At 69.2% G+C, this 87525-nt stretch carries 89 protein-coding genes, 2 tRNA genes, 1 other RNA gene and 1 pseudogene (1 of these 93 only partly in view); 50 read left to right on the top strand and 43 right to left on the bottom strand.

Annotated features, from left to right (window positions below; all coding sequences use genetic code 11):
- The 3 genes from ACZ6YV_RS01600 to ACZ6YV_RS01610 all read left to right on the top strand — a co-directional run.
- A protein-coding gene (locus ACZ6YV_RS01600) for an alkaline shock response membrane anchor protein AmaP (RefSeq protein WP_465507821.1) crosses the window boundary here: on the top strand, positions 1–232 show its end. It extends 335 nt beyond the left edge of the window; 232 of the gene's 567 nt are visible here — the last part of the coding sequence; the start codon falls outside the window, past its left edge; the stop codon is at positions 230–232.
- A 71-nt stretch (positions 233–303) separates the two neighbouring features.
- Positions 304–747 (top strand): ATP-binding protein, encoded by a 444-nt coding sequence (locus ACZ6YV_RS01605; RefSeq protein ID WP_465507822.1) that lies wholly within the window; start codon positions 304–306, stop codon positions 745–747.
- 26 nt (positions 748–773) lie between these two features.
- On the top strand, positions 774–1709 hold the full coding sequence (locus tag ACZ6YV_RS01610) for an SDR family NAD(P)-dependent oxidoreductase (RefSeq protein ID WP_465507823.1): 936 nt from the start codon (positions 774–776) through the stop codon (positions 1707–1709).
- 18 nt (positions 1710–1727) lie between these two features.
- On the opposite strand, the gene ACZ6YV_RS01615 is transcribed toward ACZ6YV_RS01610, so the two are convergent.
- The 3 genes from ACZ6YV_RS01615 to ACZ6YV_RS01625 form a co-directional block, all read right to left on the bottom strand.
- A complete protein-coding gene (locus ACZ6YV_RS01615; protein ID WP_465507824.1) occupies positions 1728–2450 on the bottom strand; it encodes an anti-sigma factor in 723 nt (240 codons plus the stop codon).
- Complete coding sequence (gene sigK / locus ACZ6YV_RS01620) at positions 2447–3043, bottom strand: ECF RNA polymerase sigma factor SigK (RefSeq protein ID WP_465507825.1); 597 nt, start codon at positions 3041–3043, stop codon at positions 2447–2449. Before sigK ends, ACZ6YV_RS01615 begins: the two co-directional genes overlap by 4 nt.
- Before the next feature lie 124 nt (positions 3044–3167).
- On the bottom strand, positions 3168–3635 hold the full coding sequence (locus ACZ6YV_RS01625) for a MarR family winged helix-turn-helix transcriptional regulator (RefSeq protein WP_465507826.1): 468 nt from the start codon (positions 3633–3635) through the stop codon (positions 3168–3170).
- Between the two features lie 87 nt (positions 3636–3722).
- On the opposite strand from ACZ6YV_RS01625, the gene ACZ6YV_RS01630 reads away from it, so the two are divergent.
- On the top strand, positions 3723–4835 hold the full coding sequence (locus tag ACZ6YV_RS01630; protein ID WP_465508500.1) for a cytochrome P450 family protein: 1113 nt from the start codon (positions 3723–3725) through the stop codon (positions 4833–4835).
- Between the two features lie 48 nt (positions 4836–4883).
- Here the strand turns inward: ACZ6YV_RS01630 and ACZ6YV_RS01635 are convergent, their stop codons facing one another.
- The 3 genes from ACZ6YV_RS01635 to ACZ6YV_RS01645 form a co-directional block, all read right to left on the bottom strand.
- Positions 4884–5090: a CsbD family protein gene (locus tag ACZ6YV_RS01635; protein WP_465507827.1), complete on the bottom strand. Its 207-nt coding sequence runs from the start codon at positions 5088–5090 to the stop codon at positions 4884–4886.
- A 97-nt stretch (positions 5091–5187) separates the two neighbouring features.
- Positions 5188–5604, bottom strand: coding sequence for a VOC family protein (locus ACZ6YV_RS01640; RefSeq protein WP_378242635.1), 417 nt, complete (start codon positions 5602–5604; stop codon positions 5188–5190).
- Between the two features lie 75 nt (positions 5605–5679).
- The gene (locus ACZ6YV_RS01645) at positions 5680–6180 is read right to left on the bottom strand and encodes an ATP-binding protein (protein WP_465507828.1); all 501 of its coding nucleotides are present in this window, start codon (positions 6178–6180) and stop codon (positions 5680–5682) included.
- 160 nt (positions 6181–6340) lie between these two features.
- On the opposite strand from ACZ6YV_RS01645, the gene ACZ6YV_RS01650 reads away from it, so the two are divergent.
- Positions 6341–6952, top strand: coding sequence for a LysE family translocator (locus ACZ6YV_RS01650; protein WP_465507829.1), 612 nt, complete (start codon positions 6341–6343; stop codon positions 6950–6952).
- Positions 6953–6963: 11 nt separating this feature from the next.
- Positions 6964–7593: a B3/B4 domain-containing protein gene (locus tag ACZ6YV_RS01655; protein WP_465507830.1), complete on the top strand. Its 630-nt coding sequence runs from the start codon at positions 6964–6966 to the stop codon at positions 7591–7593.
- Here ACZ6YV_RS01655 and ku read toward each other — a convergent pair.
- A complete protein-coding gene (gene ku, locus ACZ6YV_RS01660; RefSeq protein WP_465507831.1) occupies positions 7580–8521 on the bottom strand; it encodes a non-homologous end joining protein Ku in 942 nt (313 codons plus the stop codon). The genes ACZ6YV_RS01655 and ku overlap by 14 nt on opposite strands.
- 57 nt (positions 8522–8578) lie before the next feature.
- Entirely contained in the window at positions 8579–8857 is a 279-nt protein-coding gene (locus ACZ6YV_RS01665; RefSeq protein ID WP_378242623.1) for a YggT family protein, read from the bottom strand.
- A gap of 430 nt (positions 8858–9287) precedes the next feature.
- Between ACZ6YV_RS01665 and ACZ6YV_RS01670 the strand changes: the two genes are divergently transcribed.
- Together ACZ6YV_RS01670 and ACZ6YV_RS01675 are read left to right on the top strand one after the other, a co-directional pair.
- Positions 9288–12218: an AfsR/SARP family transcriptional regulator gene (locus ACZ6YV_RS01670; protein WP_465507832.1), complete on the top strand. Its 2931-nt coding sequence runs from the start codon at positions 9288–9290 to the stop codon at positions 12216–12218.
- Positions 12219–12685: 467 nt separating this feature from the next.
- On the top strand, positions 12686–13549 hold the full coding sequence (locus ACZ6YV_RS01675) for a SagB/ThcOx family dehydrogenase (protein WP_465507833.1): 864 nt from the start codon (positions 12686–12688) through the stop codon (positions 13547–13549).
- A 34-nt stretch (positions 13550–13583) separates the two neighbouring features.
- Here ACZ6YV_RS01675 and ACZ6YV_RS01680 read toward each other — a convergent pair whose 3' ends face one another.
- On the bottom strand, positions 13584–14288 hold the full coding sequence (locus ACZ6YV_RS01680; protein ID WP_465507834.1) for a methyltransferase domain-containing protein: 705 nt from the start codon (positions 14286–14288) through the stop codon (positions 13584–13586).
- A gap of 28 nt (positions 14289–14316) precedes the next feature.
- Between ACZ6YV_RS01680 and ACZ6YV_RS01685 the strand changes: the two genes are divergently transcribed.
- Positions 14317–14763: a helix-turn-helix domain-containing protein gene (locus tag ACZ6YV_RS01685; protein ID WP_465508501.1), complete on the top strand. Its 447-nt coding sequence runs from the start codon at positions 14317–14319 to the stop codon at positions 14761–14763.
- On the opposite strand, the pseudogene ACZ6YV_RS01690 reads toward ACZ6YV_RS01685, so the two are convergent.
- The 6 genes and pseudogenes from ACZ6YV_RS01690 to ACZ6YV_RS01715 form a co-directional block, all read right to left on the bottom strand.
- Positions 14754–15251: pseudogene (locus ACZ6YV_RS01690) on the bottom strand (uridine kinase family protein); the annotation flags it as partial. The gene ACZ6YV_RS01685 and the pseudogene ACZ6YV_RS01690 sit on opposite strands and share 10 nt — an antisense overlap.
- 29 nt (positions 15252–15280) lie before the next feature.
- Positions 15281–15718: a DUF2304 domain-containing protein gene (locus tag ACZ6YV_RS01695; RefSeq protein ID WP_020632199.1), complete on the bottom strand. Its 438-nt coding sequence runs from the start codon at positions 15716–15718 to the stop codon at positions 15281–15283.
- Between the two features lie 12 nt (positions 15719–15730).
- Complete coding sequence (locus ACZ6YV_RS01700; RefSeq protein ID WP_378244181.1) at positions 15731–16432, bottom strand: glycosyltransferase family 2 protein; 702 nt, start codon at positions 16430–16432, stop codon at positions 15731–15733.
- 59 nt (positions 16433–16491) lie between these two features.
- Complete coding sequence (locus ACZ6YV_RS01705; protein ID WP_465507835.1) at positions 16492–18471, bottom strand: DUF6541 family protein; 1980 nt, start codon at positions 18469–18471, stop codon at positions 16492–16494.
- A gap of 72 nt (positions 18472–18543) precedes the next feature.
- Complete coding sequence (locus ACZ6YV_RS01710; protein ID WP_465507836.1) at positions 18544–19842, bottom strand: polysaccharide biosynthesis protein; 1299 nt, start codon at positions 19840–19842, stop codon at positions 18544–18546.
- The gene (locus ACZ6YV_RS01715) at positions 19839–20870 is read right to left on the bottom strand and encodes a glycosyltransferase family 2 protein (RefSeq protein ID WP_465507837.1); all 1032 of its coding nucleotides are present in this window, start codon (positions 20868–20870) and stop codon (positions 19839–19841) included. The genes ACZ6YV_RS01710 and ACZ6YV_RS01715 overlap by 4 nt, the downstream gene beginning before the upstream one ends.
- Positions 20871–20931: 61 nt before the next feature.
- On the opposite strand from ACZ6YV_RS01715, the gene ACZ6YV_RS01720 reads away from it, so the two are divergent.
- The gene (locus ACZ6YV_RS01720; RefSeq protein ID WP_378244100.1) at positions 20932–22044 is read left to right on the top strand and encodes a UDP-N-acetylglucosamine 2-epimerase; all 1113 of its coding nucleotides are present in this window, start codon (positions 20932–20934) and stop codon (positions 22042–22044) included.
- 71 nt (positions 22045–22115) lie between these two features.
- Here ACZ6YV_RS01720 and recR read toward each other — a convergent pair whose 3' ends face one another.
- Together recR and ACZ6YV_RS01730 are read right to left on the bottom strand one after the other, a co-directional pair.
- Positions 22116–22712: a recombination mediator RecR gene (gene recR, locus ACZ6YV_RS01725; protein WP_465507838.1), complete on the bottom strand. Its 597-nt coding sequence runs from the start codon at positions 22710–22712 to the stop codon at positions 22116–22118.
- Between the two features lies 1 nt (position 22713).
- Positions 22714–23070, bottom strand: a complete 357-nt coding sequence (locus tag ACZ6YV_RS01730; RefSeq protein WP_007035126.1) for a YbaB/EbfC family nucleoid-associated protein — start codon at positions 23068–23070, stop codon at positions 22714–22716.
- Positions 23071–23171: 101 nt separating this feature from the next.
- Between ACZ6YV_RS01730 and ACZ6YV_RS01735 the strand changes: the two genes are divergently transcribed.
- On the top strand, positions 23172–24005 hold the full coding sequence (locus ACZ6YV_RS01735; RefSeq protein WP_465508502.1) for an N-acetylmuramoyl-L-alanine amidase: 834 nt from the start codon (positions 23172–23174) through the stop codon (positions 24003–24005).
- 33 nt (positions 24006–24038) lie between these two features.
- On the opposite strand, the gene ACZ6YV_RS01740 is transcribed toward ACZ6YV_RS01735, so the two are convergent.
- Entirely contained in the window at positions 24039–26123 is a 2085-nt protein-coding gene (locus ACZ6YV_RS01740; protein ID WP_465507839.1) for a DNA polymerase III subunit gamma and tau, read from the bottom strand.
- 29 nt (positions 26124–26152) lie between these two features.
- Between ACZ6YV_RS01740 and ACZ6YV_RS01745 the strand changes: the two genes are divergently transcribed.
- Entirely contained in the window at positions 26153–26986 is an 834-nt protein-coding gene (locus ACZ6YV_RS01745; RefSeq protein ID WP_465507840.1) for a spermidine synthase, read from the top strand.
- 87 nt (positions 26987–27073) lie between these two features.
- Here the strand turns inward: ACZ6YV_RS01745 and ffs are convergent.
- An RNA gene (ffs, locus tag ACZ6YV_RS01750) (signal recognition particle sRNA small type) lies at positions 27074–27170 on the bottom strand.
- 45 nt (positions 27171–27215) lie between these two features.
- Between ffs and ACZ6YV_RS01755 the strand changes: the two genes are divergently transcribed.
- Positions 27216–28106, top strand: a complete 891-nt coding sequence (locus ACZ6YV_RS01755; RefSeq protein WP_465507841.1) for a serine/threonine dehydratase — start codon at positions 27216–27218, stop codon at positions 28104–28106.
- A gap of 1 nt (position 28107) precedes the next feature.
- On the opposite strand, the gene ACZ6YV_RS01760 is transcribed toward ACZ6YV_RS01755, so the two are convergent.
- Complete coding sequence (locus tag ACZ6YV_RS01760) at positions 28108–29580, bottom strand: sensor histidine kinase (protein WP_465507842.1); 1473 nt, start codon at positions 29578–29580, stop codon at positions 28108–28110.
- Entirely contained in the window at positions 29558–30307 is a 750-nt protein-coding gene (locus tag ACZ6YV_RS01765) for a response regulator transcription factor (RefSeq protein WP_465507843.1), read from the bottom strand. The genes ACZ6YV_RS01760 and ACZ6YV_RS01765 overlap by 23 nt, the downstream gene beginning before the upstream one ends.
- A gap of 169 nt (positions 30308–30476) precedes the next feature.
- Between ACZ6YV_RS01765 and ACZ6YV_RS01770 the strand changes: the two genes are divergently transcribed.
- Positions 30477–31142, top strand: coding sequence for a hypothetical protein (locus tag ACZ6YV_RS01770; protein WP_465507844.1), 666 nt, complete (start codon positions 30477–30479; stop codon positions 31140–31142).
- Here the strand turns inward: ACZ6YV_RS01770 and ACZ6YV_RS01775 are convergent.
- Entirely contained in the window at positions 31136–32209 is a 1074-nt protein-coding gene (locus tag ACZ6YV_RS01775) for an AAA family ATPase (RefSeq protein WP_465507845.1), read from the bottom strand. The genes ACZ6YV_RS01770 and ACZ6YV_RS01775 overlap by 7 nt on opposite strands.
- 52 nt (positions 32210–32261) lie before the next feature.
- Here ACZ6YV_RS01775 and ACZ6YV_RS01780 point away from each other — a divergent pair, with 52 nt between their 5' ends.
- From ACZ6YV_RS01780 to ACZ6YV_RS01790, 3 genes are all read left to right on the top strand, one after another.
- Positions 32262–33437, top strand: coding sequence for a sensor histidine kinase (locus ACZ6YV_RS01780; protein ID WP_465507846.1), 1176 nt, complete (start codon positions 32262–32264; stop codon positions 33435–33437).
- Positions 33434–34090, top strand: coding sequence for a response regulator (locus tag ACZ6YV_RS01785; protein WP_465507847.1), 657 nt, complete (start codon positions 33434–33436; stop codon positions 34088–34090). The genes ACZ6YV_RS01780 and ACZ6YV_RS01785 overlap by 4 nt, the downstream gene beginning before the upstream one ends.
- Before the next feature lie 68 nt (positions 34091–34158).
- Positions 34159–34365: a hypothetical protein gene (locus tag ACZ6YV_RS01790; RefSeq protein ID WP_465507848.1), complete on the top strand. Its 207-nt coding sequence runs from the start codon at positions 34159–34161 to the stop codon at positions 34363–34365.
- Between the two features lie 215 nt (positions 34366–34580).
- Here ACZ6YV_RS01790 and ACZ6YV_RS01795 read toward each other — a convergent pair whose 3' ends face one another.
- Entirely contained in the window at positions 34581–35030 is a 450-nt protein-coding gene (locus ACZ6YV_RS01795; RefSeq protein ID WP_465507849.1) for a nitroreductase family deazaflavin-dependent oxidoreductase, read from the bottom strand.
- 117 nt (positions 35031–35147) lie between these two features.
- Here ACZ6YV_RS01795 and ACZ6YV_RS01800 point away from each other — a divergent pair, with 117 nt between their 5' ends.
- Complete coding sequence (locus ACZ6YV_RS01800) at positions 35148–35837, top strand: TetR/AcrR family transcriptional regulator (RefSeq protein WP_465507850.1); 690 nt, start codon at positions 35148–35150, stop codon at positions 35835–35837.
- Here the strand turns inward: ACZ6YV_RS01800 and ACZ6YV_RS01805 are convergent.
- Together ACZ6YV_RS01805 and ACZ6YV_RS01810 are read right to left on the bottom strand one after the other, a co-directional pair.
- The gene (locus tag ACZ6YV_RS01805; protein WP_465507851.1) at positions 35821–36444 is read right to left on the bottom strand and encodes a TetR/AcrR family transcriptional regulator; all 624 of its coding nucleotides are present in this window, start codon (positions 36442–36444) and stop codon (positions 35821–35823) included. The genes ACZ6YV_RS01800 and ACZ6YV_RS01805 overlap by 17 nt on opposite strands.
- 9 nt (positions 36445–36453) lie before the next feature.
- Positions 36454–36648 carry a hypothetical protein gene (locus tag ACZ6YV_RS01810; protein ID WP_465507852.1) on the bottom strand — a complete coding sequence of 65 codons (195 nt, stop codon included), beginning with the start codon at positions 36646–36648 and terminating at the stop codon, positions 36454–36456.
- Between the two features lie 172 nt (positions 36649–36820).
- Between ACZ6YV_RS01810 and ACZ6YV_RS01815 the strand changes: the two genes are divergently transcribed.
- Entirely contained in the window at positions 36821–38344 is a 1524-nt protein-coding gene (locus tag ACZ6YV_RS01815) for a 3-hydroxyacyl-CoA dehydrogenase (RefSeq protein WP_465507853.1), read from the top strand.
- Between the two features lie 97 nt (positions 38345–38441).
- Here the strand turns inward: ACZ6YV_RS01815 and ACZ6YV_RS01820 are convergent, their stop codons facing one another.
- From ACZ6YV_RS01820 to ACZ6YV_RS01840, 5 genes are all read right to left on the bottom strand, one after another.
- Positions 38442–41264, bottom strand: a complete 2823-nt coding sequence (locus ACZ6YV_RS01820) for a PQQ-dependent sugar dehydrogenase (protein WP_465507854.1) — start codon at positions 41262–41264, stop codon at positions 38442–38444.
- A gap of 85 nt (positions 41265–41349) precedes the next feature.
- Positions 41350–44172, bottom strand: coding sequence for a PQQ-dependent sugar dehydrogenase (locus ACZ6YV_RS01825; protein ID WP_465507855.1), 2823 nt, complete (start codon positions 44170–44172; stop codon positions 41350–41352).
- Between the two features lie 139 nt (positions 44173–44311).
- The gene (locus ACZ6YV_RS01830; protein WP_465507856.1) at positions 44312–44983 is read right to left on the bottom strand and encodes a L,D-transpeptidase; all 672 of its coding nucleotides are present in this window, start codon (positions 44981–44983) and stop codon (positions 44312–44314) included.
- A gap of 94 nt (positions 44984–45077) precedes the next feature.
- Entirely contained in the window at positions 45078–45962 is an 885-nt protein-coding gene (locus ACZ6YV_RS01835) for a serine/threonine-protein kinase (protein WP_378244057.1), read from the bottom strand.
- Positions 45962–47620, bottom strand: coding sequence for an N-6 DNA methylase (locus tag ACZ6YV_RS01840; protein WP_465507857.1), 1659 nt, complete (start codon positions 47618–47620; stop codon positions 45962–45964). The genes ACZ6YV_RS01835 and ACZ6YV_RS01840 overlap by 1 nt, the downstream gene beginning before the upstream one ends.
- 77 nt (positions 47621–47697) lie before the next feature.
- Between ACZ6YV_RS01840 and ACZ6YV_RS01845 the strand changes: the two genes are divergently transcribed.
- From ACZ6YV_RS01845 to ACZ6YV_RS01875, 7 genes are all read left to right on the top strand, one after another.
- Complete coding sequence (locus tag ACZ6YV_RS01845) at positions 47698–48444, top strand: PP2C family protein-serine/threonine phosphatase (protein WP_465507858.1); 747 nt, start codon at positions 47698–47700, stop codon at positions 48442–48444.
- Between the two features lie 72 nt (positions 48445–48516).
- A tRNA-Ser gene (locus ACZ6YV_RS01850) sits at positions 48517–48601 on the top strand.
- Between the two features lie 140 nt (positions 48602–48741).
- Positions 48742–49002 (top strand): hypothetical protein, encoded by a 261-nt coding sequence (locus ACZ6YV_RS01855; RefSeq protein WP_465507859.1) that lies wholly within the window; start codon positions 48742–48744, stop codon positions 49000–49002.
- A 2-nt stretch (positions 49003–49004) separates the two neighbouring features.
- Positions 49005–49250: a hypothetical protein gene (locus ACZ6YV_RS01860; protein ID WP_016337967.1), complete on the top strand. Its 246-nt coding sequence runs from the start codon at positions 49005–49007 to the stop codon at positions 49248–49250.
- Between the two features lie 15 nt (positions 49251–49265).
- Positions 49266–52007, top strand: a complete 2742-nt coding sequence (locus ACZ6YV_RS01865; protein WP_465507860.1) for an FtsK/SpoIIIE domain-containing protein — start codon at positions 49266–49268, stop codon at positions 52005–52007.
- Positions 52000–52371: a hypothetical protein gene (locus ACZ6YV_RS01870; protein WP_465507861.1), complete on the top strand. Its 372-nt coding sequence runs from the start codon at positions 52000–52002 to the stop codon at positions 52369–52371. Before ACZ6YV_RS01865 ends, ACZ6YV_RS01870 begins: the two co-directional genes overlap by 8 nt.
- Before the next feature lie 51 nt (positions 52372–52422).
- Complete coding sequence (locus ACZ6YV_RS01875; protein WP_465507862.1) at positions 52423–53241, top strand: LLM class flavin-dependent oxidoreductase; 819 nt, start codon at positions 52423–52425, stop codon at positions 53239–53241.
- Between the two features lie 70 nt (positions 53242–53311).
- On the opposite strand, the gene ACZ6YV_RS01880 is transcribed toward ACZ6YV_RS01875, so the two are convergent.
- Entirely contained in the window at positions 53312–55747 is a 2436-nt protein-coding gene (locus ACZ6YV_RS01880; protein WP_465507863.1) for an endonuclease/exonuclease/phosphatase family protein, read from the bottom strand.
- A gap of 215 nt (positions 55748–55962) precedes the next feature.
- Here ACZ6YV_RS01880 and ACZ6YV_RS01885 point away from each other — a divergent pair, with 215 nt between their 5' ends.
- Positions 55963–57291, top strand: a complete 1329-nt coding sequence (locus tag ACZ6YV_RS01885) for a BNR-4 repeat-containing protein (protein WP_465507864.1) — start codon at positions 55963–55965, stop codon at positions 57289–57291.
- 125 nt (positions 57292–57416) lie between these two features.
- Positions 57417–57587: a hypothetical protein gene (locus ACZ6YV_RS01890; protein ID WP_465507865.1), complete on the top strand. Its 171-nt coding sequence runs from the start codon at positions 57417–57419 to the stop codon at positions 57585–57587.
- Between the two features lie 298 nt (positions 57588–57885).
- Here ACZ6YV_RS01890 and ACZ6YV_RS01895 read toward each other — a convergent pair whose 3' ends face one another.
- Entirely contained in the window at positions 57886–58332 is a 447-nt protein-coding gene (locus ACZ6YV_RS01895; protein WP_465507866.1) for a limonene-1,2-epoxide hydrolase family protein, read from the bottom strand.
- 93 nt (positions 58333–58425) lie between these two features.
- On the opposite strand from ACZ6YV_RS01895, the gene ACZ6YV_RS01900 reads away from it, so the two are divergent.
- Positions 58426–58977, top strand: coding sequence for a DUF305 domain-containing protein (locus ACZ6YV_RS01900; protein ID WP_465507867.1), 552 nt, complete (start codon positions 58426–58428; stop codon positions 58975–58977).
- A gap of 42 nt (positions 58978–59019) precedes the next feature.
- Positions 59020–59107, top strand: a tRNA-Ser gene (locus ACZ6YV_RS01905).
- Between the two features lie 48 nt (positions 59108–59155).
- On the opposite strand, the gene ACZ6YV_RS01910 is transcribed toward ACZ6YV_RS01905, so the two are convergent.
- The 3 genes from ACZ6YV_RS01910 to ACZ6YV_RS01920 form a co-directional block, all read right to left on the bottom strand.
- Positions 59156–59362 carry a CsbD family protein gene (locus ACZ6YV_RS01910; protein WP_465507868.1) on the bottom strand — a complete coding sequence of 69 codons (207 nt, stop codon included), beginning with the start codon at positions 59360–59362 and terminating at the stop codon, positions 59156–59158.
- Between the two features lie 84 nt (positions 59363–59446).
- Positions 59447–59899 carry a nucleoside deaminase gene (locus ACZ6YV_RS01915; protein ID WP_465508503.1) on the bottom strand — a complete coding sequence of 151 codons (453 nt, stop codon included), beginning with the start codon at positions 59897–59899 and terminating at the stop codon, positions 59447–59449.
- Positions 59900–59922: 23 nt separating this feature from the next.
- Positions 59923–60405: a tRNA adenosine deaminase-associated protein gene (locus tag ACZ6YV_RS01920; RefSeq protein WP_465507869.1), complete on the bottom strand. Its 483-nt coding sequence runs from the start codon at positions 60403–60405 to the stop codon at positions 59923–59925.
- A 76-nt stretch (positions 60406–60481) separates the two neighbouring features.
- On the opposite strand from ACZ6YV_RS01920, the gene ACZ6YV_RS01925 reads away from it, so the two are divergent.
- From ACZ6YV_RS01925 to ACZ6YV_RS01965, 9 genes are all read left to right on the top strand, one after another.
- Positions 60482–61711: a M20 metallopeptidase family protein gene (locus ACZ6YV_RS01925; protein WP_465507870.1), complete on the top strand. Its 1230-nt coding sequence runs from the start codon at positions 60482–60484 to the stop codon at positions 61709–61711.
- A 33-nt stretch (positions 61712–61744) separates the two neighbouring features.
- Positions 61745–62215 (top strand): heme-degrading domain-containing protein, encoded by a 471-nt coding sequence (locus ACZ6YV_RS01930; RefSeq protein WP_465507871.1) that lies wholly within the window; start codon positions 61745–61747, stop codon positions 62213–62215.
- A gap of 156 nt (positions 62216–62371) precedes the next feature.
- Positions 62372–63460 (top strand): chitinase, encoded by a 1089-nt coding sequence (locus tag ACZ6YV_RS01935; protein ID WP_465507872.1) that lies wholly within the window; start codon positions 62372–62374, stop codon positions 63458–63460.
- Positions 63461–63668: 208 nt separating this feature from the next.
- Positions 63669–64604 carry a dihydrodipicolinate synthase family protein gene (locus tag ACZ6YV_RS01940; RefSeq protein WP_465507873.1) on the top strand — a complete coding sequence of 312 codons (936 nt, stop codon included), beginning with the start codon at positions 63669–63671 and terminating at the stop codon, positions 64602–64604.
- Positions 64605–65043: 439 nt separating this feature from the next.
- Positions 65044–66069: a fatty acid desaturase family protein gene (locus tag ACZ6YV_RS01945; RefSeq protein WP_465507874.1), complete on the top strand. Its 1026-nt coding sequence runs from the start codon at positions 65044–65046 to the stop codon at positions 66067–66069.
- A complete protein-coding gene (locus ACZ6YV_RS01950) occupies positions 66066–66245 on the top strand; it encodes an RGCVC family protein (protein ID WP_465507875.1) in 180 nt (59 codons plus the stop codon). Before ACZ6YV_RS01945 ends, ACZ6YV_RS01950 begins: the two co-directional genes overlap by 4 nt.
- Before the next feature lie 9 nt (positions 66246–66254).
- Positions 66255–66413, top strand: coding sequence for a DUF6307 family protein (locus ACZ6YV_RS01955; protein WP_465507876.1), 159 nt, complete (start codon positions 66255–66257; stop codon positions 66411–66413).
- A gap of 142 nt (positions 66414–66555) precedes the next feature.
- Positions 66556–67899 carry a diaminopimelate decarboxylase gene (gene lysA, locus ACZ6YV_RS01960; protein WP_465507877.1) on the top strand — a complete coding sequence of 448 codons (1344 nt, stop codon included), beginning with the start codon at positions 66556–66558 and terminating at the stop codon, positions 67897–67899.
- Between the two features lie 168 nt (positions 67900–68067).
- Positions 68068–68562 (top strand): Lrp/AsnC family transcriptional regulator, encoded by a 495-nt coding sequence (locus tag ACZ6YV_RS01965; RefSeq protein ID WP_465507878.1) that lies wholly within the window; start codon positions 68068–68070, stop codon positions 68560–68562.
- Between the two features lie 75 nt (positions 68563–68637).
- On the opposite strand, the gene helR is transcribed toward ACZ6YV_RS01965, so the two are convergent.
- Both helR and ACZ6YV_RS01975 read right to left on the bottom strand, forming a co-directional pair.
- Positions 68638–70842, bottom strand: coding sequence for an RNA polymerase recycling motor ATPase HelR (helR, locus tag ACZ6YV_RS01970; protein ID WP_465507879.1), 2205 nt, complete (start codon positions 70840–70842; stop codon positions 68638–68640).
- 190 nt (positions 70843–71032) lie between these two features.
- Positions 71033–72847 carry a LamG-like jellyroll fold domain-containing protein gene (locus tag ACZ6YV_RS01975; RefSeq protein WP_465507880.1) on the bottom strand — a complete coding sequence of 605 codons (1815 nt, stop codon included), beginning with the start codon at positions 72845–72847 and terminating at the stop codon, positions 71033–71035.
- 78 nt (positions 72848–72925) lie between these two features.
- Here ACZ6YV_RS01975 and ACZ6YV_RS01980 point away from each other — a divergent pair, with 78 nt between their 5' ends.
- Positions 72926–73462, top strand: coding sequence for a hypothetical protein (locus ACZ6YV_RS01980; RefSeq protein WP_465507881.1), 537 nt, complete (start codon positions 72926–72928; stop codon positions 73460–73462).
- Here the strand turns inward: ACZ6YV_RS01980 and ACZ6YV_RS01985 are convergent, their stop codons facing one another.
- Positions 73463–73927 (bottom strand): DUF6328 family protein, encoded by a 465-nt coding sequence (locus ACZ6YV_RS01985; protein ID WP_465507882.1) that lies wholly within the window; start codon positions 73925–73927, stop codon positions 73463–73465.
- A complete protein-coding gene (locus ACZ6YV_RS01990; protein ID WP_465507883.1) occupies positions 73872–74846 on the bottom strand; it encodes a DMT family transporter in 975 nt (324 codons plus the stop codon). The genes ACZ6YV_RS01985 and ACZ6YV_RS01990 overlap by 56 nt, the downstream gene beginning before the upstream one ends.
- Positions 74847–74971: 125 nt before the next feature.
- Between ACZ6YV_RS01990 and ACZ6YV_RS01995 the strand changes: the two genes are divergently transcribed.
- Entirely contained in the window at positions 74972–75523 is a 552-nt protein-coding gene (locus tag ACZ6YV_RS01995) for a superoxide dismutase (RefSeq protein ID WP_378244514.1), read from the top strand.
- Between the two features lie 10 nt (positions 75524–75533).
- Here the strand turns inward: ACZ6YV_RS01995 and ACZ6YV_RS02000 are convergent, their stop codons facing one another.
- The 3 genes from ACZ6YV_RS02000 to uppS all read right to left on the bottom strand — a co-directional run bounded on the left by ACZ6YV_RS02000 (position 75534) and on the right by uppS (position 78810).
- On the bottom strand, positions 75534–75935 hold the full coding sequence (locus ACZ6YV_RS02000) for a TIGR03667 family PPOX class F420-dependent oxidoreductase (protein WP_465507884.1): 402 nt from the start codon (positions 75933–75935) through the stop codon (positions 75534–75536).
- 43 nt (positions 75936–75978) lie between these two features.
- The gene (locus tag ACZ6YV_RS02005; RefSeq protein WP_465508504.1) at positions 75979–77979 is read right to left on the bottom strand and encodes a DUF2339 domain-containing protein; all 2001 of its coding nucleotides are present in this window, start codon (positions 77977–77979) and stop codon (positions 75979–75981) included.
- A 72-nt stretch (positions 77980–78051) separates the two neighbouring features.
- On the bottom strand, positions 78052–78810 hold the full coding sequence (uppS, locus tag ACZ6YV_RS02010) for a polyprenyl diphosphate synthase (protein WP_465507885.1): 759 nt from the start codon (positions 78808–78810) through the stop codon (positions 78052–78054).
- A gap of 122 nt (positions 78811–78932) precedes the next feature.
- Between uppS and ACZ6YV_RS02015 the strand changes: the two genes are divergently transcribed.
- The 4 genes from ACZ6YV_RS02015 to dusB all read left to right on the top strand — a co-directional run bounded on the left by ACZ6YV_RS02015 (position 78933) and on the right by dusB (position 81415).
- Positions 78933–79148: a type II toxin-antitoxin system HicA family toxin gene (locus ACZ6YV_RS02015; protein ID WP_465507886.1), complete on the top strand. Its 216-nt coding sequence runs from the start codon at positions 78933–78935 to the stop codon at positions 79146–79148.
- A complete protein-coding gene (locus tag ACZ6YV_RS02020; RefSeq protein ID WP_465507887.1) occupies positions 79145–79522 on the top strand; it encodes a hypothetical protein in 378 nt (125 codons plus the stop codon). The genes ACZ6YV_RS02015 and ACZ6YV_RS02020 overlap by 4 nt, the downstream gene beginning before the upstream one ends.
- 90 nt (positions 79523–79612) lie before the next feature.
- Positions 79613–80209: a hypothetical protein gene (locus ACZ6YV_RS02025; protein ID WP_465507888.1), complete on the top strand. Its 597-nt coding sequence runs from the start codon at positions 79613–79615 to the stop codon at positions 80207–80209.
- A 60-nt stretch (positions 80210–80269) separates the two neighbouring features.
- On the top strand, positions 80270–81415 hold the full coding sequence (dusB, locus tag ACZ6YV_RS02030; protein WP_465507889.1) for a tRNA dihydrouridine synthase DusB: 1146 nt from the start codon (positions 80270–80272) through the stop codon (positions 81413–81415).
- A 52-nt stretch (positions 81416–81467) separates the two neighbouring features.
- Here dusB and ACZ6YV_RS02035 read toward each other — a convergent pair whose 3' ends face one another.
- Entirely contained in the window at positions 81468–81752 is a 285-nt protein-coding gene (locus ACZ6YV_RS02035; RefSeq protein ID WP_465507890.1) for a hypothetical protein, read from the bottom strand.
- A gap of 123 nt (positions 81753–81875) precedes the next feature.
- Between ACZ6YV_RS02035 and ACZ6YV_RS02040 the strand changes: the two genes are divergently transcribed.
- From ACZ6YV_RS02040 to phoU, 5 genes are all read left to right on the top strand, one after another.
- Entirely contained in the window at positions 81876–82709 is an 834-nt protein-coding gene (locus ACZ6YV_RS02040; RefSeq protein WP_465507891.1) for an alpha/beta fold hydrolase, read from the top strand.
- Positions 82710–82767: 58 nt separating this feature from the next.
- Positions 82768–83379: an isopentenyl-diphosphate Delta-isomerase gene (gene idi / locus ACZ6YV_RS02045; protein WP_465507892.1), complete on the top strand. Its 612-nt coding sequence runs from the start codon at positions 82768–82770 to the stop codon at positions 83377–83379.
- A 65-nt stretch (positions 83380–83444) separates the two neighbouring features.
- Positions 83445–84173 carry a GGDEF domain-containing protein gene (locus tag ACZ6YV_RS02050; protein WP_465507893.1) on the top strand — a complete coding sequence of 243 codons (729 nt, stop codon included), beginning with the start codon at positions 83445–83447 and terminating at the stop codon, positions 84171–84173.
- A gap of 889 nt (positions 84174–85062) precedes the next feature.
- Positions 85063–86475, top strand: a complete 1413-nt coding sequence (locus ACZ6YV_RS02055; RefSeq protein ID WP_465508505.1) for an LCP family protein — start codon at positions 85063–85065, stop codon at positions 86473–86475.
- A gap of 92 nt (positions 86476–86567) precedes the next feature.
- Entirely contained in the window at positions 86568–87230 is a 663-nt protein-coding gene (gene phoU, locus ACZ6YV_RS02060) for a phosphate signaling complex protein PhoU (protein ID WP_465507894.1), read from the top strand.
- Positions 87231–87525: the final 295 nt, after the last annotated feature.

An 87525-nucleotide genomic window follows, 5' to 3' on the forward strand; every position in this document is an offset into this window, starting at 1 on the left:
GGTCGCGGCCTATCCCGGCGTCCACGCCGCGCACGCCACGCTGGGCGGTCCCCAGGACGCGCCGGTACTGGCCGTGGTGCTGAGCGCCGAACAGGACGGCGATCTGGCCGCCATCCGCGAGCGTGTCACCGAGGAGGGCCTGCCGCGGCTGCGCCAGGCGCTGGACCTCGGCGAGCTTCCGATGACCATCGAGTTCCGCTTCTCCACCAAGGCCGGCCCCCGCCTTCATTAGCACCCGTCCGCTCCCCCGCCGGCTCCGAACGCCTCGTGAGAGGTGTGTGTCGGTGAGGGGAGCTGGGTGCGGTGAACGGTGGCCAGGCGGAGCTGGAAGCGGAGCTCGACCGATTCTGCCGCCGGGTCGCCGGCGCCGCGGAAGTCACGCTCGGCCTGCGGAACCTTCCCGAACTGCGCGACATCCGCTCCGTGGTCGCCGACAGCCTCGGCTTCGGCCGCGGCGAGGACGAACCGCTAGGTGCCCTCCTGCTCGTCATCGACGAACTGGTGAGCAACGCGTACCGGCACACGGACGGACCCGGTGAACTGCGCGTCAACCGGCGTGTCCGCAGCTTCATGGTCGAAGTCTCCGACAACGACCCCGACCTGGAAGCCTTGCGTTCCGCAGCCGAAAACAAGCACTACGGACTCCGTCTGATCACCCAGCTTTCCCTCGATTGGGGTTTCCGCGGCGAACAAGCCGGGAAAACGGTGTGGGCGCTGGTTCCCGCGCAGCTGTACTACGAACATTGAAGAGCGGAACCTTGAGGAGCACACGCATGTCCATCGTGACCCGAGCCGCCGACACCGTGCTCGACCGGACCCTGCTCGGTTACAGCAGCGTCGGACACTACCTGCGACGCCGGTGGTGGCCGGCGGACCCCGCGCCGGACACGCTCGCGGGCAAGGTCGCCGTGGTGACCGGCGCGAAGGCGGGCCTGGGCAAGGCGACCGCCATCGGGCTGGCGAAGCTGGGCGCGACTGTCCGGATCGCGGTCCGCGGCGACGGCGACGCCGCCCGCGCCGAGATCGAACGTGCCGTGCCCGGCGCGCGGATCGTCGTCGACCAGTGCGACGTCAGCCTGATCTCGTCCGTACGCGACTACGCGAAAGACCTCGACGGCGAGGTCGACGTGCTCGTGCACAACGCCGGTGTGATGCCCGCCGAGCGCTCGGAAACGGCCGAGGGCAACGAAGTCATGCTGGCCACGCATGTGCTCGGCCCGCATCTCCTCACCGCGTCGCTCCGGCCGAAGTTCGCCGACGGCGCGCGGGTGATCTGGGTCAGTTCCGGCGGGATGTACAGCCAGCCTCTGCGCACCGACGACCTCCAGTACCTCCAGGGCGAGTACAAACCGGCCGCCGGATACGCGCGCACCAAACGCATGCAGGTGGTGCTCGCCGAACTCTGGGCGGACGAACTGGACGGCTCCGGGGTCACCGTGCACAGCGCCCATCCCGGCTGGGCCGACACCCCCGGGGTCGCGACCTCCTTGCCGACGTTCCAGAAGGTGACCCGGCCGATCCTGCGGAACCCCGAGCAGGGCGCCGACACCTTCGTCTGGCTCGCCGCGGCCGAGGAACCGGCCCGGTACAACGGGATGTTCTGGCACGACCGCGTCCAGCGGCCCACGCACTACCTCGGCAAGACCCGGGAAACCGCCGCGCAGCGCCAGGAACTCTGGCAGTCCTGCGGGCGGCTGACCGGTGCTTAGGGGCGTGTTTCACACGCCCTAAGCGAGGTCGACCATGACGACCGCCGGGACAGTGGGGGTCCTCGAACCTCCGGCGGGTTCCACGGTGATGCCGACCCTGTCGATCCCGCCCGGCAGGTCCGCGAGCACCGGTCGAGTCCGATGTGGACCGTCCGAGGCCAGCAGCCCGGCCGAATGCGCACCGCCCGCGCCGATGAGCCAGACCTGATACGCCTTGCCGGGCGCCAACGGCGGGAGAGCACCCGCCAGCACGACGACCTTGCCCTGGCTCCGCGACGTCACGACCGTGGTCGTCCCGCGCTCGACGCCCTTGACCGTCGAGGCGTCGGGCGCGGTGAGCACCGAATTCACCGCCGCGAGCTGCTGCTGCGCGGGGTCGACCCCCTGCTCGGTGTTCGCGGTGACAAGCCCGAACACCAGGGCCCCGACGGCGGCCGCGGCGGCGCCCCACAAGGCCGCCCGTACGGGCGGCTTCTTCACGGGTCGGGCACGCCGGACGGAGGCGACCAGCGGCGGCCACTGGCGGGTCTGGGCGATCTCGGTGAGCGTCGCTTCCCGCAGCCTCGGCGGCGGCACGACGCCACGCGCCGCCCCCAGCCGCGCCGCCGTCTCCCGCAGCTCCCGGACCTCCTGGGCACATGCGGGGCAGCCCCGCAGATGCCGCTTGAACGCCGCGGCCTCCTCCTCCGGGACGGCGTTCACGGCGTAAGCCCCCGTCAGTGTGTGCAGTTCCGCCGTCATTGCCCCACCCCCAAGCAGTCACGCAGCCGGATAAGGCCGTCGCGGATGCGGGTCTTCACCGTGCCGGGCGCGGTCTTGAGCACTTCCGCGACTTCCGGGTAGGTGTATCCGTTGTAATAGGCCAGCACGACCGATTCCCGTTGCAGATCGGTCAGCGCGGACAGGCACTGGCGCACCCGTTGCTGCTCCAGGTTGGTGATCGTCGACTCGGCGACCTCGTCGAACGGGCGGCGGAAGTCGAGCCTGCCCGCGCGGTCGTCCCTGTCGAGCGCGGCCTGATGCGAACGCACCCGGTCCACGGCCCGCCGATGCGCGATGGTGAGCACCCAGGCCAGCGTGCTCCCCTTACCCGGTTTGAACCGCGCGGCCGTCCGCCACACCTCCACGAGCACTTCCTGGGTCACCTCCTCGGCGAACGTGCCGTTGCGGACGACCCTGTTCACCACGCCCCACACCGGCCCCGCCACGACGTCGTAGAGATCGGCGAACGCTTGTTCGTCACCGGCCGCGACCCGCTGCATCAGGCCCGCCTCGGCCTGCGCCGTCCCGGTGCCACCGCTTTCGCGCGGACTCGTCCGCACACCCTCGACCATCAAGCTGCCTCCACCTCACCCGACACCCGGCTACGCGGTTCCGTGGCGTCTGTGAGGGATTCGACGCCGAGGGCGGCGCGGACTGGTCGGGCGGGCGGGAAACACTCGAACGAGGCGGGGCGCCTCACCCCTGTTCGTCGAGCACGGTGTCCATTGTGGACCGAAGATGGCGCAGAAAAGTCTCGAACCGCTCGATCTCCTCCGCCGGGTACTCCGCCACCAGCGCCGTGAGCCCGGCGCTGAACGGGCCGAAGAACTCCCGCGCGGGCCCCTGGATCTCGGGGCCGCTGCGCAGGGTCACCTTCCGCCTGTCGGCGCTCTCCCTGGTCCGCACCACGTGACCGAGGCTCTCCAGCCTGTTCAGCAGGTTCGTGGTCGCGCCCGAGGTCAGCGCGATGCGTTCGCCGAGCCGGGCCGGGGACAGCGGCGAGCCGGTGTCTTCGGCGTAGAGGATCTCCACGAGGGCGGCGGCGTCGGTGGCGTGCAGGCCGAGCCAGTTCGCGAAACGCCGGGTGAACTCGGTGTAGTTCGCCCCGAAGCCGCGGAGGCCGTCCAGCAGCGACGCTGTCCGCGCCGCGACATCGTCCTCCATCACCCCTCCTCGGATCCGTGCTTTGACAACCTACCGGCCGCAAATATACCTTCATAGTGAAGCTACTTTTTCATGAAGGAGTTATTTGTGCTTCCCGACCCGTTCGCCGCGACGACCCGCGGTATCACCGAGCCCGACCTGGTCCGCCCCGCGATGCGGGCCGTCGGCCCCCTCGTCGAAGTGGCCGCCCCGGCGGGCGGAAGCGCGTGGATCGTGACCGAGGAGGAGCTGGCCCGCGAAGTCCTCTCCGACCCGCGCATCGCCAAGGATCCCGCGCTGGCCCCCGAAAAATGGGACCGCGCCGGACTCGAACAGACCGCCGCCGAGCAGCCGTCCTTGACCACGCTGGACGGCCCCGACCACGTACTTCTGAGGCGCGCGCACGCCCCGCTGCTGAGCGCCAAACGGATTCAGGCGCAGTCCGGCCGGATCCACGAGATCGCCCGCGAGCTGCTCTCGGACCTGGGCGAGGAACCCGTCGACCTGATGGACGGGTTCTCCACCCGGTTCCCGCTGACCGTGCTGCTCGACCTGCTCGGCATCCCGCTCGACCTGCTCGACGACGCCGTGGACGCCTGCCGCCGCATGTCCAGCCCGGAGCCGGGCGCGCAGGGCAAGGCCATCGGCGCGATCGCGGGCCTCGCGGCGGCGGGGCTGACACCGGATCGGAGCGGGCTCGCGGCGGAGCTGCGGGACCGTGTCCCGGACGGGACGACCGAGGACGACCTCAGGTATCACCTGTTCTCGCTGATCTTCGCGGGGCAGCTGACCACCGACGCCTCGATCGGCTTCCTGGTCTCGCGGCTTCTCAACGGGGACAAGACTTCCGAGGACACCCTCGTCCGCGAAACCCTGCGAGACCACCCGCCCGCGCCGTTCACGCTCTGGCGGTTCACCACCGTGGAACTCGACCTCGCCGGGACCCGGCTCCCCGCGGGGGCTCCCGTGCTCGTCGACATCCAGGGCATCAACACCGATCCTGGCCGTCGCCCCGGCCCGGATCTGGCCTTCGGCGCGGGCCCGCACTTCTGCGTCGGCGCCCAGCTCGCGCAGCTCGAACTACGGGCGGCGGCGACGGTCCTGCGCACGGACTTCCCCCAAGCCCGGCTCGCCGTGCCCTACGCCGGACTCCGGCAGACGTTCCTCGGCGGTATCCAGGGCACGCGGCTCACCAGCCTGCCCGTACTGCTGCACGGCTGAAGAACGGGCCGGGGCACGGAAATCCGCTGCCCCGGCCCGGAACGACCGCTACTTCTTGAAGGTGTCGCGGAGCTTGTCCGCCGCGTCACCGACGGCGTCCTTCACGTTCTCGACGGCGCCCTTGAGACCGGCCTTCGCCTGGTCCGCCTGGCCTTCCGCGCGCAGTTCCTCGTTGCCGGTGGCGTCGCCGGCGGTCTCCTTGGCCTTACCGCCGAGCTCTTCGGCCTTGTTGCTGATCTTGTCGCCCAACGACATCGGGTCCTCCTCCGTCCGTGGCGCCCGGATCGTGCGCCGTACAGAGGAAGGACAACCAGGGATCCGATTCGTCATGCACACGGACGGGTGATCGCTCTCACCCCATGCGCCAGGGCATGTGCTGAAGCGTCCAGGTGTTGCCGTCCGGGTCGCTGAAGGCCGCGTAGAAGACGCCGCCCATGTCCTCGACCGGCCCGACCTCGGTACCCCTGGCGATGAGCGCGGCGCGGGCTTCCTCGATGTCGGCGACCACCAGATGGAGCCCGCGCAGGGTCCCGACCGGCATGTCGAGCGACGCGATCCCGGTGGCCAAGGTGATCGAGCAGGCCGAACCGGGCGGGGTGAGCTGGACGATCCGGACCCCGTCGGCGGGCCGCACGTCGACGTCGAGCCGGAAACCGAGCCGCTCGGTGTAGAACTCCTTCGCCCGGTCGATGTCGCTGACCGGCACCGGGACGAGTTCGAGCAGGAACGTCCCCGGCGGGACCGGGGGCGCGGGCTGGGGGTCGGTCACGGACGTTCCTTTCGCCGGAGGGCTCTCGCTAAGGCAAGGAAGCTACAGCGGCGGCGAACGCTTCGGGAGCCTCCTTCAGCCGGACCAGCCGCTCAACCGCGTCAAAAGCCGTTCCAGGACTTCGGGATCGGCTCCGACGGGATCACCGGAGACCGGTTCGTCCACCAGGGTCCGGCGGTCGCCCCGCCGCGGCAGCCGTACCTGTCCGGCGGACAGGCCACCGGGCAGTGGCAGCTCGCACCAGGTGGTCACGCCGCCGGTCTCGCGCGGGACCACCCCGGTCCGCTCGCCCGGCGCGGGCGTCGGCGCGGGAAGAGCGTCGAAGTCGTGGTCGACCTCGATGACCAGAACGTCCGATTGCAGCCGCAGTCTCAGCGTCAGGAACGGCGGCTCCTTCGGATCGGCCACGTCGACGAGCGCGCCCACCAGTCTGGCGGCGGCGGTCTTCGCCTGATCGAGCAACGGCCTCAAGGACCAATCCGACAAGATGAGACGGACGAAGAGCTCGGAGCACAACACCGCGTTCGCTTGTGCCACCAGCCGAAGGTCGTCCATCTGGGAAGTGCGCGCGCTCAAACCAAGGCCTTCCTCGTCGACGTGCGAGCGTGCATCATGCCACTCCATCCGGTGACGGGCTCACACCGCCTCGAACAGGCGATCAAAAGACTTTTGGTCCGGTGAAGCAGTGCATCTTTGGTCCTGTTCACGGGGCCATAGGGCGCGCAGAGTGGTCTTCGTGAGTATCGCCTTCCTGATCACCACTCTGATCGTGGTCGCCACGCCCGGCACCGGCGTGGTCTACACCCTTTCCGCCGGGCTGTCCCGAGGGAGGCGCGCGAGCGTCATCGCCGCGACCGCCTGCACCCTCGGGATCGTCCCCCACATGGTCGCCGCGGTCACCGGCCTCGCGGCACTGCTGCACGCGAGCGCGGTGGCGTTCGAAATCCTCAAATACCTCGGCGTGGCCTATCTGCTCTACATGGCGTGGGCGACGCTGAAGGACCGGGAAGCGCTGGTCGTCGAGGGCGACCCCGAACCCACGTCGGCCTTGCGGACCATCACCTCCGGGGTGCTGATCAACGTCCTGAACCCGAAGCTGACGCTGTTCTTCTTCGCGTTCCTGCCCCAGTTCGTCCCGGCGGGCGAGCCCGGTTCCGTCCCTCGGATGCTGCTGCTGAGCGGGGTGTTCATGCTGGCGACGTTCGTGGTGTTCAGCGTGTACGGCATCCTCGCCGCCGGCGTGCGCCACCACGTCCTTTCCCGGCCGCGCGTGCTCGCCTGGGCGCGGCGGGTCTTCGCCGGTTCCTTCGCCGTGCTCGGCGCCAAACTCGCGTTCACCACCCAGTAGACAGGTCTCCCATGCGACTCCAGCACCACCCTGACGTCCGCGCCGAGCACCCCACCCTCGCCGTCGGCACGCTCCAGGCCGGCGATATCACCCCCGAAATGCCTGTCGACCTCGAGAAGTTCGTCGCGCGGGCGACGCGACGGCTCGCCGACGGCCCGGAATCGGAATTCCCCGAGATCCAGGCGTGGCGCCGGGCGTTCGCCAAGATGGGCCTGAAGCCGACGCAGTACCGCTGCGCCTCGGAATCGCTGCTGCGCCGGCTGCGGAAAGAAGGCACGCTCCCCCGGATCCACCCGGTGATCGACCTCTGCAACGCGGTTTCGGTCGCCTACGCCATCCCCGTCGCGGTGCTCGACGTCGCGAAGATCAGCGGCTCGCTCGAAGTCCGCCACGCGCGAGGCGACGAGAAGTACGTGACCTTCGCGGGCACTGTCGAGCATCCGACCCCGGGCGAGGTGATCTTCGCCGACGAAGACGGCCAAGCCCACGCGCGGCGGTGGACGAACCGGCAGAGCGGGCATTCGGCGGTCTCCGCCACGACGTCCGAGGTGCTGATCGTTTCCGAAGGGCTGCACGCGACGGCGGCCGAGGACGTCCGGCTGCTGATCGAGACCATCGCGGACGAACTCAGGAGGCCTTGAGCGCCTTCTCCAGCCCGGCACGCGTCATCTTCGAACGCCCCTTGATGTCCCGCTCCCGCGCGAGCTTCTCCAGATCCGCCTTCGACAACGAGGACAGGTCGTTCTTCTTTGAGGGCTTCTTCTTTGGCGGCTTCTTCGCCCCGGACTTCTTGGCCTTCCCGCTCTCCACGCTCTTCGAGAGCGCCTCGAACAGGTCGACGACCTTCGTCGGCTCACCGGGTTCGGTGGCGGGCGTGATGGTCTCGCCCTTCTTCTTGGCTTTGATCAGTTTCCGGACGCGATCGGTGTAGGTGTCGCGGTACTCCTCGGGCCGCCAGTCGTCGCTCATCGCGTCGATCAGGTCGACGGCCATGTCGAGTTCCTTGCCACGTGCCTTGGCCTTGCCCGGCAGATCCGGCAGCTGCTCGGCGGGATCCCGCAGGTCGGCGGCGAAATGCAGGGTGTTGAGCACCATGACGCCGTCGCCCGCGCGGACCAGCGCCAGGTACTCGCGGCCGCGCATGACGAACTTCGCGATCCCGGCCTTGCCCGACGAACGCATCGCTTCGAGCAGCAGCGCGTACGGACGCTCGAACTCGTCTTTCGCGGGCGCGAGCCAGTACGTCTTGTCGAAGAACATCGGGTCGATGGCGTCCAGCTCGACGAAGCTCTCGATGTCGAGCGACTTCGACCGGCCAGGAGCGATCTCGTCGAGCTCGCCGGGTTCGACGACCACGTACTCGCCGCTGTCGAGCTCGTAACCCTTGACGATGTCGTCGAAGTCGACTTCCTCGCCGGTGCGCTCGTTCACCCGCCGGTACCGGACGCGGTCCTCGGTGCCGCGCTGGAACTGGCGGAAGTGCACCGTGTGGTCCTCGACCGCGCTGTACAACCGGACCGGCACCATCACCAGGCCGAGTGAAAGCGAACCGCTCCAGACCGGGCGCATGGGCGCACTCCTCTCCTCATGCGCCTGATACCCGGAACAGCGGCGGATCACACCTGGTCAGAGGCTGAACGCGAGGGACTGCAGGAGCACGACCGCGAGGAACACGAGGGTGAAGGCGAGATCGAACGCCACCCCACCGGCCCGCACCGGACGGACCACGCGCCGGACCGGCGCCAGCACGGGCTCGGTCAGCCGGTGGGTGATCCCGCGCGCCCGGAACGACCAGGCAGGCAGCCGGGTGGCGAGGTTGACGGCCCAGTCCAGCACCATCCGGACGACGAGCACGATCAGGAACAAGGTGAGCAGGACTCCCACCAGACTGCCAAGAGCACTCATGACGGCACACTCCTCTTTGTTCCAGTGTGCCGTGCGTTGCTGGGAGCAGCCTGTGACGAAAAAGGGGGCTACCAGGGCGGTTGGCCACCCCCAGTTCGAAGGCCAACCGCCGCGGAGCCCCTACACGGTTTCGGCGCGCTGCCCCGTCGCGCCGAGCCCGCCAGCTGATGCTTTCAGCTTTCCAAGGCCCTGCATCGGAATTACATCGGCTCTCCACCGCCTGGTATCCGCGCAGTTCAGGGGCGGCCGGGCGTAGAATCGGACCGGATTTGAGGCAGGCGCGGACAAGCCCGTTAGGCCGAATGCCGCACGGCGGACCCGCGCCGATCTGGCTGGAGACCGAGGCGGTGGGCTAGGGTGCCGGTCAGCCGGCGAACGGACTGGAGGTAGTGCGTGAGCACGCTCACGGTCTCGGACGACATAGTCGCATATGACCGCTGATCGTTTACCCGATTCGGCGGAATCGGCCCGAACCCCCGGCGACCCGATGCACACCGGCCAGCGATCCCAACTCAGGTTCTCCGTCCTCGGTCCACTCGAGGCCGAGGTCGACGGCGTCCCCGTCCGGCTCGGCGGACGCCGTGAACAACGACTCCTCGCGTCCCTGCTGATCAACGCGGGCAGGCTGGTCCCGGTGTCGTACCTGATCGGCACGATGTGGCCGGAAAGTCCGCCGAAGACCGCGGTCCGCCAGGTCAGCAACGCGATCGCGCGGCTGCGGAACGACCTCGGCGTGGCGCGGTCCGCCGTGGTCACCACCGGCTCCGCGTACCGCGTCGTCACCAGCAGCGCCTCTGTCGACTCTGTCCGTTTCGAAGCGGACTACAACCAGGGCGCCGAATTCCTGGCGGCCGGGCTGCTCTCCCAGGCGGCCGTCAAACTCGCGGACGGGCTAGCGCTCTGGCGTGGCCCCGCCTTCGACGGTCTCGAAGGCGACGCCATCGAGCAGACAGCGCGAAGGCTCGACGAAGAACGCATCGCCGCCTCCGAGCTGCTGATCGGCGCCAGGCTCCGGCTCGGCGAGACCGAAGCGGCCGCCCGCGAGGCCTTCGACCTCTCCGCCTGGCATCCCACCCGCGAGACCCTGCAGTGCCTGACCATGCTGGCGCTCTACCGGGCGGGCCGCGGCGCCGACGCGCTCCGGACGTTCGACCGGACCAGGACCGCGCTCGCCGAAGAACTCGGCGTCGACCCGAGTACCGAGCTGAGCGCGCTCCACCAGCAGATCCTGCGCACCGACGCCGAACTGATGGAGGACGGCGCCCTCGTCCGGTACGGCGTCGGCGGGCTCCGGGCCGGGATGGACACCGGCGGCCGACGCGAGGACGCGGACGCGCAGAAGGCGCTCTTCCCCCGCCCCGCGCAGCTTCCCGCGGACCTCCCCGCGTTCGGCGGCCGCGCCGCGGAACTGCGGACCGTGCTCGAAGTCGGCCAGGACGACTCCACGGCGGGGCCGCGGCTGATCGCGATCGACGGCATGCCCGGGGTCGGCAAGACCGCGCTGGCCGTTCACGCCGCGCACCGGCTCGCCCCGCTGTTCCCCGACGGGCAGCTCTTCGTGAACCTCGAAGGGTTCTCACCGGCGGGCGACCCGGTGGACCCGGGGGTCGCGCTCGAGGCGCTGCTGCGGTCGCTCGGCATCCAGGGTTCGGACATCCCCGCCGGGACCGACCAGCGTGCGGCGCTGTTCCGCAGCTGTCTCGCCGGCAAAAGCGTGCTCGTGGTGCTGGACAACGCCATCGGGGCGACGCAGGTGAATCCACTGCTGCCCGGTTCGGCGAGTTGCTGCGTGCTGATCACCAGCCGGACCCGGCTCGTGGACCTCGACGGCGCCGAACTGCTCTCCCTGGAACCGTTCAGCCGGGCGGACGCGGTGGACCTGCTCGGCCGTATCGTCGGGCCCTCCCGGCTGAAGCGGGAATCCCCCGACGCCGCCGACCAGGTCGCGAGCCTGTGCGGCGACCTCCCGCTCGCATTGGCCGTCACGGCGAGCCGGCTGCGGGCGCGGGCGTCCTGGACGCTCGACTTCGTCGCCAGGCAGCTGCGCGACGAACGGAACAAGTTCGGCGAGCTCACCGCGGGGGAACGGGACGTCGCGGGCGCGTTCCGAGTGTCCTATCTGAACTTGACCGAAGCCGAACGGCGGGTGTTCCGCCGGTTGAGCCATCATCCCGGTGCCGCGTTCGATCTCCCCTCGACGGCGGCCTTGGCGGAAGTGGACCTCGGCGAGGCCCGCCGCCTCGCCGAACGCCTCGTCGACGTGAACCTCCTGCGGCAGCCGTCGATGGACCGCTACGAGATGCACGACCTCCTCCGCAGCTACGGCCGTGAGCTCCTGCTCGCCGAGGAGCCCGAACACCAGCGCGAAGCGATGATGCGACGGCTGTTCGACTACTACCGCAGCACCGTCGCGGCCGCGATGGACTTCATCGACCCGGACTCAGAGGAGGAGCCGGGCGGCCTCGAGGTCCCGAAGAGCGAGTACGGGCAGTCCTTCGCCGGTTACGACCAGGCCGCGCACTGGATGGACACCCAGTGGCAGAACGTCCTGCCGGTGGCCGTCGCGATGAACAACCACCAGCGCTATTCGGATCTCGTGCTCTTCTGCTCGGCGGTCTGGCGCTACTTCGACAACCGCGGCTACTACCGCCAGGCCAGGGAGCTGGAGACCCTCGCCCTGTCCGCCGCGCGGGTGACGGGGAACGTGGTCCTCGAGTACCAGGCCCTGCACATGTACGCGCTGACCTTGTGGCGGCTCAACGAGTTCACCGAGGCGAACCGGCTGTTCAACGAGGTGTTCGAACTGGCCTCGACCACCGGTGACGTGCGGATGCAGTGCCGGGCCAGGGGTAATTCGGGCGTCACCCACTGGCTCAAGGGCGAGTCGGACGAGGCGATCGAGCATCTCGGCTGGGTCCGCGAGACCGCCCACGCCCACGGCAGCGTGCTCATCGAGGCCCGCGCCAGGCACCGGATCGGGCTGATCCTCGCCGAGAACAGTCGCTATGCGGAAGCCGCCGAGGAACTCGACCAAGCGCTGAGACTGGCCCACGAGAACGAATCACCCGATCTCGAGGCGGAATGCCTTCTCGCTCTCGGTATCAATTCGCGTGCACTCGGCGATGGCGCACTCGCGGTCACCCAGTTCAGGACCGCGATGGAAGTGCTCGAATCGACCGGTAATCGCAGCATGCTGCCCATCGCCCACAAGGAGTTGGCGGGCGCTTTCGACATTCTCGGTGAGCACCTGAATGCGGAACGTCATCGCCGGTTCGCTTTGCGCTTATACACCGATCTCGGTATCTCGGAGTCGCCTGACGTTCGCGAACTCAAGCAGCACTTGAACGATTACTCGGCGTAATTCTCCGTTTTGCTCCGGTACTCTGATGGCGTAGGTATATTCGCTTGACCGGAGTAACCGCTCACGGAGAGGATCGGCGACATGCACGATGATGAGGACGATGAGTTCTTGTACGAGCTCGAAGCGGAGTACAAGGCACAGAGCACTTGGGGCGGCTTCGAGCCGCCGCCGAACGGTGGGCCTCCTTTCCGTTCGTGACACTGAATGACCTGAAGTATTCGGAAAGTATTACTGGGGACTGGGGCGCAAGACTTCCGATGCTGGTAAGGGTTTCCTCTTGTGGAACGCTCTATTGGTCCGATGGTGACGTCGTCTGGGACGACCACCTCGGACATCGCCAGCTCAAACTGGCCGAAGGAACCGAACGCGTCCTGCGTTGGTTCAGTTCTTGGCGAGAGCCGGAATCGGTTCGTGAAGCGGATGACAATCCCGAGACAGGGGAAAAACTCGTCCGTATCGCGCGAGCGATGATCCGGTACGACGTGCTGGTGGTCAAAGGTTCTTCCCGGCAACAGCGGGAAGAAGAGATCCTCCGGGATTGGGGTCCTTGGGGAACGTCCGCGCGGGCGTTTCACTTCGGTACCCGATCCTTGCGTGAGACCGAGTTCACCACCAGCGAAACAACGGCGAAAACCCTGCTGGAGAAGGCGAAGGCCAGCCCTCCGCCTTCTCCGGTCAGGCCTTCGGGCGAATATCACTCGATAGCGCTGCCCGAACCGTCGCCGGAGCCGCTGAACGCCATCGGGCTCGGCGACGCGCTGAACAAGCGCAGAAGCACCCGCGAGTTCGGCGAAGAACCCTTGCCGCTGCGCGATTTGAGCGCACTCCTGACGGCAGCCCGGCCGACGAGGCCGGAAACCCATTCCGACATCCCCGCCACCGGGAACGTCTTCAAGACGAGCCCGTCGGGCGGGGCGAGGCATCCGACAGAGGTGTACGTCTACGCGAGGAACGTCGAGGGCCTGGATCGAGGGGTCTACCGCTACGACGGCTTCCGGCACGGGCTCACGCCGCTGGACGGCAAGATCGACGACGACGAACTGGTCACGCTCGCCGGCGATCAGGACTGGACCGGGAACGCCGGCGCGCTGCTGATCTACACCAGCGTCATCGAGCGGAACCAGTGGAAGTACTCGGTGAGCCGGACGTATCGGGTGCTGCTGATGGACGTCGGGCATCTCAGCCAGACCGTCTACCTGCTGGCGACGGCGCTCGGGCTGAACGTCACGTTCACCGCGGCGCTGCGCGACGAACTGGTCGAGGACCTCCTGGGCTGCGACCCGGCGAACGAACTGGTGCTCGGCATGTCTGTGCTCGGCACTCGGGTGTGATGGCCGTCTTGCCGAAAAGGCGCTGACGCCGAGCTCAGACCACCCCGGAGGCCAAGAACTGCGGTACGGCGATCGCATCCCCGCCGTCGACCTGGTCCGCCAGCCAAACCTCGCCCTCCACGACAGAGACCGCGCCCACGCGCACAGCCACCTCCGCCAGCCCGCGCACGAACGGCTCTCCGCCGAAGAACCCGACGACCCCTTCCACCGAAACCTCACGAAACCCGCTCCCGGCCAGCAACCGCCGGAACCCGCGCGCGATCCGGGGCGCGGCGACCTGCGAGGCTCGGGCGCGGACGATCTCCCGCGTCAGCGCCGGATAAGAGGAATCGATCACGAGCGCCTCCCAGTCGTGCCCGGACAACACGATCCGCCCACCCGGGGCCAGAACCCGCCGCGCCTCCGCGAGGGCGCGCTCCGGCTCCGCCAGTTCATGGAACACCTTGTCCGCCCGGTATCCCGCGAACCCACCGTCGACAGGCAGCGCGTAAGCGTCCCCGGTCAGGAACTCCGCCTCGGGCGAACGCCGCCGAGCTTCCTCGACCATCTCCGCCGAGAGATCGACGCCGACGGCGCGGAATCCCAGCGCCGACAACTCGGACACGGCCAGCCCGGCGCCGCAGCCGACGTCGATCACCGCGGAACCGGGGTCGAGCCGGAGCAGTTCGTAAGTCCGGGACCGCAGTTCGGCGGCGACCGGCAGGACTTCGGCGGCGTCGAGCCGCTGCATCATGGACATACCGGGAATCGTCCGACTTAATGACGACATGAAGTCAAGCACCTTGGGCGTCGGCGAGGTCGCGGAGCGCTTCGGCCTGGCGACGCACGTCCTGCGCCATTGGGAATCCGTCGGCCTCCTCGAACCGGCGCGGTCGGGCGACCGGAGGCGGTACGACGACGCCGACCTCTACCGGATCGCGGTCATCCTGCGGGCGAAGGAAGCCGGCCTCAGCCTCGACGGAATCCGTGAGATGTTCCAGAAGCCCGGCGCGCGGGAAACGGTTCTCTGGCGGCACAAGGAAGAACTCACGCGACGCATCGCGGCCGCGCAGGCCTCGCTCGCGATCATCGACTGCGCTCTCGGGTGCGAACACGACGACTTCACCCAGTGCGCGCATTTCCGCGAGGCGGTGGGGGGGGGGGGGGGGGGGGGGGCGGCGGCCCCCCCCCCCCCCCCCCCCCCCCCCCCCCCCCCCCCCCCCCCGACCAGGTGATCCGCAGCGGCCCTGGTCCCGTCCACGGTGAACCAGCCCCGCTCGAACAGCTGCCAGCGCCGCAGATCCGCCCGTGATTCCTCGCCGTCCCGGCCGGTGGCACGGTCGAGACGCTCGGCCTCGCTCCCACCGTCCAACCAGGTCAGCAGGGACAACGACGGCCGGATCCGCGCGCGACCGCTGGAAACGCCTTCCAGCACCAGGACCTCGGGGACCGGGATCTCGACTTCTTCGCCGGGCGACGCGACGCCGCCGGACCAGGCCATCCGCCGGTAGCGGCCGGATCTGCCCGCCCGCAGCGATTCCAGGACACCGGTTTCCAGCCGGGGCCACCACGAAACGGGTTCGTCCCAGGTGGCGAATTCGTCGGTGCTGACCAGCGCCACCCGGACGTCGCGCGCGGCGAGTCCGGCCACGATCCGCCCGGCCAATGTGGATTTCCCGGAGCCCGAAGGCCCGTCGACGGCGAGTACGCGGACGGTCCCCAGTCTCGGCGGGGCCGCCAGGAGCGCGTCGATCAGCGTGCGCGTGCGGGGCTCACTTCGGGGAGCCCTTTGACGTTGTCGGGCGTGGCCGTCCTCGCTTCGAGCGCGGCGACACGTTCTTCCAGGTCACGCTGGGCGTCGGCGAGTTCGCACCGGAGCAGCGCGATCTCCTCGACGGACGTGCGGACCTCTTCTTCGAGATGCCCGACCTCGGTCGACAGATGCAGCGCGACCAAGGCCAGCACGACACCGGCCAAGAGGAATACGAAGTTCGACGGCGTCTGCACGCCGGTTACCCGGGCCAAGAAGTCGGCGGCCTGCGGAACGAGTGCGAGCACGACCACGCCGATGGCGAGGACGAGCCAAACACCCGCGTACTTTTCCCGCAGTTTCCGCCGTCGCATCATCTCGAGGACGACGAACAGCACCAGACAGGCGACGACGATGCTGAGAATGCGCCAGCCAGCCATGATCAGCTCCTTTTACGCCGAATCCGACGAGTCGACGGCGGGGCGGCGGCGCACCAGCGCCAGCAGCAGGGCGAGTCCGGCGCGGCCGAGGTAGACGGCCGATTTCACCGGTGAATGGCTCGGTGTACCACCGGCCCGTTCCCGCATGATCACCGGGATTTCCTTGATCTTCAGTTCGGCACGGATCGCCATCACCAGGGATTCGATCGTGTCGCCGAGGTATTCGGCCGGGTAGTACGCGGCGAACATTTTGATCGCGCGCGGGCCCATCGCCTTGAACCCGGAGGTCACGTCGGTGAGCTTGGTCTTCCCGAGCCGGGAGAAAACGAGAGAGAGCGCGACCATCGCGTATTTCCGCGGGCCGCTCGCCTTGTACGAACCCTTGCCCGCGAACCGCGAGCCGATCGCGATGTCGGCGTCGTCGAGCGCGTCCAGCAGGGCGGCGACCTCTTCGGGGTCGTGCTGTCCGTCGGCGTCCACCTGGACGACGACGTCGTAGCCGCGGGCGGCCGCGTACCGGAAGCCGGTGCGCATCGCCCCGCCGACGCCGAGGTTGACCGACAGGCGGGCCACCTCCGCGCCCGCCGCACGGGCGAGCTTGGCCGTGTCGTCGGACGAACCGTCGTCGACGACCAGCACGTCCATGTCCGGCAAGGACTGCTTGACCTGGGAAATGACCTCGCCGACGCTGGCCTGCTCGTTGAGGGCAGGCATCACGATGAGTACGCGGCGGGTGGTCACGGACGTACTGGACACTGGATCACTCTATCTTCTTACTGGCCGTGAGCGGTGTCGGACCCGGTGGTGGCGCCGGCGGCGACCACACCTTGCTGACCTTCGATTTCGTAGACCGACGCGTCGAGGTTGTGGAAGACGCGTTTGAAACCAGGAGTGATGTCGAGGCGCTGGAGGCCCACCGCGGACTGCGCGTTGGGGGCCACCTTGCCCTTGCCGACGAGCACGTAGCGCACCTTGAGGTCGGTGAGCGCCTCACGCACGCGCGGATCGCGGTTGATGTCGTTCAGGAACACGCTGAGCCAGCCGGCCTTGGTGGTGAACTCGGCGCCGTAGTTGGTCCACTCGACCGGCTGGGCCCCCGAGAGGGCGTACATCCACACCGAGCCGTCGGCCTTGTCGTTCATGACGCGCTCGCCCGGCACGACGTGCTTCCCGAGCCAGTCGTAGGCCTCTTCCTCGCCCTTGCTGACCGAAGGGCCGTCCGAGCCGTAGTTCAGCGCGAGACGGGCGGAGTTGCGGCCGATGTAGCCGCCGCGGCTCAGCACCGACACCACCAGCCCGATCACCAGCGCGCCCGCGATGGTCGCGGTGAACGGGTTCAGGTTCGGCTTGCGCTCGCCGATCTTCTCGGCGAACTTGCCCGACGCGGTGTGCACGAACTCGCCGAACGCGACGGCGCCCGCCAGCGGCACGAGCGCGCCGAGCCGCCAGTGGTCGTTGTAGAACACCCCGGTCAGGGTGTGGATGAGCGGGGTCTCCAGCGAGATCGTCGCGGCGAACAGGCCGCCGAGGACGACGTACGCGCCGACCATCCAGAGCATCCGCCGGTGCCGGACCAGGAAGAACACCCCGATGATCGCCGGGATGCCGATCCACCACTGCGGGAACGCCGCCATCGGCGAGAACGTGATGGTCTGCCCGAGGGCGCCGGACACGCTGGCCTCGGACGCCCAGAACGCGCTCGTCACGCCGCCCGCGTTGTAGAGCGCGGGCAGGACCGTCGGCAGGCCGAGGACGACCGCCAGCCCGATCGTGGCCACCAGCGAGGCCGCGCTGCGGCGCCAGCTGATCTTCTCGAAGCGGAACAGCACCGCGAGCAGGATCAGCAGGAAATAGACCATGATCACGAAGATCAGGCTGGTGTGCAGGCCGGCCAGCCCGGCGACGCCGACACCGATCGCGACCGGTCCGGCGATGCCGTTCGGCTTGAGCAGCAGGCGGGCGAGCGCGAGCATCGCGGGCACGAGCGCCACCCCGGCGACGTACGGCCACAGCGGGCCGCGCCACAGCGAGTCGTACGGGAACGCGGTGAACCAGGTGGACACGGCCGCGGCGGCGGCGGTCGCGAGGACCGGCATGCGCCAGGCGCGGCACATCGCCGCGACGCCGACCGGGACGGTCAGCACGACCATGAGCGCCGCCAGGTTCAGCGTCGGCATCATCGTCAGGCCGCCCTTGCCGAAGACCAGGGCGAGCAGCGCGTGATAGGTGTCCGGGTAGAAGTAGTCGGTCTGGTTCGGCAGGTTCGCGATGGTGCCGACCGTCGACGCGCGCGCGTCGCCGTGCTCGGCGATCCAGCGCACCAGGTTGCCGTGGAACGGGGCGTCCCAGCCCTGCTGGACGTTCTCCAGGGAGTGCGAGCCGCGCAGGAAGGTCACCGTGCCGACGCCGAGGCCGACCACGACACCGGCGCCGATCAGCAGATGGTCGCGAAGGGAGCGCTTCGTCTCGTCGTCGTCTTCGTCCTCGGCCCAGTCGGCGTGACGCTTCGCGGTGAAGCGGAGCACGAGGAACGAGAGGGCGAAGCCGAGCACGGACAGCAGCAGGACCCACAGGCCGACGTTCAGCATGGTCCAGCGGATGCCGAACCGGCCGAGGATCGGGATGCCGATGGCGACGAGGCCGAAGGTCAGCAGCGGGGCCGCGGCGGCGAGAGTCCAGCCGCGCAGCCTGATCGCGGCGCCGAAGACGAGCCCCGGCAGCCAGAACGCCAGCAAGACCAAAAGAACGTTCATCGAATTCGCTGTCCAACCCTATTCGGCGTTAATAACGCCACCCCGTTCGCGGCGCGCGATGGCGCGGCCACACTATCGAGACGTTTCGGACGGCTTCGCGTTGCCCGTCTCCGGCGTGCCTCTCACCACGAAAGCCATCACTACCATGAGTCCGACCGTCGGCCCCGCGGCGAGTCCGACGACGGCGCGCACGACGGTGTCACCGGGGAAGAACAGCAGGACCAGCGCGGTCGCGGCGACGACGGCGGCCCAGGTGATCAGCACCTTCGTGGCCTTAGCCTGCGCGACGAGGACGGCGGCGAGCAGCTGCATCGCCGCCAGCAGCACCGAAGACCAGACCAGTCCGGCCATCCACCAGGCCTCGGGGTTGTTCTTGGCGTCGTAGACCAGCCGGACGACCCACGGGCCGATCAGATAGCCGATCAGCGCGCCGAGGGCCGCGAGCGCCAGCGCGGCCACCGAACCGAGCGCGAGCAGCCTGCGCAGCCGGTGCTTGCCCTCCTCGGTGCTGGACAGGCGCACGACGGTCGGGACCGCGAGGGCCTGGACCGGCGCCATCAGCGTGAGCGGCGTCCTGGCGACGAACAGGGCGACGAAGAGCACGCCGAGTTTGGCCTTGTCGCCGCCGGGCGCGAGCAGGTTGACCAGCGCCGGGTAGCCGGTGATGACGCTCGCGGTGAGCCCCGCGCCCGCGAGGAGCATCAGCATGTTCTTGACGATCGGCTTCGCGGGCTCGTCGGCGTCCAGCTTGGGGTCGACCAGGCGGGCGGCGCCGCGGGCGAAGAGCAGCCACGCGAACGAGCCGGTCGCGGCGGCGACGGCGAACCAGTACACCTGGGTGAGCCCGGCGACCACCAGGGCGGCGACCACCAGGATCCGTACGGCGGCCTCGACCAGGATCAGCCACGAGTAGGACCGGACGTGGTCCTGGCCGATGAGCAGACCGCGCGCGGCGAACTGGAAGGCGAACGAGACAGCGCCGGCCAGCACGATCACGGCGAGCGCGAACTGGCCACCGTAGACCTTGTCCGTGATCGGCGGGATCAGCGTGAACAGCGCGACGATCACCACGGCGACCGCGCTGGTGACGAAGGCGATCACGGCCGGTCGCCCGGCCTTGCGGCCGTCGAGCGCGGCGTGCGCGGACTGGCGCGAGATCTCCTGCTCAAGCGGGGACAAGGCGGCGCCCAGCCCCATCAACATGCCCCAGAACGACAGAAGGACAGCGTTGTCAGCCGTCGACAGCGTCCGTCCCCAGACGACAGTGAGGGCATAGCCGAGCGCGATCGCGATCAGCAGGTAGACGCCGATCCGGCCGGCGGATTTCCCGGTGTCCTTTGTCAGGTTTTCACTGCTCACCGCGTTGCTCATTTACCCTGCTGTTTTCGGCCGAGCCGGGCCCGCAACGCCATGAAGAGGCCGCGGAGCGCGCCTGCCCCGAACCCGGCGGCGAACACCGGCGTGAGCTGGGCGACGGCCTTGGCCTCGGCCTTGGTCGCGCCGAACTTCGTCACCGCGAACCCGGCGGCCGTCGAACCGACGGCGGCGAGCGTGGCAGCGGTCTTCGGGCGCTTCGCGGCGACGCCGAGCCCGAGTACGCCGACGGCCATCGCGGCGAACAGGCCGTTGCGCGCGGGGCCGGGCGACGCGAGATACGAATCGACGAACGTGGTGCCGCGGAAATACGACTGCCCGACGAACTTCTTGAAGGAATCGCGGCCGTGGTAGGTCGCGGAGAAGTCCGGGGCGAGGAAGATACGGTGCCGTTCGGCGATCCAGCGCAGAACACCCGTGTCGTCGCTGGCGAAACGGACGTCTTCGAAGAGCGACTCGAACGCGTTGGACGAATCCTCGAGAACGTCCTTCGGCGCGGAAAAGAATCCGGTGCCTTTCGGGAACACATCGAACTCTTCGATACCGAACGACATCAACCGCGGGTTCGCGCAATAACGGCGCCACGGGATCTTCACCAGCCCCGCCATGAATCCCGCATACGGATTGTGTTCGGACGCGACGTTGATGTGACCGTTCCACACCGTGCGCTCGGGATGGTCGACGAGCTGATCGCGCAGGAAGGTGAGCGAGCCGGAGTCCACGATCACGCGGCTGTCGAGCAGCAGGATCTGCCGCCCGGACGCCTTCGCGATCCCCGCCCGGCGAGCCTCGAACCGGCCGCTGTTCGGCTGGGTGAGGACCGTGATGCCGTAGAGCTCCTGCAGCTTGGCGAGCTTGTCGCCGGTGCCGTCGGTGCTGCCGTCGTCGACCACGACGACCTCGACCGGCCAGTTCGCCGCCTGCGCCGACGCGATCAGCGCGCCCACACTGCGGTCGATCCAGTTCTGCTCGTTGTAGACCGGGATCACGACGGACAGGGCCGGGAGGAGCGAATTCGCACTCACCCCGGCGAGGCTACCTTGCGCGGCCCACCAGTATCCTTCGGGCACCGCAGACCCCGACAGAATGGCTCTTCCGGTGATTTCCTTCATTCTCGGCACCACGGCGGAACTGATCAAAATCGCGCCGGTCTACCACGGCATCCTCGAACGCGGGGTCCGGCCGAAGATCTGGTTCACCGCCCAGCACGTCGACGAGGTCTCGGACGTTCTCGCCGACCTGAACCTCCCGGAGCCCGACGTCTGGCTCGTGCCGAAGGAGAAGGCGCACAACCTGGAGTCGCCCGCGCAGGTGCCGGGCTGGGCCGCGCAGGTGCTGCGGACCGCGTGGAGCCGCCGCGCCGAGCTGAAGGCCGCGCTGGTCGAGGACGGGCGTCCGCCGCTGGTGCTGGTGCACGGCGACACCTTCACCACGCCGTACGGCTCGCTCATCGGGAAGCGGATCCTCAAGTCGCGGGTCGGGCACGTCGAGGCGGGGGCGCGGTCGGGCAGCATCATGTCGCCGCTGCCGGAGGAGCTGAACCGGAAGATCGCCGCGAAGATCGTCGACATGCACTTCGCGCCGAGCGCGCGTGAGGTGAACAACCTCCGCAACGCGCGCGGCGTCGTCGTCGACACCGAGGCGAACACCGCGATCGACGCGATGCGGCTGGCCATCAACGGGCCGCTCGACATCGAGGGGCTGCCGGAGAAGTTCGGCCTCGCCACCCTGCACCGCTTCGAGCTGGTCTCGCGCGCGGACAAGTACCGCGAGGCGCTGGAGATCCTGCGCGAGCAGAGCAAGCAGATGCCGATCCTCTACATGGCGGGCGCGCCCGAGCGCGAGAAGATCCGCGCGCTGGGCCTGGCGAACCTCTTCGACGAGAAGAACTTCATCATCCAGCCGAAGATGCGGTACCTGAAGTTCCTGCCGCTGGTCGCGCGCGCCGAGTACGTCGTCACCGACTCCGGCGGCCTCTCGGCCGAGTGCTACTACCTCGGCCTGCCGTGCGCCGTGCACCGCGAGCGCACCGAGACGCCGCAGCACCTCGGCGAGACCGTCGTGCTGACCGAGATGCGCGGGGACAAGCTGCAGAACTTCCTCGACACCTACGAGAACCGCCGCGGTGAGTCGTGGGTCGAGAAGTTCCACCCGTCGGAGATCATCGTCGACACGCTGGCGCGCCTCGGCTACTGCTGACCCGGAAGTACGTGAAGGCCCCCTTCATTGCGCCTAGCGCAATGAAGGGGGCCTTCACGTACTTGGGAAAGCTAGAGCGTCCGCCGGCCGGAGAGGGCGCGGCCCAGCGTCAGCTCGTCCGCGAACTCCAGGTCACCGCCCATCGGCAGTCCCGACGCCAGCCGCGTCACCGTCAGACCGGGGAAGTCGCGAAGCATCCGCACGAGGTACGTCGCGGTCGCCTCGCCTTCGGTGTTCGGGTCGGTCGCGATGATGATCTCGCTGATCTCCGCGCCGCCGATCCGCGCGAGCAGCTCACGCATGCGCAGCTGCTCCGGCCCGATGCCGGACAACGGGTCCAGCGCGCCGCCGAGCACGTGGTAGCGGCCCTTGAACTCGCGCGTCCGCTCGACGGCGAGCACGTCCTTCGGCTCCTCGACCACGCAGATGACCGTGAGATCGCGGCGGGTGTCGCGGCAGATCCGGCAGGACTCCTGCTCCGAGACGTTGCCGCAGACCTCGCAGAACTGCACGCCTTCCTTGACCTTGCCGAGCACTTCCTGCAAACGCGCGATATCCGCGGGATCGGCCGCCAGCAGGTGGAAGGCGATCCGCTGCGCGCTCTTGGGACCGACGCCGGGCAGCCGCCCGAGTTCGTCGATCAGATCCTGGACGACACCCTCGTACAAGCTAGCCGCCGAGCCCGGGGAAACCGCCGAGGTCCGGCATCCCGCCACCGAGGCCGCCCGCGAGCGGGCCGAGCTTCTGTTCGGTGAGCTTCTGCGCGTTGGCCGAAGCGTCCCGCACTGCCGCGACGACCAGGTCGGACAGGGTCTCGACGTCGTCGGGGTCGACCACCTTGGGGTCGATGGACAACGACTTGAGCTGACTGTCACCGGACACGGTCGCGGTGACGAGGCCGCCGCCGGAAGTGCCGGTCACCTCCGTGTTGGCCAGCTCTTCCTGTGCCTCGACCAGCTTCTGCTGCATCTGCTGGGCCTGCTGCATGATCTGCGACAGGTCGAAGCCGCCACCGGGTTGCACCATGATCCGATCGGTCCTCTCCTGGAAAATCCTGTGCCGCCTACCAGCCTAGCCGTCACGCGTATGGCACCGTTGGCGCCGTGCGACGACGGCTGACACTGGTGATGGCGATCGGATCGACGCTGTTCGCGGCGTGCGGCGCGGAGACCGCCGCGCCGCCGCCCGGAAATCCCTCCGCTCCGGGGACCACCACGGTCCTCACCACTCTTCCGCAACCGAGCCCCCCGCCGAGCACGCCGCCGTCTTCGAGCGTGCCACCGCCGCCTCCGGCCACGCAGCCGCCGAAGACGGGCAGGGTCGTCGTGCTGGATCCCGGGCACAACGGCGGCAACTCCGGCAGGCCCGGCGAGATCAACAAGCAGGTCCCGGCCGGGCGCGGAAAGACGAAACCGTGCAACACCACCGGAACCGCGACGAATTCCGGCTATTCCGAGCACGCGTTCACCTGGGACGTCTCGCAGCGGGTCGCGCAGGCGTTGGCCGCCAAGGGAATCCGGGTCGTCCTCACCCGGCAGAACGACACCGGCGTCGGGCCCTGCGTCGACGAGCGAGCCGCGATCGGGAACGACGCGCAGGCGGACGCTGTCGTGTCGATCCACGCCGACGGCTCGAATTCCGCCGGGGCGCACGGATTCCACGTCGCCTACTCGGCACCGCCCCTGAACGCCCAGCAGGGCGCGCCTTCGATGAAACTCGCGACGGCGTTGCGGGACGGCATCCGCGCGGGCGGCTTCCCGACGTCGACCTACCTCGGCTCGAACGGGCTCGCGCCGCGCGCCGACCTAGGCGGGCTCAACCTTTCGACCCGGCCCGCCGCGCTCGTCGAATGCGGGAACATGCGCAACGCCGACGAGGCCGCGGCGATGTCGAGCGAAGAAGGACGTCAGCAGTACGCCGCCGTCATCGCGAAGGCCATCGAGGACTACCTCGCGGGCTGACCAGGGCCCGCTTCCCCTTCCGCGTTCAGAGGACTACTTGCGTTCCTCCAGCGGACGGGCGTTGAGGTGGTCGGCGAGGAGCTTCCGGGCGATCTCCTCCGGGTCCTTGTCCGGCGGGAGCGGCGGAGGCGGCGGAGCGGGGCTCGCGTCCTCGTTGTAGAGATCTTCGTCTTCCTCGACCGGCTCGGGCGGGAGCGGGATGTCCGGCTCGGCTGTCGTCACCTTCGGCCGCTGGGGTTCCGGCTCCGGCTTCGGCGCGGGAGGCGCCGAAACAGCGGCACCGGACGCCTCGGCGGATCGGCGGGTGAAGGACCGCTCGGACGAGGTCTGGGCAGGCGCGACCTTGGGCGCGGCGGTCTGCCGGACCGGCGCGGCGCCGTGCACGCACCGCACCTGCCAGTCGCCGTCGAAGACCGCCTTGAACGCGGCCGCGATGCGTTCCGTGTGCTGCGGCTCGGAAAGCCTGCGTGCCACAGGTTCCGCGCTGTGCGTGAGCGTGACGGCGGTGCCCTCGACACTCACCACACTCGCCTGCGTGAGCATCGCACCGGTGACAGCGCCGCCCGGGACCTTGCGGATCGCGGCCTGCACCTGCGGCCACCGGCCACGGATCCCGTCCACGTCCGTCTCGCCGCTCGAAGCAGCCGCCGGAGCGGGCGCGGCCGGAGGCGGGGTGGGCGCGGAAGGACGTTCGGCGGCGGGCTCGGGCCGCGCGACAGGCTGGGCGGCAGGCTGGGCGGCAGGCTGAGGGGCGGCTTGCGGGGCCGGCGCGGCCTGCTGAGCGGGGGCGGCGGCGCGTTGCGACGGCCGCTGGAACTCGCGGACGGACTCGCCACCCGAGGGAGCGACGGGGGGCGGCGCCGGAGCGGCCTGCGCGACCGGACCTGCTTGAACAGCCGGAGCGACAGGAGCGGCCTGGACGGCTGGGGCCGCGCCACCGGCGACGGGCGCCGGGGCCGAAGCGGCACGGCGCTCAAGGCGCTCGAGACGGGCGAGCAGCGCGTCGGTGCCCTCGGCGATCGACGGCAGCAGCATCCGCGCCGTCAACAGCTCCAGAACCAGCCGGGGCGAGGTCGCGCCCCGCATCTCCAGGAGTCCATTGTGGACGATGTCGGCGTAGCGCGAGAGCGTGGCGGGCTCCAGCTTTCCCGCCTGCTCCTTCATCTTCTTGAGCTCGTCGTCCGGCGCGGCGACCAGCCCGCGCTCACCCGCGTCCGGCACCGAACGCAGCATCACCAGGTCGCGCAGGCGGTCGAGCAGGTCGGTGGCGAAGCGGCGCGGGTCGTGCCCGGCCTCGGCGAGACTCTCGACGGTGGTGAACACCGCTGTCGCGTCGTCCGCGGCCAGCGCGTCGACCATGCCGTCGATGAGCGCGACGTCGGTGACACCCAGCAGGGACACCGCCCGCGGGTAGTCGACGCCGTCCGGCCCGGCTCCCGCCAGCAGCTGGTCCAGCACCGATTGCGTATCCCGCGCCGATCCCCCGCCCGCACGGATGACCAGCGGATACACGGCGGGCTCGACCTTCGCGCCTTCGGCCGCGACGTTGCGTTCGAGCAGCTCGCGCATGGAACTCGGCGGGATCAGCCGGAAGGGGTAGTGGTGCGTCCGCGACCGGATGGTGGGCAGCACCTTGTCCGGCTCGGTGGTCGCGAAGATGAAGATCAGGTGCTCGGGCGGCTCTTCCACGATCTTCAGCAGGGCGTTGAAGCCCTGCGTGGTGACCATGTGCGCCTCGTCGATGATGAAGACGCGGTAGCGCGAGTCCGCCGGGGCGTAGAAGGCCCTGTCCCGCAGCTCGCGGGCGTCGTCGACACCACCGTGGCTGGCGGCGTCGAGTTCGGTGACGTCGACGCTGCCGGGGCCTTCGGGCGCGAGGTTGCGGCACGAGTTGCACTCGCCGCACGGATCCGGCGTCGGGCCCTTCGCGCAGTTCAGCGAACGCGCCATGATGCGCGCGCTCGACGTCTTTCCGCAGCCGCGCGGGCCGGAGAAGAGGTAGGCGTGGTTGATGCGCCCGGCCGCCAGCGCGATACGCAGCGGATCGGTCACATGCTCCTGCCCGACGACCTCGGCGAAGGTAGCCGGACGGTACTTTCGGTACAGCGCTAATGCCACGGCCGCGAGACTACCGGGAAGGTCCGACGGTGAGACCAGCACCGACCCCAGGCACGTATCCGGTCCGCTTCGGCACCGCCGAGCTGCTCCGCGACGCGGACCGCCCCAACGCCTGGATGATCTCTGTCGACGGCGTCGCCCAATCGCACGTCAACCTCGACGATCCCACGGATCTCGAGTTCGACTACATCCGCCGGATCGCCGACGTCGTCGACTGCCTCGGCGAAGGCCCGCTCGACGTGCTGCACGTCGGCGGAGCGGCCTGCACGCTTCCCCGCTACATCGCCGCCGTACGGCAGCGCTCGCGGCAGCTGGTGTTCGACGCCGACAGCGAACTCGTCGCGGTCGTCCGCGAGCAGTTGGGCCTGAAGGGGCTGAAGGTCCGCGTCGGCGACGGCCGCGAAGGCGTCTCGGCCAGGTACGACGCTTCGGCCGACCTCGTCATCGTGGACGCCTTCGAACGCGGCGTCCTGGCAGGCGGGCTCGCGACCGTGGAGTTCACCGGCGAGATCGCGCGCGTCCTCCGCCCGGCCGGTACCTATGTCGCCAACGTCTCGGACGGCCCGAACCTGCCGTTCCTTCGCCGGTTCCTGGCGACACTGGCGATTTCGTTCCCCCACCTGGCGATCTTGGCCGAGCCGGGCGTCCTCCGGGGCCGCCGCTTCGGCAACATCGTGGTCGCCGCCTCCCGCACGGAACTCCCCGTGACCGACCTGACCCGCCGAGCCGCTTCCTCGGCCTACCCGGCCCGCTGCGTCGCCGGAGAAGACCTCCGTGACCTGCAAGGCAAGGCGAAACCCATCACGGATGCGGAGGCCCTGCCGTCGCCGATCCCACCAAAAGACGTCTTCGGAATCTTTTAAACCCGCACCTGGTCACCCCAGCCGACCAACCGTGGGGGTCCGGGGGGCGAAGCCCTGCCGGGTGGGTGTGGGGTCGCACCCCATAAATGAAGGCGGATCCCGCGCACCCGTCAGAGCTTGCTTATCCTTGCTGCCTTCCGGCCCTGGGGAGGTTCACAAGATGGACGCCGCGCGGGATCCAGGGACCAGTGTAGTCACTCCCGTCCAGGCATGGAGGACAGTGGGGGGTATGAGTACTCCGACCTGGGAAGATGTCCTCAAGGCCGCCGAAGCCGTCCACCCGTTCGTGCGACGCACGCCGGTGCTGCGCGCTGAGGTCGACGGGCGGCCGTTGGTCCTCAAGCTGGAGCATCTGCAGCGGAGCGGGTCGTTCAAGCTGCGGGGCGCGGTGAACGCGCTGGTGAGCGGGCCGTTGCCGGAGCGGGTGCTGACGGCGTCCGGCGGCAACCACGGGCTGGGCGTGGCGACGGCGGCTTCGCTGCTCAACCTGCCTGCGACGGTGTACGTGCCGGAGTCGGCTCCGCAGGCGAAGACGGACCGAATCGAGGCCGCGGGCGCGAAGCTCGTCCGTCACGGCGCGACGTACGCCGAGGCGGCCGCGAAGGCTGTCGAAGCCGTCTCTGAGCCGGGTACGCGGTACCTGCACGCGTACGACGATCCCGCCGTCGTCGCCGGTCAGGGCACCGTGGCGGCCGAAGTGGTCCAGGACGCGCCGGACGTCGACGCGTTCGTGGTCGCGGTCGGTGGTGGCGGGCTGGTCGCGGGGACGTCGCTGGCCGGGTTGCCGACGTTCGCCGTCGAGCCGGAGCGGTGCCGCGCGCTGGGCGCGGCGCTGGAGGCGGGTGAGCCGGTGGACGTGGAGATCGACTCGGTGGCGGGGTCCGCGTTGGGCGCGACCAGGGTCGGGAGCGTCCCGTTCGCCGTGCTCCGGACGCGGGCGACGTCCGTGCTGGTCAGCGACGCGGAACTGCTCGCAGCGCGGGATCGGCTCTGGGAGGAGTTCCGGCTCGCCGTCGAGCCTGCTGCCGCTGTCCCGTTCGCCGCGTGGCTGGCCGGGCGGACCGAAGGCGACCTGCCCTGCGTCATCCTGTGCGGTGCGAACAGCGAGTGGACTCCCTGAGTCAGCCCGCCCGCAGCGCGACCCGGAACTCGGTCCGGCCCGGGCGGCTGGCGACCCCGACCTGCCCGCCGTGCGCGGCGACGACGGCCGCGACGATGGCCAGGCCGAGTCCGGTGCTGCCCGCCGCCCGCGACCGCGAATCGTCGCCGCGGGCGAAGCGTTCGAAGACCTCCGGGAGGATTTCCGGCGGGATGCCCGGCCCACTGTCGGCAATGGACAGTGTCACCGTCGAGTCCACTATGGACAACGCCGTGGTGACCTCGGTGCCTGCCGGGGTGTGCGTGCGCGCGTTGCCAAGCAGGTTGATCACCACCTGGTGCAGCTGATCCGCGTCGCCGAGGACGGTGATCGGTTCCGGCGGGACCTCCAGCAGCCATCGGTGCTCCGGCCCGGCGACGTGCGCGTCGGCGACGGCGTCCGCGACCAGCCGGGACAGATCGACGGGCTGGTGCACCACCGGGCGACCGGAATCGAGCCGCGCGAGCAGCAGCAGATCCTCGACGAGGCCGGTCATCCGCGTCGATTCCGACTCCACCCTGCCCATCGCGAACGCGATGTCCGGCGGCACCTCGGAGCCGGACCGCCGGGTGAGTTCCGCGTAGCCGCGGATGGCCGCGAGCGGGGTCCGCAGTTCGTGGCTGGCGTCCGCGACGAACCGGCGCACCCGGCTTTCACTGGCCTGGCGGGCGGAAAGCGCGGCCGCGATGTGGCCGAGCATGCGGTTGAGCGCGAAGCCGACTTTGCCGACCTCCGTCCGTGGATCGGTGTCCACTTCGGACACTCGTTCGGACAGCGCGACCTCGCCGCGGTCCAGCGGGAGTTCGGCGACCCTGGTCGCGGTGGCGGCCAGCCGGTCGAGGGGTTTCATGGTGCGCCGCACGGTCACCGCGCCGAGCGCGCCCGCCAGCAGGATGCCGCCGACGGCCACCCCGCCGAAGATGAAACCCAGGCTCCACAACGTGTCCGTGACGTCCTTGGTGGGCAGCCCGGAGATCGAGACACCGCCGTTGGACATCTGCTTCGCCACCACGCGGTACTCCCCGAGGGACCCGAGGTCCACGTCGGTCGGCTTGTCGATCGGCGTCGACCGCAGCAGCTTGGCGACCTGGGCCGGGCCGACCGGGTCGTGGGGGAACGGGTCGGGGATCTTCGCGTCGTAGCTGGACCGGAGCACGGCGGCGAGCGCGCGCCCGTCCGGGGACACGGTCACGAACAGCGAACCGGTGCTCTGCCCGTACGCGCGCAGACCCTCGGGAACCCTGTCCCCGCTGGGGCGGCCCGGTGGCGGCGGACGGCCGGCGCGTTCGCTGGTCTCGGCGAGCCTGGCGTCGAGCTGGCCGATCAGGAAGTCCCGCAACGCCAGTTCGGTCACCACGCCCACCACCAGGCAGACGAGCGCGAGCAGCCCCGCGACCTGGGCGATCAGCCGCCGCCGCAGGGACCAAGGCCGCCTACCCCGCGGGCTTGAGGACATACCCGGCGCCGCGCATCGTGTGGATCATCGGCTCCCTGTCGGCGTCGATCTTCTTGCGGAGGTAGGAAATGTACAGCTCGACGATGTTGGCCTGGCCGCCGAAGTCGTAGCTCCACACCCGGTCCAGGATCTGTGCCTTCGACAGCACGCGCTTCGGATTGCGCATGAGGTACCGCAGCAGTTCGAACTCGGTCGCCGTCAGCGGCACCAGAGCGCCGCCGCGGTGCACTTCGCGGCTGTCCTCGTCCAGGGTCAGGTCGCCGACGACCAGCGTCGAACCACTCGGCCCGGCGACCCCGCCCGCGCGCCGGAGCAGCGCGCGCAGCCGCAACGCGACCTCCTCCAGGCTGAACGGTTTGGTGACGTAGTCGTCGCCGCCCGCGGTGAGCCCGGCGATCCTGTCCTCCACCGCGTCCTTCGCGGTCAGGAACAGCACCGGCAGGTTCGGCGCCTCGGATCGCAGGCGGCGCAGGACGTCCAGGCCGCTCATGTCCGGCAGCATGACGTCCAGTACCACCGCGTCCGGCCGGAATTCCCTGGCGACGCGGACCGCTTCGGTGCCGTCGGCGGCTGTGCGGATGTCCCAGCCCTCCATGCGCAGAGCCATCGACACCAGCTCGGACAAGGTCGCCTCGTCGTCGACGACCAGCACCCGCACGGGGCTGCCGTCGGCACGGCGCAGGCCGGCCTTCGCGGTACCGGACGAAGGGACGTTCACACTGGTCATGCTGCCATCCTGCGCGGCGCCGATGAGCCTTCTCTGTGTCCCCGCTGTGCGTTTCCTGTGAACGATCACCCGGCCGGGCGGGAATCACAGCGCGTGCCCACCGCCGGCACAGCTTCCGCACAGCGACGGCGAACACCATGGCCGCAACCGAGTACACGGAGGCGACCAGATGACCGAACCGACCAAACCCGCCGAGCCCCCGGCGGGCGAGACCGCCGCTTGGGGCGCCCCTGCCCCGGCGGGCGAACCGAAGAAGGCCTGGTCGGGCCGTAAGACCGCGATCGCGGCCGGGGTGGCGGTGGTGATCGCCGCCGGTGGCGGGGCCGCGATCTGGGCCGGGACCGCCGCGAACGGCGCCGAACAGGGCCCGGGCGGGATGATGGGCGGCCCCGGCGGCGGCCGGATGCTCGTCGGCCCTGGCGGCGGCATGCCGCGGGACGCGCTGCACGGCGACTTCGTCGTCTCCGACGGCAAGGGCGGCTACAGCACCGAACGGCTGCAGACCGGCGAGATCACCGAGATCAGCGCGACGTCCGTCAGCCTGACCAGCAAGGACGGCTACAAGCAGGTCTACACGATCGATGCGTCGACCAAGAAGACCGGCGATCCCAAGACCGGCGAGACGGTGACGGTGACCGCCAAGGTCACCGGGGACACCGCGACGGCGACGACCCTCGGCAAGGCCGGGCAGAACCAGCGCGGGCAGAACGGCGGCCGGCCGGGACAGGGCCAGCGGGGGCAGAGCCAGCCAGGTCAGGGCCAACCGGATCAGGGGCAGCCTGGTCAGGGCCAGCCGGGACAGGACGGGCAGGGCGGGCCGAGGCTCGGCTACTGACCCAGGACGGCGAGCAGCGCGGCGGCCGTCTCGGCGGGTTCCTGACCCGAGGTGTCGAGGACGACGCGGTCGCCGCCGGCCCGCCGCATCCGGGCCGCCTCGGCGATCGCGCGGGCGGCCACCCGGTCCCGCACGCCGGGTGGCGCGCCGCGGAGTTCGTCACCGGCCAGCAGCGCGGATTCGCCTTCGGCCCGGCGCCGGACGCGTTCGGTGAGCGTCGTGTCGTCCGCGTCGAGATGGACGACGGTGACCTCCTCGAAGACCCGCCGGTGTTCCGGGAGGAATTCCCTAGCCACGACGAGCAGCTGCTTCGCTCCGGCCTCGCGGTAGCCGTGCCGGACGGCCGCGAGGTTCGCCGCCGCGACGGCCGGATCCGGGCCCGGACTCACGAACCCGAACTGCGCGAGGTCGACGTAGGCGACGGGCAGCTCGCGCGCCCAAAGGTCCCGCAGCGCGCCGAACGCGGCCGTCGACTTGCCGACCGCCGTCGGGCCGGTGACCACGGTCACCGGCCCGGGCAGCGTTTCGACGGCGTCCGGCGGCCGGACCGGTCCATCCTCGACGGCGCAGCGCCGGAACAGTGCGTCCACGGTCTCTTCGGCCCGCTGCCCTGTCGTGTCCATGGCCTCACCGAAACCGGTGCGGTCGTAGGCGTCCGCCACCGCGAAGAGATCGGGCAGCGCGGCGGCGGGCGAACCACGGTCGAGGAAGCGGCTCCGGAGTTCGTCGCGATCGCACGTCAGCCGGACGAGCGTGAGGTCGAAGTCGCGGCCTTCGAAGTCCCGCTCGACACCGTTTTCGGGATCCACCACCCCGGAAACGACGAGCTGCCTGGCGCCCCGGCGACGCAGGATCTCCAGTACCCGCAGCAGATTGGCCGCCTTGATGGCGTGCGAGGCGTCGCCCCCGCCCGGTGGCGGGCCGATCAGTCCGAGCTGGTCGATGTCGACGTACGCGACGTTGCCGCCCGCTTCCCCGACACGGGTGTACAGACCCCAGGCGGTGGTCGACTTCCCCGCCCCCGGCGGACCGGTCGCCCAGAGCACGGGTGTCTTCTCGATCCCCATGGCTTTCGATCTTAGGAACCCCTGTCCACCGAAATAGGGCAGAGTTGGGCGCGTGCGGGACATCAGTGGTTCGCTGGCGAGGCAGGCCTGTGCGGTCGCGGCCGTCTGCCTGGTCGCCGACGCCGGGCTGTTCCTCATCGTCGGACCACCGCTCTCGCTGGGCTGGCAGGCGTGGGTGATCCTGATCGGCGGAATACTCGCCAACGCCGCCCTCGCCGGGCCTTCGCGGTATTCCGGCTGGGTTTCGGCCGCGCACGGCGCGTTGCTCATCGCCGCGCCGCTCCTGGTGTACCCGTTCGACCACTACCTGCAGGCCACCAACGCGGGCGTGCTGATCGCGGGCTACCGCGCGGGCGCCTGGCTGACGACCAAACCCGCGCTGGCGGCGCTGGCCGCGATGCTCGCCGGGCTCTTCGCCTGCATCCTCATCCCGGCCGACCGGGGTGATCGGGACTGGCGGCTGGTGCTCATCGACGTCGGGGTCAGCGGACTGTTGCCGTGGATGGTCGGCCGCTACACGACCGCGCGGCGCGCGTACATCGCCGACCTGCAGCGCGTGGAGGAACAGCGGCAGCAACACGAAGCCGAAGCGGTGCGCCGCGCCGTCATCGAAGAGCGCACGACGATCGCCCGCGACCTGCACGACGTGATCTCCCACCACGTCAGCGCGATCGGCGTGCACGCCGGCGCCGCGCGGCTGGGACTGCCGGAGGGCGAACCCGCCGTCCGGCGCTCGCTCTCCGCCGTCGAATCGTCGAGCCGGGCCGCGATGGCCGATCTGCGGCGTCTGCTGGATCTGTTGCACGGCAAGGAAAACGGCGACGCGCAGCGGCAACCGGGGCTGGACAACCTCGACGAGCTGCTCGACAACCTGCGCACCGCCGGGCTGCCCGCGCGGCTGGTCAGTCACGGCGGACCGCGGGAACTCCCGGGATCGGTGGACATCGCGCTGTACCGCATCGTGCAGGAGGCGCTGACGAACGCGCTCCGGCACGGTTCCGGCGGGACGGTGGAGATCGACCTCGCCTACCGGCAGACGGAGGTCGTCCTCGCGGTCACGAACGAGATCGGCCGCCCGAACCGGAAGTCGCCCGCCGAGTCGACGAAACGCGGTCTCGCCGGGATCAGGCAACGGGTCGCCTTGTTCGGCGGGCAGGCGGAATGCGGACCGCTCGACGACGGGCGGCGCTGGCGGGTTCGAGTCGGTTTTCCTTTGGAGGCGGAGTGATCCGGGTTCTGCTGGCGGACGATCACGCGATGTTCCGGTCCGGGATGCGCGCGGTACTGGACACCCAGGCGGATTTCGAATGTGTCGGCGAGGCCGCGGACGGGCGCGAAGCCGTCGCACAGGCGGCCGCGCTGCGCCCGGACGTCGCGGTGCTCGACGTCCGGATGCCCAAATTGGACGGTCTGGCCGCGACCGAGGCGATCATGTCCGCGCCGGGCAACGACACCCGTGTCCTCGTGCTGACGACCTACGACTCCGACGAGTACGTCTATCGCGCGCTGCGGGCCGGTGCGAGCGGGTTCCTGTTGAAGAGCCTCGCCCCCGAAGAACTCGTCTCGGCCATGCGGGTGGCCGCGCGCGGCGACGCGCTGATCGATCCGACGGTGACCCGGCGGCTGGTGTCGACCTTCGCCACCAGCATCGAACCGGTGGCCGCCGAGCCGGCGGAGCTGGAACGGCTCACCTCACGCGAGCGCGAAGTCCTGATGCTGGTCGCCAACGCCTCCAGCAACGCGGAGATCGCCGCGCATCTGCACGTGGGCGAGGAGACGGTGAAGACCCACGTCTCCCGCATTCTCGCGAAACTGGGACTGCGCGACAGGGTGCACGCCGTGGTCTACGCGTTCCGGAACGGTCTCGTCGGCGGCCGGTGATCGGTTCGCCGGACCGGGCTTCCGATGCCAGAATTCCCGGAGGACACGTCGAGGCGGGGAGCTTGGGAATGAAGCGCTGGGTCACGCTCACGATCGGGCTGGTCTTCCTGCTGGTGGGCGGTGTCTGGGTGCTCCAGGGCGCCGGCGTGCTGACCGGCAGCTTCATGACCGGGCAGAAACTGTGGTTCCTGATCGGGCTCGTCGCGTTCCTGGTCGGGGTGGTGCTGGTGGCGGCCACCGCCCGCCGCTCGCGGCGGACCCCCTCCGACGACTAGCCGCGTGTTTCCCGCCGGATCACCCGTGTTTCCCGCCGGATCACGCGTGTTTCCCGCCGGATCACCCGTGTTTCCCGCCGGATCTCGCGTGATTCCCGCCGGAACACCCGAGTCGTCCGTCTGATCACGCGTGTTCCGGCTCCAGTCACATGTGATCCGTCTCCAGTCACGCGTGATCCGGCTCTGATCACGCGTGTTCGGTGTCTGGTCACGCGTCACGCGATCTTGAAGATCGGGTAGCCGGGGGCGATCTCCAGCAGCTTCTCGTCGGACGCCTTCGCGTCGACACCGTCGAAGAACACGCCGACCTCGAACTTCCAGCGCTTGAGGTAGGCGCGCAGGATCTCGGGCTTCTCGGCGTCGGTCAGTTCGGTGTAGGTGAAGGTCTCGGTGCGGCGCCCGACGCTGAGCTGCCCCTCACCCGCGACCCGCAGGTTGCGCACCCACTGCGTGACACCGCGCGGCGCGACCAGGTAGCGCTCGCCGTCCAGCTTCAGCAGGTTGACCGGGACCGACCGCAGTTCGCCGCTCTTGCGGCCGCGGACCGAAAGCACCCGGCTGCCCACGACGCTGACACCGAGCCTCGTCAGCTTGAGCACGAACTCGTTGAACGCGCTGGTCGCCGCGGCGGGCTTGATGTAGCGGGTGTCGGCGGTGGTGGTCATCTCGTCTCCTTGAAGTCCGCGAGAGCAGTGCTCTCTGTTAAGAGCAGTGAACACCAGAGCGGTGCATCGCGTCAAGAGCAGTGCTCTCATTTAGGTGCGATGCTCTAGAGTGAGAGCATGGCCGCTACCCAGACCGCGCGCGAACGCGCCCGTGCCGAGCTCACCCGCGAGATCAAGGACGAAGCCCGCCGTCAGCTCGCCGAAGTCGGCGCGCTCGGGCTTTCGCTCCGAGCCGTCGCGCGGGAGCTGGGCATGGTCTCGTCCGCGCTCTACCGCTACTTCTCAAGCCGTGAAGAACTGCTGACAGCTCTGATCGTCGACGCCTACAACGCCGTCGGCGAGGCCGCGGAGGCCGCCGACGACCCCAAGAAGGCTTCGCTGGAACGCTGGGAGTCGATCTGGCACGCGGTCCGCGCCTGGGCGAAGGCGCAGCCGCACGAGTACGCGCTGATCTACGGCTCGCCGATCCCCGGCTACCAGGCCCCGCAGGACACCGTCACGCCCGCGGGGCGGGTGGCGTTCGCGCTGGTCGCGGTCCTGCGCGACGCGAATCTCCGGGTCGAGACCGAGGTCGGCGAAATGCCCGCCGAGCTCCTGCAGCAGCTCGGCGCCGTCACCGAAATCCTCCAGATCACCCTGGCCCCCGAGACGGCGTCCCGGTTGATCATGGCCTGGACGCAGCTGTTCGGGATGATCAACTTCGAGCTGTTCGGCCAGTACGTCGGCTCCGTCGACCCGTCGGACGCCTTCTTCGCGCACGGGGTCCGTCAGATGGCCGAGTTCACCGGGATCAGGATGACCGGCTGAGCGCGGTCCACGACCGCATCAGCAGCTGGACGGCGTCCACCGCGTCCTCGTCGCCGGTCCCCTCGGGACTGAGGAAGCGCTGGAGCAGGAGGCCGTCTTCGAGCGCGTGCAGGATCAGCGCGAGGAAGGCCGGGTCGGCGGGCGGTTCGGCGCCCCGCGCGGCGAGTTCGGTCCGGACCGACGTCTCCAGCAGTGCCCTTGTCGACTTCTCGCCTTCGCCGACGAGCGGACGCGCCTCGGGATTCCGCAGCGCGTACAGGGCCAGCTCGGTGCGCAGGATCAGCCAGCCTTCGAGGTGTTCGGCGCGCTCGACGTTCCACGCGCGCAGCCGCTCCATCATCTCGGCGAAGGAACCGGCACCCTCGCCCAACGCGGTGACCTCTTCGGCCTCGCGCCGGGTCCGGCGGCGCAGCAGTTCGACGACGAGCTCGTGTTTGCCGTCGAAGTTGCCGTAGAAGGCGCCGCGCGTGAAGCCTGCCCGTTCGGCGATCTGCTCGACGGACGTGCCGTTGACCCCGCGTTCGGAGAACAGTTCGGCGGCCGCCGCGAGCAAGCGCTGCCTGGTCTGCTCGCGGCTTTCTTCCCGCGTCAAGCGTTTCGCCGTCACATGGCGATCCTAGAGTTCGCGCGTCGCCTGCCGACCGGTCAGCCACACCCCGCCCGCGAGGACGGCGACGGCGACCGCGACGGCCAGTGCGGTGAGCGGCCACAACGCCTGGCTCGCGAGGAACGCGGCGACGGCGCCGAAGAGAACGGCGACGAGGAGCAACGGCGTGGTCCGGACGGCTGCGGCGGCGGGGACGGTGGCCATGGGAGGTTTCCCTTCGAGGGTGGTGCGCGGAACACTCGGTTTTCGCGGATGGGACCGCACCGGTTCGGTGGCCTTACGCCGGTCGGTACGCGGATCACCCTTCCGGGCGAGGTACCGCGCGTGGCGGCTAGCGTCACGCGCGGAGACGACATCGAGGGAAAGGCGGCTCGCGGTGGAGAAGTGGGCGGAGCAGGTCGGCAGGATCCGGGTCATCGGAACCGGGGTGATGGGCCGGGGCATCGTCCAGCTCGCCGTGACGGCGGGGCTCGAGGTCGAGCTCGCCGACGCCCGGCCCGAGGCGGTCGGCGAAGCCATCGACCAGGTCGGCGCGATGCTCGGCAAGCTCGCCTCGAAGGGCAAGATCACCGAAGAAGCCGCCGCGTCCGCGAAAGGCAGGCTGATCGCGGCCGAGGGCCCGCTGGCCCCCGCCGACGGCGTCGACCTCGTCGTCGAAGCGGTCCGCGAAGACCTGGAGATCAAACGCGCGCTGTTCGCCGAGCTGGAACGCGTCTGCGGCCCGGACACCGTGTTCGCCACCAACACCAGCTCGCTCTCGGTCACCGAGATCGGTGCCGCGCTGACCGATCCCGGCAGGCTGCTCGGCCTCCACTTCTTCAACCCGGTCCCGCTGATGCGGCTGGTCGAGGTCGTGCCCGGCGCGCGGACCGCCGCGTGGCTGCCGCCCGCCATGACCGAACTCGTCCGCGGCTGGGGGCACGAACCCGTCCTCGCCCGCGACGCACCGGGTTTCCTGGTCAACCACGCCGGGCGCGGACTGGGCACCGAGGCGCTGCAGATCCTCTCCGAAGGGATCGCGAGCCCGGCAGAAGTGGACCGCATCGCGCGGGACGTGCTGGGCCTGAAACTCGGCCCGTTCGAGCTGCTCGACCTCACCGGCCTGGACGTCTCGCACGCCGTGCTCGAAAGCATTTGGAGCGGTTTCCACGGCGAACCGCGGCTGCGGCCGTCGTGGCTGACGCGTCCGCGCGTCGCCGCCGGACTGTTCGGGCGCAAGAACGGCGAAGGCTTCTACAGCTACGTCGACGGGCGGCAGCAGCCGGAGCCGGAACCGGCCGCGCCGGAAGCCCCGAACACTCCGGTGTGGGTCGAGGACGAACGCCTCGGCACGCTGCTCTCGGCGGCCGGCATCCAGGTCGTGCACTCCGCCTACCCGGACACCGTCCTGATCGTCAGCCCGGTCGGATCGTCCACAGTGGACACCGCGCTCGCCGCGGGGCTCCCGGCGGACCGGGTCGTCGGGGTCGATCCCCTCGGCGCCTACGGGAAACGCCTGACGCTTTCGGTCCACCCCGCGCTCGACCCGGCCGCCGGGCGCACCGCCTGGGGCGCGCTCGCCGCGACAGGGCTTCCGGTGACCGTCGTCCGCGACGGCCCCGCGCCGATCGCGCAGCGGCTGCTGGCGTCGATCGTCAACACCGCCTGCTTCATCGCCGGGCAGCGGCTCGCGACGCCGGAGGACATCGACACCGCCGTCCGGCTCGGCCTCGGCTACCCCCGCGGACCGCTGACGTGGGGCGAGGAAGCGGGCGCGGACCTCGTGCTGCGGGTCCTGCGCGGGCTCGTCGCGAGCACCGGAGACCAGCGCTACCGGCCGAGCGGCTGGCTCACCGAACGGGTCGCGCTCGGCCTGCCGCTCACCTCCGCCGGCACCTCCCCCGCCGACCTGCTCAGCTGATCCACCCGAGCCTGATCCACAAGAACCCGCGAAACGCGTGAAGGCCCCCTTCCCTCGGTTCAGCCGAGGGAAGGGGGCCTTCACGCGTGTTTACCGCTTACCAGCGGCGGTCGGTCACCACACGGGTCGAAGCGTTCCAGAACACGTACCCGCCCTGGAAGTTGTTCTGCCGCCCGCCGGAGACGGACATCTCGTCGGACGTCGGGTACCTCAGGTACGAGGTCTCCCAGCCGAGCGCCTCCCAGCGTTCCCGGATGGCGCCGTAGATCGCGTGCGCGTCGGTCTGCATCGTCCAGTAGACCGAGCCGGCCTTGGTGAAGTGGTTGAACCGGCCGATGCCGTCCGGAGTCCCCAGTTCGTCGGTCGACGGGTACCCGAGGGGACCGGCTTCCCAGCCGAGCTCCTCCCACTTCGCGCGGATCCGGCCCCAGATCGCGCGCGCGTCGGTCTGCACCGTGTAGTAGATCGACGCGTTCTTGCTGAAGTGGTTGTAGCGACCGGCCTTGTCCGGCGTGATGTGCTCGTCCGTGCTCGGGTAGCCGAGCTCACCGGCCTCCGCGCCCAGCGCCTTCCACTTCACCCGGATCCGGCCGAACACGGGATGCGCGCCCGTGTTCACCGTGTAGTAGATCGACGACTGCATCTTGCCGGGCCACAGCGGGAAGTCGTTGTAGCGGCCGGTGGTGTCCGGCGTGGTCATCTCGTCGGTCGCGGGCGGGCCGAACTCCTTGTGGCCGCCGAGGGCGAGGTACTTCTTGAGGATCTCGCCCTCGATCTGCTTGACACCCGTTTCCTTCGACCAGTACAGCCGTCCGCGCTCGTAGGTGCGGAAGCGGACGGTGCCGTCGACGGCCTCGGGTGCCGTCGGCGCGCCGAGTCGTTGCGCCAGCGCGGGTTCGTCGCGGTAGCGCTTGTCGATCGGGGTGATGTAGTTCGCCGTGATCGTCTGGTCGACGGTGCCCATGGTGATGTTCGTCAGCCGCCCGGTGGCCCCGTTGGACCAGCCGGTGAAGGTCGACGAACCGTCCGAAGCGACCTCGGCCGCCTGGATCTCCACGGTGGCGCCTTCGACGACCATCGCCGAGGAGGCCCCGCCTTCCGGCGTGATGCCGAGCGCCGCGGCGACGTTGCTGGTCAGCGTGAGCCGGTGCTCCTTCGGCTTCGCGACGTAGGTCTTCGAGACCGTGACACCGGCGCTGTCGGTCGCCGACGCGGTGAACTCCAGGTTGGAGTCCGTGTGGTCGGTGAACGGCATGGTGAACTCGGGACCGGTGGCGCCGCGGTCCGGATGCGCGTGGCAGACGGCGTTCTCCGGGCAGTGCCGGACCAGCGTGGTCCAGGTGACCGGCAGGTCGCCGTCCTCGGTGTCGGTGACGGCCGCGCCGACCTTGACCTCCTCGCCGACCGCGAACAGGCGGCCGCCGGGGTCGGTCATGGTCAGCTTCGGCGAGTGGTTCCCGGGCGCCACGGCGATGTCCGTGCTCCCGGCGGCCTGCAGGCCGTCCTTCACCGTCAGTTTGGCGGTGAACTTCTCGGTGCCGGCCGCGTAGGTGTGGCTGACCTTCGCGCCGGTGCCGGTGGTGCCGTCGCCGAAGTCCCACTCGTAGGTCAGCGGGTCGTTGTCGAAGTCGTAGGAACCGCTGCCGTCGAAGGAGACCGTGCGGGTTTCGGGGTTCGTCTCGGAGGTGGCCACCGCGACGGGCGCCTTGTTCCCGGTGGTGTAGCTGAGCCGTCGCAGCTTGCCGCTGTAGATGTCGGCGTAGACGATGTCGCCGTTGGCCGCGGCCAGGAACTTGACCGGACCGCCGATGCCGGTGAACTTCGGCGGCGTCTCCTGCGGGCGGACGACCCGGCCCTGCGTGTCGTACTTGGCCGTCCACAGCTTTTCCGTGGCGTAGTCGCCGAAGAAGTACGCGCCCCGGTATTCCTCCGGGTACGACTCTCCATTGTAGACAATGCCGCCGGTGATGCTGTTACCGTTGTCGGGCCCCTGGCCGTGCTGGACAGCCAGCATCGGCGGGGTGTTCACGGCCGAAGCGCACTGCGCCATCGTGGAGAAACCGTCGGCGGGCTGGTTGCCCTCGAAGCACGGCCAGCCGTGGTCCGCGCCCTTCTGCACGAAGTTGATCTCTTCCCAGGTGCCCCAGCCGACGTCGCCGACCACCGGGAGGCCGGTGCCGGCGTCGAGGCTGAACCGGAACGGGCTGCGGAAGCCGCTCGCGAAAACCTTGGAGCGCAACGAGTTCGGGTTCGCCGCGGTGTAGTAGGGGTTGTCCGGCACGCCGGCGCCGTCCGCGGTGACGTGGAAGATCTTGCCGAAGATCTTGTCGAGGTCGCGCACGTTGAGCGCGAACGGGTCGGCCGCGCCCTGGAAGCGGGAGCTGTCGCCGGTCGAGACCCAGACCGTGCCGTCGGGGGCGGCCACGACGCCGGTGATGCCGTGGATGTCGGTGTTGGCGGCACCCTCGATGAGCACCTTTTCCGCGGTCAGCCCGGTCGGCTCGGCGGTACCGGAGACCGTCCAGCGCGAGGCGCGCAGGGCGATGCCGCCGCCTGCGACGTCGACCGCCCGTGCGGTGTAGACCGTGCGGGACGTGGCGTAGTCGGGTGCGATCGCGATCCCGACCAGCCCGAGGTCACCGGTGCTGCGGACAGGCAGGCTGGCGATGTTCTGCGACTGCCCGGTGGTGGACACCCAGGCGACATTGCCCTGCTTGCCGGTGGTCAGCATCGAGCCGTCGGGCAGGTAGGCGAAGTCGGTCAGGTCGAGCGGAGCCTGTCCGCTCGGCTGATCACGCAGGACGAAGCCGGGCGGCAGGGTGGGCGCCGCGGACGCCACTGTGGACGTCAACGGCACCAGCAAGGTCACTATCAGCAGCGTCACGAGGGCGTGACAGAGCGCGCGGAATCTCGAAGGCACGGAAGCCCCTTTCCCCAGTCGAACGTCTCATCGACGGGGTCAAGCTGGGCATTTCACACTTTCGAGTGCCTTTATCGAACTGTGATCACCACCGTCGGTCGAGCACCTGACCCGTGCTCCGGTTCCAGGTGACGTAGCCGCTTTGGAAGCTGTTCTGCCGTCCGATGGGGATGGTGAACTCGTCCGTCGTCGGGTAACGCAGGTAAGACCGCTCCCAGCCGAGCGCGGCCCAGCGCTGCCGGATCGCCCCGTAGATCGCGTGCGAGTCGGTGGCCATCGTCCAGTAGACCGAGCCCGCCTTCGTGAAGTGGTTGAACCGGCCGACGCCGTCCGGAGTAGCGGTTTCGTCCGTCGTGGGGTAGCCGAGCGGGCCCGTCTCCCAACCGAGCGCCTCCCACCGGACGCGGATGCGGCCCCAGATCGCGTGCGCGTCGGTCTGCGCCGTGTAGTAGATCGACGCGTTCTTGCCGAAGTGGTTGAACCGGCCGATCCCGTCGGGGGTCGGGAGTTCGTCCGTCGTGGGATAGCCGAGCGGCCCGGCCTCCCAGCCCAGCGCCGCCCACTTGACCCGGATCCGCCCGTACACCGGATGCGCGCCTGTCGACGGAGTCCAGTAGATCGAGGACTGCTGGGTGCCGGGCCAGTCCGGGAAGTGGTTGAACCGGCCTGTCCCGTCCAGGGTGGCGGTCTCGTCGGTCGCGGGCGGGCCGAACTTCCGGTGCCCGCCGAGCGCGAGGTACTTCGCCAGGATCTGGCCCTCGATCTGCTTCGCGCCGGTCTCGGCGCTCCAGTAGAGCCTGCCGCCGGTGTACGGCCGGTAGCGCACGGTCCCGTCGGCGACCTCCGGCCCGGTCGGCGCGCCGAGCCGTTGCCGCAGCGCGGGTTCCGACAGGTAGCGCTTGTCGATCGGGGTGAGGTAGTTCGCGGCCAGGGTCAGGTCGTGCGCCGGGACGGTGACGGTCACCGTGCGCGAAGTCCGCCCGTCGGACCAGTTCGCGAACGTCGAAACGCCGTCCGCGGCGATCTCCTCCGCCACGACCTCGAACGTCGCGCCCTCGGTCACCATCGCGGTGTTGACCCCGCCCTCCGCCGGGATGCTCAGCGCCGCGGGGACGTTGGAGGTCAGCGTCAGCCGGTGTTCACGCGGCAGGGCGACGTAGGTCCTGCTCGCCGTCACCCCGGCGCTGTCGGTCACCGTCGCGGTGATCTCGACCCGTGAGTCCTGATGATCGGTGAAGAGCGTCGTGAGCACCGGGCCGCTTCCCGCCGGGCCGGGATGCGCGTGACAGGTCGCCTCCTCCGGGCAGTGCCGGATCAGCGTGGTCCAGCCGACCGGCAGCAAACCGTCCTCGGCGTCGGTCGCCACCGCGCCGACGACGACCGGCGCCCCGACCGCGAAGGTCCGCGCACCGGGGTCCGTCAGCGCCAGCTCCGGCGAATGGTTTCCCGGCACCACGACGACATCCGTGCCGTCGGAGGCGCCGAGCCGGTCGGTGACGGTGAGGCGCGCCGTCGCCCTCGCGACTCCGGTGCCGTAGGTGTGGGTCACCCGGGCACCGGTCTGGCTCGTGCCGTCGCCGAAATCCCAGAGATAGGTCAAGGGATCGCCGTCGAAGTCGTAGGAACCGGAGCCGTCGAAGGTCACCGTCCTCGTCGACGGCTCGGTGCTCGACGTCGCCACCGCGACCGGTTCCGCGTTCGTCCCCGGATAGCTGAGCCGCCGCAGGTTGCCGCTGATGATGTCGGCGTACACGATGTCGCCGTTGGCCGCGGCCGCGAATCTGACCGGACCGCCGATCCCGGTGAACTTCGGCGGCCGTTGCGGCGCCTGGACGAGCCTGCCCTGACTGTCGTAGGTCATCGTCCAGATCTTCTGCGTGACGTAGTCGCCGAAGAAGAACGCGCCCCGGTATTCGTCCGGATAGGACGATCCACTGTAGACGATCCCGGCGGTGACACTGTTCCCTTCGTCGGCACCGGAACCGTGGTGGTAGGCGGTGATCGGCGGCGTGTTGACGACCCCCGCGCAACCGGCGAGGCCGGAGTACCCCGGCGTCGGGACGTTCCCTTCCCAGCAGGGCCAGGCGTGGTTCGCCCCCGGCCGCACGACGTCCACCTCTTCCCAGGTGTTCCAGCCGACGTCACCGACGACGGGCAGGCCGAGGCGCGGGTCGAGGGAGAACCGGAACGGGCTGCGATAGCCGCTGGAGAAGACCTTGGAGCGGTTCGAATCCGGTGCCGCGGCGGAGAAGTACGGGTTGCCGGGGACGCCGGCCCCGTCGGGGGTGACGTGCAGGATCTTGCCGTAGAGCTGATCGAGGTCGAGTGCGCGCAACGCGCCCGGATCCATCCTGGTGAAGTCGGCGGCGTCGCCGATGGAGATCCACAGCGTCCCGTCTGCCGCCGCGACGAGTCCCGTGATGCCGTGGACGTCGTGGAAACCGGGAAGGTCGACGAGCACTCGTTCGTTCGCGAGGCCCGTGGGGAGGTCGGCGCCGGTCACCGTCCAGCGGGCCACCCGCATGGTGAACGCGCCACCGCCGGTGTCGAACGACCGCGCGAGGTAGATCTGGCGTGACACGGCGAAATCCGGGGCGACGGCGAGGCCGACCAGGCCGAGGTCACCGTCGGCGTGGACGGGCAGCGTCGCGAGCGTCCGCGCCGGACCGGCGACGGACACCCAGGCGACCTTGCCGCTCTTGCCGGTGCTGAGCACCGAACCGTCCGGCAGATAAGCGAAATCGGTCAGGTCGAAGGCGGCTTGACCGCTCGGCTGGTCGCGCAGGACGAAGCCGGACGGCAAAGTGGGCGCCCCGGTTGCTTCCGGAGCGCCCACCCATCCCGGGAGAAGCAAGAGGGAAACCGACAGTGTGACAAGTGTGCGTCTGAGTACCCGGCTCCTGGTCATCGGCACTTCCCCACTTCCGACGTGTCCTGGGCACGTCGCCGGAAGCGGGGAGGTCATTGCCGCTTGAAGCTTTCATTTATCTCAAAGCAATCGAACCGCAATCATTCTCACGCTTCGCAGCCGAGCGGGTACCTGCAGGTCAGGCCACGACCTGAACCACGCTGCCGCTCTGCAGAGTCGTGAAGTACTTCTGCGAAGCCGCCGCGGACAGGTGGATGCAGCCGTGCGAGTACACCGAAAGGCTGCCGGTGTGGAACGCGATCCCCGGCAGGAAGAACACCGAGTTCGGCATCGGCGCGTCGAACTCCCTGGAGTGGTAGTTCTTGACCTTGCCCGTGACGTGGAAGACGCCGGTCGGGGTGGCGTGGCCCTTCTTGCCGGGCAGCTGCTTGACGGGGCCGTAGATGACCTTGCCGTCCTGCAGCAGCCACGTCTTCAGTGCGGAGAGGTCCACGCAGGCGCTCACGCCCGGCGAGGCCAGCGCGGCCTTGCACGGCACGTCGGCGGCGTTCGCGGCGGGCTTGACCTCGGGTTTCGGTGTGGGCTTCGGGGTCGCCTTGGGCTTCGACGGCGTCGGCTTGGGCTTCGAGCTGCTGCTCGGCGGCTGCGACGACGTGGTCGGTGCGGCGGACGACGTGGTCGGAACCGGCTCCGACGTAGACGGCGCCGACTGCGACGACGTGGTCCCGCCTGCCGGGTCGCCCTGCGCGACGGCGCCGCCACCGGGCGCGCCGCCGCCGGCGTTGCCGGAACACGCGGTCAGCACCAGCGCCGTGGCCAGTGCGGTCACCCCCACCAGGAACTTCTTCACAACCCTTACCCCCGATTGTCCGTGGTCCGTCTGACATGGGTAAAGACGGAGGTCACCGGCCTGGGGTTGTTGATCGGAAGGTCACGATCGCATCTCAGGGCACGCGGCCGACGACCCGCGCGTACATCCGGCCCGGGTTGGCGCCTTCGTCCAGGTATCCGGGCAGCGGGGGCAGATCCCGCGCGAACACGGCCAGCCGCCCGAAAAGTTCGTCGGCGTCGCCAGGACGTCGTTCCGGATCCTTCTCCAGCAGGTCGGCGAGCAGCTGGTTCAGTCCACCCGGGACACCGTCCACTTCGGCCGGGCTCTCCTTGACCTGCTTCTCGAACACCGCGTACGCCGTCGGGCCGGTGAACAACTGCCTGCCGGTCAGCATCTCGTGCAGGACACAGCCCAGCGCGTACAGATCACTGCGAGGCCCCGCGATCCCGCGCTGGATCTGCTCGGGCGCCATGTAGGCGGGGGTGCCCAGGATCTGCCCGGCGCGGGTGAACTGGGCGACGTCGGTTTCGCGCAGCATCGCGAGCCCGAAGTCGAGCACCTTCACGCTGCCGTCGGGGCACAGCATCAGGTTGGTGGGCTTGAGATCGCGGTGACAGATGGAAAGCGCGTGCGCGGCGGACAGCACGGCGCACGCCTGCGCCGCGATCGCGGCCGCCCACGGCACCGGCAGCGGCCCGTGTTCGGCGGCGAGATCGGCGACGGTCACGCCCTCGATGAACTGCATGACCTGGTACAACCGCTCGTCGTAGGTGCCGAAGTCGTACAACGTCGGCGCGCCCGCGTGTTCCAGGGTGGCGAGGATCCGCGCCTCGCGGATGAAGCGCTGTTCGAGTTCGGCGTCCGGGCCGCCGGGGAGCCCGAGGAACTTCACCGCGACTCGGCGACCGAGATGCCTGTCGTGGCCCGCGTAGACCGCGCCCATCCCACCCCGGCCGAGCGGCAGCTCGTCGAGTTCGTAACGATCCGCGATCAGCACTAGTTCTCCGGCTTGAGCTGTCCTTCAGTGAGCCCTGCCAACCCTAGCCTCACCAGCTCCAGGCCCGATTCCGCCGCCTCGCGGAGGGCGTCTTCGAACGCGGCGAGCCGGGTGAACGCCTCCCCGTGCGCACGCTGCGCTTCGATCGGCAGGCGCGGGATCCGGGTGCGCCTGAGGTCGATCCTGGTCGAGGAGGACGGCGCGAGCTGCCCGGCCGCGCGCAGGCAGCCCGCGAGGAACGCGGCGTCCATCCGCTCGGGATCGGTGCGGTACTTCGACATCGTCGGCTCGGCCGCGAACGACGCTCCACTGTGGACATACGCGGGCACGGCGGGCGCCGCGAGGACGTCCCCCGCTTCCACCGAGTCCGGCACGGTGAGGACACCGGATTTCAGCAGCTCGCCGATCGTGGTGAACGAGGGCTTCTCGTCGGAGACCACCAGCGACGGCAGGTCCGGCCGGACCTCCTCGAAATGCCGCCGGACTTCGAGGAACGCCTCGCCCGCGTGTTCGCCCCGCGCCTGGTACCGGGCGGGGGAAAGGTCGATCTCCTCGTCGAGCAGGTCGATGATCCGGACCGCGCCCGGCACCTCGGCGCCGCGCAGATGCTCCCGCCACTGTTCCTCCACAGTGGACGGATCGGCCAGCAGGAGCAGCCGGGACGGCGGCCGTTCCCCGGATTCCGGGCGTCGCAGCAGCCAGAGGTCCGCACCGCCGACGGTCACCACCGCGCGCAAGGCCCCGGCCCGCAACAGGTTCCCGCGGATCCGCCGCCCGGTCCGGCGGCCGGCGGCGGCGGACGGCATGCGGATCGCGACCAGCCCGCCGGGTTTCACGTGCGCGAGACAGTGCTGCACCCACGCCAGTTCCGGTTCGCCGCGCGGCGGCTGGCCGTACACCCAGCGCGGGTCGCCGACGAGGTCGTCGTAACCCCATTCCCGTTCGTTGAACGGCGGATCGCAGACGACGGCGTCCGCGAGAAGTCCTTCGTAGGAGTCCATCGACAGGGCGTCCGCGCCGTACATCTCCATGTCCGCGCCCGCGAGCAGCAGCCGGTGCGCGGCGATGCACGAGATCGCCGGATCGTCGACCTGGCCGAGCAGCCGGGTCCCGCCGGAGGCGAGGAGCAGCGTCCCGAGCCCGCACGCGGGATCGAGGACGACGCCGGGTCCGGGCCCGATGAGCCGGGACATCAGCGCGGCCACCGGTTCGGCGGTGACGGACAGCCGCCGGGAGTGCGCCTCGACGTAGCGTTCGCACAGGAACTCGAAGGCCTCTCGCGCGCCCTGCTCGGCGGCGAAACGGTCCAGCAGTTCGAGCAGCTCGGCGTCGTCGTAACGGGGCGAGAAGGTCCACTCCCGGACACCCCATCGCGAAAGGAAGGCGCCCACCCGGCCGACCCTGTCGGCCAGTGACAGGTCTTCGCCGAGGTTCCGCAGCCGCTGCCAGACCCGGTCCCCGAGCGATATTTCGAACGGTTTCCCACGCTCACGCAGCCAGTTTTCGACGTCGACCAGGGAAAAGAGGGGGCTCGACGCCGTCCCGCCGACGGGCGGCGGAAAATCTCCGTAACGTCGACGCCAGTTGCTCACGGCCGCGCGGCCGACGGCGGCGATTCGCGCGATGTCCGCCGCGCCGACGGTGGCTTGCTCCTCCATCACGGCATCGTAACCGAAACCTGACCATTCCAACCCTATGTTTGTGAACTCAGTACACAACTGCTTTACTGGGGTCCATGAGGTACACCCTTCGGTACGCCGCCGGCTCGGACATCGGGCAGCGTCGCCAGGTCAACCAGGACTCGTACTACGTGAGCGCGAGGATGCTGGCGGTCGCCGACGGCATCGGCGGCCAGCCGCACGGCGAGGTGGCCAGCGCCGAGGCGGTGGGCGTCCTGTCCCGGCTCGACACGGACCTCCACGGTTTCGACCTCGCGGACGTCGACCTGTTCGAGGTGCTCTCCGGCGGCCTCCGCGCCATCGACGCCAGGCTGGCCGCGACGGCCGAGGAACGGCCCGAAACGATGGGCATGGGCACCACCCTGACGTCCCTGCTGTTCGACGGCGCGCACTTCACGGCCGTCCACATCGGCGACTCGAAGGGCTACCTCCTGCGCGAAGGCACGCTTCAGCGCTTCACCCGTGATCACACCCTCGCGCAGGCCCTCGCGGACGACGGGCGCATCGACCCGTCGGAGGTCGAAGGACACCCTCGCGGCTCGCTGCTGATGAAGGCGCTCCTGAGCACCGGAAGCGGCGAAGCGGACATCTGGACCTTCGACGCGGCCCCCGGGGACCGTCTTCTGCTGTGCTCGGATGGGTTAACGGCAACGGTTGTCGAAACCGTTATCAAGGACGTCCTGGGCGCCTTCCAAGATCCCGAGGAGACCGTCCCCAGGCTGATCGATCTGGCCAACGAGGGCGGCGGACCGGACAACATCACCTGCGTCGTCGCCGACGTGCTCGCCCCCTCGCCCGCATGAGCCCTACCAGCCGGAAGGCCAGGTCAGACCCGCCTTCGAAGTAGTGAAAGGGCATCCGGTAATGTTCTCCACGGAGGATTGGCCGAGCGGCCTAAGGCGCACGCTTGGAAAGCGTGTTGGGTTCACGCCCTCGCAGGTTCGAATCCTGTATCCTCCGCCGTCAGCAAGGCCCCGGACGTCTCGATGTCCGGGGCCTTGTTGATTACTTCGCAGGACCTTCACTTAACAGAGTCAGATGATCACGCTAAGTTTAAGCGTGGTCGTTCCAGCCCCCGACGTCCCAAGGAGTCCGCCAAAATGGCCGGAGTCGAAGAGATCCGCGCTGGTATCGCGCTCGCGAACGAGAAGGCATCCGCGGGTATTGCCGCACTTCAGCAGGCAGCGCAGTCTCTCGAAGAGGCCCAGCTTTCGCTTTCACAGGCCACTCAGGGCAGCACCCAGCACGAGGTGAGCCAGGCGCACGGGCTTCTCGCCGAAGCCCTGCAGGGCATCACCGGGTTGCAGAGCACCATCCAGGCCGGCATTTCGTCGGCCGAGTCGTACTCGACCCGCCTGTAAGCATGTACCTCGAAGAACTGCACCAGCTGCTGACGGCCGTCCAAACCGGCCTCGCCGACGGCCGCGCCCATGCCGAGCGGGCCAGAAGCCTGCTCGAGGAGTCCAGGCGCGCCATCGTGGAACCGCAGGCCCAAGCCGTCCCTTGGGTGCCGCCGCAGCTGGCACAGGCAGACGAGGGAATGGAAAACCTCCTGACGCGCCTTTCCGCCGCTGACGACCTGGTCAGCGGTTACCAATCACGCCTCTGAGATCGGCGAGCCGGTATGGGCAGCAAAGCGAGTGAACAGCGCGATCGCGTCGCCACGGCGCTGGAGCGGGTCCGGCATCAGATCGGGCTCGTCCTCGGCGCCGCCGCCGGTGCCCGCCGGGAGGCCGAGGCGGAACTGGCCAAACTGGAACTCGAACAGCACATAGTCCGGGTGGGGATGAACAACTCCACCTCGGAGCAGTACACCGAATGGGCGCGGCATCCCGCCGCGAACGAGGTGTTCGGCCAGCTCGGCAGCATTCGCGGGCAGTTCTACGCGGAGTGGGAAGCGGGCCCGAACGGGCTGCGCGAACTCGTCGCGGGCAACGCGCCGGGGCCCGCGAGCCAGCAGCCGGGCAACTGGCTCGGCCGGGTCGGCGGGAATCCCGGCATCACCGCGCCGGGGCTGTGGCGGGTCGGCTCGGCGACCGTGCCGGGCCAGGACGTCCCGCGCACTTTCGACGTCGCGGTGCCCTTGCTCGACGAGTCGCATCTGTCGATCAGGTCGGCGCCGAAGACCCGGGACGCGGTCGACGGCATCGTGCAGAACCTGCTGATGCGGATCCTGAGCACCTTCGAGCCCGGCGCCGTGCGCATCCACCTGTGGGACGTCGGGCAGCTGACCGCGATCCTGCCGGACCTCTATCCGCTGAGCCGCACCAGCGCGCTCACCCTGTACGACCCGGGGCGGCTCGAAGACCTCCTCGACGAACTGGCCGGGCACATCCGCCGCATCCACGCGACCGGGATGCAGGCGGGGCACACGTCGCTGCGGGAGATCCGGCGCGCGAGCGGCCAGCGCGTCGAACCGTTCCGCGTCGCGGTGCTCTACGGCAACGGGGAGACCCTGGAGCCGGAGCGCGCCCGCGAGCTGAAACGCGTCGCCACCGGGGCGCTCGCGGCCGGTATCTGCCTGATCCTGATCGACGTGCCGACCATGCTGTCGACGTCGGTCGAATCGCTGAGCCTGCACGACGAGAGGCACGCGATCAGCAGCATGACCGGCCCCGACCTACTCGTCGACCTCGATCCGCCGATGCCGTCCGGGCAGGTCATCCGGGCCGCCGGGCGGATCGCCGAAGCCCTGATCGCCAAACAGGGCGGGCCCCGCGCGTTCGCCGACCTGCTGCCCACCGAACCGGGCAAGGAGAGCTCGGCGCGGGAACTGCGGGCGCCGGTCGGGTTCTTCGAGGGCGAGCCGGTGGAGGTCGTCATCGGCGACGCCAGCCCGCACGTGCTCATCGGCGGGCCGAGCGGTTCGGGGAAGACGAACTTCCTGTACTCGCTGCTCGGCAGCTTCGCGGCGCGGTACTCGCCGGACGAGCTCGCGCTGTACCTGCTGGACTTCAAGGAAGGCGTGTCGTTCGCCGGGCTCGCGCCGGGACGGCGGGACGCCAGCTGGCTGCCGCACGCCAAGCTCATCGGGGTCAACGTCAACACCGACCGCGAGTTCGGCCTCGCCCTGCTGCGGTTCCTCGCCGAGGAGCTGCGCCGCCGGTCCGCCGCGGCGAAACTGCACGAGGTCACCAACCTCGCGGACCTGCGCGAGCAGGACCCCGGCGGGCACTGGCCGCGGATCGTCGCGGTGATCGACGAATTCCAGTACCTGTTCGCCGGCCGCGACGGCGTGACGGCGACGGCGACCCAGCTGCTGGAGGACATCGCGCGGCGAGGCCGTTCGCAGGGCATCCACCTGGTGCTGGCGAGCCAGGACGTCGCCGGGATCGAGGCGTTCTGGGGAAAGCCGGCGGTGTTCGAGCAGTGCACGCTGCGGATCGCGATGCCGAAGGCGCGGCGCGTGCTGTCCGAGACCAACAACGCGGCGGTTTCGGCGCCGAAGTGGCACGCGGTGATCAACCACGATTCCGGTGTGGCGCACGGGAACCAGCTCGCCCACGTACCGGACGCGAGCAGCAAGGACGTCTTCAACAAGCTGCAGCACCGGCTCTGGGAGCGCTACGCGGAGTCGTTCAAGCGGCCCCGGCTGTTCGACGGCGCGCATTCCCCTGTGCTGGAACAGTTCCCGGCGTTCACCGATCTGAAGCCGACGAGCAAGCCGCGCGCGCTGCTCGGCCAGTCCATCGACGTCGGCGAGGCCGCCTGCGGGGTCGACCTGCCGAAGGCGCCGGGACGGAACATCGCCGTACTCGGCGCGGCCACCGCGGAGGCACTGTCCATCATGGACTCCGCCGCGCGGTCTCTCGCCAGGCAGTACGCGCTCGGTTCGGTGGAGTTCGTGCTCTCGTGCCCCATCGAAGCGTCCTTCCCGGCGGTGGCCGAACTGGCCGAGCGGCTGAGCCAGGAGGGCCACGTCGCGACACTGGTGGACGACTTGCCCGGCCGGGTAATCGATATCGCGGAGAAACTGTCCTCTTCGGACAACGCGAAAGTACTGTTGCTGTACGGCGTCGACGCTTCGATTCCCGCACTGGAAGCCAAGGCGCCCGGGCAGCTCAAGAGCGGCCTGGACCAGCTTCGGGTACTGCTGAAGCAGGGTCCGACGCACGGCGTCCACATCATCGGCTGGTGGCGCAGCATCGCGCGACTGAAGGACACGCTCGGTTTCGCGGGCACCGACGACATCGGCAGCTGGGCGGCGTTGGACGTCCAGGGCAACGAGCTGTCGCCGTTCGCCGCCGGACAGGTCGTGCACTGGTCGCCGCGGCCGGGGCGGGCCCTGTTCTTCGACCGCACCACCCACGGCGCCCCTGAGGTGATCATCCCGTTCCAGCGTCCGGAAGGGCTTCTCGATGGATGACGGCATCACCGCGGCCATGCGGTACAAGGAGATCGTCGGCCTCGCCCGCGCCTCGGCGGAGAACCTCCGGACCTGGGAGATCGCCCGCGCGGACGAACTGGAAGCCCGGCTCGCCGAGGCACACCAGGCCGTCGCGGACGCCGCCGAACGCGAACAGCGCGCCGTCGACAGGGCTTCCCGGTGGTGGAAGATGGCTCAGCACAACGTCGAAGGCCTCTCGTGGCTGCCGGAGGACGAAGAACCGGGACCGGTGTCGACAGCGCGGGCCGGGTATCTGGAGAAGTACTTGGAAGAGGTCAAGCCGAGCTACCAGGAACTCGTGCAGGCCGTCCTCGCCCTGGGATGGCGCGCGAAACGGTCCTAGTTCGCTTTGGGCGAAGGGCTTCCGGCGCCGGACGCGGGCACGATGGTGGGCATGACCACCAGACCCTTCCGCTTCGGCGTCGTCGCCGCGGTGAACCCGGAACCCGGACCGTTCACCGACCTCGCGCGCCGGGCGGAATCCTTCGGCTACCACACCGTGCTGGTCCCGGATCCGATCGGAGGGCTGGACCCGCTCGCCGTGCTGCCCGCCGGTTTCGCGGTGACTTCGGAACTGCGCTTCGGCACGTTCGTGCTGGCCAACGCTTTCCGCGACCGATACCAGTTGGACTGGCAGGCCCGCAGCCTGCACACCCTGTCCGGCGGCCGGTTCGAACTCGGCCTCGGCACCGGACGGCCGGGCGCGGAGATCGTCGCCGCCGGACTGAAACGACCGTTCGGCACCGGCTCCCAGCGCCTCGCCGAACTCGCCGCGACGGTGGACCTGCTGGCAGGCACCCAAGACCGGCCGCCCCTGCTGATCAGCGGAGCGGGCCCGAAGGTGCTGGATCTCGCGGCCCGGAAGGCCGACATCATCTCGCTGGCCCTGCCACCGCTGAGCGACACCGCCGTCGCTCAGTCCGTTGTGGACCTCGTGCGCGGGTCTGCGGGAGAACGCTTCGGCGACATCGAACTGGGGCTGAACCTGCTGGCGATCGGCGCCGAGCCGACACCGTGGATGCGCCAGGCGCTCGGCGTCGACGCCCCCGACCTCGCCGCCGCCGGCGCGATCACCGTACTGCCCGGGGATCCCGCCGAAGCAGCCGACGTGCTGCGGTCCCGGCGAGAGACGCTGGGCATCTCGTACGTGAAGATCAACGCCGCGGCCCTCGATGCCTTCGCCCCCGTGGTGGCCGAACTCCGGGGCACCTGACCTCCCCCGCGTGCCATGAAAGGTCCTTTCCTTGCAAATTTCGCAAGGAAAGGACCTTTCATGGCGTGGGTTACGGCTTCGGCAGGTAAGGGCCGAGCACCTTCTCCAGGTAGTCCGCCAGGTCGTAGAACGCGTCCTGGACGGGGTTGCCCGCGCTCGGCCGGAACCGCAGCACCTGCGGGTCGTGGTCGCTCGCCTGCTTCGCGAACTCGGCGTTCAGGTGGACGACGTCGTAGTCGGTCCCGCGCGGCGCCTTCGACGCCAGGATGTGGTCCAGCACCTGCGACTGGCCCTCGAAAACGTAGCTGTACCGCTCGCTCTCGGGCAGCGACGCGATGAGGTCCTTCAGCGCGCCACCGGCGGTCAGCGTCTTCACAGCGGGCGAGAACGGGTAGTCGTTCAGGTCCCCGGCCACGACGATGTTCGCGTTCTTGTCCGACGCGAGCACCTTGTCGACGAAGCCGCGGAGCAGCGTCGCCTGCTTGGCCCGCTGCACCTCGGAACTCCGGACCGGCGGCTGGTCGCGGCCGTGGGTCGGCTGGTCGCCGCCCTTGGAGTTGAAGTGGTTCGCGATGACGAACACGGTGCGGCCCTGGAAGACGAACTCGCCGACGAGCGGCTTGCGGCTGGCCTCCCAGGCCTCGTTCAGCGGGTCGACCCGGCCGGGCGAGACGGTCAGGTGGGTCTTGCCGCGTTCCTTGACCACGTCGACCGGAGTGGCCGCGTCGCCGCCCTTGCGGTCCACAAAGGACACCCGGGCCGGGTTGAACAGGAAGCCGACGCGGATGTTGCCGCCCGGCTGGCCGCCGTCCTTGCCGTTCTCCGGGTCGATCTGCCGCCATTCGTAGCGCGGGCCACCGGCGGCGACGATCGCGTCGACGAACTTCTGCAGCGTCTGGTCCGCCACGACGGTGCCGTCGTTCGCCGGCCCGTTGTTGTCCTGGATCTCTTCCAGGTTCAGGATGTCCGGCTTCGCCAGATTGGTGGCGATGGCCTTCGCCAGCTCGCCGAACTTCTCCGCACTGTCCAAAGCGGACAGATTCTCGACGTTGTAGGTGGCCACCGAAAGCTCACCGCCGCGCTGCGCACGGGTGCTCTCGCGCTGCAACCCGTTGTCCTTGGCGGCGCCCAGCTTCGTCGCGAACAGCGTGTAACCGCCGAAGTTGCTGTACTCGACCGGGCCGGAGGTCTCACCGGTGAGCGCGTCGCCGGTGTTGACCTTCGGGAAGGGCTGCTCGGCGAACGGGATCAGCGACGCGACCTTGAGCACGCCGGTGTTGAGCCGGTCGTAGTCGAGGTACACGGCGCCGCCGCGGACGCTCGGGTTCTGCTTCGGCTTGGTGGTCACGTAAAGCTCGTTGAACGACGACGTCGGGCCGACGACGCGGGCGTCGGAGACGCTGACGATCTCGCTTTCGTGCGACTCCCAGAAGTCCAGCGAGTACTTCGCGGGCTCCAGCGGCAGCGGCTCGATGCTGCCGCCCGGCGCGGGGGCGACGGTGTCCGGGACCGAGTCGGACGTGACGACGGTCGCGACGGGAAGGGCGTTCCCGTTCGAATCGACCGTCCACTGTGCACTCGTCAGCTCGGTGAGCGACTGGTACGGCGAGGTCGCCGGGGCGTCCGGGTAGAACTCGCGGATGGTGCCGGTGGCCGTCACCGCGTCACCGACGGCCACGGCGGGCGTGGTCGAGCCGGTGAAGACGAACAGGCCCTCGCTGGTGCGCGGGTCCGCGTCGGGAGCGCTGTCGGTGATCCAGAACCCGCGGGCCGAGCCGAAGCTCCGGATCGCGGTCACGACGCCGGTGACCCCGGCGACCTTCCGGTCCTTGAACGGCGAGATCCGGGTGGTGCCCTGGATGTCGTGGATCTTGGCGTTCACCGGCGGCGGGCCGGTCTCGCCTGGCGTCTCACCCTTGCTGTTCGTCGGGGTGGGCGCGCCGGAGGTGAAGTCGGCCGCGTTGTCGTCGGTGTCCGCGAGCGTCGTCCCCCTGGCGACGGACGCGGTGTTCGACGGCGCGGGCGCCGCGGTCCCCTCGCGGATGACGGCGGCCGGGCCGAAGCCGACCAGGTCCTTGATCCGGGAGTCGGCGGCGCAGTCGGCGGCGGTCTTGCAGGTCAGCGCCGTGGTGCCCTGGACGAGCGCGATGGTGCCGGCGGTCGCGGACAGGGCCAGCGAGCCGGTGGCGTCCGGCGTCGGGAGCGCGACGGTGCCGCCCGAGCCCTTCGCCTGCGCGATGAGGTACCGCGCGCCCGGCGCGACACCGCCGGTCAGCGGCGTGACCTGCCAGCTGTTCCCCGAGGCGGGCGCGTACTGGACGCTGAAGCCGTCGAGGCTCACGTCGGCCGTGCCGCGGTTGGCGAGTTCGACGAAGTCGGTGGTCAGCGTGGCGCCCGAGTTGCCGCCACCGCCGTAGACCTCGGCGATCACGGCGTCGGCGCTGGGCGCGGCGAGCGCGGCCGGAGCGGAGACACCGCTCACGACCAGCCCGGAGGCGACGGCCACGGTCAGGGCCCTTCTCCGGGCAGCACGTCGGGATGTGGTCACGCTGAGTCCCCTCTTCGCAAGATCGGTCGAGGAATACTCCCCCGAACAAGTGAAATGAGGAAGACGACAAGACAACGATTCGTCACCGCTAGCCCGTTCGGCCCCTGGTTCCGCCGTGTTCTCGCGTGAGAGGATCAAGATCCGCCGCCTGCGAAGCACCAGGAGGCGTCTTCATGCGCAGACTTCTTTGCGCGCTCGTCATGGCAGGTCTCGTGATCCCGGTTCCCCAGGCGGCCGCCAAGCCGCCGGAAAAGACCGCTTTCGAGCTGATGACCCCGGCGAGTTCGGTCGCGTCCCGCACCGACCGGCGGCCGAACGCGGGCGGGATCTTCGACCCGGTCGCGCGCAAGACCTTCATCTCGTGGTCCGGCAAGGCCGCGGACACCTACGTCCAGGCCTACGACCACCGGACCGGCGCCTGGACGGCGCCGAAGAAGATCGCCGACGGCGAATCCGATCCGCACAACTACCCGACGATGCTGCTGGCGGGCGACGGCCACCTGCTGGTCTTCCGCGGCATGCACAACACGCGGACCGTGATCAGTCGCGCACCGCAGGCCCATTCCCTCGACGGCACCTGGACCGACACCGAGGTTTCCGCAGGTGACTCGGCGAGCTACCCGATGCCGGTCAAGACCGCCGACGGCACGCTGTTCATGTTCTACCGCGAGACCACCAACGAGCTCGATCCCGCGGCTGCCACCGACTTCCGCCCGATGAAGTACATCGTTTCCCGCGACGACGGGAAGACGTGGAAGAACTCCGTGCGGCTGACCGGGAAGCAGTGGGCGTTCGGCTCGCTGGGCCGGGCCGACCACATGGACGAGATCTACGTCGGGCAGCTGCGGTACCTGCCGTCGTCCGGGCGGATCCAGTTCGTCTACACGCTCGCGGGCGGCGGGCCGGAGCAGCACAAGCACGACGTCTACCACCGGAACGTCTACTACCTGTCGTTCGACGTCCACACCCTGCGCTTCTATTCCGCGGCGGGCCGCGACCTCGGCACGCAGGTCGACGACGCCGAGCAGGAGCGGTACCTCAAAGTCGTCGAAACCCCGCTGGAGCTGCCAGGCGGACTGAAGTCGCCGGACTACATCCTGCAAGTCGGCACCCAGCGCGACGGCAAACCGTTCGTCACCTGGTTCCAGTTCGACGCGGTGGGCTCGCCGCGCGATTTCGCGGGCGCGTGGAACGGCCGGAAGTGGGAAGTGCGCGAAGTCGCGAACGGACTCCGATTGCGCGAGATCGAACCGCTCAAGGGCGGCACTTGGCGCGTTTACGGAACCCGCGACGGACAGCCCGGCATCGAGACTTTCCTGCTCGAGAACGGACGCGGGTGGAAACCGGAAACCGTGATCACCACACCGAAACCGGTCCAGCGCGTCGAAGTGATCGCCGGTTTCCGGGACCCCGCCCGCATTCTGGCGACCGGCGCGTCCAGTGCGCGTGACGTCTCCGTGGCCGACGGTGACATCTATGTAGCGGGCGCACCGCACAAATAGCCCATTGGTGTTCCCCTGCCTTAAATGAACCTCAAGTCCGGGTTCAACCCGGCATTTCCGGAGTTACCTTTGGCGACGTGAGCGAGGACACAAATCCTCCCTCACGTCGCCGGAGGAGGTGTCCGATGGGCTGGCTCATCGCTGGTACGGCACTGGTTCTGCTGCTGGGTATCGCACTGGCCGTCGACCTGCGCGACCGCGGACGCGGCAGGCGTCCGATGGCCCACTTCGGCGGCGCGCGGCTCGACGCCGTGCTGCGGGAAGCCGATCTGCGCGAACGGCACATGACCTTCTGACGCTCGCCGGGGAGGGCGAGCGGGGGGAACTGGGGGCGCACCGCCGGTGCACGGGACCCGTCGGGGGAGACGGAGCCCGTACACCGGCGGTGCGTCATTTCACGCCTCGCCGCACACGCGTGATCAGAGCCGGGACTCGCGTGATTGAAGGCGGAACTCGCGTGATCAGGGCCGGGACTCGCGTGATTGGACGCCGCACTCGCGAGATCCGGCCCTGATCACACGAGATCCGGCTCTGATCACGCGAGTCACGTCTCTGATCACGCGTGTCACGCCTAACCGCCCCAAGCCTGAAGCGTCAGTGCTCGAGTTCCTGCCGCGCCTTGTACTTCCCGATGAGCGACTTCGCCCCGGCGACCGCCGCCTTCCCCGCGCCCTTGGCGCCGGCGGCCAGGAAAGTCGTCCAGTCGAGGTAGTCGCGCCACAGCACGATCCGGCCGTCGCGGACTTCGAACGTGCCGCACACCCAGAACTCGGCCTCCCACGAACCGCGCCGCAGGACGTCGGTGCGCTCGGTGAGCACGATCGGGCCGTCGGCGGCGATGTGGTGGGTGCGCGCCTCGAACCCGCTTCCGTAGCGGGCCAGGGTGCGCAACTGCTTCTCCACCGCCGAAAGGCCGCGAGCCGCGGGAAGCGGGACGTTCTGGTACACGATGTCGATCGCCACGAAGCCCAGCGCGCGGTCGATGTCGAGCTCTTCGAGGGCCTGAAGGAAACCGGTCACCACTGTCTTCGGATCCGTCATGCCGACCAAGGCTAATCCGGTTTTGAACCGGTGGAAGGTCACAGCCGTATCACAGAGCGGAAGGGCCGGTTTCCCCTGACTACGGAGGTATCGATGCGACGGCGACTGCCGATGGCACTGTTCGGGCTGGTCGTCTGGGTGCTCGCGGGCTGTTCGACGGCCACGGGCGCGGCGCCGGCGGCGAGTACTCCCGGCGCCAACCAGGCCGACATCACGTTCTCCCAGCAGATGGTCCCGCACCATCAGCAGTCGATCCAGGTCGCGAACCTGGCTTCGGAACGGTCCGCTTCCGAGTACGTGAAGGCCACCGCGGCCAAGATCGTCAAGGCCGAGTCGGCCGAGGTCCAGACGATGACCGGCTGGCTGCAGACGTGGAACGCCGCCGTGCTCCCCGCGGCGGGTCACGCGGGGCACGCGATGCCCGGGATGATCACCGAGGGGCAGGTCGCCTCGTTGCAGACCATGACCGGCGCCGAGTTCGACAAGACGTGGCTCCCGCTCATGGCGGAGCACCTGCGCAACGGCGTCACGATGGCCAAAACCGTGCTGTCGTCGGGCGAGCACGCCGAGACCAAGAAGCTCGCGCAGGAGATCGTCGAGAACCAGTCGGCGGCGATCGACGAGATCACCGCGCAGCTTTCTTGACCCCCTGAAGGCCCTCCAACGCCCTCCGGTATTGTTCTCGGCGGTGGCGTGTCCGAGCGGCCGAAGGAGCACGACTCGAAATCGTGTGACGGCTAATAACCGTCCGTGGGTTCAAATCCCACCGCCACCGCAGCGAAGAGCCCGGTCTCCACGGAGACCGGGCTCTTCCGCGTGAGGCCTACTTGTTGAACTTGTCCTTGAGGTCCTGCACGCCGCCTTCCGCGCGGTCGCGCAGGTCGTGCCCGGCCTCCTTGACCTGACCTTCGGCCTGGTCGGCCCGGCCGGAGTTCGCGAGGTCCTGGTTGTCGGTCTTCTCGCCGAGCTTCTCCTTGGCGGCGCCGATGGCCTGCTCGGCCTTGTCCTTCGCCTTGTCGAAAACGCTCATGGCGGGTGTTCCTCCTTCGACTGCGGCCACCGTTTGCGGCCGCTTACCGAAGGGATACCCGTCCTACCGGGACCGACACATCTGTCACCCGGTGCGGTTACCCCGTCTCCGGTGGAAGAAGTCTTCGAGCAGGGCCGCGCATTCGGGCTCCAGCACGCCGCCGACGACCTCCGCGCGGTGGCTGAGCCGCCGGTCGCGGACGACGTCCCACAGCGAGCCCACGGCCCCGGTCTTGGGCTCCCAGGCGCCGAAGACGACCTTTGCGACCCGGGCCATCACGAGGGCGCCGGCGCACATCGTGCACGGCTCCAGGGTCACCGCGAGCGTGCAGCCTTCGAGCCGCCAGCCGTCGCCGTAGATCTCGGACGCGGCCCGCAGCGCGAGGATCTCCGCGTGCGCCGTCGGGTCGCCGAGTTCTTCGCGGGCGTTGCGCGCGGAGGCGAGCGGGGTCCCGTCCGGGGACAGGACGACGGCGCCGATCGGCACGTCCTCACCCGCATCTCGCGCCGCTTCGATCGCCGCCTGGACGGCGGCGATGTCGGCGGCGGAGGCGGCGGGGCTCAGATCTCGTCCAGGATCTTGGTGAACTCGGCGGCGAATCCACACCGCTGCGCGACCATCTGGAGCTGTTCGTCCGGATAGAGGTCCACCTCGCCGACGATCACCTGGAGTTCCGCCCCCGGCAGTCCGAGATCGGTCAGGATCTCCAGATCGCCTTCCGGCCAGACCGCGTCGTCGTCCTCGTCCGGAGGGTCGACTCTCAGCACGTCGAGGACGTCTGCGGCGATGTCGTAGTCGAGCGCCGCGGCGGCGTCGGACAGCAGCAGCGAGGGACCTCTGGGACTCGGCCGGACGATCACGAAGAACTCGTCGTCGATCGCCAGCAGCCCGAAGGCGGCACCTGTCGACCGCAGTTTTCCGAGCTCGGTGATCGCAGCGTCGAGCTCGGCGAGTGCCCCCGGATCAAGAGAGCTGCACCGCCACCGACCGTCCTCCCGCACCACGGCCACCGCGAACCCCGTGATCGGCTCTTGCACCGCCATGCGCACACCGTATTCCGCCCGCATTCGGAACGCACGCACGGTGCGCCTGAAGCGCCGCATGCGCCACTATCGAGACATGACCGGACCGACCGACCTGCCCACGCTCCCCGATGCCCGCTTCGCCGGTTTGCTGGACGAAGCCCGCGCGCTTCAAACGAAAACCGTAGAGCTACGCCGAGAGATCCACCGGAATCCGGAGATCGGCCTCCATCTGCCGAAGACCCAGGCCTCGATCAAAGCGGCCCTGGAGGGCCTGCCCCTGGAGATCATCGAGGGCAAATCGACCACTTCGCTGACCGCCATCCTGCGAGGTGGGAAGCCCGGCCCGGCGATCCTGCTCCGCGGCGACATGGACGCGTTGCCGCTGCACGAGGACACCGGCCTCGACTTCGCCTCCGAAGACGACGGCGCCATGCACGCCTGCGGGCACGACACCCATGTCGCCATGCTGGCGTCGGCCGCACGGCTGCTCAGCGAGCACGCCGACGAGCTGGCCGGGTCGGTGGTGTTCATGTTCCAGCCCGGAGAGGAAGGCGAGCACGGCGCGCGCCACATGATCCACGAGGGTGTGCTCGACGCCGCGGGCGAACGCGTCGAAAAGGCGTTCGGCCTGCACATCTTCACCCAGACCGCGGCCGGCATCGTGCAGACGCGGCCCGGTCCGATCATGGCGTCGGCCAACAGCTTCCACGTCACCGTCACCGGCCGGGGCGGGCACGGCTCGGCGCCGCACCAGGCGATCGACCCGGTGCCGGCGGCGGCCGCGATGGTGAGCGCGCTGCAGACCATGGTGACCCGCAAGGTCAGCGTGTTCGAGCCCGCGGTGGTCTCCGTCACCCGCATCGAGACCGGGACCACGACGAACATCATCCCGGAGACGGCGTTCCTGGAGGGCACGATCCGCACGCTGTCCGAGCGGACGCAGGCGTTCGTGCGCGAGGAGCTGCCGAGGGTGTGCGAGGCCGTCGGCGCGGCGCACGGCGTCCGCGTGAGCGCCGAGGTCCTCCCCGGCTACCCGGTCACGGTGAACGATCCGAAGATCGCGGGGCGGGTGCTGGAACTGGCGGCCGAGGTCCTCGGTGCCGGCAACTCCGAGTTCATGGAGAACCCGGTGATGGGCGCGGAGGACTTCTCCTATGTCCTGCAACGCGTTCCGGGGGCCTTCGCCTTCCTCGGCGCCTGCCCGCCCGACGCGGACCTGGCCACGGTCGAGGCGAACCACTCGAACCGCGTGGTCTTCGAGGAAGACGCCATGGCCAACGGCGTCGCGATGTACGCCGCCTTCGCCCTGGACGCGCTTCGGTAGCCATTACACAACAGTGTTGATTTAATGGGCGTCATGAGCGATGACACCCTGGCCGTCCTGGCCGCACAGGAGGAGCGCCTGGTCTTCCGCCGGTTCGACAACGAGACCGCGCTGGAGCTGGGCGCCCACCTGCTCGCGGCGGCACGGAGCCGCGCCCTACCGGTGACGGTCTCCGTGCGCCGCGGCGGTCAGCGGCTGTTCCACGCGGCGTTGCCGGGCACCTCGGCCGACAACGACGCATGGATCGACCGCAAGAGCCGCGTCGTCGACCGCTACGGGCACAGCTCGTTCCTCGTCGGCGAACGGTTCCGCGCCAAGGGCACGACGTTCGAGGCCGACTCCCGTCTCGATCCGGACCTCTACGCCGCGCACGGCGGCGTGTTCCCGGTGATCGTCGACGGGGTCGGCCCGGTCGGCACCGTCGGCGTCTCGGGACTGCCCCAGGCCGACGATCACGCGTTCGTCGTCGAGCAGCTGGAAACCTTCCTCGCCACACTGTCCTAAGTAGACAATCCACGGAGTTGTCCACAGGTTGTTCACGTGTGGACAACTCCGTTCGGCGACGACAAAACCGGACGAGTTCCGGTTATTTCTTGACAAACTCCCTAGTGGTCTAGTCCAATCCCTGACGTGACGTGAACCACACCCGAGGGAGTCCCCATGCGCCGGAAAGCCGCCGTCGGCATCGTTTTCCTCTTACTGGGCCTGCTGATGCCCGCCACGGCCCAGGCCGCGATCCCGGCCCACGCCCTGGTCGGCTACCTGCACGCGAGCTTCGCCAACGGTTCCGGCTACACGCGGATCGCCGACGTCCCCGAAGACTGGGACATCATCGACCTCGCCTTCGCCGAGCCGACGTCGGTGACCTCGGGCGAACTGCGGTTCGGTCTCTGCCCGGTGGCGGAATGCCCGAACGTCGAATCCGAGGCGGAGTTCATCGCCGGGATCAAGGCGCAGCGGGCCAAGGGCAAGAAAGTGGTCGTCTCGGTCGGCGGCCAGAACGGCCAGGTCCAGCTGACCACCGCCGCCGCGCAGGACGCGTTCGTCAGCTCGGCGAGCGCGATCATCGACAAGTACGGCCTGGACGGGATCGACATCGACTTCGAGGGCCACTCGCTGTCCCTGGACGCGGGCGACGCCGACTTCAAGAACCCGAAGACTCCCGTGGTGGTCAACCTGATCTCCGCGCTGAAGACGCTGAAAGCCAAGTACGGCAACGACTTCGTGCTGACGATGGCGCCGGAGACGTTCTTCGTCCAGCTCGGCCACCAGTTCTACGGCCCCGGTCCGAACGGGAGCGCCGATCCGCGATCGGGGGCGTACCTGCCGGTGATCCACGCGCTGCGGGACTCGCTGACCATGCTGCACGTCCAGGACTACAACTCCGGCCCGATCATGGGGCTCGACGGCCAGTACCACACCATGGGGACCGCGGACTTCCACACGGCGATGACCGACATGGTGCTCTCCGGCTTCCCCGTCGCGGGCGACGCCTCGAACGTCTTCCCCGCGCTGAAGCCGGAACAGGTCGCGATCGGCCTGCCGGCGGCGCCGTCGGCGGGCAACGGGCACACGACACCGGCGGACGTGCGCGCGTCGCTGGACTGCCTGACCAAGGGAAGCGGCTGCGGCGCCTACAAGCCGCACGGCACCTTCCCGGCGCTGCGCGGGCTGATGACGTGGTCGATCAACTGGGACAAGTTCACCGGCTGGGAGTTCTCGAAGAACTTCACGTCGTACTTCGGCTGAGTTCCGGAGGGCCCGACGAGGGGACCGGGGGGCCATCACGTAGTTCGGAAGGTGTGAAGGTCGAGTTTCCTCGGCTGAGCCGAGGGAGAACCCTCCTTGCCACCCGCCGCCCCCGCCCGCGGTCCGGGCACCTGTCCCAAGGTTCAGGACACCCGGTCCATAGGTCACCGTGCTAGCGTAAAGTGTCACATCATATATCAGATCGGACATGCCAGTGAGCCCCTCTTCACGGTTCGACGAGCGGAAACGGCGGCTGTCCGGGGTCGTGGCCATCCCGGTGACCCCGTTCGACGCCGGCGGCGCCGTGGACGCGGAGGCCTCCGCGAAGCTGGTGGACCGGGTGATCACCGGCGGCGTCGAGGTCGTGACACCGAACGGCAACACCGGCGAGTTCTACGCGCTGGACGAGACCGAGACGCGGCACTGCCTCGAACTGACGGTCGAGACGGCGGCCGGGCGGGCGAGCGTGGCCGCCGGCGTCGGGCACGACCTCCGGACCGCGATCGGCGCGGCACGGCACGCGCGGGAGGCGGGCGCGGATCTGCTCATGATCCATCAGCCGGTGCACCCCTACGTCTCGGCGGAGGGCTGGGTCGAGTACCACCGCGCCATCGCGGCGGCGGTCCCGGAACTGGGTGTCGTGCTGTACGTGCGCGACTCACGGATCGAGGGCAAGCAGCTGGCGAGGCTCGGCGACGCCGCCGAAAACGTCGTCGCGGTGAAGTACGCGGTGCCGGATCCGGTGCGGTTCGCCTCAGTGGCGCGGGACGCGGGGCTCGATCGCTTCGTGTGGATCGCAGGGCTGGCGGAGTTGTCGGCACCGGGCTACTTCGCCGTCGGCGCGACCGGGTTCACCTCCGGGCTGGTGAACGTGGCGCCGTCACTTTCGCTGGAGATGTTCCGCGCGCTGCGGGACGGCGATTTCAACGCCGCGATGGCTTGTTGGGAGCGCGTCCGGCCCTTCGAGGAGCTGCGGGCCGAGGACGGGAACGCCAACAACGTGAGCGTGGTGAAGGAAGCGTTGGCACAGCTGGGTTTGTGCCGCCGCGATATCCGTCCGCCGAGCCGCCCGCTGACCTCCGCCGAACGCGGTAAAGTCGCCGGGATCCTTGAAAACTGGTGCCTGCCAAGGAAAAACTTCTGACCGTGTGCACGCCCGCCGGGAACGAGCGTGCACACGGCGACAGGTCAGAGGTCGCGGCCATCGATGATCGCGGCTTGGCCCTGATGGGCGCCTCGGGGCGCGCCGTGCGGCGCGGCGGGCGGCTGCTCACCGGCGAGGCCGGCGGGACCATGAACGCGAAGGGATCGATGTCTGGCCGGTGCTCCTGTCTCCGGTCGAGCCTCGCGACCGGACGGAACCGGGGGAAATTTCCCTCGATGTCTTCGACTGTACGCCAGATCGTGCTGCTTCGGTGAATTGCTTCCACCCCGCCGACGTGGGACGCTGGAAGTAGACCACGGAGCGTCCGTGGCGTGTTGTGGTACCAGTGCCTTTCTCGGCCGAACTGGACCCCTTTCGGTGTTCTGAAACCCGTTGCTGGATTGCCCACTTTCACGAAACCAGAACGGTGTGATCCCCCATGACCTCCACACAGACGAGGCAGGGCAGCGACTTCGCCGAACTGTCCCACTTGGTCAAAGAGGCGGGCCTGCTCGAACGGCGTCGCGTGTACTACGCGACGAAAATCTTCTTGAACCTGCTCGCTTTCGCGGGCGGCTGGGTCGCCTTCGCCCACCTCGGCGACTCTTGGTGGCAGCTGTTCCTCGCCGCGTTCTTCGCGATGATGTTCACGCAGCTGTCCTTCATCGGCCACGACGCGGGACACAAGCAGATCTTCCGCGGCCGCAAGGCGAACGAGGTCACCGGTTTCGTCCACGGTGGACTGACCGGTCTCAGCTACGGCTGGTGGATCGGCACGCACAACCGGCACCACGCGAATCCCAACCACGAGGACGAGGACCCGGACGTCAACCTAGCGGCCCTGATCTTCACCAAGGCCCAGGGCACCGAACGCCGCGGTCTCCTGCGCTGGATGGCGAAGTACCAGGCGTTCCTGTTCTTCCCGTTGCTCCTGCTGGAAGGGCTGAACCTGCACGTGTCGAGCGTGACGGCGATCTTCCAGCGTGGCTTCAAACGCCGGAAACTCGAATCGGCGCTGATGCTCGCCCACATCTCGGCGTACCTGACGGCGGTGTTCGTGGTCCTTTCACCCGGCGTCGGCTTCGTCTTCATCGCCGTGCACCAGTGCCTGTGGGGCGTGTACATGGGCTGCTCGTTCGCCCCGAACCACAAGGGCATGCCGACGCTGTCGGCCGGGCACAAGCTCGACTTCCTGCGCAAGCAGGTCCTCACCTCGCGCAACGTGCGCGGCGGCCCGGTCGTGGACTTCGCGCTCGGCGGCCTCAACTACCAGATCGAGCACCACCTGTTCCCGAGCATGGCGCGGCCGAACCTCAAGCACGCGCAGGTGATCGTCCGCGAGTTCTGCGTGAAGCACGGCATCGACTACGCGCAGTGCGGCTGGGCGGCGTCCTACGGCTACGTGCTCCGGCATCTGCACGAGGTCGGAGCGCCGTTGCGTGGTCAACCGGTGGCGGCACGATGACCTCCGCCCGTTCCCTCCGCGACGTGGCCGAGCCCGCCGACGGCGACCGGTGCCCGAGCTGCCCGCATCCCTTGTCCCTGCACGACGCGATCGCCCGGCGCTTCTGCGTCGCGACCGCGGCCGGTGGGTTCAGCCGCGGCTGCACCTGTGCCGAGGAAACCGAAACAACCGAATAGAGGATCACCATGAACGCCGACACAGTCCCCGTCTCCCGGTACGAGATCCGGGTCGACACCGTGAAGAAGATCGTCAACGAGCACACCGACCTCGACAACGAGACGGCGTTCGCCTTGGCCGTGCGCATGGTGCGGGCGCTCGACACCGTCCCGGAGCACGTCCGCTGACAGTGTGGCCGGGGTTACTCGCGCGTTAACAAGGCGTCAGCGAGACCCCGGAACACGTCAGGGAGGCGTTGGCGAAGCGGCCGGGCCGGGCCGATCGGAGTTGTGCTGGCGGAGCACTGACCGACCGACGCGGAGGTAACCCGTGACGCTCAGCGAGCTCCTGCCCAGCCTCGGCTGCGAAGCCGCCGACCACCTCGAACCCGGGGTCTGGCCACGGAGCACCCGGCTCGGGCCCGGTGGGGAACTGCTGTTCGCCGGCGCGCCGGTGTCGCACCTCGCCGCGAGGTTCGGGACCCCGGCGTACCTGCTCGACGAGGACGAGGTCCGGCAGAACGCCCGCGCGTACCGCCAGGCGCTGCCGGACGCCGAGGTGGCGTACGCGAGCAAGGCGCTGTGCACCCGCGCGGTCCTGCGCTGGGTCGCCGAGGAAGGGCTTTCCCTCGACACCTGCTCGGCGGGCGAGATCGCGGTGGCGCGGTCGGTCGGCTTCCCCGCCGAGCGGATCCTGCTGCACGGCAACGCGAAGACCCCCGAAGACCTCAAGGCCGCGCTGTCCTACGGCGTCCGCCGGATCGTGGTGGACTCTCTCGACGAGATCGAGCAGCTCGGCGCGCTGGCCACCGGCGCGCAGCAGGTGCTGATCCGCGTCACCCCCGACGTCGCGGCGGGGACGCACGCGGCGATCACCACCGGCACAGAAGGGCAGAAGTTCGGCTTCTCCCTGCGTGAGGAGGTCCGCGACAACCTCGGCCGGGCCGTCTCCGCCGTACTCACGCAGCCGGGGCTCCGCTTGGCCGGGCTGCACTGCCACATCGGTTCTCAGGTGTCCCGTGTGGACTTCTACGAACTGGCCGCCCGCAAGATGATCGGGGTGCTCGCCGGGCTCCGCGAGACGCACGGCGTCACTCTGCGGGAGCTGGACCTCGGCGGCGGGCACGCCGTCCGCTATCTGCCCGGCGACAGCGGTTTCGACATCGACGGATATGTGCGCCGTCTGCGGGTCGCGCTCGCCTACGAATGCGCTTCGCGCGGCTTCCCCCAGCCGAAACTGACGATCGAACCGGGCCGCGCGATCGTCGGACAGGCGGGGATCACCGTGTACCGGGTCTGCGCGGTGAAACACGGTTCGCGCACGTTCGTCGCCGTCGACGGCGGGATGAGCGACAACGCGCGGCCCGCGCTCTACGGGGCGGCGTACACCGCGCGCCTGATCGGCAGGCGCAGCCGCGCTGTCCGGCGGCCGATGACGGTGGTCGGACGGCACTGCGAATCGGGCGACATCCTCGCCGACGGGCTCGCGCTCCCGGACGACGTCCACCCCGGCGATCTGCTCGCGGTCCCGTGCACCGGGGCATACCACCACTCGCTCGCGTCGAATTACAACCTCGTCGGCAGGCCGCCGGTGGTCGGCGTCTCACGCGGTACGGCGACCCTGCTCGTCCGCCGCGAAACCGAGGAGGACCTGCTGAAACGCGACCTCGGCTGACCCGTCGTCCGAAAACCTCGGCACTCACCCTGTCGCGCGACAGAATCCTTCGCGCGAACATGCCGGGAAAGAGAATCGCGACAAACAACTTAACGGCGGTAGCATTCTGGACATTGATCGATACGCTGCGCGACAAGAATCGCATGCCGAAACAAAGGGAGGGACGGCATGGGTGACGAACCACGCGCGCAGATCGAGCAGCGCACACCTAGAGGGTTGGACAATACCGATCGCACTCTGATCGCTCTACTGCAAGTCGACGGGCGGGCCTCGTTCACGGCGCTGGCCAAGGCCGTCGGTCTGTCGGAGGGCGCCGTGCGGCAACGCGTCCAACGGCTGTTGCGGGACGAGACGATGCAGATCGTCGCTGTCACGGATCCGGCGAACGTCGGGCTCGGCCGTCAGGCGATGGTCGCGATCAAGGTCCAAGGCGATCCGCGAGCTGTCTCCGACCAGCTCTCCGGATTGCCGGACGTCCACTACGTCGTGCTCACCGCGGGAGGCCACGACCTGCTCGCCGAGGTCGCCTGCCGGGACGACGAACATCTCTTGAGTGTGCTGAACGACGACATCCGGCCTATCCCGGGTGTCGTCAGCACGGAAACGCTGATCTACTTGAAACTCGCAAAACAGACATACGCCTGGGGCAACCTGACCCGGTAGCCCTTTATTGGGGGGAGTCGTGAGTGTTTCGGGCCGACCGAACAGCCCAGAACACTCACGACACCTTGGCTCCCCCTAGACGCAGCGCAGATACACGTCGGGAGTCCGCCGCCCGGAATCAAGACCGCGGAGGACTTTCGGCAGCGAACCGCTGTGCAGGACCCCGAGCCGCTGCGTCGCCCGCGTCAGCGCGACGTACAGTTCCGCCTCACCGCCCGGACCTCCGGCGAGGATCCGTTCCGGCTCCACCACCAGGACAGCGTCGTACTCCAGCCCCTTCGCCGCGGACGGCGCGATCGCGCCCGGCACCCCCGGGGGCCCGATGACGACCGCCGTTCCCTCGCGCCCCGATTCCTCGCGGACGAATTCGGCGACGGCGTTTTCCAAGTCCACTTCGGACAGTCGGCGGGCCCAGGGTCGCACCCCGCACGAACGCACCGACTCCGGCGGCACGACGTCCGGGGCGAAGCTCGCCAGCACCGAAGCCGCGACAGCCATGATCTCCGACGGCGTCCGGTAGTTGACGGTCAGCTTCCGGTACAGCCACCGATCGGCGACGTACCGGGAAAGCATCGCGTCCCACGACCGCGCGCCGGACGGCGACCGGCGTTGCGCGAGATCCCCGACAACGGTGAACGACCGGCTCGGGCAGCGCCGCATCAGCACCCGCCAGTCCATTTCGGACAGTTCCTGCGCCTCGTCGACCACGACGTGGCCATAGGTCCATTCCCGGTCGGCGGCGGCGCGTTCGGCCAGGTCCCGCTCGTCGCGTTCGGCGAACCGGTCCGCCAGTCCCTCCGCCATCAGCACGTCCGTCGGCCGCAGCGCGAACTCGTAGTCGTCGTGGTCGTCCTCCACCCCGACGATTTCCAGCACCCGCTCGGCGTACTCCTTGCGTTCCCGTCGCCGCCGCTCCTCCGCCCGCCGTTCGGCGGTGCGATCCCGGCCGAGCAGCTCGACGGCCTCGTCCAGCAACGGCACGTCGGACACCGTCCACGCGGCGGCGTCCTCGCGGAACAGCGCCGGATCGGCCCCTGCCGCCCGCAACCGCTCGGGTGAGGCGAAGAGGTCGGCGAGCAGCCGTTGGGGCGTCAGCGTCGGCCAGAGGCGGTCGAGCACCGCGCCGAGCTCCTCACTGGCTTCCAGATCCCGCCGGGCGTTCTCGAGCATCTCCGGGCGGGTGTGCCTGTCGTCCTCCGGCAGCCAGCCCGCGCCGATCCGGTCGACCGCGCGGATGGCGAGCGCGCCGATCACCTCGCGCTCGAAAACGGCCTTCGCCTCGTTGTGCAGCAGGCCGCTGTCCCTGGCCACCTCGCGCGCGGCCGCCGCGACCTCGGCGTCGAACGGCACGGTGACGTCGTCGAGCTCGATCGGCTCCGCCTCGGCGGGCAGCTCCTGCCGGTCCGTCACCGCCGCCGCGAGCACGTCCAGGATCCCCAGCGAACCCTTGAGCCGCTGGACCGCCGGCGGATCCTCGCGATCGGTGCGCAGGCCGGCGACGAGGCCGCCCGGCGTCGCGAAGACGGCGCTGGTCTCGCCGAGCGACGGCAGGACACGGCCGATGTGGTCGAGGAAGCCGCTGCTCGGCCCGACCACGAGCACGCCGCGGCGTTCCATGCGCTCCCGGTTCGTGTACAGCAGGTACGCCACCCGGTGCAGCGCCACCGCCGTCTTGCCGGTGCCGGGACCGCCCTCCACCACGACGACGCCTGTGTGGTCCAAACGGATGACCTCGTCCTGCTCGGCCTGGATCGTCGCGACGATGTCCCGCATGCCCGCGCCGCGCGGCGCGTTGACCGCGGCCAGCAGCGCCACGTCGCCCCGTTCCCCCGCCGGGTCCGGGCGGCCGAAGACCTCGTCGGTGAAGTCGAGGACCTTGCGGCCGAGAGTGCGGAATTGACGACGTCGCGACATTCCTTCGGGAGACGCTCCGGTCGCGCAATAGAACGCGCGCGACGCCGGCGCCCGCCAATCCAGCACCAAGGGTTCGTAGTCGTTCCCTTCGTCGAAAAGGCCGATCCGGCCGACGTACGCCCGTTCTCCCGAAAGGGCGTCCAGACGGCCGAAACAAAGGCCTTCGTCGGCGATCTTAAGCCTGACCGTCTCGCGCGCTTTCGTACGGACCGAGACTTCCCGATCGGACAGCGCGAAGCCTTCTCCCCGCAGCGCGCCCGCATACGCCTCGTTCACCCGCACGCGTTCCGCGTCCAGCCGCTCGTAGAGCGACGCGACGTACTGCCGCTCGGACCGCAATTCCTCGCCGTACCCCAGATTTGACAATTTCCCCTCACAGTGGTTAGACTGATGGAACATTCGGCGTACTGATCAGGCATTCTGATTCAGGCGCCGATTTTTTATTGTCCACCACTTGTCAAGAGGGACCCCACATTCCGCCGGAAACGACCGTGCGCGATAATGGGGACGAGCATCCACCATTACCGCGCACGTTCCGTGCTGTCCGGGATACCGATCAGCCGAGCATGAACTCGCGGGGATCCAGGGCGCGCCCCACCACGCGGACGTCACCGAGCCAGCCGTGGAACGCCTGCTCGACGATGGAGTCGTAGGCGTAGGCGCCGATCAGCCAGGAGCCACCGGGGTTCGCGATCCCCGCCGCGGCCGTCTTCGGGTTCCGCAGCACCGGGCAACCGTCGACGTAGAGCGTCGTCCGCCTGCCGTCGTTGACGGCGGCGACGTGGATCCATTCCTTCAACGCCAGTTCGTGGCTCCACGCGGTCGAGATCCCGTTCTGGTTCACCGGGAACACCGCCCACTGGAACGCGGCACCGTCCGAAAGGGACAGGGTGGCCGACGGCTCGCCGGGGTCGTCGCCGGTCTTTCCCGCCTTGCCGCCGGAACCCTGCCTGCCGAAGAGCGCGGCCCAGGAGTGCTGGCCGTCCTTGAAGTCCTCAGGCAGCTTCACGAACGCTTCGACGGTGTACCCGCGCGCGAACGTCTCCGCGTTCATCGGCGCGGAGTCCGCCGTGCGCAGATACGCGCCGCGGGCCGGTTTCTTGCCGCCGTCGAACCGGAGGCTCGACCTCGACGGCTGCCGCCCGGAGAACTCACCGGAGTACCGCAGTGTTTCGGCGGCACTGCCGGGCAGGGTCACCCGGACCAGGTCGTTGCCCCTGCCCGAAAGGTCGCGAACACCGTCGACCGGGCTGCCGTCACGGCCTTCGAACCGCCAGTAGGCCACGGTCCCGCGGATCAGCTGCCGGTCCGCGGGCCGGGCGGGCGGGACCGGGACCGGCGCGAACCCGGCGAACCTCGTGTCGAAGTCGATCACCAGGCTGAAGTAGTCCGAGGGGCCGGTGCGCTCGATCTCCCGGCGCTGCAGTTCGTTGAGCCGCGGCGCCTGGTCGGCCAGCCACGGCGAGAACGTGCGGACGTCGATCACGTTCCGCGCGAGGTCGAACCGGTAGAGCCGGATCATCGCGCTGCCGCCGTAGTAGCGGTCCTGGTAGTTGGTGATGTGCAGGTGGACGTCGTGGCCCGCCTTGTTGCGCTTCACCGCGCGGCCCGGCGGCCAGTAGTGCCCGTTGAGGGTCAGGAAGATCTGGTCATTCCCGTCGATCAGCTCGTCCCACACCCGCTGCCCGAACTCGGAAAACTGAGCCTGCCCGGCCTCGTCGGCCCATACCAGTTCATGGATGGTCAGGATCGCCGGAAGCCGCGGATTCCGCGCGAGGACCGACCTCGCCCACTCCAGCCCGCCCGCCGACGGCCGCCAGTCGAGCGCGAGCAGCAGCCACTCACGCCCGCCCGCGCGGAACACGTGGTGGCTGTTGTAGCCGTCCGGGCTGGCGCCCCGGAAGGTCTTCGAGCCCCGTTGCCGCTGCGGGCCGAACGCGTCGAGGTACGGCGTGCGGCCGCGCTGGTCGTCGGTCGAGGACTTGATGTCGTGGTTGCCCGCAAGCGTGCTGTACGGGAACCGCCGCCGGTCCAGGTGCTCGAAAGACCGGCTGATCTGGTCGAACTCGCCCGGCTGCCCGTTCTCGGTGAGGTCGCCGAGATGCGCCAGGAAGACGATGTTCTCGTCGCCGCCGGTGACGTACCGCAACGTGGCGTCCAAGGGCGCGGGGTCGCCGCGGTCGGCGTCGAAGAGGTACTGGGTGTCGGGCAGGACCGCGAGGGTGAAGCTGCCGTCTTCGGCGTCCGGGCCGTGATGGCCGAAGGTCGCCGAAGCCGCCGGGGCGCCGAGCACGGGCAACGCGGACGCCGCCGCACCGGCGCCGAGCAGGCCGGCACCGCGCAAGAAGGTCCGTCTGGAGGAGTCGTTCACGGCCGAAACCTACGGTCGCGGAAGCAACGCGTCCCGAACCACGGATGAACACTTGCCCCGCTCGGTAGCTTCGTCACCATGGGGAACGTCAAACGCTGGCCCGTGCTCGCCGGCGTCGGTGTCGTGGTGACCGCGGCCACCTGGTGGATCGTGGACGAGATGCCGACGGTGGACGACGCCGTCGCGCGGGAGGCACTGCCTCCGATCGACGAACATCTGCGCGCGTGGCTGGGAACGTCCGCCCGCTCCGGCACGGACGTCCGCTGGGTGTGCACGCAGAAGGTGATCGAGACCAGGCCGGACGGCGAGCGCGTCAAGATCGGCCTGGTCGCGAACTGCGACGAGGTCGCGAAAGAAGGCGACGGGCTGGTCACGCGCGGCGGATTCCGGCGGCAGCCGATGGTCTACCTCGTCGAGCGCACACCCTCCGGGTATCGCGTGCTCGACCGGAAGTTCGCGGAGGACGGCGCGGGCTATTCGCCCTCGGTCAAGGCGATGTTCTCGTGGATCGGTGCCCGCCGGGTGCTCGACGGCACCAGCCCGGACGACCCGCGGGGCGTTTCGCCCGCCGCGTTCGGCCTGCCGGAGAACACCCCCGTCCGCGCCTCGCGCTGATCAGCCGCCGCTCCCGTCGATCAGCTTCGGCACCACGAACCACATGCCGACGAACAGCGCCGCCGACACCACGCCGAGGATCGCCATGGCCACCGGGCCGTAGACGACCTTGGCGATGAGCGCGACGGTCGTGGTGATCGCGGCCGCGAGGCAGCCGAGGCCGACCAGGACGGAACGGTTGCCGTAGGTGAGGATCCGCTCGCGGTTCCCGGTGCGGAACAGCAGCCGATGCCAGGCGGCGGGCGCCGTCAGCAGCGCCGTCGAACAGACCGTGAGCAGGACCGCCGTCAGGTGAACGGACTTCTCGAACCCGCTCGCCTCGTGGAACTCGTCGGTGAACACCACCGTGAGCAGGAACCCGAAGAGGATCTGGACGCCGGCCTGCGCGACCCGGAGCTCCTGCAGGAGCTCACTGACGTTGCGGGTCAGGCGTTCGTTCTTCGTCTCGCCGGTGTGCTCGACCATGCGGCGGCTCCAGGACCATCGGTTGGCGCGTGACCTTTTCGTACCAACCGAGCGAGGTCACCGACACGACCACGACGGCGAGGCCGAGCCACTGCGTACCGGACAAGTGCGCGTTCAGGAACGATACGCCGATCACGGCCGCGGTGACGGGGAACGCCAGCTCGGCCAGCGTCGCCCTGGCGGCGGGGGTCGACCGAAGGCCCAGGTAGTACAGGCTCAGCGCCAGCAGACCGGGGACCAGCGCGAGCAGCCCGAGGCCGAGCGCGTTGTCCCAGCCGACCGCGAACCCGCCGCCCTGGTACGCCACGATGCCCGCGGCGACCGGAAGCCCGACGGTGAAGCGCAGGGTGGTGACCTCCTTCGGCGCCAGCTCGGTGGAAAGCAGCCTGCCGAGCACCGTGCCCGCCGCCCACAACACGGCCGCGCCGATCGCCAGCAGCGCCGCCTTCGCCGCGGCGAGCTGGATGTTCAGCGGATCCTTGAACGCCAGCAGCCAAGCACCCAGCAGCGCCGGGATCGCGAAGAAGGCGTACCCCGGGCGGACTCGCTCACGGAGTACGAAATATGCCGCCAGCACGGCGAACACCGGCTGGAGCTTCTGCAGCACCAACGGCGTCACCGGGTCGCCCAGTTTGAAGGCCGCGGTGAACATCGCCGTCGCGAGCGCGGAAGAGCCACCGCCGATGGCGAGCACGGCCAGCCATTCCCGCGGTCCGCACCGCCGCAGCGCGCGGAAAGCGCCGGGGATCAGCGGACTCAGCACGAGCACCACGAGCAGGTGCTCCCAGAAGACGACCGTGGCCGCCGGCAATGCCTCGGCGAGCGGAAGCCGCAAAAGCCCGTCTGTGCCCCAAAGTGCGGCGGCGACCGCGACCAGCCAAGTGCGATCCGGAGGGTTGGTACTCACATTTCCTTCCATCCATGCCCCCGCCGCCGCCCTCAACGGACGCGCTGGCGCGCGCATTATGCCCATAGTTTGAGAATGATCGCCCGACCGAGTGACCTGTCTGGCGTGTCCGATTCGTGCGGACTAGGCAAGGTGACATGCGCCCCGTCCCCGTACTAGTCCTGGCCCTGTCCACCGCCGCACTGGCGCTCACCTCCGGCGCCGGACCGGCCACCGCCACCCCCGGCTCCCGAGTCCACGTCATCACCGCCAAGAGCGGCCTCACGATCTACAAGCCGGAGCTGGTCCCGGCCGGCGCCCGCACGCACGTCTTCGGGTTGACCTCCAAGGCTTTCGGCACTTCGACCGCGGTCCTCGTGACCGGCCTGCTGCCCAACCGCGAATACGGCGCCCACGCGCACACGAAGCCGTGTGGTGCCACCGGCGACCTCGCCGGACCGCACTACCAGAACGTCGAAGACCCGGTGAAGCCGTCGGTGGATCCCGCCTACGCCAACCCCCAGAACGAGATCTGGCTCGACCTCACCACCGACGCCACCGGCCGCGGCGCCGCCGTGTCCAAAGTGGACTGGACGTTCAGCGAACGGCGAGCGAATTCGATCGTGATCCACGAAACGCATACGCACACCGACCCCGGCCACGCCGGGACCGCGGGGGCCCGGCTGGCCTGTGTGACGGTCGGCTTCTAGCAGCGTTTTCCTAAAACCCCCAGGTGCGTTCGGGCCGGATCCTGATCCGGGCGCGATACTCCCGATCGAACTTCGGGATGTCGTAGTCGATCGCCGGGTAGTGCTTCTCGTACTTGTCGAGGAAGCCCGGCTGCTCCGACGGGAGACCGTCCGGCAGGATCTCGGCTCGGCCGCCGATCACCAGGATCGAGCCGCCGTGCTCGTCGGCGTTGAAGTGGAGGCTGACCTCGGGGTTGGCTTCGATATGCCGAGTCTTCGCCGTGTCCGGCTGGCTGAAGACGATGAAATCCTCGCCGTCGAGCACGAACCACACCGGGCGGGGCGAAGGGCGGCCCTTGGGGCTGATCGTGGTCAGCCAGGCGACGCTTTCCTTCGCCCGGTCAGCGAGCCGCGGGTCGGGTTGGTAGGTCATGAACCCACCAACCACGACCCGGCGGCATTTCTTCCGCGTCCGCTCAGCGAGACGCGACGAGCTTCGCGTAGCGCGTCCCGGCACCGAGCAGCACCAGACCGGCGATGAGGAAGGCCGCGACCCTGGCCAGGCCGTCGAGCGCGGAGAGGTCGAACAGCACCAGCTTCAGCACCGCCGCGCCGACCAGCACGAACCCGATCACCCGCAGGTTGACCGCCGAGATGCCGCGGATGAGCAGCACCAGCGCGGCGACCGTCCAGGACACCGTGATCACCACGTGGCCGAGCAGGAACCCCGAGCGGCCGGGGACGGCCAGCAGCGCGCCGCACAGCACCATCGCGCCCGCGCCGTAGAGCCCGCAGACCCCGGCGAAGAGCCACGGCACCACGTTCTCCGCCGCTGCCTTGAACAGCCCGAGCCGGTGCGCGACCCACGGAAGCGTGATCGAGACGGCCAGGATCGCGACGGCCACCAGCAACGCGGCGGCGAGGTCGGCGTCCGGGCGGTTCCGGATCAGGAAGAAGAGCGTCGGCGGGACGTCGAAGGCCAGCGCGATCAGGCCGCCGATGACGGCGAAGACCAGCCCGCCGGCGAGCGCCACGTGCTTCTTCGTCCACAGCGCGACCAGGGCCAGCAGGACCCCTTCGCCGATCAGGATCGCGGAGCGGGCACTACCGTCGAAGAGGGTCATCGTCGTCTGCAGGGCCGCGAGGAGACCGGCGGCACCCGCGAGGTCACCCGTCCAGCCGTCGAGCCACTGCCCGGCCGCCCAGACCCCGAGCAGCACGAGCGCGACCGACGCGGTGACGAGCACGGCCGAGGTCTTCGGGAGGAACAGCGCGGCGAGCAGCGACGGCGCCGGTGCGACGGCGAGCAGGGCGAGCGCGGCGACGTCTCCGGACCGCTTGAGGGTGACGATCAGGGCGAGCACGAGCCCGGTGGCGCCCGCGGCCAGCGCGGCGGCGGTGTTGGCCGTGCTGCCGCCGAAGCCGGTGAACGCCGTGCTGAAGACCGACGCGAACAGCGGCGGGATCCCGGCGGCGACCGCGACCGACGGCCACGACTGACGCAGCTGCACCGGCGTCGAAGCGACCTGGACGACCAGCAGGAACGCGACCAGTTCCGGGGTGAAGCCCTGCGTGATGATCGGCGCGCAGATCACACAGCCGAGCACGACGGCCGCCGCGAGCAGCGAAGACTTCCACCGCACGGCCAGCAGCAACCCGCCGACCACGATCAGGAGACCGAGCGCGAGACCGGCGTAGGCCGGGAGGTACTCGTACATCGTCGTCGCGGCGACGGCGTCGAGGTACAACGCGCCGATCCCGGTCGCGGCGAGCGCGAACGCCCCCGTGCGGCCCGCCGGTGTGCGGTGCAGCCGCAGGCCGATCCCGACCAGCGCCGCGCCGAGCACGGCGCCGCCGAGCACCCGGGGCAGCGGGCCGAACCAGCCGCGCTGGATCGCGAGCACGAGGAACAGCACGATGCCGAGCAGCGTGACCGCGCCGCCGATCCAGGCCAGCAGCCTGCTTCCGGCGCCTTCCTTGCCCAGCTTCTCGGCGAGCGTGACCTTCGGGACCGGCTGGTACGGGCGATACGGCTGCTGGTGGGCCTGCTGGCGGTACTGCTGCTGCCACTGCGCGTACTGGGCTTGCTGGTGCTGGGCCTGCTGATACTGGGCCTGGTAGTGAGGGTGCTGCGGGTGCGTGAAGTAGCGCGGGTGCGGCTGCTGAGGCACCTGGGGCTGGGGGATCTGCTGCTGCGGGACCTGCTGCTGGTGCGGGTGCTGGGCCCGAGGCGGCACCTGCGGCGCGGGCTGCTGCGGCACCTGCTGCTCGGCTGCCTGCTCCGGTCGCTCGGGCTGCTCGGCCTGCGCGGCAGGCTCTTCGGGCGCCTGCTCAGGCGCCTCTTCGGGCGCCGGTTCCGCTTCGGACTGGACGGTCCGCAGCTCCGTACCGACCCGCGCGAGGCGGGCCCCAAGGTCGTCGATCTCCCCGGCGAGCCTGAGGAGCACATCCCCATCGGTGGTCATGGCGATCAGCATGCGGCCCGAGGACCGCCGAGGGATCCGTAGCACTACTCAATCGTGATGACGATGTGGTCGCGACCTGCAAGATCATCGAGATCGAGCCCACACCCGGAGTGCCCTCAAGAGGTCGATGTACCGGAAGCCCGGCCAGTTGGCGTCGGAGAAGTGCAGCTGGGAATCCTTGGCCTGCCACAGCAGGAACCCGGACAACCGGACCTCGCCACTGGTCCGGATGATCAGATCCGGATCGGGAGTGCCCGCCGTGTACAGATGAGAGGCGAGGGCGTCCACGGAAACGGCTTCCGCGATCTCCGTGAGTGACCTACCGTCCGCCGCGCCCTCGAGCACGAGGTCACGGACGGCGTCGACGATCTCCTCGCGGCTCCCGTACCCGATGGCCAAGGTCAGCTCCGGCCCCATCGCCCCGCAAGTGTCCTCCTCGGCCCGCTTCAGCACCTCGGCCGTGGACGACGGCAGCAGGTCGAGCCGCCCCACCGGCTCGACACGCCAGTTCGCGCCCGGTGCGGTGAGCCGGTCACGGACGACGTCCTCGATCACCTGCATCAAGAAGGCCATCTCCGGAGACGCGCGCTTCGTCAGGTTGTCGACCGAGGCGAGGTACACCGTCACGTGCCCGATGCCGAGGCCTTCGCACCACGCCATCAACCGGGCGATGTGCTGGGCGCCGTGCCGATGCCCCTCACGGACGTCCTCGAAGCCCATCTGCCGGGCCCAGCGGCGATTGCCGTCGATGATCACACCGATGTGCCGGGGCAGCGGGCCCCGGAGGAGGCGGGCGCGGAGGCGTCGCGCGTAGAGGTCGTCGAGTCTGGTTCGGACGCTCATGAAGGCGAAGCTACCGAAATCGACTCTTGCGCAGCGGCAACAAGTGGACGAACTTCACCTCATCTCAGTAACCGTCTAGCCCGCCCTTGACGCTTGCGTCTATCCCTGCCTAGACATACTCTGTGAAGAGACGAGAGGTCATCAAGAGGATCGCAGTCGCCGCCAGGCGGCAACGCGCGGTGTGGGTGCTTGAACGAGAAGGCTCCAACCACACCATCTACACCCTGAACGGTGTCGTGGTGCCCATCCCGCGCCATACCGAACTGGGCGAGGTCTTCGCCGTTGACATCTTCAAAGAATGCGAGGAGGTCCTCGGGAAAGGATGGTGGAGGAAATGAAGACCTATCACGCCGAAGTCACTCGCGACGGCCGATTCTGGCTCATCCGCGTCCGCGAGATCGACCGTTCGACCCAGGCTCTCCGCTACAAGGACGTCGTGACGATGGCGAATGAGCTCATCGAGATCATGGACGGCCTCAAGGACGACGAGTACGACCTCCACCTCGAAGTACACCTGCCGAGTTCGGTGAAGGACCATCAGGCGCGTGCCGAAGTCCTTCGCGAAGAGGCTCAGCGAAAGCAGGCCGAGGCCGCCGCCGAACACCGTGCGGCGGTTCAGGAGCTGCTCGCTCTTGGAGTTTCGCAACGCGAAGCGGGTGAAGTGCTCGGCATGTCGTTCCAGCGAGTCAGCCAGTTGGCGAAGTCGTCCTGACCTGTCCTCGCCACGACACCCCGGGGGCTACGAACACGTTCCACCACTAGCTCTATGGTGTTACCTCGATCACGACGCCGAGGGGGGCGCATGGACGAGGACGAGCAGGGGAAGAAGTCCGGGTGGGGCGAACTGGGCCATAAATGGATTACGGCTACCGCCGCTTTAATCACAGCGCTTGCTACGGCCGGATTCTTCATCGGCCGCGAAAGTGCATCTGACAATAAAGAAGCTAAACCTGCCGGTTCGCCTCCGACCACGGTAATCGTGGAGCGAAGCGCCTCAACGTCGGTAGTCTCGACGCCTACACAACAGCCGCCAAGCCTGCAGGAGGCTGATCAGCCCAAGGTCTTTTGGACCGGTGAACTCTTGTGGCCGCCAAGTGACGGTTTCAACTTCGACATCTCCCCGCCCCTCCACACCAGCGGCAGGGAAATACATGCGGGCATGGGCGGAGTACTCGAGTCGAGCGGTCAAGCGGCGAACCTGTCGGTATGGAAGAGCAACGCACTGCCTGGCAAGAATGACTGCGCCTCAGCCGTCGATGAGGGAGGAAGGACCTACATCAGCGGCGTAGTCAAAGGCAACTACGTCTGCGGAAAGACGTACGAAGGCAGAGTCTTCCGGCTCGACGTGATCACCGCCGGTAACGGCCTGAAAACACGGGCAACCGTGTGGGAGCCGTGAACAACGCCCTTCAGGCTGAACGACCGGCCCACCTGCGAGTGACAGACACCACAGGCGACAATGGAGGACGTGACAGCCACCCTGAGCAAGCCCAGCCTGAAGATCGGCCCCTACGAGGTCGATCCCCCGGTCGTGCTCGCTCCGATGGCGGGCATCACCAACGTCGCCTTCCGGCAGTTGTGCCAGGAGTACGGCGCGGGCATCTACGTCTGCGAGATGATCACCGCCCGCGCGGTGGTCGAGCGCCACCCCGGCACGATGCACATGATGACCTTCGGCGAGAACGAAAAGCCCAGGTCCATGCAGCTTTACGGGGTCGACCCCAAGACGATGGCCGAGGCCGTCCGCATCATCACCGGCGAGGGGCTCGCCGACCACATCGACAGCAACTTCGGCTGCCCGGTGGCGAAGGTGACGCGCAAGGGCGGCGGCGCGGCGTTGCCGTTCAAGCGCAAGCTGTTCGCCGACATCGTGCGCGAGTCGGCGAAGGCCGCGGCCGCGGCGGGTGTGCCGTTCACGGTCAAGTTCCGGGTCGGCATCGACGACGACCACCTGACCTACCTCGACGCCGGGCGCATCGCGGAGGCCGAGGGCGCGGCGGCGGTCAGCCTGCACGCGCGCACGGCCGCGCAGCGCTACTCCGGCCAGGCCGACTGGACGAAGATCGCGGCGCTCAAGGAAGCCGTCACCAGCATCCCGGTGCTCGGCAACGGCGACATCTTCTCCGCCGAGGACGCGCTGCGCATGGTCGACGAGACCGGCTGCGACGGGGTCGTGGTCGGACGTGGCTGCCTGGGCAGGCCCTGGCTGTTCGGTGAGCTGGAAGCCGCCTTCGCCGGGCGCCCGCTGCCGACACCGCCGAACCTCGGCGAGGTCGCGAAGGTGCTTCGCAGGCACGCCGAGCTGCTCATCGGGCACGACGGCGAGACCAAGGCCCTGCGCGACCTCCGCAAGCACATGGCCTGGTACTTCATGAACTTCCCGGTCGGCTCCGAACTGCGCCGCGGCTTCGCGATGGTGTCCGGCCTGACCGAACTCGACGATCTCATCGGCCGCCTCGACCACGACGCGCCGTTCCCCGACAACGCCGACGGGCCGCGCGGACGGCAGGGGTCGCCGGGCAAGGTCACGCTGCCGCATGGCTGGCTCGACGACCCGGACGACGACTGCGTCCCCGAGGCCGAGGACATGCACTCGGGGGGCTGAAACGAAGAACGCTCCCGCCGGACGGACCGGCGGGAGCGTTTTCTTTCCAGGCTCAGGTGCCCCTGGTCTTGTAGGCGAACTTCCACTGGCCGGTGTCGACCTCGAAGCACCGCATGGTGATCGTGTAGTACCGGGCCATATTGCTCTGCTCGATCTGGCAACTGCTCAGGCTGTAGTACGGCCCGAGCTGGCAGCCCGGGTTCCCGTCACAGACCCCGGCGACCGAAACCGGTGCCTCTTCGGCCACCGCGACATTCGCCGCCGTGACGGCGATTCCGCCCGCGAGCGCGACGGAAGCGGCACCGGCGGCGAGCCGGCGCCTCCAACTGTTCGACATGTACTACCCCAGTTTCCCCAGTGCGACCGAAGATCGGCCACGGTGGTCATGAGATGCGAATCGGACACTGGTCGTCAATCCCTTGCCGCCCGCCCGAAACCGGCGGCCCGTAGAGTCGGCGCCGTGATCGAGCAGCTGAGCATCCCCACCGCGGCCGGTTCCTTCGACGCCATCGCGGCGGGCCCCGAGGACGGCCGCCCCGTCCTGCTGCTGCACGGGTTTCCCGAGGCCGCGGTGGAGTGGGAGCACCAGGTCGCGACGCTCGGCGTGCTCGGATATCGGGCGGTGGCACCGGATCAGCGCGGCTACTCGCCGGACGTCCGGCCGGAACAGGCGTCCGAATACGGGATCGACGAACTCGTCGGTGACGTTATCGCGATCGCGGATCGCTTGGGGTGGAAGGAATTCGATCTCGTCGGGCACGACTGGGGTGGCGCTGTCGCGTGGTGGGCGGCCGACACGCATCCCGCCAGGCTCCGCAGTCTCGCCGTCGTTTCGACGCCGCATCCGGCGGCACTGGCGGAGGCCATGAAGACCGACGAGGACCAGCATCTCCGGTCGGGGTACATGACCGAATGGCGACAGACCCGCGTCACCGAACGGCGGATGCTCGCGGACAACGCCGACGCGCTGCGCCGCATCTTCGACTGGAAGGTGCCGCCGAGCAGGATCGACGAGTACGTTCAGCGGCTGTCCGAACCGGGCGCGCTGACCGCCGCTCTCAACTGGTACCGCGCCGGCCGTCCCGGCGGGAAGATCGGGCCGATCGAGGTTCCGACGCTCTACATCTGGAGCACCGAGGACGCCGCCTTCGGGTCGACGGCCGCGCTCGACACCGCGAACCGCGTCACCGGCCCGTACCGCTTCGAGATGATCGAGGACGTCTCCCACTGGGTGGTGGAAGAGGCGCCCGAGGCCGTCACTTCTTTGCTCGTGGAGCACCTTTCATCCCACTAACAGGGGTAACTCTGGTCGCGGTACCGGTTACAGACAGCCTGCTGGTTCAGTGGGTCCGGTGAACAACACGACCGAAGTGGACACCGAACGCATCGTCTACGTGACCGAGGACGGCGAGCCGACCGGCGAAACCGCGCCCAAACTGGCCGCGCACCACGAGAACACCCGGCTGCACCTGGCGTTCTCCTGTTATCTGTTGCGCAGCAGCGACCAGGCCCTGCTGATCACCAGCCGCGCCGCGTCGAAGAAGGTGTGGCCCCGGGTCTGGACCAACAGTGTCTGCGGGCACCCCGCGCCGGGTGAGCCGATCGAGGAGGCCGTCCGGCGCCGTGCCGCCTTCGAGCTCGGGCTTCCCCGGCTGAACGGGCTCCGGTGCGTCCTTCCGGCGTACCGCTACAGCACGCCTCCGTTCGAAGGCGTGGTCGAGAACGAGTTCTGCCCGGTCTTCGTCGCCTGGGTGGACGAGGACCCGGAACCGCATCCGGACGAGGTCGGCGACTGGCGCTGGTTGAGCTGGAATGATTACGCACTGTTGCTGAATGACGATGTGACTGACGTGAGTTACTGGGCGAAGGATCAGTTTTCGCAGCTCAAAGACTTCGAGCCGTTTTCGTCCTTACAGAACGGCACTTCGGTGCGTGACAATGGCGCGGATCCGTCGTCCACTTGAGCGATATTCACTTCCGACCGTACCGATACCTCAAGAGATCCCTCCTATACGACGAAAACCAATTCGTGGCGGAGGTGAGCGTGGCAGCCGACGACGAGGCCGCGCTCCCACCGAGCGCGCCGTCCACCGATCTGCTCAGCCTCCACGAGTCGATCGCCGGGGTGCTCGCCACCCAGGGTGACTGGCGGCGCGCCTACCACCACCTCAAGTCCGCCTTCGACCTCGCCCGTGCCGGCAGCCTGCGGGACACGCTGACGTCCAGCTACAACCGCCGTTACCTCGATCAGTGGCTGCACGGCCCGGCCGTGGACTACCGCGGCCCGCCCGGGATCGCGATCGCGCTGGTCGACCTCGACCTGTTCAAGGGCGTCAACGACACTTTCGGGCATCTGGTCGGCGATCGAGTGCTGCGCGAAGTGGCCGACCTGCTGCAGCAAGGACTTCCGCCGGAGGCGTTCTGCGCCCGGTACGGCGGCGAGGAGTTCGCGCTCGTCATCCCGGACGTCGAGGCCGCCCGCGCGGTGCGCATCGCCGACACCGCCCGCATCCGGGTGGCCCGCCATCCGTGGCCCCGGATCCGGCCCGGCCTCTCGGTGACGATCAGCGTGGGACTCGCGCACGAGAGCCGCGCGGAACCGGATCGCCGGGCAGAACCGGAACGGCAGTTGCGCCGAGCCGACGCTTTGTTGTATATGGCGAAACGGGCGGGCCGGAACAAAGTGGCGTATCAGGATAAGGAATCGTCGCGGATGATTCCTCAGTCGTTGAACGCCGCCGAGTCCGCCGGCGCCTAGCCCTCAGACATCTAGCCACTCACTCCGGTCAAGAGTCGTACTCTGCGTGACGGTTTCGACCTTTTTAACGCAGCTTTAACCAGAACCGCTCACCCGATCGCATGGACCGTTCGGCGCTTATCGGTACCTTGGGTGAAGAAAATTCCGGGATGGTTGTCGTCACGAACCTGAGGTGTCCGTACGATAACGAAAGAGCTTCGACCCTGTCGTGAAAGGAGACCGAGTGCCCGACGAGCACCACAACCCGGGGACCGGTCGCCACGGCACCACCGACAGAAATGCCGGTGAGCGCGGCCGCCGGGGTCGACGCCGCTCGATGGACACCCACGGCGGGATCAGCGTTTCCGACGTCGTCGCACGTCATACGGGTGAACGCCCGGTCTTCGACCCCGCCGCCGAGGCTCCCGCCCCGCGCCGTCTCCGGCAGGACGAGCCGACCCCCGAGCCTCCGAGACCCGGTTCGCACGCGAACCGGGCGGAGCCGCCCGCGCCGCGGCGCCCCCGTCCGGCAGCCCCGGCTGAGAATCCGGCGCCTCGTGCGGCCGAGCCCGCCGCGCCGCCGGCTCAGACGCCGCCGCGGCCCCCTCAGCCCGCCGAGCCCCAGCGCCCGCCTCGTGCGCGCCAGCCACGGCGTGGCTCGCAAGCCGCGCCCGGCCCCGAGGCTCCGACGCAGCGCCGCCCGCCGGTGGTGAACCCGGGAGCACAGCAACAGCCCGCGGTACCGGCGTCGCCGCGCCGTCCCCGCCGCCCCGCTCAGCGGCCGGTCCAGCAGTCACCGATTCAGCAGTCACCGGTCGCACCGCCGCCGGTCCAGCAGCCGCCGACCTCGCAGCCGCCGGTCCCGCCGTCGCCCCTGTCTTTGTCTCCCGGTGTCCCGCCGCGGTCCGAGATGGACCGGCTCACGATGACCGACGAGCTCGAGGCGATCGACGACGCGACGATCACCAAGCGCAAGATCGACCACACGCTCGCCCGGTTCTCCGCCGCGCACGACGAACTCGAAGCCGAAGAGGCCAAGAAGCGCGAGCGCCGCGAGCGGCTCGCCGCCCGCCCCGCCGCGTTGCTGGAGCAGACCCGCACGGCACTGCAGCGGGTGGTCACGACCACCGATTCCGACGCCGCCGAGCCTGCCGAGGCCGCGGAGCAGTCTTCCCCGCAGACCCGCCTGCAGGAGAAGAAGGAACGCAAGACCAGGCAAGCGGTCAAGGTGGGCCGGATCGCGGCCGCCGTGGTCGCCGCGCTCGTGTTCCTCTCCCTCGGTTCGGCGTGGGGTGCCCAGACCTGGTTCGACGCGAAGTTCAACAACGTCGCTTCGCTCGACGAGGATTCGGCCGACATCCAGGACGCCGCGGGCCAGACCGGCGACGAGAACTTCCTGATGGTCGGCTCCGACAGCCGTGACGGCGCGTCCGCCGAAGACGGCGTCGGCGACACGGAAGGCACTCCTGGTGCCCGCTCGGACACGGTCATGATCGCGCACGTCCCCGCCGACAGGCAGCGCGTCGTCATGGTGTCCTTCCCGCGCGACCTCGAGATCAGCCGTCCCGAATGCAAGCGGTGGGACGCGGCGACGTCTTCCTACTCCGAAGAGACCTCGCCCGCGAAGAAGATCACGAAGCTGAACACCGCCTACGCGGTCGGTGGCCCGCAGTGCGTCACGAAGGTCATCCAGCAGATCACCGGCATGAAGATGAACCACTTCGTCGGGATCGACTTCAACGGCTTCAAGTCCATGGTCGACGCCGTGCAGGGCGTCACCGTGTACAACGAGAAGCCGGTCGACGACACCACGCTCGGCATGGTCATCCCGCAGGCGGGCGAGGTGCGGATCTCCGGCGACCAGGCGCTGAACTACGTCCGGGCGCGGCACGTCAAGGGCGACCCGACGTCGGACTACGGCCGGATCAAACGGCAGCAGGCCTTCCTCGGCGCGCTGCTGAAGACGGTGATGTCGAAGGACGTCATCCTGGACACCGGCAAGCTCAGCGGCTTCATCGACGCTTTCGCGAAGGCCACGTTCGGCGAGAACCTCGGCATCAACCAGATGATGACGCTGGCGAAGTCGATGCGCGGCATGGGATCGGACAAGGTCAAGTTCCTCACCGTGCCCACCACCGAAGAGGCGAACAAACGCGGCAACGAGGTGCTGTTGCAGAGCAAGTCGAAGGCCGTCTTCGGGGCACTGATCAACAACACCCCGCTCGAAGAGAAGGCCCCGGCCCCGCCGTCGGGTGACACGGAGTCCACGCCGACGAGTTCCGCCAAGTCCGGTAACCCGAAGAAGAGCAGCAGCTCAGGCTGAGGATCCGTCGAAGGATCATTCGTTAGTCCGGGTTCACGTCAGGTTCACTCTGGGATGCGGCTTTTGGTCCCTCTTCCCCGTAGGGTTGGGCCATGCGTGAGGCTTACCATGTCGAACTCGAACAGCTCGCCGAGAACCTAGCGAGCATGTCGCTCCAGGTCGCCGACGCGATGGAGCGGGCGACCCGGGCGTTGCTCGAGGTCGATCTCGGACTCGCCGAGCAGGTGATCAGCGATGACGCGAAGGTCGACGACGCGCGCGCCGAATGCGAGGAGCAGGCGTACGCGCTGCTGGCCCTGCAGGCACCTGTCGCGACCGACCTGCGGACAGTCCTCGCCGCGATCCACGCGGCGGAGAGCCTGGAGCGGATGGGCGATCTGGCGCTGCACGTGGCGAAGGCCGCGCGCCGCCGTCACCCCGACCCCGTGCTGCCCGACGCCGTGCGTGCCGACTTCGCCAAGATGGGCGAGGTCGGCGTGAGCCTGGCCCGTCAGGTCGAGCAGGTCATCAAGTCCAAGGACGTCGAGGCCGCCCGCACGATCGAGTCGGACGACGACGAGGTCGACGAGATCCACAAGCACCTGTTCACGGTCATCATGGACCGGAACTGGGACCACGGCGTCGCCGCGGCCGTCGACGTCACCCTGCTGGGCCGCTTCTACGAGCGCTTCGCCGACCACGCCGTTTCGGTCGCGCGCCGGATGATCTTCGTCGTGACCGGCAAGATGCCCGGCTACGGCCCCGACGAGCTTTAGCCCTCGCGTCCGGTCCTCTGGATGCGTAAAGGGCGGTGAGACGTGGGTCCGGTGTCGTGGTGAGTGACGATTCGAGTCAGGCACCCAGTAGTCACAGCGGCCGCACGTGAAGGACCCCTTGTCCAAGTACGTGAAGGACCCCTTCATTGCGCCTAGCGCAATGAAGGGGTCCTTCACGTACCTCGGGCGACCAGGGTGCCAGCACCGCGTGGGTCGGGGTGGTGGGGGGGGGGGGGGGGGGGGGTTTGTACGGAAACCACACCACCAACCCCCCCCCCGGGGGGCGGGGGGGGTG

It is taken from the genome of Amycolatopsis sp. NPDC102522 (assembly GCF_055584485.1).

Coding starts and splice junctions, on each gene's coding strand:
- ACZ6YV_RS01610 (WP_465507823.1), top strand. CDS start 774: ATGTCCATCGTGACCCGAGCCGCCGACACCGTGCTCGACCGGACCCTG.
- ACZ6YV_RS02005 (WP_465508504.1), bottom strand. CDS start 77,979: ATGCTGATCGCCATGACCACCGATGGGGATGTGCTCCTCAGGCTCGCC.
- ACZ6YV_RS01800 (WP_465507850.1), top strand. CDS start 35,148: ATGGCCGCTACCCAGACCGCGCGCGAACGCGCCCGTGCCGAGCTCACC.
- ACZ6YV_RS01920 (WP_465507869.1), bottom strand. CDS start 60,405: ATGGCGGTGCAAGAGCCGATCACGGGGTTCGCGGTGGCCGTGGTGCGG.
- ACZ6YV_RS01965 (WP_465507878.1), top strand. CDS start 68,068: ATGGGTGACGAACCACGCGCGCAGATCGAGCAGCGCACACCTAGAGGG.
- uppS (WP_465507885.1), bottom strand. CDS start 78,810: ATGAGCGTCCGAACCAGACTCGACGACCTCTACGCGCGACGCCTCCGC.
- ACZ6YV_RS01985 (WP_465507882.1), bottom strand. CDS start 73,927: ATGGTCGAGCACACCGGCGAGACGAAGAACGAACGCCTGACCCGCAAC.
- ACZ6YV_RS01925 (WP_465507870.1), top strand. CDS start 60,482: ATGACCGGACCGACCGACCTGCCCACGCTCCCCGATGCCCGCTTCGCC.
- ACZ6YV_RS01695 (WP_020632199.1), bottom strand. CDS start 15,718: ATGGCTGGCTGGCGCATTCTCAGCATCGTCGTCGCCTGTCTGGTGCTG.
- ACZ6YV_RS01860 (WP_016337967.1), top strand. CDS start 49,005: ATGTACCTCGAAGAACTGCACCAGCTGCTGACGGCCGTCCAAACCGGC.
- ACZ6YV_RS01930 (WP_465507871.1), top strand. CDS start 61,745: ATGAGCGATGACACCCTGGCCGTCCTGGCCGCACAGGAGGAGCGCCTG.
- ACZ6YV_RS01770 (WP_465507844.1), top strand. CDS start 30,477: ATGACCGAACCGACCAAACCCGCCGAGCCCCCGGCGGGCGAGACCGCC.
- ACZ6YV_RS01825 (WP_465507855.1), bottom strand. CDS start 44,172: ATGACCAGGAGCCGGGTACTCAGACGCACACTTGTCACACTGTCGGTT.
- ACZ6YV_RS01990 (WP_465507883.1), bottom strand. CDS start 74,846: ATGGAAGGAAATGTGAGTACCAACCCTCCGGATCGCACTTGGCTGGTC.
- ACZ6YV_RS01760 (WP_465507842.1), bottom strand. CDS start 29,580: ATGTCCTCAAGCCCGCGGGGTAGGCGGCCTTGGTCCCTGCGGCGGCGG.
- ACZ6YV_RS02020 (WP_465507887.1), top strand. CDS start 79,145: ATGAAGACCTATCACGCCGAAGTCACTCGCGACGGCCGATTCTGGCTC.
- ACZ6YV_RS01910 (WP_465507868.1), bottom strand. CDS start 59,362: ATGAGCGTTTTCGACAAGGCGAAGGACAAGGCCGAGCAGGCCATCGGC.
- ACZ6YV_RS01935 (WP_465507872.1), top strand. CDS start 62,372: ATGCGCCGGAAAGCCGCCGTCGGCATCGTTTTCCTCTTACTGGGCCTG.
- ACZ6YV_RS01665 (WP_378242623.1), bottom strand. CDS start 8,857: ATGAGTGCTCTTGGCAGTCTGGTGGGAGTCCTGCTCACCTTGTTCCTG.
- ACZ6YV_RS01795 (WP_465507849.1), bottom strand. CDS start 35,030: ATGACCACCACCGCCGACACCCGCTACATCAAGCCCGCCGCGGCGACC.
- ACZ6YV_RS01615 (WP_465507824.1), bottom strand. CDS start 2,450: ATGACGGCGGAACTGCACACACTGACGGGGGCTTACGCCGTGAACGCC.
- ACZ6YV_RS01940 (WP_465507873.1), top strand. CDS start 63,669: ATGCCAGTGAGCCCCTCTTCACGGTTCGACGAGCGGAAACGGCGGCTG.
- ACZ6YV_RS01810 (WP_465507852.1), bottom strand. CDS start 36,648: ATGGCCACCGTCCCCGCCGCCGCAGCCGTCCGGACCACGCCGTTGCTC.
- ku (WP_465507831.1), bottom strand. CDS start 8,521: ATGCGCCCGGTCTGGAGCGGTTCGCTTTCACTCGGCCTGGTGATGGTG.
- ACZ6YV_RS01955 (WP_465507876.1), top strand. CDS start 66,255: ATGAACGCCGACACAGTCCCCGTCTCCCGGTACGAGATCCGGGTCGAC.
- ACZ6YV_RS01895 (WP_465507866.1), bottom strand. CDS start 58,332: ATGACGGATCCGAAGACAGTGGTGACCGGTTTCCTTCAGGCCCTCGAA.
- ACZ6YV_RS01995 (WP_378244514.1), top strand. CDS start 74,972: ATGCGCCCCGTCCCCGTACTAGTCCTGGCCCTGTCCACCGCCGCACTG.
- ACZ6YV_RS01875 (WP_465507862.1), top strand. CDS start 52,423: ATGACCACCAGACCCTTCCGCTTCGGCGTCGTCGCCGCGGTGAACCCG.
- ACZ6YV_RS01625 (WP_465507826.1), bottom strand. CDS start 3,635: ATGGAGGACGATGTCGCGGCGCGGACAGCGTCGCTGCTGGACGGCCTC.
- ACZ6YV_RS01980 (WP_465507881.1), top strand. CDS start 72,926: ATGGGGAACGTCAAACGCTGGCCCGTGCTCGCCGGCGTCGGTGTCGTG.
- ACZ6YV_RS01945 (WP_465507874.1), top strand. CDS start 65,044: ATGACCTCCACACAGACGAGGCAGGGCAGCGACTTCGCCGAACTGTCC.
- ACZ6YV_RS01775 (WP_465507845.1), bottom strand. CDS start 32,209: ATGGGGATCGAGAAGACACCCGTGCTCTGGGCGACCGGTCCGCCGGGG.
- ACZ6YV_RS01950 (WP_465507875.1), top strand. CDS start 66,066: ATGACCTCCGCCCGTTCCCTCCGCGACGTGGCCGAGCCCGCCGACGGC.
- ACZ6YV_RS01635 (WP_465507827.1), bottom strand. CDS start 5,090: ATGTCGTTGGGCGACAAGATCAGCAACAAGGCCGAAGAGCTCGGCGGT.
- ACZ6YV_RS01765 (WP_465507843.1), bottom strand. CDS start 30,307: ATGACCAGTGTGAACGTCCCTTCGTCCGGTACCGCGAAGGCCGGCCTG.
- ACZ6YV_RS01680 (WP_465507834.1), bottom strand. CDS start 14,288: ATGTCCATGATGCAGCGGCTCGACGCCGCCGAAGTCCTGCCGGTCGCC.
- ACZ6YV_RS02055 (WP_465508505.1), top strand. CDS start 85,063: ATGGACCGGCTCACGATGACCGACGAGCTCGAGGCGATCGACGACGCG.
- ACZ6YV_RS01720 (WP_378244100.1), top strand. CDS start 20,932: ATGGCTCTTCCGGTGATTTCCTTCATTCTCGGCACCACGGCGGAACTG.
- ACZ6YV_RS01735 (WP_465508502.1), top strand. CDS start 23,172: ATGGCGATCGGATCGACGCTGTTCGCGGCGTGCGGCGCGGAGACCGCC.
- phoU (WP_465507894.1), top strand. CDS start 86,568: ATGCGTGAGGCTTACCATGTCGAACTCGAACAGCTCGCCGAGAACCTA.
- ACZ6YV_RS01655 (WP_465507830.1), top strand. CDS start 6,964: ATGCGACTCCAGCACCACCCTGACGTCCGCGCCGAGCACCCCACCCTC.
- ACZ6YV_RS01870 (WP_465507861.1), top strand. CDS start 52,000: ATGGATGACGGCATCACCGCGGCCATGCGGTACAAGGAGATCGTCGGC.
- ACZ6YV_RS01855 (WP_465507859.1), top strand. CDS start 48,742: ATGGCCGGAGTCGAAGAGATCCGCGCTGGTATCGCGCTCGCGAACGAG.
- ACZ6YV_RS01890 (WP_465507865.1), top strand. CDS start 57,417: ATGGGCTGGCTCATCGCTGGTACGGCACTGGTTCTGCTGCTGGGTATC.
- ACZ6YV_RS01885 (WP_465507864.1), top strand. CDS start 55,963: ATGCGCAGACTTCTTTGCGCGCTCGTCATGGCAGGTCTCGTGATCCCG.
- ACZ6YV_RS02035 (WP_465507890.1), bottom strand. CDS start 81,752: ATGTCGAACAGTTGGAGGCGCCGGCTCGCCGCCGGTGCCGCTTCCGTC.
- ACZ6YV_RS01705 (WP_465507835.1), bottom strand. CDS start 18,471: ATGAACGTTCTTTTGGTCTTGCTGGCGTTCTGGCTGCCGGGGCTCGTC.
- ACZ6YV_RS02000 (WP_465507884.1), bottom strand. CDS start 75,935: ATGACCTACCAACCCGACCCGCGGCTCGCTGACCGGGCGAAGGAAAGC.
- ACZ6YV_RS01685 (WP_465508501.1), top strand. CDS start 14,317: ATGAAGTCAAGCACCTTGGGCGTCGGCGAGGTCGCGGAGCGCTTCGGC.
- ACZ6YV_RS01730 (WP_007035126.1), bottom strand. CDS start 23,070: ATGGTGCAACCCGGTGGCGGCTTCGACCTGTCGCAGATCATGCAGCAG.
- ACZ6YV_RS01700 (WP_378244181.1), bottom strand. CDS start 16,432: ATGCCTGCCCTCAACGAGCAGGCCAGCGTCGGCGAGGTCATTTCCCAG.
- ACZ6YV_RS01755 (WP_465507841.1), top strand. CDS start 27,216: ATGAGTACTCCGACCTGGGAAGATGTCCTCAAGGCCGCCGAAGCCGTC.
- ACZ6YV_RS01840 (WP_465507857.1), bottom strand. CDS start 47,620: ATGGAGGAGCAAGCCACCGTCGGCGCGGCGGACATCGCGCGAATCGCC.
- sigK (WP_465507825.1), bottom strand. CDS start 3,043: ATGGTCGAGGGTGTGCGGACGAGTCCGCGCGAAAGCGGTGGCACCGGG.
- ACZ6YV_RS01790 (WP_465507848.1), top strand. CDS start 34,159: ATGAAGCGCTGGGTCACGCTCACGATCGGGCTGGTCTTCCTGCTGGTG.
- ACZ6YV_RS01670 (WP_465507832.1), top strand. CDS start 9,288: ATGACCGCTGATCGTTTACCCGATTCGGCGGAATCGGCCCGAACCCCC.
- ACZ6YV_RS01710 (WP_465507836.1), bottom strand. CDS start 19,842: ATGAGCAACGCGGTGAGCAGTGAAAACCTGACAAAGGACACCGGGAAA.
- ACZ6YV_RS02025 (WP_465507888.1), top strand. CDS start 79,613: ATGGACGAGGACGAGCAGGGGAAGAAGTCCGGGTGGGGCGAACTGGGC.
- ACZ6YV_RS01900 (WP_465507867.1), top strand. CDS start 58,426: ATGCGACGGCGACTGCCGATGGCACTGTTCGGGCTGGTCGTCTGGGTG.
- dusB (WP_465507889.1), top strand. CDS start 80,270: ATGGAGGACGTGACAGCCACCCTGAGCAAGCCCAGCCTGAAGATCGGC.
- ACZ6YV_RS01845 (WP_465507858.1), top strand. CDS start 47,698: ATGAGGTACACCCTTCGGTACGCCGCCGGCTCGGACATCGGGCAGCGT.
- ACZ6YV_RS01865 (WP_465507860.1), top strand. CDS start 49,266: ATGGGCAGCAAAGCGAGTGAACAGCGCGATCGCGTCGCCACGGCGCTG.
- ACZ6YV_RS01675 (WP_465507833.1), top strand. CDS start 12,686: ATGATCCGGTACGACGTGCTGGTGGTCAAAGGTTCTTCCCGGCAACAG.